A 115,343-nucleotide genomic window follows, 5' to 3' on the forward strand; every position below is an offset into this window, starting at 1 on the left:
AGGCGGTTTGCGCCATGGCTGGCGTCTCTTCATCCTTGGCACTCTCTGCGAAAAGGGAGCTGCCCATGAACCGATAGGCGCGTCCGTCGATTCGGATCAAGCCGCATAGGCTGTTGCGCTTGCCCGTCCAATGGACGGGATCCGCGTCGGTTAGGCGGTCGGCCGGCGACCATACGCTAAAGTATGGATCGACGGTAATCAGCGGGACGGACGCGGGGCGAAAGGCGGTCGTCATGATCAATCACTCCTTTGAAATAGGCAAAACAATCGAACGAGGCTGGTTGCCCCGTCCGATTGTCGCCTATGGCTAATTTATTTGACCGGCAGCCCGTTCGCCTCGCGAACGAGCGCGAAATAGTGATCGGCGCGGACGGCTTCGAATTCCGGCCCGAGCGATTCCTGCAGGGCAGCGATATCCGACGGGGTCATGCTCCAAGCCAGCAGGCCGAGCGAGACGAAGAGCGGCGACTTGCCGTCCCAGTCCGCCTTGGCTTTATCGAGCACGGCTTTGCCGTCTTGGGCAGTGCTGATGCCTTGGATGGTGGAGACCGGAAGATTGCCGTTCAGAATCTCGATGCCATGTCGGTCTTCCCAGCTGAGGAAGACGCCAGACGCGCGGTAGTCCTCGGCATAAGCTTTCGCTTTGGTCTCGCTAAGCGGTACGTTCTGGCCGTCGATGCGGTTCAGCACGTACGGAACGGTCATGCCGGTCTTCTTCAAATAATGGTACGTCTGCTTCAGGTATGGCGCGAACGTGCTGTCCGGCCAAGCGTTGGCGTAGAAATACCCGGCGCCGGAAGGACCGGAGATCAGCAGATCATTGTCCGTGGCCGTCTCGAGATAATGATTCAGTATCGCCGGCGCGCCGTCGTAGAGGAGCGGGCTGGACGTCCAGTTCAGCGGCACCTTGCCGCGGTTCGGATCATCCCACAGAATCCGCATCCGGTGCTGGTTGTATTGGAAGTTGTCGCCTTCGCTGAACGTGTAGGTCACATAGATTTTGTTCGCAAGCTTCGGCTTCCGGGTCGGCTTCGGCGGCTTCGCGTTCTTCGTGGCGGCGGAGAAGACGGTCAAGTTGCTGAACCAGTCGGCGGCCAGCACATAGACGCTATGGCGCGACGTAATTTCGACCGAGTTGAACTCGCCTTCGACGTCATTGCTGAACCAGCCCAAATACGGCGTTCCCGGATCGACGGCGGACAGGATGCGTTCGAACAGATCGCGCTGCTCCGGAATATTCGAGTCGAGCCAGAATACCATCGCTTTGTTGGCGACCGCGTAGTCGCGCAGATAGCCATAAGGCTCCTTATGCTCGGAGGATGGCGGCTGCACGCTGCCGGCGGAAACCTTATACTGGTTCCACATCTCGACCGATGCGGTCAATTGCGCCGTGCCGGCCGGCGGGGTGAAGCGGTAGACGAAATAGCGGCCGTTGTCGGCGAAGCGGTGGCCGCCGCTGCCGGACGACACTTGCGATTGTTGACGATCGTAGAGGAAAGGCTCCTCCTCCGGCGTGCCCGGAATAAATTGCGCGATCGTCTGGCCGTCGGCTTTGACCGTGACTTCGTGCACGGCGCTGCCCCAGCCATCCTGCGTGAACGCATCGTCGAATCGGAGATAGACGTCGGATTGGCCGAGGAACGAAGCGAGATCGAGATCGTACACCTTCCGGTTGCGGGCGTCGCGTTCTTGCGTCGTGTCCTCCGCGATCGTGCGGAAGGACTCCGGCAGCCCGGACGGGATGCGAATAGAGGTATCGGGGCTTAGGCCGATCAGCATCCGATGCGTCGTCTGGCTCCACAGGTTCTCGAACTGCCACGTATAAGCGTCCAGCCGGTTCTTGAACTTGCCCCGCAAATCCTCGAGCACTTTCAATTGAAAAGGCGCGCCGGTCAGCTTGGCCGCGAGCGCGGGGCTGGCCACGACGGCATCCTTCAAGCCGGCAAGCGTCGTCGCGACGTTGATGGAGTCGGGAACGGCGGGGTCGTAGACGATGATGCCTTTCAGCTCCGACTTGAACGTGCTCACAATATTCCAATAGTCCTCGTGAACCTGATAGGCAACGTTGAGATCGTTAAGCCAGGTGAATTTGCCTTCTTCGATGTTCTCGATCAAATAGAGACGCGGCTCCTTGCGGTTCACGATCCCTTGCAGCGTCGCCATCAAGATTTTCTCGTCGCCGGGCGCGTCGTAGATGTCCGCTACCTCCAGCTTCTTCGTTTTGGCGAATGTCGGGAGCGCCTGGCCCTTCGGCCATGAGATGCTGCTGCCGTGCTTCTTCGCCTCTTGTTGAACGCCGGATTCCGCCGTTGCCCCCATCGTGAAGGACATGGTACATACGATTGCCAAACTGACGGCCGTTAGCTTTCGAATCACGATTGAACACCTCGATTTATCGTGGTATGGTGAAACAAGATCTTCCTTATTCCTATCGAAAAGCAGGGAATGCTCCTCTGCCTCACCTCCTTGGGCGTTCGTTAGCATCGGGATAGATGTAACTCCCCTCAACTCATATTAAATATATTTTACATAAACAATTCAAGTACTTCGACAAAACTTATCATCAACAACGAGATTTCACCTGTTTTTTGCCTCGTGTGGACAGGGCCGGCTGCGGCGATTGTCGCGTTTTACGGAGAGGTGATGAGACTTTGCGCCTGTTGTAGGCGTGATTTGAACTTCGGTTGCATAATATAAGGTCAGAATATATTATATATATAAATATTTCGCTGAAGATTGGTGATGGGAATGAATACGAACGATCGGGTTCCGCTCTATCAGAAAATACAGGATTATATTCGCGAGTTGATCGACACCGAGGGATTAAAGGAAGGCGAGCGCATCCCGACGGAGAAGGAATTGATGGAACGGTTCAACGTCAGCAAAATTACCGTCGTCAACGCGCTCACCGGCCTTGCGAACGAGAAGATCATTACCCGGGTGCCGGGGCGCGGCAGCTTCGTCAGCGACAAGAAGGGTGCGGAGCAAGGCGCGTCGTCTCAAGCGGCGACCGCTTCCGCGTTGTCCGCTGCGTCTGTCGGCGGAGCGAAGTCCTTGGCGGAGGGCGGCGGCCGCACGAGGATTATCGGACTGGTCATGCCGTCCATCTATGATTTCTTCGCGATCCGCCTATTGGATGGCGTCAGCAACGCGCTGGAAGAAGAAGGCTACCGCATCGTGATCCTGCTCTCCGGCGGCGTTCTGGAGAAGGAGAAAGAGGCGATCAAGACGCTCAAGGCGATCGGGGCGGAAGGACTGCTGATCTTCCCGGTCGACGAGGAGCAGTACAACGAAGAGATTCTGGCGATGAAATTCGCCGGCTTCCCGTTCGTGCTGATCGATCGTTATTTGCCCGGCGTAGAGACGCATTATATCGCGGCCGACGGCCGGCTGGGCACGAGCCTTGCGGTCGAGCATCTGTGGGAGCTCGGTCACCGGGAGATCGCCATCTGCTCGGATTCGCCGATCCAGACCGTCACGGTACAGGAGCGAATAGAAGGCTATATGAGCACGCTCAAGGCGAAAGGCGCGTTGATCAATCCGGCGCATATTATTACGGACTTCACGGTCGAGAATGTCAATCTGCAGGATATGAAGTCGCATCCGCTCTACCGGTACATCGCGAATCAGATGGCCACCGCTTACATTACGCTTAACGGAAGGCTGGCCGTGCAAATCTATCAAATGGCGAAGCAAGCCGGACTCGACGTTCCGGGCGACGTGTCCATCGTCAGCTTCGACGACCCGACTTCGATCGTCGAGGAATTCAGCTCGTTCACGCATATCAAGCAGTTCGAATACGAGATGGGCTACCGGGCGGCGGAGAAGCTGATCGAGATTATACGGGAAGACGGCAAGCCAAGCGGCAAATATACGAAGACGCTCCTGGAACCCGAGCTTGCGGTGCGGCAAACCTCCGGTCCTCCAAGACGTTCCTAGCGAAACGACCCGCTTATCGCGTTCAAAGTCCGTCGTTTCGAGGTTGTGCCTCCGACACCCTTACGGGAAGTCGGAGGTTTTTTTTTGTTCGAAAAATAATATTGAATATATATAATATTTATATTATATTCTACTTGAGCCAGCTGGGAGAAAAAGGAGTCGGTGAACGATGCCATACGAACGGATCAAACCGGAGCATTTAAGAACGCTGCTGGAGCGGCTGGAGGCGAACATCTACGAGCCGGTCGCGCAGCTTCGCGCGACCGCGTGGGTGACGGCGGAACCGGTGGCGTACGAAGCGCGCGCATCAGGGCGCAGGTTGGAGCTCGCGCCGGGAGATCGTTGGGGGCAGCTATGGGACTGCGCATGGTTTCATTTTACCGGCGCGATTCCGGCGAGCGCGGCTGGCAAGAAGGTCGTGCTGCTCCTCGACGTGAACGGCGAGCTCTGTCTCGTCGACGAAGAAGGAACACCCTCGCAAGGGCTGACGAATATTAACTCCGAGTTCGACTACGCCCTTGGCAAGCCAGGCAAGCGGGTCGTTCCCGTCAGCGACTCGGCGGCAGGCAACGAGACGATCGACCTGTGGGGCGATGCGGGCTGCAACGACCTATTCGGCCGCTACCGGAGCGGCACGTTGAAGGAGGCCGTCGTCGCGATATGCAGGGAAGAGGTGCGGCAGCTGTATTACGATGCCGAGGTGCTGCTCGAGACGGCGGAACGGCTGCCGGAAGGTTCGGCCCGGAGAGCGCGCATTTTCAGGGCGCTCTATGACGTGTCGCTTCTGCTCGCCGACCTTGCCGATGAGCGGGTGGCCAAGGCGCGGCGCATCCTCGGCGAACAGCTGGCGAAGCGCGGCGGCGATCCGGTGCTGACGATCAGCGCGATCGGGCACGCGCATATCGATCTGGCGTGGTTATGGCCGATCCGGGAGACGATCCGCAAAGGGGCCCGCACGTTCTCGACGGCGCTTCGGATGATGGAGCGTTATCCGGATTACGTGTTCGGCGCAAGCCAGCCGCAATTGTACGACTGGATGAAGCAGCATTATCCGAAGCTGTACGACCAGGTGAAGGCGAGAATCCGGGAAGGGCGCTGGGAGCCCCAAGGAGCGATGTGGGTCGAATCGGACACGAACGTGCCCGGCGGAGAGTCGCTCGTCCGGCAAATTTTGTACGGCAAACGGTACTTCCAGCAGGAATTCGGCCTGGAGATGAAATCGTTGTGGATGCCGGACGTGTTCGGTTATACGGCGAGTCTCCCGCAAATTCTGAAGAAGGCCGGGGTCGACTACATGATGACGCAGAAGCTGTCATGGAGCACCTATAACCGTCACCCGCATCACACCTTCATGTGGGAAGGCATCGACGGCTCGCAGATCCTGACGCATATGCCGCCCGAGGATACCTATAACAGCCCCGCCGCGCCGCGTTCGATCGCGAAGGCGGAGAACGACTATCTGGACAGCGCCGTATCGGATCGCGCATTGATGCTGTTCGGTATTGGCGACGGGGGCGGCGGCCCCGGAGAGGAGCACTTGGAGCGGCTGGCGCGGGAGAAGAACTTGCTTGGGCTTAGTCCGGTCGAGCAGGAGACCTCGGCGCGATTCTTCGAGCGTCTGGCCGAGCACCGGGCGCGTTACCAGGTGTGGCGCGGCGAGCTCTATCTGGAGAAGCACCAAGGCACACTGACGAGTCAGGCGCGCAGCAAACGGTTCAACCGGAAGTTGGAGAAGTCGCTGCGCGAACTGGAATATGCCGCCGTGCTGGCGCAGATGACAGCTAATGTGCCGTATCCGGCCGAAGAGCTGGAACAGATCTGGAAGGAAGTGCTGCTGTACCAGTTCCATGATATTTTGCCAGGCTCCTCTATCAAGCGGGTGTACGACGAATCGCTTGCGCGGTACGCATCAATGCTTGAGCGGGTGGAGCAGCTCGTCGACATCTCGTATGAAGCGGCTGCACGAGGAGCGGAGGGTAAGATCGTGTTCAATTCACTGCCCTGGGAGCGGGAAGAGTGGCTGAATCAGGACGGTCAGTGGCATTACGTGCATGTGCCTGCGATGGGCTGCGCCAAGCTGCCCGAGGCGCCCGAATCGATCCCCGCCGTCCGCATATCCGAGCGCGAACGGACCCTTGAGAACGAGCTGCTGGTCGTGGCGCTCGGCGATAACGGCGAGATTGCTTCGCTGTTCGACAAGGAGCACGGTCGGGAGCTCGTCCAGCCCGGCCAATCCGCGAATCGGCTGCGCGTCTACGCGGACGACGGCGATGCGTGGGATTTCCGTCAAGATTACCGGCAAATGGGCGGCGAGCGTCTCGCGCTGCGACGGGTCGAAGCGTATTCGGACGGACCGACGGCAGGCTTCGTCCTGCATTATGCTTACGGATCGTCCGAACTGGTCCAGCGCATCGTGCTGACGGCCGGCAGCCGCCGGGTCGATTTCGTGACGAGGGTCGATTGGAAGGAATCGGGCCGAATGCTGCGCACGTCTTTCCCGCTTCATATTCGCGCCGACAGCGTCAGCTGCGACATTCAGTTCGGCTACCTGCGCCGGCCAACGCATCGGAACACGATGTGGGACTACGCCAAGGACGAAATCTGCGCGCATCATTACGCCGATCTCTCCGAGCCGAATTACGGCGTCGCGCTGCTCAACGATTGCAAATACGGACACCGTGCCGCGGATGGCGAGCTGGATTTGAATTTGCTGCGCAGTCCTTCTTATCCCGACCCGGAAGCCGACCGCGCCGAGCATCGCTTCACGTATTCGCTATATCCGCACTCAGGCGACCACGTCGAGGCGCAGGTGTTCAGAGCAGGGTACGAGCTGAACGTGCCGCTGCGGATCTCCGGCATGAAGCTCGAGGCGGCGGGCGAGGATGCCGCGGCCGATGCAAGTCCATCCGCTCGCGCCCCGATATCGGCAGAATTGGCGGCTGCCGCGGCACGAGACGAGGCGATGGGCCGATCCTTCCTGCTGCCCAGCCATCCGCACGTTATGATCGAAGCGGTCAAGCGCGCCGAAGACGGCTATGCGCTCATCGTCCGGCTCTACGAGACGGCCGGAACAAGGCTGGTCACGAAGCTTGCCGCAGGCTTCGCATTCACCGGCGCTTGGCTGGCCGATCTGATGGAACAGAAGCTGGAGCCGCTACAGGCGGAAGAGGGCGCGGTTACCTTGTCGATGGAGCCGTTCGAGATTGTCACCGTGAGACTGGAGCGGCCACAACTTCGGCATTAATGGCGTCCATGGCTTGCGCGGGGTCCGCCGCCTCTGAGGCGGACACCGCCGAGCCGATCCGATTTTGTCCGAATGAGAGGAGGAACCGCACATGGGAGCATCGTTGCTTTGGAAACGAATCTGGCGGCACAAGCTGCTCTACCTATTCATGCTGCCGGGACTTGTCTGGTTTTTTCTGTTCTCGTACGTGCCGCTGTATGGCATTCAGGTCGCATTCCGCGATTTCACGTTCTCGGGCGGTTTTACGGGAAGTCCGTGGGCGGGCATGAAATATTTCAACCAATTCTTCGACTACTATCAATCCGAGGCGCTCATCCGCAATACAATCCTCATCAGCGCCTTGAAGCTTGTGATCGGCTTCGCGATGCCGATCCTGCTCGCCATCCTGCTGAACGAGATTCGCAACGTCAAATTCAAGAAAACGGTGCAGACGTTGTCGTATTTGCCTTACTTCGTCTCTTGGGTCGTCGTCGTAACGCTCATGCAGCGCCTGCTTACGCCGTACGGCGGTCCGGTGAACGAGCTGCTGACCTCGATCGGACTCGTGGATGAGCCGATCCAGTTCTTGAACAACACGAGCTGGTTCTACCAAATCATCGTCGGCTCGGACATCTGGAAGAACATCGGCTGGAATTCGATCATCTACATGGCCGCAATGGCCGGGATCGACCAACAGCTGTACGAAGCGGCCAAAATCGACGGGGCCGGGCGATTCCGCCAAATCTGGCATGTGACGCTGCCCGGCATTCGCAACATCGCGGTCATCCTGTTCATTCTGGCGACCGGCAGTCTGATGAGCGCGGGCTACGAGCAGCTGCTGCTGCTGAACGGTCCGGCGACGGCCGCGATCGGGAGCGTGCTCGACGTGCACGTCATCGGCGCGGGCATCAGCCAAGGCCGGCTCAGTTACGCCGCGGCGGTGGGGCTGTTCCAGAGCGTCATCGCGCTGGTGCTCATCCTGACGGTGAACCGCATCGCCCGCAAAGTCAGCGACGTCTCTCTCTTCTAATCCGCGCGAAAGGAGTGATCAGGCATGAGCAAGCGGCGCTTCTCGCCGTTCGAGGCGCTGAATTACGTGCTGTTAACGCTGTTCGGCTTATCGATGATCTACCCGTTCATCTATATTCTCGTCTACTCGCTGAACGACGGCAAAGACTCCATGATGGGGGCGCTCTACTTCCTGCCCCGCAAAGTGACGCTGGAAAATTACGCGCAAGTGTTCGAGAACCGCGAAATCTGGCAGGCGTACAAAATCACCCTCGCGCGCACGCTGCTCGGCATCGTCCTGCACGTGACGCTGTGCACGCTGATGGCCTATGCGCTGTCCAAGAAGACGCTGCCGGGGCGGACGTTCTTCACCTTCTATATTTTCCTGCCGACAATCTTCAGCGCGGGGTTCATTCCGTATTTCATTACCTTGCAGAAGCTACACTTGATCAACAGCTTCTGGGTCTACGTCATCCCGCTGCTGTTCAACTTCATGCACATCGTCATTATCCGCACGTTTCTGCAGGGCATCCCCGAGGAGCTCGAGGAATCGGCGCGCATCGACGGCTACGGCGATTTTCAGATTTTCCTGCGCATCGTGCTGCCGCTGTCCGGTCCGGTGCTGGCGACGATCTCGCTCTTCATCGGCGTGACGCATTGGAACGACTGGTTCACCGGCGCTTACTATGTGTCCAATAAAGAGCTGCTTCCCGTTCAAACGCTGCTTCAGCAAATGCTGACTGAAATGGAAGCGCTATCATCATCAATGCAGCGGGCCTCGCAGCAAGGGGGGCAGACCGTCAACGCGAATATGGCCGGTGCAACGCCGGAATCGCTGCGAATGGCGCTGCTCGTCATTACCGTATTTCCCATCTTGTGCGTGTATCCGTTTCTTCAGCGGTACTTCGTCAAAGGCGTCATGCTTGGCTCGGTGAAAGGCTGATGATAATCGCTCGTCCGGCGGATGGGCTTTATCATATACCATTATCGCGTTCATGGAGGGGTTCGAATGAGGAAGAAGCAGACTACAATCGCGCGGACGCTGCTTGCCGCGGCGTTGATGAGCACCGCGCTCGTCGGATGCAGCGACAACGGCGGAGGTAACGGCGGAGGCAACGGCAGTGGCAATGCGCCGGCCGACAATACGGGGAACGCGGGCAGCGAGAAAGCCGTGACGCTCAAAATCCTTCACAACTGGAACGGATCGGGCCCCGGCGATGTGGACACGACCCCGATCGCCGAGGCGATCCGGGAGAAGACGGGCATAACCGTCCAACTCGATTACACCAAGGGCAGCGAGACCGAGAAGGTGAACACGATCTTCGCGACGCAGGATTTGCCGGATATCTATACCGGTCCGGCTTGGGGCGGCGAGCTGGACGGCATCGTGAAGGCGGCTAGGGAAGATCAATTGGTCGATCTGTCGGGCAAGCTGGCGGACTATCCGAATTTGTCCAAGTCGATCGCCAAGGAGAACGTCCCGCCCGCGCTGTACGATAAGGCCATCGGCGCATTCGGCGATCAGAAATTTATGCTGTACCAGAACCACCCGGCGACCGACAAGGACGCGATGGATTGGCTGTACGGCTTCTATGTGCGCAAGGACATCGCGGAGAAGATCGGCGTCGACCCGCAGTCGGTGAAGACGAAGGACGATCTGTACAACTTCTTGAAGAAGATCAAAGATGCGCAGCTTACGGAGAACGGCATGCCGGTCATGCCGCTCGGCGGCTTCAGCAACGGCTGGGCAGTCGGGATCGGCAACACGATGTTCTACGGCAGCGACTATCAGGACAAGGGCGACGGCACCTTGGAGCACACCTTCTTCACGAAACCGTACGAGGATTACACGCTCTACTACCGCAAGCTGATCGACGAAGGGCTGCTCGACCCCGAGACGTTCACGCAGACGGACCCGATCGCGAAGGAGAAAATCAACCAAGGCCGCATTGCGGTGCTGGCCGCGCACTTCCCGGCGATCTACGACGCGACGAAGGAATACGCGAAGTCGCATCCGGGCAGCGATTTCGTGGCGGTCGGACCGCTCGAGCGGGCGGGGGCCGAGCCGAACCGGCCCGTCGATCTCGGCATTCAAGGTAATAACGTAACGGTCATCACGAAGGCGTGCAAGGACGTCGACGCCGCGCTCAAGCTGCTCGAATTTCTGGCCTCCGACGAAGGCTTCCTGCTGACGCGCTACGGCGTGGAGGGCGTTCATTGGGAGAAGGTGGACGGCAAGCCGGTCGCGAAGAAGGAATTCTTCGACAAGTTCGCGGCCGATACGACCGGCAAGGAGAAGAAGAATGTCGGGATCGGCATCGGTCTCGAATCGTTGACCGGTCAGGACCGCACGAATACGCTCGGCGGCGATATTTGGGCCGACCAGGAGCGGATCGCGGCGATGGACCATGCGCGCAAGATTCTTCGTCCGAACGGGATCTCGGTCATCTCCGCTTACAATGCCGGCGACGTCATGGCCAAATCGCCGCAGTGGGAGACGCTCAAGCCGTCGATGGACCGCATCGGCGACGTCTGGAAGGAAGCGGTATTCGCCAAATCGGACGATGCGGCGCTCAAGGTCATTAACGCGCTGCGCGACCAGATGAACAAGACCGGATATCCGGAGGCCATCCAATATGTGAACGAGAACTTGAAAGGCAAGGAAGTCGTGAAGCTGCAGATGGCGAACTGACGGACGTGCATAAGAACCATGCTTGCCGGGAAAGCTTTACTTGCAAGCTTGCGTATAACCAAGAGGAGGGCGGCTATCTTTCGATAGCCGTCTTATTTTTGTTGCAGCTCATAAGGAGATACCGGCAGCCGTTCAATTCCCCGGTTGATAATTACGAACATTTGTTCTATAGTGGAAGGCGTGGATCTTATTATTCGACAATACCTCTGTTTGGCGCCTCTACATTGCGACAAACATTTGAACAAGCCGGGCGGTATAATAGAAGCCAGCTCACTTGAATCCAACACTCCTGATTGAATCAAGTAATGGGAGGAATACGACGATGGACAAGCAATTCATCACGAAGCTGCGATCGCTGGATCGACAAGACAAAGGAAGGTCAAGTCTGCTGATTGAAGGCGTCAAGAGCACGCTCAAGCACAAAAAAGAAATGAGTCGAATAGGCAGGTATTTATATAGGTCGAAGAAATCGGTTATCCCCAAAGGCTGGGACTGAGATCGGTACCTGATCGAGATCGGACAGACGTGTCCGGTCTCTTGGTGTTGAACAGGAAGACCTTTTTTAAATTTTCATCGCCTTCATGCACGTCTGCCGACCGGCAATCCTGGCTATGATCGGCCTGGCCTATTGCTATTCATCGAAAATGTTTGGATCGCTCTCTTTATGGGGATTTTTGCGTGGGATATTGCGATGTTTCGCGATGGATATGAAATGGCAGCGGGTCCGACACGCCGATATAATGAAGCCAAATGATCAGGATGGCCATCCTGGTTCATGATGCTTGGAAGGCAAGAACGGCGAGAGGGGCCTTGAGATGAGAATAAAAGTTCGGGTATGCAGCGCGAACAACGAACCGATAGCTTGTAAAATCCTGCTATATCCGGTCCAGCCATTCGGCGGCGAGGCTGCCGAGACAGGCGAGAAGACGACCATTTATTGCGACGGGGTAACGGAGTTTGAACGGGCGGCCGGGGATTACGCAATCGAAGCGTACAAGGGGAAATTGTACACGCCTGTGAAGGCGCGCGTCGTATTGGCACATGAGGACGTGGAGCTTGAGATCATATTAAGGGCCATTGTCGACACGAAGCAATTGGGTCTGTACGCCTTCGATGCCCACTCGCATGTGTCGAGAAGCTTGAGCTCGCAGGCCGGTAATCTGGCGGACGCCGCTGCGGTCATGAAAGGCGAAGGCTTCCACTTTTTCTTCGCGGGATCGCCCTATGATCAGCACACCCATCGTGAGGATCTCGACGAACGCTGCGAGGAAGGGACGTCCTATCGGGAGCGGTTCTCGCGGACGATCGCGAGCGTTAGCGACGACGACTTCGTGCTGGATATCGGGAATGAGATCGTCAAATGCCGCTATGGGCATATGTTCATGATGAACTATGAACAGAAGCCCCCGTTCAGCCGGTACTACGACCGGGCTTGGGATCCGTGGCTGTTCACCAAGATCGGCGAGGAGCCGGCGTACGAAATCGCATATCCTTACGAAGCGCTCGGGAGGGAGAGAGGACCGAACTCCGTCGCGGTGGCCGCCCATCCGACGAGCTGGTGGTGGCATAAAGAGCAATTCATCACGAATATCGCGGCAACGTTGGGCTTCGAGATCTTGGCGGGCTCGATCGACGCGATGGTCGTCATGGGTTACGACCGCGACCATGTCCATTATCAGGCGCTCTGGTACGAAGTACTGAATAACGGCTATTTCATGCCGGGCGTGGCCGAGATGGATCATACGTTCGATACGCATCAGACGAAGCATCTGGCGTTCAAAACCTATGCCCACGCGGATGAATTCACGATCGATGCCTTGTGTGCGGCTGTCAAAGCAGGACGAGTCCTCGCCTCCACCGGCCCGATCGTCCTGCTGCGCGTCAACGACCAGCTGTCGGGAGCGGTGCTGAGCTATGCGGCGGGAGAGACATTTCGCATCCGAGTCGAAGCGTTCCGCTGCTGCGATGCGCCCTTGCAGCGCTTGCAGCTCATCGTCAACGGCAAGGTATGGAAGGAATACAGCCTGAACGACGACCGTGTTGTTCTCGATGACACCCTAACCGTCAGCTGCGATAGTTATATTATCGCCAAATGCTATGACGCCGCGGGTAATGTGGCGATCGCGAACCCGGTTTACGTCCGCAACCAACCTTTCGCGAATCACGGCTTCCAATCGGCGTTGACCGTGCAGGTGACGAAAGACGGGCAGCCGGCGGACGGACGATTCTGGATCGGCAAGAATACTGCGAAGTCGTCTTTTAGCGGGACACTCGACTGTCGCATCCACCCGGCCGAGGACGTGAATATCGAGGTGGACGGCGAGATCAAGCAAGTGAAGCTGTTCGAACTGGATGACTTGCAGGCGATCTTCCGGCACTTGTATTTCGGAGCTTTCAATCGCGATCGCCGATACGAGGCGGGCGAAGTGCCGGCCGGCACTTTCGAGCTTGCGCGCATTCGAGCCCGATTAAGTCAGGTCGAGCTGCAGGTATGCTTCTAGCACGATCGTTAGGCGCTTCCGACTCTTTACCGCGCGTCAATAATAGCTTTATATCTAGTTAATCTTCCTCCGTTATAGTGATGCGAGACATAGCTTCGAAGAGGTCTGATCGACACCATCCAAGCAGAGGGTTGTGAACCATGGCGAAACTATTGATTGTGGAAGATAACGATTTCGAGCGCAATGCCATGCAGCATTATATCGATTGGGACATTCTGGGCATCCGGGAGGTCGAGACGGCCTTCAACGGATTGGACGGGGTGGAGAAGGCGACTGCGTTCGTACCCGATATTGTCATCAGCGACGTGATGATGCCGGGCATGAACGGCATCGAGATGGCCAAGCACATCATGCGAATCAGCCCGCAGGTGAAATTCGTGTTCTCCAGCGGGCACGAAGATGTACGTCTCATCCAGGAAGCAATGGAAGTGAGAGCGTATCATTACCTGATCAAGCCGCTCAAGCAAGAGGAATTAATCCGCGTCATCAAGAAGACGACCTCCATCCTGGTCGACGAGAAGCTGTCGAGCATCGCGCACGATAAAATCGTCGAGCAATTTCGCACGAATTTGCGTTACCTGCAATCCCGGTTTTTGGAGAATTTCCTCGTCACGGGCAAAACGGGCGACGATTCGAAATCGCTGCCGGTGCAGGCGCGCGATCTCCAGCTGAACATGATCGGGATGTATAAGCTGGCTTGGATCGAGTTCGATTTCGGCGCCGACGCCGACGTATTCCATCACGCCGACATGCTCCAGCTTGCGCTGCATCAACTTGAAAGCGTCTGCAATCCGAAGCATGTCAACGTGATCAAGAGCTCCGGCAACGCAATCATCGTCCTGCTTCATTCGTTGGTTGGCGGGGAACAGGAGGAGGCGCGGATCGTCGCCGCCATCGAGCGCGAAATCCGATCCTTGTCAGAGACGGGCGGCTTCGACTTCATGATCGGCGTCAGCGGCCGCTGCGCGAATATGGAGGAGCTGCCAATCGCCTATCGGCAATCGCGTTATGCCGCCGACCGCAAGATCAAGCTGGGGTACGGCCAGCTGGTCCATTATGCGGATTGCGAACAGCCGCATGAGACCGCGTTGGATATGGAGCCGCAGGACCCGAAGGCCGTCATGGCCCGAATGATCGAAGCGGCGATGAAGGGCGAATACGCCGAGGAGGAGCTGAACCGGCTTGTCGGCGTTCTGCCCGCGGATACCGGCCCGGAGATGGCGCGGCTTCGGAGCTCGTTCATTTTGCTGTTCGCAAGCCTGGCCAAGCAATTGGCGGGCGCGGGGGAGAGCTTGGAGAAGATGGCGGAAGAAGAGCAGGCGATCTACGAGCAGCTTCTTCAAGCCAAGACGATCCCGGATCTGAAGCGATATACGAACAAAATCTTCGCGTCGATCTCTTCGTACATGGAGCGCAAGAAACGCAATAAAGACGATTACATCATCCATGAAATCCTCACCATTCTCAACCAGGAATACCGTCAGCCGATTACGTTAACCTCGCTTTCGGACCGTGTGTATTTGAGCCCCAATTACCTCCGGATTTTATTCAAGGACAAGATGAACATCAGCATTCAAGAGTATTTGACGAATCTGCGGCTGAGCAAGGCGAAGGACTTGTTGAAGCAGACCCGTCACAAAATTCACGAAATCGGCGAAATGGTCGGCTACGAGAACAGCACCTACTTCAACATCGTCTTCAAAAACTATACCAAGATGACGCCCGGGGAATATCGAAACAAATTCAAGTGAACCAGAATGGGCGAATGCCGACGGAGCGTGCACGGTCATGAACGGACAACCCATGCTTTCGACGAACGACGGCTTTAAATTTTTTCATCTTCTGCTTGCCCTGACCATCTCCATGGTGCTCCTATGCTCCGCAACCATCAGCTCCGTTCTGTACACCCGGTGGAACCAGACGCTGAACGGGCAGAACGAGGAGTTCATGCGCTATGCCGCCTCCCAAGCGCTCAACGGCATTGAGAACATCATGCGCAACTGCGAGCTGACCGCCCGCAACATATATTCGGACAGCACGGTGGCTAATCTGTTCCTCGGCGCCGACGGCGGCAACGTCAATTACGCGCTGTTCCATCAGTTCATGCTCGTGAACAGCAGCTTCGAGAACTATGTCGAGACGAACAGCGATATCAAGAGCATCGTCATCTACAAGCTGGATCCGAATCTGATCACGGACGGCAAAAACATTCGCGAAATCGGGAGCTTCAAGCGGCAGGACCTGATGCAAAAGGCGATCGAAGCCCGCGGCAAAGAGCTATGGGTCACATACGAGGAGGCGGGCGAAGGGACGAAAATCCTTTTGCTCAAATACATCAACGTGAACCGCCCCGGCGGCGTGTTGGCGATCGAGATGAATCAAGCGCGGCTGAGCTCGCTGTACAAAGGAGACGAGAACGCCAACTACCTGTTGTTCCTGTTAAGCGACGGCCGCATCATGTTCCGTTCGCAGCCGGACGTTCGGATCGGGAAGGAAACGCTGGACGCGATGGAGCGGAACGTCGCCGACGATCACCTCTTCGCGAAGCTGGAGCAGGGCAGAACGGCCTATTATTCCTATTCCGCTCGCGTGAACGAGGCGATGTCGGTCGTCATGCTCTACGACGCCTACGAGCTGGGCAAGGAGAAACGATCGATTGCGCAGTATGTCTGGATTTGTACCGGCTTCTTCGTGCTGATCGGCGTGGCGCTCGCCATCTGGTTCTCCACGCGTTTCGCGCAGATCATCGAACGGCTGGCGAACAAGATGAAGGCGATCGAACAAGGCCATCATCATCTGACGCCGGACGCGCCCCGCATCCGCGAAATCGCGGCGCTGGACCAGACGTTATGCCGCATGGCGAGGACGATCGACGGCCTGACGGAGGATGTCGCCAGAACGGAGCGTCAGAAGGTGGAGAGCGAGATCAAATATTTGCAGATGCAGATGAATCCGCATTTTCTCTATAATCTCCTATCCGCCGTCCGATGGATGGCATATCGCAGCAGCGAAACGAAAATCGTGCAAATCATCGACCTGTTGAGCGATTTCTATAAAATCGCGCTAAGCAAAGGCAGAGACGTCATCGCGCTTCCATCCGAAATCCAGCTCGTCGAGCATTACGTCGCCCTCCACAACTGTTGTCTTCACGACCAGATCCGGCTGACGGTTCGAGCCGAACCGGCTTGCGAGCATGTGCCGATCAGCAAAATGACGCTGCAGCCGTTCGTGGAGAACAGCATCATCCATGGCCGAGTCCATGGCAGGCAGCTGCATATCGAGGTGGATCTTCGCAAGCAAGGAGATCGCATGGTGATCACCGTGCGGGATGACGGCATGGGGGTAAAGGACGAATTCATCGCGTACATCGAGCGCTTGAATAACGGGGAGGCATCCGCCGAGCGAGTGGGCTATGGCGTCACCAATACGTTCACACGTCTCAAGCTGATCGATCGCCATGCCGAGATTCGGGTGGAGCGGGGCAACCCCGGCACAATCGTACAGCTGTCGTTCTCCGTCGAACAGAGACAGCCGGCCGAAGCGATGCCTCGCTCCGATCGCGAGTTTTTGGGCTGACAGAATAGAATGTTTAAAGTCGCCATAAGCAGGACTTTTTCCCGGTTGCGCGCTGGTCGGGGGAAGTGCTGCTTTTTTTGCTGTCTAACGATGGCTGGAGGTTTGTTTTCTATGGATTATGTTCGAATCTATCGGTTTTTACATGGCCAAAAGAAACGTTTCGCACCATGGATCGATAGATCCTTCAATTGAAGCGCTTACGCGCACCCCGCATAATGAAAGCATAAGCAGGAGGAAAACTTGAGGACGGGGAGAGGAATTCGTTGAGGGTATCCAGTAGGTTCCGATGGAACCGGGACGTGAAAGTCGGCTATAGCGGCCACAGCATTCGAAAGCAAATCAAAAGGCAACGCGTGCATCTCCTGCTGTTAATTCCGTTCGTTGTCTTTATTCTCGTGTTCAAATATGTCCCGATGTACGGCTCGCTGCTCGCGTTTCGGGAATTCTCCTATCGCACCCCCTTTGGCGGCGAGTGGGTCGGCTTCAAGTATTTCAGCGCTTTTTTCAACAGTCCCGACTTCGCCTACGTGATGCGCAACACGATCGTCATCAGCACCTTGAATCTCGTGTTCTCCACCGTGGCGGCCATTGCGTTCGCGATCCTGATCTGCGAGGTTCGCAGCGCGATCTTCAAGAAATTCGTTCAAACGGTCTCGTATCTCCCGCACTTTATTTCCTGGGTGGTCGTAGCGGGGATGGCGATGACGATCTTCTCCATCGACGAGCTGGCGCCGGTCAATTCCTTATTGCTCCAGCTGAAGTTGATTGATAAACCAATAAATTTCCTGGGGGAGGTGGATCACTTTTGGCCATTGGTCACGGGCCTCAACGTGTGGAAGAACGTCGGATGGAATTCGATCATCTATATCGCGGCCATCACCTCGATCGACAAGCAAATGTACGAGTCGGCCATGATCGACGGCGCAAGCCGATGGAAGCAGATCATGCATATTACGCTGCCATCGATTCTGCCCACCATCATTCTGCTGTTTACGTTCGGCGTCGGGTACATCTTGAATGCCGGACTGGACCAGCAGCTGTTTCTTCAAAATCCGATGAACATGCCGCATGCCGAGGTGCTGGACACTTATGTGCTGAAATACGGCTTGCAGCAAGCGGCGTACTCTTACGGGGCCGCTGTAGGGTTGTTCAAGAGCGTGGTTGGACTCGTCCTGCTCTTGCTCTGTAATTACGCCTGCCGCAAGTTCTTGAAGATGGGAATTTTCTAGTGCAGCATACTTGAGCGATGTACGAAAGGTCTTGTTATGGGGGATGTCAGATGAGACTCACCAGGGGTGAACGAATATTTCAAGGCTTTAATTATCTCTTTCTATTGGCCGTCGGTTTTTGCGCCGCCTTCCCGTTCTGGAACATCTTCGTGGTGTCTTTCAACGACGCCCGGGATGCGATGCGGGGGAGCATTTACTTCTGGCCCCGCAAGTTCTCGATCGAAGCCTACGCGGCCATCTTCAACGAGAGCAGCTTGGTGCACGCCACTTACGTCAGCATCGCGAGAACGGTGCTGGGGACGCTGCTGGGGCTGGCATGCACGGCGGTGCTCGCCTATCTGCTGGCCAACCGAGAGCTCGTCTTCAGAAGGATGTTCCTGTTCTTCTTTATCTTCACGATGTATTTCTCGGGGGGCTTGATTCCGGAGTTCATGCTGTTCAAGTCGCTGCATCTGTACAACAACTTTTTGGTCTACATCGTGCCGATGGCGCTCAATATTTGGAACGTGATGGTCATGCGGCAGTTCTTTGAGGAGCTGCCCGCGTCACTGGCCGAATCGGCGAGGATCGACGGGGCGTCCGAGCTGAGGACGCTGCGAAGCATCATTCTTCCCATGGCGACGCCGGTGATGGCGACCATTGCGCTGATGATCGGCGTCCAGCAATGGACCACATGGTTCGACACCTACATGTTCACGTCAGGTTCCAATGATCTGGCGACCCTGCAAGGCGTCCTCGTCAAGATTCTGATGGAGACTCAAATACAGTCGACGGATCCCGCGCAGGCGGCTAGACTGGAGCAGGCCGGGTCGATTCTGACGCCGGAGGTCATCAAGATGGCGACGATTACGATTACGACGGTGCCGATCGTCATGATCTATCCGTTCCTGCAGCGTTATTTCGTCGGCGGGCTTACGGTGGGCGCGGTTAAGGGATGATCGGCATCGGGAACGCGAATAGGGCACGACAGACACTACAATCCCAAAATACGAGAAGGTAGGGACAACGGCATGAAAGTGATTCGAAAAATGATGGCGCCGATCGCGGCGGCGGCGCTGTGCTTCACGGTGCTCGGCGCATGCAGCAATAACGCGGCTACCAACAACAATGTCGAACCGGCGAAGACCAACAACCAGGCAAGCGCGCAGCAGGATGTGCAGAAGGACGAACCGATCGTCTTATCGATCGTCAATTCCGCCGGCGGCACGCCGAATTTCCCGACAGGCGATGCGTTCTGGGAGGAAAATCCGGTCGCGAAGGCGCTCGAAGAGAAGCTGAACATCAAATTGCAGTGGGACGTGTATTCCGGCGTCGGCAAAGACAAATTGAACGTCACGCTGGCCAGCGGCGATTATCCGGATCTCATCATGCTATCCGACCCCGCCCGCGTCATCGCCGACAAAATCGCCATTCCGCTCAACGACCTGATCGAGGAGTACGGCCCGGATCTGAAGAAGAAGTACGGCTCGGCGCTCAACCTGCTCAAGCAGGAGGATGGCAATATTTATCATCTCACGAACTCTTATTTGCCCGAGGGCGCCACGCCTCCCGGGTATGGCTACAGTCTGCAGGTGCGGAAGGACATCTATGACGCGCTCGGCTCTCCCAAGCTGGAAACCTCGGACGACGTCTACAACTACTTGAAGCAGGTCAAGGAGAAGTATCCGAAGACGTCCGACGGCCAGACGATGTATCCGCTCAGCGGCTACAACCGCAACTGGGGATCACCTTACTTCGGCATGATCGCCATGGCGGGTTCGCCGGCGGATTCCAAAATATATATCGGACCGGATAACACCGTCAAATATTGGGCGAAAGCTCCTTGGGCGCAGGAGGTACTGCAGTTCTACAACAAGCTGTACCGCGAAGGATTAGTTGATCCCGAGGCGTTCACACAGGACTATGCGACCTGGCAGAAGTCCAAATTGTATCCGGCGAGAGTCGCGGCGCACATCGGCGGCTGGAACCAGACGTACGACGTACTCAAAACCTACACCGACGCCAAGCTGCCCAATGCGGAGAACATGTATTTCGAGAACGTCGTCTTCAAATTCCCGTCCGGCGATAAGCCGGCCCTCTTCTCCGTCAGCAAGAAAGGCACCGGCGCGATTATCATCACCGACAAATGCAAAAATCCGGAGGCGGCTATGAAGCTGCTCAATTACCTGACAACGGAGGAAGGAAACTTCCTGGCGATGAACGGACCGGAAGGCATCCAATGGGAGATGAAAGACGGCAAGCCTGCCCTGAAGCAATCGTACCTCGACCGTTGGATCGCCGGCGAGAAGCAGGTGAATATCGAGAAGGAAACGGGCATGGGCCATTACGCCCGAATTGTCGGCTCCGATCTGGGCCGAACGAGCTGGGGAACGTATTGGATTCTGAAGGATGATCCGATCGCGACGAACGACACGAGGGCGCAGCAGCGCGATCAGGCATTAAGCCCGTATTGGTACGACGCCACGACGATCGGCGATCTGATGGTCGGCGCGGATACGGATACGCTCAACAAACAGCAGGCGGTCGACAAGCGGCTGTACGAGAACGCGTTCTCCGTCATCCTGGCCAAGACGGAAGCGGAATGCGCGGCTGAATTCGCGAAGTTCGTGAAAGACCTCGATGCGGCAGGGGCGGAACAGGTCGAGGCGTATATGACCAAGATGCATCAGAAGTACGAGCAGCAGTTATCGGGGACGCAAGGCTGACAACCAGACTGGCATATCAGGGAACAACGGCAATGGGTGGAGACGGCGAGATTCCATTCATTGCCTTTATTATGACTACCGAAGGAGACGAACATGAGACTGACATTGATACGGCACGGCCATATGGCGGGAGACCCGTTCGTATGCCCGCAGCGGCCGGTCGCGGGCTGCTTGTCGGAGACGTGCGGCATCCCGCAAGCCGAAGCGACCGCGGCGGCCTTGGTGAACGAACGCTTCGACGTTGCGTTCTCCTCTCCATACGGCAGAGCGCTCCAGACGGCCGAGATCGTGCTGGCGGGCAGAGAGACGGACATTCGGATATTGCCTTATCTCTATGAGTGGATGCCGAACCGCGCGCTCGAGCAGGTGCCCAGCACCGTGCTCGAAGAGATGCAGCGGCAGGTCGGCGATTCCTATGCCGAGGACACCTGGAAGACGGAGCTGGGCGAGGGGTACTACGACATGTGCGCCAGAATTATACCGCCCTTCCTCAAGGAATTAAGCTCGCTGGGCATCCACGCCCGGATGGGCGGCTTCGTGCCCGAAGCGCATGCCCGGTCGCTGTCGATTGCCGTATTCGGACACGGCGGTTCGCTCGGCATCCTGCTGAACTTTTTGCTCGGCGTCCGGCCTTTCCCGGTCGGCAGCTTCTCGTTCGAGCATACGGGAACGGCAGTCCTGCAGTTCACGGAACGCAAAGGCATCTATTATCCCCAGCTGGTCATTCGCGCGCGGCATGACTTACAGGGTTAATAGGCGCGAATCGATGATACGGAAGAACGGAGGAGAAGAATGCAATGAGCGTGATCGAAGAAGCTTATCATCAATCCATCTACGTGCTGGAACGGTGCATGCATGCGATGGGCGCCAAGGCATCGGCCTTATTGGAAGGATATCCCCAGGTATTCGCCAGAGATAGCATGATTACGTTACTTGGCGCGTCGCTCGTCGACAATCCCGCGTTCAAGGACGCCTTCATGGCGTCGCTGGAAACGCTGGCCGTCTATCAGACGAGGCTGGGCATGATTCCGTTATCCGTCGACATCGAGAAGCCCCGCATGGAAGCGAATCAAGGCGCCGTGGACAGCAATCTGTGGTATGTCATCGGACATGGCGTCTATTATGAGCGCTACCAGGATTTGGCGTTCCTTCGCAAGCATCTGGATTCAATCAAGCAAGCGATGCTGTGGCTCGACTACCAGGACAGCAACAACTGCGGGCTGCTGGAGGTGCAGGAAGCCGCGGACTGGGGCGATTTGTTTGCCAATCGAGGCAATATTTTGTACGACAACGTCCTCTATTATAAAGCGCTCCTCGAATATGCCGCCATGCTGGAGCTATCCGGGGAGAGCGGCGAAGAGCGGCTTCGCCAGGCGGAGGACGTCCGTCGGAAGCTGAACGTGCTGCTGTGGCCGGGGGATGTCGAGGAGAAGACGAGGCTGATTCGCGACAACGGCTACTGCCAAGAGTGGCTGCGCGTCATCCGGATGAGCAGCGAGACGTATTGGTTCGGGAAGTTTTATTTGCCCTATGCTTCGTTCCGCGATTTCGGCTACCATTGCGACGCGCTCGGCAACAGTCTGGCGATACTGTTCGGCGTGGCGGACGAAGTCCAGACGGAGGCGGTACTCGATCATTTTATTCAGACGGGGATGAATCGCCCTTATCCGATCATGGCCAACTATCCGCCGACGATGCCCGGCGACAAGGACTGGCGCGAGTATTACCGCAACGCGCATCTCAATTTGCCTTATCAGTATCATAACGGCGGCATCTGGCCGTTCATCGGCGGATTCTATGTTGCCGCGCTCATGAAGGCCGGGAGGCGCGAGTTCGCATTGGAGGAGCTCGGGAATCTCGCGAAGGCGAACCGAACGGGCAAGCGGCTGGAATGGGAGTTTAACGAATGGCTGAACGGCAGGAGCGGGATGCCTTCCGGCATGGCTTATCAGGCGTGGTCCGCGGGGATGTACATCTACGCCTATCAATACGTAATGAACGGGACGACTGACGCGGTACCCATCGGGAATGCACGAGCATAAGCAGCGTCAAGAAGCGGAGGACAAGAGATGGAACGAACGTTAGCGACGGCGTGGAGCGGGACGCTCGTCCGGCTGAGATGCGAATACATGGAAGCGCCGCTAGGGGTAGACAAACCAAATCCCAAGTTGAGTTGGGAGATTGCGTGCGCCGAGGGCGAGGGCGATGTCCTGCAATCGGCCTACCGGATCCTCGTCGCCTCCGATCCATCCAGCCTGGATCGACAAGTCGGAGACATGTGGGATAGCAAGAAGGTGGAGGGCGACGCGCAGAATGCCGTCGTCTACGGCGGCGCGGAGCTCGCTTCGAAGCTCCGGTATTGGTGGAAGGCGAAGATATGGGACCGGCAGGGCCGCGAATCCGCTTGGAGCGAGGCCGCTTTTTTCGAGACCGGCCTGTTCAACGCCGACGACTGGCAGTGCAGATGGTTCAACTGCGAATATCCGAACGGCCCTACTGCGGTCTATTACGAGCGCAAGGAATTCGTCCCGAGGAACGGCGCGCGGATTACGGCGGCCAGAGCGTATATCGGGGCGACGGGCAGCAAAGCGAATGCTTACGAGCTGCGCATCAACGGGAAGAAGATCGGCCAGGACCTGATCAGCCCGGGGCAGACGCATTTCAGGCGGGCGTTGTACCGGACGTTCGACGTGACGGAAGATCTTCGTTCCGGCTCGAACGCGATCGGCATCCTGCATACCCGCAAGGTCATCTTCCGACTGGACATCCGGTATGAGGACGGCACCTCCGAAGCGATCGTGAGCGACTCCTCGTGGCGAAGACGCAAGAAGGGGGCTTATGTGGCCCTTCGTTACGCGGGAGGCAGCATATCCGAGGGCAAGGGCGAAACCTATGACGCGCGCTTGGCCCCGGACGGCTGGGATATGCCGGGGTACGACGATTCGGCGTGGGGCAGACCGATTCCCGAGAACGGACCGCTGCTGTTGACCTCGCAGCTGCAGCCGATCATCGCCTCGCGCACGCTGGCGCCTGTATCGATCGTAAGCGGCGGAGCGGGTACATTCGTCGTCGATTTCGGTCAGAATCTGTTCGGCGCCGTATCCCTGTCCGTCGTCGGAGATGCGGGAACGAAGGTCACGCTCCGGTATGCGGAATCCGTTCATCCCGACGGCACGATTAACCCGGGCAGTCTGGAGGCCGGTTGGCTGGCCGAACCTCAGCCGCAATATGACGAATACTTCCTGAGCGGCAAAGGGGAAGAGCGCTATCAACCGGCCTTTTCGTGTCACGGGTTCCGCTATGTCGAGGTCGCCGGCTATCCGGGCAGCCTGACCGCCGACCGGATCTCGGCGCTGGTCATTCATAGCGACATCGAGAACGGCTCCGAATTCGCATGCTCCAATGAACTGCTGAACCGGCTGCAGCACGGCGCCGCATGGTCGTTCCGATCCAATCTCGTATCGGTCCCGTTCGATTGTCCGACGCGAGAGCGGCAGGGCTGGCTCGGGGATGCCCACTGTCACGCCGAGGCGGACGCGTTGAATTTCGACATGGCGGCCTTCTTCGCGAAGTGGTTCGACGATATTGCCGATTGCCAGCTTGAGAACGGCATCGTGCCGCTAATTTGTCCCAGCGAAGGGCACGAATATACGCTCGACATGCCATGGACCGCGGCCGTGATCTTGATTCCGTGGGACTACTACATGGCTTACGGCGACAAGGCGTTCCTCGCACAGCATTACGGGTTAATGAGCAGCTGTCTCAGCTCCTTCCGGCACCTGCTCGACGATGCACATCTCCTGCAAAATAATAGGATTTTCGGCGACTGGTTCGGCAGCGCCGGTGAGCTCTCCAAGACTTTCCTGGCGACGGCATATTATTACCGGTGTCTGGTCCTTCTGTCGCGCATCGCAAGTGAATTGGGCGAGACCGCCGACGAGGCGACCTATTCGGCGCTTGCGAGCCGCGTGAAAGCAGGCATCAACGCCGCGTTCTTGAAGGAAGGCCGCTACTACGATGCCAATTCGCAGACCGCGAACGCGCTTGCGCTTTATTTCGAACTCGTTCCTCCCGCGTGTAAGCCGGCCGTGCTCGGCAGCCTGGTGAAGGATGTCCTGTCACGCGGCACGATGACCGTCGGCTGCTTGGGCGCGACGGCGATTCTCGCCGCGCTGGCGGAGAACGGAAGGAATGATATCGCCTATCAGCTGGCCGCCAGTACGAACCAAGGCTGCTGGGGCTATTGGATCCGGGAATATGCGTCGACCACCGCGCTCGAGAACTTCTCCGACAATCGCGCTTCCAATAACCACGCCTTCCTGGTCGGCGGGCTAAGCGCCTGGTTCTACAAGCATCTTGCCGGCATCTCTCCTCTTGCGCCAGGGTATCGGCACATTCGCATCAAGCCATACATTCCCGAAGATATGGATCATGCGAGCGCACAGGTCCATACCGTCCGCGGCATGGTGCAATCGCGCTGGCAGAAGGGCCGCACCCAGCTCGTCGTCACGGTCGCAATTCCGCCGAATGCGACGGCGGAGGTCTATATCCCGTCAGGCGATCGGGCATGTATCCAGTATGAGCGGCTGGGAAGCGATTCCGAGCAGCGCGCGCTAATGCGGATCGAAGGGAGCTTCGCCGTCTATGCCATAGGTTCCGGCCAGCATGAATGGAAAGCCATCTACACGGAGGACGTCTTGCGCAGCCTCCATAAGCCGGATAGGCAATAGGCCGTTGGACGGGAAGGGAGGTGATGGCCTTCGCCCATAAGGTTTGAGGATTCGAGTCGACAGGAGATCGTCATGCAGTCCAATGATGCGGAGGAGGAAATTCGAGATGGTAAACTTGAAGCCCCGGAAGGTATGGTCCTTGCTGGGGATGACGCTTGGCTTGGCCGTCCTGCTTGCGTTCACGGCGGCCAATCCCGCGTTGGCCTTGAAGGAACGCGCGCCTGTACCGCCGGAGGATAAAGTATCCTATGCGAGAGCGTTGAACGCCGAGTGGCTGGAAATCGTGCTGGTCGACAATCCCTATGCCGACGAGCATGTCGCGAATACGGACCTTTACGAGATCGACAGCAGCGACGATGCGGCTTTCGATGGAACGGTTCATCCTATGGCGGTTCACTACCGGTATTTCCCGGAGGAAGCGCCTTATATTCCGAATTACGCGGGCGATATGGGCAAAATTAAAGTATTTTATCGCGCGTATCTCAAGATGCCGCCTGCCGCTACGTTTAAAGAAGGGAAACAATACAAGGTCACGATCGATCCCAAGGTTGCGAATGTCGGCTCGTTCGACTTCACGTTGGATTCAACCAAGCTGAACCCCATTATTCAAGCCAACCAGGTCGGCTATCCGTCCGAAGGAACGAAGATCGCGTATCTGTCGCATTGGACTGGGCAAGGAACCATGGAGTTCGGGCAGTTCCCCGAATTCTACGTCGTGGATCACGACACGGGCCGAAAAGTCTATACCGGAACAATATCCGCCCCGGTCTCGAACAATAACCCGAATGAGTTAATGAAGAACAGATGGACACAGAGCTATATTTATAAATTGGACTTCTCAGCTCTGAAGGCGGCGGGGACCTATCGCATTGAAATCCCGGGCATCGGGGTTTCCTATCCGTTCCGCATCGACACCTCGATCTACAAGGACGAGATCGGCTATACGATCACGCGCGCCTTGTTCATGCAGCGCGACGGCGAACACGGGCTTACGCCGCAATATACGCATTGGCACCGTCCGAGTGCTCATGTGGATGATGCGATCGACCAAGCCAAATATCGGGATAACGGCAATAAAGCCGAAGGTGCGTACGTCGACCTCAAGGGCGGTCACATGGACGCGGGAGACCGGGGGAAGTATCCGTACAATTCGGCCTATGTCGGCCTCGATATGCTGATTGGCGCCAAATATTATCCGCAGCAGATCGAAGCGCTTGGCGAATCGCTGGAAATTCCCGAATCGGACAACGATAAGCCCGATTATCTCGACGAGCTCGTTTACGAGCTGGATTGGCTGCGCAAGGTGGTCGTGAATCCGTCCACGGACGGGACCGTCGCGGGTTACCTTCGACCGCAATCGGCCGATCCGGATAAAGGCACGTATGAAACCGGCCAAGGTCCGGAGGGCGCAAAAAACCGGATGTACTACAACCGAACGCAAGGTCCCTACATCGCCGAGACTTTATTTGCCGCTGGCGTGCTGGCTCAGGCTTACAATACGCCGATCATGCAGCAATACTATTCGGAATCGGAAGAAGGAGAAGAGCCCAAGACCGATTCTTACTTGAATGCGGCGATCAAGGCGTTTGATGGATTCAAGAAGCATTACAAAGAGAAGGATCAGGATTACTTTATGGTCGGCTCCTATTACGACCAAACCAAGGTTGGAACGCACCATACGTGGTCCAACGAAATGCTGCTCGCCGCCAGCGCTCTGCTGGAAGCGATGGGCAACCAACAGAAGCTTGTCGACGAGGATTCATCGACGGAGGATATTACGAGAGACGAGTTGATCAAATGGATTGAAAGAGAAATGCCGATTGAGAGGAACAAATACGATACCTTCAAGCTCTGGAGTTGGGTGCTTGACCGGGCATGGCTGGGGGTATTTGTCTCCATGTCCGATAACCCGAATCTGCCCGAGTACCAGGAGTGGGCTCGCGCCGGGATTATCGATTATGCGGTGGATGAGATGCACTACGAGACGCCGTTCGGCGCATCCACGCAGGACGAAGGGTTTCCGAATAAGATCGGATGGCGGTTCACGTCTTCGACGCTGATGCCGATCATGGTCGGGTACGCCGTGACGGGCAATGAGCAATATCTGCAGCGCATTCAGCAGACATGGGACTACACGCTGGGGAGCAATGCGGTCAGCCGCTCGTTCATTACGGGACTCGGCGACCCGCAGCGAACGCCGAGGTGGTTCGTCCACGAGCTCAATCACTATCAGTGGGCGCAGTACGCGCAAGATCCCAATAAGGGATGGAGCGCCCCGCCGCCGGGCATTCCGAACTCGGATCTTCAGAGCGCGCCTTATCCATCCTGGTTCAAGGACAAGGAGAACGCGGTCGCCAAAACGAAGGCGTTCCCGAAATACGAGAATCATGCCGTCATGTACCGGTATACCGACTCCTGGAATACGCTGAACGAGTTCTCGGTCAACATTTTATCCGCCAACGCGGCTTCCATCCTGCCTTTAATTCCTCTAGACAAAGACACGGTGGAGCTAACCGTGAACTCGAAGGGAGGCTACGTGGTGCCAGCAGGCGGAACGTACAAGAAGGGCTCGACGTTAACCTTGACCGCGAAGGCCGAAACAGGGTATCAATTCATCGGTTGGAGCGATCCTTCCTTGGGCACGTCGAATTCGGTCAAGATCACGATGAATGAGTCGAGAACCATTACCGCCCAGTATAAACAAGTACCGGTTCGCACGATTACGGTTATCGCGGAGAACGGTAAAGTGATTCAAGCCAATGCGGACGGGAAATACAGCGAAGGCGAGAAGGTGACGCTGACGGCGGTAGCGGATTACGGCTTTAAATTTGTCGGCTGGGAAGGTGGAGCAACGGGTACCGCGCTTTCGGTAGACGTTATCATAGGACAAACGAATCTGAACGTGGTCGCCCGTTTCGTGCCGCTGCCGACCTATACGCTCCAGACCTCCGCGCAGAATGGGCAGGTTAAGGTTAACCCTGTGAAAGCGAGCTATTACGAAGGTGAGAAGGTCGTTCTCACCGCAGTGGACGATTTTGGCTATAAATTCGACAGCTGGAGCGGAATCGAATGGACGGATACAGCGAATCCTGCCCTCCTCCCGATGGTCAAAAACCAAGATGTTAAGGCTAAATTCTCGCCTGTTGATGTCTTTACGCTGACCGTCAACGTGGCGGAAGGCGGCACCGTTGCCAAGGTCTTTGACATTCCGACCAACGTATCGGGCGATTTGGTTGAAGCAGGAACAGAGGCCACGCTAACGGCTACGGCAAAACCTGGCTATGTGTTTATGGGATGGAGCGGCGCCAAGACAAGCGGCGCGAGCTCGATTAAGGTCACGGTCGACGCGAATAAGACGATCACAGCCAACTTCACGCCAGCCGACCGACTACTGAGCGTAGACATTGAGCCGGGCGTTACACCGGGGCACACGGAAATCAATAATGGAATATACACGCTGACTAGCAGCGAGGGCAGCTTTGGGAACGCGCCGGATAGCTTCCGCTACCTCCTGCGTCCGGGGCTGAAGACGAACACCGTCTTCACCGCCACGCTCAACTCGTTAACCGGCAGCAATCCGGAGACGGCCGCCGCCGGTATCCAGATTCGCAGAAGCTTGGCGAATGATTCCCAATACGCCGCGATTATGGTGAAGAACGGGCAAGTCGTCATGCAAAACAGGAAGGGCGGCGAATTCATCAGTACACCGGTGATATTGGGCGATGTCGTCGGCAGTTCGGATTCGGTACAACTGAAGATCGAACGAAGCGGATACATGGATCTCGTCCTGTCATGGTCATCGGATGGGGCAATTTGGAAGAGCTCCGAGAAGGTTACGATCTATGATTGGGCGGATCCGAATATGGAGCTGACCATTGGACTGTTCGCAACAGCGGGAGCTGAATCACAGACGGTTACGGCCGCATTCAGCGATGTCAGCTGGCCGGATATGCACCACCTTCAAGTTGAGACGGAAGGAAATGGCACCGTGGATGTCAAATCTGGTCTCTATGTCGCAGGGGCGAAAATCAAATTAACCGCGGACGTGCCCGAAGGCACCGCCTTTGTTGGGTGGTCGGACGATCTTACGGGCAGAGCCAATCCGAATTATATCACGATGAAAGGCGATAAGAAGGTCACCGCCACCTTTGGCGATATGCCTGAGAAGGTTAGCTTGGAGATTAAGCCGGCCATTGGCGGTAAGATCACTCCGGTCACGGAAGGCAAAAAAGATTACGAGCCCTACTCGATGGTAAATCTAAAAGCCGAACCTGCGCCAGGCTACCGTTTCTTGTATTGGACGGGAGATTTGATCGGGACATCTGCCTCCACGGCATTGCGTATGGATGGGGATAAGACGATCTCGGCCAAATTCGTTTCGTACTTAAGCAAGGATATCGTGACGACGAATGCGGGCAGCACCTTCGAGGATGCGGATGGCATCACGATGACGGCATCCGGATCGAGCATCTGGGGCGGCAGCGACAGCTTCCGGTATACCTATCAGGATCAGTTGAGCGGAGATGCGACGATCATTGCGAAGTTAGAAGATTTCAACGGGACGGCCGGGGATGCCAAGGCCGGCATTATGATCCGTCAAAGCACCGATCCAGGCAGCTTTTATCAAGGCGTATTCTTGACGCAGGACCGCAAGATCCGAAGCCAGTATCGTCTCAATGCCTCGACCGGCAGCAAATATTTGTCGGATGCGGCGGTCGAATTACCGATCTGGCTGAAGGTGGAGAAAAAGGGAACGACATTAAAGACGTTCACCTCGAAGGACGGGAATACCTGGGTCGAGGGGGATACCCAAACGATCCCTTCGTTCACCGGTCCGTTCACGGCAGGGTTAGCCGTGACGTCCGGCAGCGATGGCAAATTCGCCACGGCCAAGTTCGGGGCGGTTCAGTTGCCGACGCAGCTTTCGTACACGCTGGCAGCGCATGCCGAGAACGGAGCCGGGACCGTCTCCATCGAACCTGCGCTCCCGGCTTACCCGGCAGGCACTTCCGTCACGGTAACCGCAACAGAGGCTGATGGCTACGTCTTCACCGGTTGGACCGGCGACCTGGTCAGTATGAACCAGCAGGACGTCATTGTCATGAACGGTAACAAGAACATTACGGCCAACTTCCGCAGCGAGTCCGAACTCTATACGTTAACCACGCATGCGGCACCGGAACAAGGAGTAATTGTACGCAGTCCAAACCAGGAAACCTATCGTGCGGGTACGAAGGTAGAATTGAGGGCAAAGCCGTCAGCCGGCTATGCCTTCGTCGGCTGGAGCGGCGGCGGCTTGAATGGCACTTCCTCCGAAACGGTCACGGTCATGATGGATGACAATAAGGCGATTACGGCGAATTTCGTGCAGGTGCTGAGCGATCAGCAGTATACCAGCATGGATATCGGGACGAGTAACCCCGGTCTCACGACGCAATCCGGGGCGGACTTTACGGTGAAAGGCTCGGGAGCGAACGTATGGGGACAGCTCGATAAGTTCCGTTATGTGTACCAGAACGGGACCGCCGAGAATGCTGTTCTCGTGGCTAAAATCGACGGACTTACCTTCTCGGGCTCAGCGCCGAACCGGGATATGAAGCTTGGCGTCATGATCCGCCAGAATACCGAGAATAATAGCGCCCACCATGGGATATTCGTCGACGGGCACCGCGAGCTTCGAAGCATCTACCGCGAGAAGACCGGGGTGACGTCGATTGGGGTGAACGCAGGCACGATTACATGGCCGATCTGGCTGAAGGTGGAGAAAGTTGGCAGCGTCGTGAAGACGTACTCCTCGAAAGACGGCATCGAGTGGACCGAGAGAAGCTCGAATACAATTACCTTTGCCGACGCTTACACAATAGGGTTGGTCGTATCCGCAGGCGTGGACGGACAATATGTTGAAACGACGTTCAAAAACGTCATGTGGCCGTTCTTCCCCAAGGAGCAGCCAATCGAATAACGTGGATGAGCGATGGATGCGCAGCTCTTTCAAGAGCGAGGTAGAAGAGCGTTAATAGAGGACCCGCACGACAGTCGCGGGTCCTCTCCAATTATGTATTGGAGGGATGATCCTTGATAGGCGATTATATGGGCATTCAGATCGGCACGATGGTCGCCGGACAGGATGCGGTACGCGTCATTCCGCAGATTGCCGGACATGGCTTCGAGACGTTCAATCTTTCATTTTGGCAGACGACAGGAAAGATCGACCTCGCCGAGATGGCGATACATCTCCGTGAGGGGATGGGAGACCGGGATTTGTCCATCTCCGCCTTGAGCATTTACGGCAATCCACTGATGGGAACCGGCGATAGCGCGGACACGGTTGCAAGCTGGGAGCGGCTCATCGATCATGCCCATGATTTCGGCACGGATCTGGTCACCGGCTTTGCCGGCCGGCTGAACGGCCGGCCCATTGAGGAATCGATGCCGCGATTCGCCGACGTCTTCGGCGAGCTCGCTCGCCGGGCTGAATACCGCGGCGTGCGGCTCGCGTTCGAGAATTGCGATATGGGCGGGAATTGGGAGACGGGCGATTGGAACATCGCCCATAATCCGGCCGCCTGGGAGCGCATGTTCAATGCGGTCCCATCGGATCATATCGGGCTCGAGTGGGAGCCCTGTCACCAGCTGGTCAACCTGATCGAGCCGATCCCGCAGCTGCGCAAATGGGCGAATAAGGTGTTCCATGTTCATGGCAAAGACGCCACTATCGCGTGGGACGTCGTGCGCGAGGAAGGCATTCACGGCCCGCGGTCCTTCGCCTGGCATCGCATGCCGGGATTCGGCGATACGAATTGGACTGATATCATGACGATCCTTCGGCAAGCCGGTTATCGAGGCAGCATCGATATCGAAGGCGGACATGATCCGGTATATAATGGGGAACTCGAGATGACGGGACAGGCGCTGGCCTTGTCGTATTTGAAGCGCTGCCGGGGCGATGTATTCGTACCCAATCCGACGTAACTTAGCGGCGCAAATCGGGAGGATCACGACCACATCTTACGCAATCGTCGAGTATGCAAGAGCGGGGCCCTGCACAAAAGGGCTCCGCTTTTTTGCGCGCCTCGAACTGAATGTGCTCCCTCGATTGTCCGCATCTCCTCGCCGTTCTGGATCGGCTGTCTGGCGATGGACGTCTATCGGCATTTCATTAAAAGGCGGGCAAACATAATAACGAACTATTTTCCAAAGATAGTGATACGTCCTCGTTCTGAAAATGCGCTATATTATTGATTGATAGCGCTTTCTTTTAAAGGCGAGGTGGAAGGAATGAAAACCATATTGATCGTCGATGACGAGACGCGGCAGGTGAAGGCGCTCTCGGCGATTCTCCGGCGGCTGCGTCCGGCCTATCGGATACTCGAAGCAGCGGATGCCAAGGCGGCATGGTCGCTGCTCGAATCCGAAGCGGTCGATGCGGTTCTAACGGATATCCGCATGCCGGAGGAGGACGGCTTGACGCTCGTCGAGCGGATCGCGGGCGGCAAGCCGCATATCAAGACGGTGCTGATCAGCGGCTACGGGCAATTCGACTATGCCCGGAAGGCGATCGAGCATCGCGTCGTGGACTATTTGGTCAAGCCGATCGGACTGTCGGATATCGAGCGCGTGCTCGCCAAGCTGGAGGTTCTCTTCTCGGAGGAGCGCGAGCGGGAGCAGCTGAACAAGGAACGCATCTGGCAGGACGTCTTGTTCGGCGATGCCTCCGGAAGTACGGCGGAGCGGGCCGAACGCTGCGCGTCGCCAGGCGGACCGGGCGTAGTCATCGTGTTCGAGCTGGGACGCGGCGATCCGATCGGGCTGATAACTGAGCTCAAACGCAAATGGAGGACCGAATCCGCATCGGCGGGACAATCGGAGATCGTCACGGACCCGACGGGCAGAAGGGCCGCCGCCATCATGCGGCTGACGCCGGCGCTCGCGGCGAAGCCGTCGGAATCGGTTGCGAAACTTAGCCGGTTGTTGGACCACGTCCGGTCCGACGGCGGCGAACATATCGCCGTTGGGGTAAGCCGAACGCGGGCCGACGTGCATGCTTCCGTCGCGGAGGCGTACGCCGAAGCGCTGCTGGCGCTGCGCCACCGGTTCTACGCGCCGGAGCAGACAGTGTTCTGGGGCACGGACAGCCAGCCGTTCGCGGAGCGCATATCGCCTAGCGCCAAGGAGATCGCGGAACCGCTGCTGACGGCGATCAAGGCCGTCGAGGGCGGCCGGGCGCTGGACCTGGTGAACGCGTTCTTCTGCCAACGCGAGTCGCCGCCTTATCCGAAGCCCGGCTTGATGAAGGACGAGACGTGGATGCTGATTTGGCAGCTGCTGAACGGGATGGAGAGCCTGCTGTCCGACGATGCGCCGGAGTGGTCGATTGCCCGGCTGCGCGAGCGGTTTCAAGGCTATGACGATTACCGGGAGCTGCGTCTTCGGTTCAAGGAGCTGGTCCGGCATCTGCTCGCGCTGACGGAGAAGACCCAGCAGGACAAGAACGGACTCATTATCATGCGCTGCCAGCACTACTTGCAGCAGCATTACATGGAGGACCTATCGCTTGAATCCGTGGCCGCGAAGTTCCACTTCAACGCCTCGTACTTCAGCTATCTCTTCAAGCTGCGAACCGGAATGAACTTCTCCGAATACGTGCTGGATCTTCGCATTCGCCAAGCGAAGCGGATGCTGGCGCAAACGGATGCGAAGGTGGCGGAGATCTCGGAGCGCAGCGGCTTCCGGACGCCGGCCTACTTCAACAAAATGTTCAAACGCGAGATCGGCCTGTCGCCCAAAACGTACCGTCAAATGCACGGGGAAGAGGCGGCGGAATGAAGGCGCTGGTGCGCATCGTGAAGGAAGGCCGGCTGCATACGAAGCTGCTGTTCACCTACGTCATGCTGCTCGCCGGCACGATGCTCATCTTCGGCATCAGCGATTACCGGCTCAATCGGAGCACCGTGCTTGAGATGGCGCAGAAGGACGTCTTCACCATCGTCCGCAAAAACAACGAGCTGATCGATGCGAAGTTTTCCCGTATCCGCGAGATGATCTACGGTTTTATGGAGGATGCGGATTTCTACGAGATTTTCTCGAACGTACCGAAGGGGAACAAGACGGAGGTGCTGGCGGCCGACCTGCGGATCAAAGCCATTTTGGACAAATACTTTGCGCAGTCGCAGGATCTGTATTCCGTTCAAGTCGCAACCTCGTATTTCGTATTCGGCACGGCTTCTTCGGCCAACAGCGAGCATGCGAAGAACTTCATCCCGATCGACGGCTTCCAAGGAACCCGCCTCGACGAGACGGCCAGAGCGGGCGAAGGCAAAATCAAATGGGTGCCGACGTATAACTTCGCCGACATGTACGACATCGGTTATTTGAAGACGATGGATTACGACTACAAGTATTTGTTCTCCGCCGTGTCCATGATCCAAGGCGCATACGAGAAAGGGAAATTCCGCGCTTACACGGATTTGAAGGATAAGCCGATTTTGCTGCTCAATTTCAAGGATGCGTTATTTACGAACGTGTTCGCCGGCAGCATCCCCGTCGGCGGCGCGTCCTATTTCGTCGTCGACGAGCGCGGCCAGATCGTCGCCCATAACGACCGCTCCCGGCTGACGGCCAAGGCGGACCTCCCGATGCTGGACGAACTGATCCGGGCGAAGAGCGGCGTCCGCATGCTGCGGATCGACGGCGCCGAGCAGGTCGTGGCGTTCGCGCGCTCGGATATTACGGGCTGGCTCAGCGTCGCCGTCATCCCGCCGAAAGCGCTGCTCGATCCCGTCACCCGGCAGTACGCGCGCAACATGCTCATTTCCGTCGGCGTGATCACGGTCGTCTTCATGGCGCTGTCGTACGTGCTGTCGAGGCTCATCACCAATCCGTTCCGCACGATGATCCGGGCGATCGTGAATACGGGCGAAGGGCGATTCGAGACACGCTTCAAGCAGAGCGGCAGCTACGAGTTCAAAATCCTCATGAAGAAGTTCAACGACATGAACGAGAACATCCGGAAGCTGATCCAGGAGAATTACGAGACGCAAATCCGCGAGAAAGAAGCCCAGATCAAGGCGCTGAACCTGCAGCTCGATCCCCATTTCATGTACAACACGCTCAACATGGTCAGCTTGATGTCGCTGGAGAAAGAGGAGTATGAGATTAGCGACATCGTCGTCAGCCTATCCAAGATGCTGAAGTATATGGTGAAGCAGGAGGCGACGCTCGTCCGATTTCAGGACGACCTGACGTATTTGGAGAGCTATGTCACGATTATGAGCAAACGGTTCGAGGGCGCGTTCGAGGTCGTTTATGACATCGAGGAGCGGATGCGCGGGGATGAGGTGCCGAAGTTTTTCCTGCAGCCTCTCGTGGAGAATGCGTTCATCCACGGCTTCAAGCAGCCGAACGATCAGGGACGACTTCGCATTACGTGCCGCGACGGCGAAGAAGCGCGGATCTATACGATCGAAGACAACGGCGCCGGCATGGATGCTGCGCGGCTGTCCGTCCTGCTCGAGGGAGAACGTCACGTCGGTTTGTCGAACGTCGACCGGCGCATCCGCCTTCTGTACGGGGAGCCTTACGGTCTTCGCATCGCGTCTACGATCGGCGAGGGCACGACCGTGACGGTCACGCTCCCGCCGGTCCAACGTTAGGGGGGACGGGCATTGCGGTTCAGAGCAATAGGAGTGTTTGGGGCGATCGCCGCGTTGATGGGGATCGCGGCTTTCGCAGGGTATGCCTATATAGGGCGGGAAGGTTCCGCGAAGCCGATCGATACGCGACCTCAAGTCGCGCTCAAGTTCACTTATTGGGGCTCCATCGAGGAGAAGCGGGCGATCGAGAACGCGCTGGCCAAGTTTACGGAGGAGTACCCGTGGATCGGCGTGGAGCCGATTCATTACCCGAATTCCGACTACAATACGAAAATGATGGCGATGTCCGCCTCCAACGAGGAGCCGGACATTGCCTATATGACGACCGAGCTCGGGGAAGTCTTCAGCAGTGAAGACAAGTTTCTGAATTTATTCGATTTTCTGGCCGACGACGATCGCTTGCGCCAAGCGGATTTTCTCGATTACATCTGGTACAAATCCGCCGACGATGTCGCGTGGGGCGTCAGCACGGCGGCGGAATGCTTCGGACTCTACTACAGAACGGATCTGCTGCGGGAAGCGGGCGTGCAAGCGCCGCCTTCGCGGGCGGAGCAAGCCTGGACGTGGGATCAATTCGTGGACGCCGCGAAGCGATTGACGATCGACGAGCAGGGCCGCAACGCGTATGACCCGGCCTTCGATCATACGCGCATCGCCCGGTACGGCATTATGTTCGAGACGTGGTCCGACCCGCTGAACAACTTCGTCTTCGGCAACGGCGGCGACTGGGTCGGCGAGGACGGCGCTCGATTCCGCCTCCATTCGCCGGAGTCGGCGGAGGCGATCCAGAAGCTTGCGGATTTGATCAACGTCCATCATGTCGCGCCGTCGCCGTACGAGTCGAAGTCGCTGCCGGCGATGAATGTCTCGCTGCAAGCCGGTCTCGCGGCGATGATTATCGACGGCCAGTGGATCAATCTCGACTTGGGCAAAGCGGGCGTCGCGTTCGATATCGGCGTGCTGCCCAAGCTGAAGAAGAGCGTCACGGTCGGCCTAAGCGGCGCCACGGTAATATTCCGATCCTCCGATCATCCGAAGGAGGCGTGGCTGCTGTACAAATGGTTGTCCGATCCGAACAAGGCGCTGAACTTATACTCGGACGGGCTGTGGATGCCGGTGCTGCGCAAATGGTATACCGAGCCCGAGCTCGTCGCCAAATGGGTGGACGCGAATCCCGCGGCGCACCCGCCGGGCTTCCGGGAGGCGATGATGACCCAGCTATTAGAGAACGGAATGCCGAGCGTCGGCTACTATCTGCGGAATCAGATGGAGATTTTCCCCGCGGTCACGGCTGGTTTGCTTCCCGTGTGGCAGGGCGAGCGGAAGGCCGCGGACGCGCTGCGGGACATCGCGGATCAAGTAAGCGGTTTATATTCGCAAAAATAGGCGAGAAATCAAAAGAATGTGCAATTTCGGCCCTCCGGCCGTTCGGTATAGTGAGGATATGGTTCATGTAAGCGTTTCAACAAGAGCGCTGCGTCAACCGACACCATACCGAATGCGGAGGGTCTTTGTGATGAAAAAATGGTCAATCGCGGCAGCTTCGCTCCTGATGCTGACGTTACCCCTGACGGCTTGCAGCAGCGGAGACGAGCCAAACGCGAACACGGCTTCCGGGACGCCGAACAACGCCGGTCAAGGCGAGGACGAGCAGGTCACGCTGAAATTCATGGGCTGGGAAGTCAGCCCGCTCGAGACGCAGAGCGTGAAGCACGGACTGGAGCAATTCATGAAGCAGAACCCGAATATTAAGGTCGAGTACACGACGATCCCCGGCGGCACGCAGTACGTCGCGAAGATGCAGGCGATGGTGCTCGGCGACGAAGCGCCGGACGTGTTCTTCCTGCAGAGCGATTACTACCACGACTTCGTGAAGCGCGACAGCCTGCTGGATATCACGGACCGCGTGACGAACGAAGGCATCGCCGCGGATCTCATCGATTCCGCCGTGAAGCTCAGCACCGTGGACGGCAAGTATTACGGGATCGAATCCTGCATCGTCGCGCCGGTGCTCTACTACAACAAGGACCTATTCGACAAAGCCGGCCTCGCGTATCCGCCAAGCGATCCGGCGAAAGCCTGGACATGGGAAGAATTCGCGGAGGTCGCGAAGAAGCTGACGGTTAAGAACGGCGACAAGGCCGAGCAGTACGGCGTCTTCGGCTTGGAGAACTACTACAATCTGATCGCGGCCGTGATGAGCAACGGCGGCGACTGGTTCACGGACGATCTGAAGCAATCGGCGATGAATACGGCGGAAGTGAAGGAAGTGCTGCAGGCGGTATCGGATTTGCGGAAGAAAGACGGCGTAAGTCCGGAAGGCAAGCTGCTGACGAACAGCGGGATGAGCGCCGCCCAAATGCTGCAGACCGGGAAGATCGCGATGCTCGCGGACGGATCGTGGGCGCTGCAGGAGCTGTCCGGCATGAAATTCAACGTGGGCGTCGGCGTGCTGCCGAAATTCGACGAAGCCGTGACCCACGGCCAGGCGCATCTGCACGTGGCATCGGCCAAGACGAAGCATCCCGAGGCCGCTTGGAAGCTGATCAAGTTCCTTTCCTCCGAGGAGTATCAGCTGCAGAACGTCAAGGCTGGATTATGGCTGCCGAACCATAAGTCGCTGTATACGGAGGAAGGGATTCAGAAATGGCTGACCGAGGGCGTTCATCCGGCAGGTTTCAAGGAGCTGATTCCGTACTTCACCTCCTCCCTTACTTATCCGTACGCCTTGCTCAGCAGCCAGAAGATCCAAGAGGATACGACGGCGGAGCTGGATAAGTTCTTCCTGAGCGATCAGCCGCTCGACCAGACGGTCCAGAATATCGAGAAGGTCGTCAACCAATCGTTAGCCGCTAACCAATAAAATGAATGGCAGTCCATCAGGAAGAGGGCCGCGCTCGCAGCGGTCCCTCCCGATGCCTGCTCCGGGGTGAGACAATGAAATCCTTACGACCTCTGCTCTACAAAGACGGGTTCTGGGCGCTGCTCATGCTGCTGCCGAACGTAGCCGGCTTCCTCATGTTCCTGCTGCTGCCGGTGCTGGCGACGTTCGCGATCAGCTTCTCCAGCTGGAATCTGTCCGATTCCTTCGCGTTCAACGGCATCGATAATTACAAGGAGCTCTTCCATGATCCCGTGTTCCGCCAGGTGCTCGGCAACACGCTATACTTCACCGCGGCCAGCGTGCCGATCGGGATCGTCATCTCGCTGCTGCTGGCGGTCTTTCTTAACCAAAAGCTGCGCTTCATTCGCTTCTACCGCGCGGCCTTCTTCATCCCGGTCATCTCGTCCATGGTCGCGGTGTCGGTCATTTGGCAATGGATCTACAATCCGGAATACGGCTTGCTCAACTATGCGCTTTCCTGGTTCGGCATCGACGGACCTGCCTGGCTGACCGATCCGAGCTGGGCGATGCCGACCGTGATCATAACGAGCATTTGGAAGAGTCTAGGGTTCAACATGCTTATTTTCCTCGCCGGCCTCCAGTCGATCTCGGACAGCTACTACGAGGCGGCGGATATCGAAGGAGCCAAGTGGTATTCGAAGTTCTGGCGCATCACGCTGCCGCTGCTGTCGCCGACGACCTTCTTCGTGACGGTCATGTCCATCATCAACTCGTTCCAAGTGTTCGACACTGTCTATCTGATGACGCAGGGCGGACCGGCAAGGTCCACCTCGGTGCTGGTCTACTATATTTTCCAGAACGCCTTCCAGTATTTCCGGATGGGATATGCGAGCGCGATGGCGTACGTGCTGTTCTTCATCGTGCTGTTGATCACGTTCATTCAATTTTGGCGCCAGAAAAAAGTTAGCGTCTACTAAGGAGGGGGCTGCCGTGAAGCCGCGCATATGGATGAAGCCGACGGCGCATCTCTTCTTGCTGCTCGGGTCGGTTATCATGCTATTCCCGTTTATTTGGTCCGTCTGCACGTCGCTCAAGAGCGTGAACGAGGTGTTCACGTATCCGCCCCGGTTCTTCGGGGAGGAGCTCAAGTTCTCGAACTACACGAACATGTCCGATCGCTTCCCGATCGTTCAGTTTTTCTTCAATACGCTCAAAATCACGGTCATCGTGGTCGTGAGCCAGCTCATCACCAGCTCTATGGCCGGCTATGTGTTCGCCAGGCTGCGGTTTCGGTTCCGGGAGGGGCTGTTCGGCCTCTACCTGGCTACGCTCATGGTGCCCGCTCAGGTCACGATGATCCCGACGTTCCTGCTGATGAAATATTACGGCCTGCTCGATTCGCACTGGTCGTTGATCCTGCCGTCGCTCGTATCGGCCTTCGGGACTTTCCTGCTGCGCCAATTTTTCTCCACGATCCCGGAAGCGCTCGAGGAAGCGGCCAAAATCGACGGCTGCACGCCGTTCGGCATCTACTGGCGCATTTTCATCCCATTATCGAAGCCGGCCTTGGCCACGCTCGGCATCTTCATCATGCTCGGCACGTGGAACGATTTCGTCAATCCGCTGGTGTACATCAATTCGATGAGCAAAATGACGCTCACCCTCGGCCTGGCCAACATGCAGGGGCTGTATTCGACGGACTGGCCGGCCTTGATGGCGGCGACCGTCCTGACCGTGCTGCCGATTCTGATCGTGTTCTTAAGCGCGCAGGATATATTCGTTCGCGGCGTTACGCTGTCCGGGTTGAAGGAAGGGTAGGGTAGCGGAGGCCGCCGATCCGTGACTCGATCGTCATGAAAGGGGGTGGGCTAAAGGATATCGGCGCTCTGCGGCTGCCTCTTCCGCAAGGGGAGCACCGACGGCACGCGCTGCATGGAAAGTTCGGCAACACATTACTCGCGGAGGTGCAATTGTGAAGAAAATCGTGGTTTACGCGTCATTAGCCGCCATGCTGGGCGGTCTGATCTCGGCATCGCCGGCGCATGCGGCATCCAATCTGACCGTGGATTTATCGAGCGTGATCGGGCCGGTTACGCACGGCTCGGCCGGCTCGCTCTATGGCGTGATCGAGAATCAGCCGGACAACAATCTGTTCCTCCCCTTGCGGGCCAAGGCTTATATCAACCCGGCCGTCGCCGGCTATCAGCAGCCATGGGGAGCCGTCATCCCGGTCGCGCAGCGGCTGGCGCCGTCCGGCAGCCAGGTAACGGTCCGTCTAGCCGACTGGTTCACCGGGTGGTACGACTATACGAACCTGCAGGATTGGTTCAACAAGATGACGACGACCGTGAACGACGTGAAGGCGGCGGGACTTGCGAACGTGTACGGCTACGAGCTATGGAACGAACCGGACGGCACCTGGAAAGGCAAATTCGTCGGCAATATCGATTATAGCGACAGCTATGTCGAGTATACCGTCAGCGTGCCGACGGCCAAAGCGTACGCGATCGCGATCCGGTATGCGAACGGCACGGGGGCGGCCTCTACGCATCAAGTAAGCGTGAACGGCGGGGCAGCCGTTACGGTCTCGTATCCGAATACGGGAGGATGGTTCGGCTCCGGCGCAGCGTCCACGCAGACGGTGACGCTCAACCTGCAGGCAGGCAGCAACAAGATCCGGTTCGCCAAAGGCAGCGTCGGTTATGCGGAGCATGATTACATCGATGTGACGGGCGCAAGCCCGGTCCGCTACGAAGCCGAGAATGCGACGGTCAACCGCAGCATCGTGCGCAACGGCGGCTACGCTTCCTCCAATGTGTCCGGCAACCTGACGTTCCGGGAGTTCTTCAGCCAGTCGCACAAAAAATTGAAGCAGCTCGATCCTTCAGCCAAATCGATCGGTCCTTCGCTCGCGGGTTATTCCCATGCCGCCATGCTGGATTTCATGACCTATCAGAAGGCGCAGAATACGCTTCCGGATATTACTTCATGGCATCAGCTGCTGAACGAGAATTTTACCGCCAATTACAATGATTATCGTGCGATCGAAGCATCGCTCGGCATTGCCGCGCGCCCGATCTCGATCAACGAATACAGCGGCGCCGGGTGGCTGGAGGACGAAGGGAAGCCAGGGGTCGTCGCGCCGCTGATTGCCAAGTTCGAGCGGCTGAAGATCGATACCGCGATGCAAAGCTATTGGGATGTACCGAATCCCGGCCGGTTGGGCACGCTGCTGGCGAGCAGCACGCAGCGCAACGGCGGCTGGTGGTTCTATAAGTGGTACGGCGACATGTCCGGGAACATGGTAAGCGTGACGCCGCCGAACGTGAACGACATCCTCGCGCTTGACGGGTTCGCCAACGTGGACGCGACCAAGAAGTATGCCAGCGTCTTGTTCGGCGGCGTGACGGACGGCTCCGTCAATGCCGTCATCAAGAACTTCCCGTCGTTCTTCGGCGGCAACGGCAGCAAGGTACACGTGCGCGTGGATTGGACGCCTTTCGTCAACCGGAGCACCGCCGTCAACTCGACCAAGACGCTGCTCGAAGGCGATTATACGATCAGCAATAATCAGATTACCGTCCCGATGAGCGGGCTGTACAACAATGATGGCTACCGCATCTCTATCACGCCGTACGGTCAGGCGACCAACGTATACGAAGCCGAGGATGCGGCGGTCAACCGGGCGAACATCGCCTCCGGCGGGACGGCATCGGGCGGCAAGTACGTCGCGCAGATCGACCATAGCGACAGCTATGTTGATTTCTACGTGAACGTGCCGACTGCGAAGACGTACACGATGACGATTCGGTACGCGAACGGCACGGGCGCGAACGCGACGCACAATTACGCGTACAACGGCGGCGGTTGGTCGACGGTTACGTATCCCGCGACGGGCGGCTGGGGACAATTCGGAACCGTGAACGTGAACGTGAATCTAACGGCCGGCGACAACATTATCCGATTGGCGAAAGGGAGCATCGGGTATGCGGAGCTGGACAGCATCACGTTGAATTAAGACGCATAACTACGCAGCAGCTATCAGCGCCGCCGGCCGTATGGCCGGCGGCGCTTTTGTCATCGGAGAAGGAGTCAAAATAACGCGATAAGTGGTCAATATCGCGTCACCGTTCTTGCCCCGCATTCACATATCCTGAGAGAGAAGGGTGCGAACGAGAGGCCCGGAAGGGAGGTCAATCGTAAACCTTAATCGGATGGTGTTCGCATACCAATCCGCGCATAACTAACGGATGGAGGTCCATGTATGATGCACAAACGAAGAATGACCGTCACGCTAGCTTTGGCGCTGCTGCTGCTCGTCGCCGCGGGAATGCCGATGTTCGCCGGGACGGGCGCGGCCGCGCCGGTCAGCCTGCTCAACGGCGTGCAATTCAAGACCACGGACGGCCAAGCGCTGCATGCGCACGGCGGCGGCGTCATCAAGGTCGGGAGCTACTATTACTGGGCGGGGGAGAATCGGGACGGTACCAATTATGTCTCCCTCTATCGCTCGACGGATTTGAAGAATTGGTCGTTCCGGGCGCATATTCTATCGAAGTCTTCGGCCTCTGAGCTGGCGACGGCCAACATCGAACGGCCGAAAATCATTTATAATGCCGCCACGAACAAATACGTGCTGTGGGCGCATAAGGAGAACGGCGTCGACTACGGAGAAGCGCGGGTCGCCGTCGCCTCTTCGACCAACATCGAAGGGCCTTATACGTATCACGGGAGCTTCCGACCGCTTGGGTACGACTCCCGCGACATGACCGTATACAACGATAACGGCACCGGCTACCTGATCTCGGCGACGAAGGTGAACGCGGATCTGAACATCTACAAGCTGACGCCGGATTTCCTCGGCGTCGAATCTTTGGTGACGACCTTGTGGCCTGGGCAATACCGGGAGGCGCCGGCGATCTTCAAGCGAGGCTCCACGTACTTCCTCCTGACCTCCGGCGCGACGGGCTGGAATCCGAATCAAGCCAAATATGCGACGGCCTCGAGCATTACCGGAACGTGGAGCGCCTTAGCGAACTTCAGCGACGCGACGACTTACGGTTCGCAGTCGACTTACGTGCTGCCAGTCGAAGGCTCGAGCACGACCTCGTATTTGTATATGGGCGATCGCTGGGCGGGGGCATGGAGCGGGCCGGTGAACGACTCGAAGTACGTGTGGCTGCCGTTGACGTTCCCGACCTCGACGACGCTCGCCATGACCTGGTATCCGAAACTCAATATCGACGCGGCGACCGGAGAGGTGAGCGGCGTGCCGTTCGCGATTGACACGAACGCGTATTACGAAATCGTCAGCCGGAAGAGCAACAAGCTGTTGAACGTACGAGGCAGCTCGCTTGCGAACGGGGCCGACGCCGAACAACTGACCGATGCGAATCTGTCCAGCCAGCAATGGCGATTCGTCGACGCGGGCGGCGGTTATTACAAAATCCAAAATCGCGCCAGCGGCCTCATCCTCGGCTTAACGAACGGCAATACAGCGGACGGCACGATCATCGAACAATGGACGGACGGCGGATATACGAACCAGCAGTGGCAGCCCGTCCATGCGGGCGGCGGGTTCTTCAAGCTGAAGAACCGGGCATCCGGCAAACTGATCGATGTCTCTTCCGGTTCGCTGGACGACGGGGCGAATGTGATCCAATGGACGGACAACGGCGGCGCCAATCAGCAGTGGCAGATCGTCGAGGCGAATTAGCAGGCAAGCCAGTAGGGGCGCTCCGTTATCGGAGCGCCTCTTTTTGCATCATCGACAAAGACGATGCCCGCCGGTTCACCTTTTACTTACAATCCTCCGGCTTGATCGTATATACTGGTAAAGCCATATCACATATTAGGAGCTGTCTGACGGACCATGATCAAAAAAGAAATCGCGCACATTCGCAAGCAATTCAAGCTGGATCACGATTTGCTCAATAATTACGACATTCTCAACGTGTATATTATGAAAGACAGCAGCGAGATCTATCATTGGGAGCGTCAGCCGTTCGCCCTGGTGGACCGAGAGAAGCAGGAGCTGCATATGGGCAACTTCAAGAAGCTGTTGTCCGGCGAGCTGGGCCAGAAGCTGTTCGAATTAAAGTTTCATGATACGGTGGAAGAGGGCGAACCGACAATGGTGCTGCTCCACCAAGCGCTCATCACCGGCGATCCGGAGGAGTGGCAGGACCTGATGCTTCATCTCGTGGCGAAGATGATCAAGGATCGAAAATACGAGAAGGACACGGTCGTCACGTTCATCCGCGGACAATATTTCCGGCCGACCAAGAGCCGCAACGACGAAGCAGAGGAGACCGGGAAGGACGAGATGTTCGCGCACCCGTTCATCCTGTGCAGCGTCAATTCCACGGAGCAGCAGCGGAAGACGCTCATGTTCGATTATGTCGAGCGCGAGTTCAAATACAACGTCTTCGTCGATCCGATCATCAAATTAAGCACGCCGGAGCAAGGGTTCTTCTACCCGAGCGTGACGGATGGCTATTCCGACATTAACCGGGTGCTGTATTGCTCGGGCAAAGCCAATGAGCCGAATTTGCATTTCGTCGAGCAGGTGCTCAATGCCGAGCCGACCGTGACGGCGCTGGAAGAGCGGACGATTTTCGAGGATATCGTGAAGGAAGTCGCAGGCGAGACGCTCGACGCGAGCACGATCGCGTCCGTGTACGAGGAGATCAACCGGGTCGTCGAATCGCACGAGACGGAGGAACCGCCGACGCTCGACTTCAAGGACGTGGAGCGGCTGCTGACGGCGAGCGGCGTGGAGGACGTGACGAGCGAGAAGGTGGAGCAGGCGTTCCAGACGGTCGTCGACGACCGCAATTACGAGATCAAAGCGAGCAGCGTCGTGCCGAAGTTCACGTCCAAATCGATCCGCATCGATACGAAGATCGCTACGATCACGGTCAGCCCGCAGGATTTGAAGCATGTCAAGCAGGTGAATTTCCAAGGCCGGAAATGCTTGTTGATCGAAGTGGACGAGGATGTCGCGATCGAAGGCTTCACGCTGGCGACGGAGAACTTATAGCATTCGTCGGGCCCTCTCTATCTGGAGAGGGTCTTTTCGCGTTTGTCATTATTCTCCTGCGATACGCGCGCTTGAAAAATAATGGAACATTCATGCGGAAACAAACGTCATTAAAGTAACGCGTGACTATAGCTGAACAAACACCAGAACGAGACTGCCGGCATAAATCGGTAGGGTAACTGGTGGCACTAGCACCGAATGGAACTTGGTACTTAAAAGGAGGATCAGGACGCATGCGAGAAGAACAGGAAATATTCGCGGGTAAAGGATTTAACAGGTCGTACGCAATCGCTATCGGTCTGCCGATTTTGAATATGAGGGGCAGCATATCGCGTGAAAGTGGCCAACTACCGTTTCCGTGGGTGTCAACGGGCATCAAGATTGATAAAGAACAGATGTTGGAAACCGTTATGAAGCAGAAGACGCTCGAGGATTTGTTCAAGATGCAATTCAGTAAGGAGGAAATGACCGACCGCAATTTGGTTGTTGGCTGTTATGAATACAAGGCTCCGAATGACAAGGACCAAATAACGCTATATGCGCTGGTTTCATTGAAGGCATTTCTCGCGAGATACGGCGATGAACGGGCATCGGAGATTCTGACGCGAGTGGGCTGCGCATTCGAGGAGATTATGGCGGAATGCGATGAAGCCATTGAAGAACACTATGCCGTGTTGCGTCAGGCACTTCATAAGAAGCATCTGAGAGAAAAATATGACATCGTTTACGAGTGGGTTGAAGTGGAGGGGCAAAAGCCGTACATAAACAGATACACCAAATCGGGGTATAAGAAGATTGAAGCTGAATCATTCGAAAAGTTGACCAAACTCTACGAAGAGCAACGGAAGAAGGATGCAAAGAAGACGTTCTCGACTCTGGAGCCGTTAGAAGCATTCATGCAAGCATAAGAAAACCGCCCCTTCACCGGGCGGTTATTCAATATTTCATCGAACGAAGATTCGAGGAATAACCAGCCATAGAGAAGATTCTCGACAGTCGCATCTGGCAGTGTATTTAGCCGGCTTCTACTTCATTGCTGTGCTTCTGTATTAATACTTTGGTGGTTTTGGCACGTTGAACCGAGACGTAGCAACCTCATTCCTGGAAGGAGAGTTGTCTGTTTTCCGCTACATCAATTCCTTGTCCCGCCAGCCTGTTGACGATATTGAACCAATCGTGATTAATGGATGGCACTCTTGCGAAAAAGGCAACTTGGGTTACGCTTTAACACGAACTGACGATGGAGTTATAGGGGAACGTTCAATAACAAAAAGCGAGCACGCCGAGGCGTTGCTCGCTTTTTCATTTGGTGAAAATGCAGCTTACTGAGAAGATGATTATGGAGGTAGGTAGATAGGGGGCTAAAGAATCTTGACGATCGGTAGGGAGCGGGATACCATGAGGAGGGTTATCCCTATTACTGGAAGCTATCCTTTCCTCAGATCGATCGCGTACAGCCAAGAAGTTTCATCGTGCCTATTGCATGCAACGCCTCGGGAAGCGATGATGCGAGTAAAACGTTATTTGAAGCATATCCGTGCCTCTTCTACGGCGGAAGGCATCCAGGAGGTATCCGGTTGAGAAACTACTTGCTGCGCTTGTTATCATACAGCCTTATATTAGGTATACTTCCTTCTGTTCTGATCGGCATCCTCTCGTATTCCATTGCCTCGGGGGACATCGAGAAGAAGGTCAAGGACGTCAATATGCAGTGGTTGGCACAGACGCAGCTGCGCGTGGAGCAGATGCTCAAATCGATCGAGAAATCCGCGACGCAGCTGGCCAACTCCTCGCTGGTGAAGGCATCGATGAACATCAATTACGGCTCGGAGGATTTCGAATCCGTTCGCGAGCTTTCCAAGGAAATGTACAATTTGCAGTCCAGCGACGTCGTGATCACGCAAGCATATCTTGTGAACTTGAACAAAAACTGGGTGCTCAACTTGAACGCGCTGAAGCCTTTGAGCCAGTTCGAGAATCAGGAGGAGTTCAGACGCTACGCGAAAGAGCCCAAGAGCATCCTGTGGTATACCGGTCTCGCGTCCTCGAACGGGGATTTCGCCGAGCCGGTGCAGTCTGTCACGATGGTGCACAAAATCCCGATCCTGCCGCAGACGAATCAGCCCCAAGGCTTGCTCGTCATCCGCATCGTATCGTCCGAAATTAAGAATGCGCTTACATTTACGAATGCACAAAACTCAAGCTATGTGATGGACCGTTCCGGAGCGGATATTCTGGGCACCGAAACGAATCGGGACTCCTACAGGGAAGTCAATCGCGCCGTCGCCGAACGGCTGGCCGACCGGTCCGCGCAGCCTTCCGGCTTGTTCAATATGAAGGTGGACGGAGAGGAGGTCGCCGTTCTCTACCGCGCATCCGCCTTCAACCGTTGGACGTACGTATCGGTCGTCTCGATCGGGGAGCTTAAGAAAGAGACGCAGAAAATCGCGGAGTTGACCGTTATGGTGTGCGCGGTCATCCTGCTCGTCGTACTGCTCGCCGCCTTATATGGCAGCCGGCGGATGTACCGGCCCATCGGTCATTTGTTCGAAGTGGCGCGAGGATTGGGCGGGCACGGCCATGAACAGTCGATTCCGTCGAAGCGGGATGAACTGGCCTTTATTAAGCACAGCATGGAATCGCTTGCCGTATCGCGGGAACGCGTGGAGCAGCAGCTGCTCGGCCAAGCGAGCCACTTGAAGGATTTCTTCGTCTTCAAGCTGTTCGCCGGGCAGATCACGGAGAACGATTATATGTACCGCTCGGCGATGCACGATTTCCCCGCCGGCTGGAAGCGGCTGGGCGTCCTCGCGCTGCAGATCGACAATCTGCAGGCAACCCGGTACGAAGAGGAGGACCGGGAGCTGCTTCTCTACGCCGTCGGCAATATCGTGCAGGAGGTCATTCCGGCATCGGTCCGCTTCGCGCCGATTACACTCAACCAATCGCAGGTTACGCTGGTTGTCACGGATCTCGAGGAGCCCGAAGCGGTCCAGCGGCGCTTCTACGAGCTGGCCGAGGCGATCAAGCGGAACGCGGAGCAGGTGCTGCAGCTCAATGTAAGCGTTGGCATTAGCAACCCGTTCCTGCATTTGACGGATACCGTCCAAGCGTTCGGGGAATGTTTGACGGCGCTGCAGGCCAGGATCAAGCTGGGGCCGGAAATTATCGTCCACTACGGAGACGTCGCGAACAGTCCCGGCGCCGAGCATGTGGAATATTCGCATCTGAAGGTGCTGGAGGAGCGCCTCGTCTACGCGATCCGGGAATTGCAGCCGGAGCAAGCCGCCGACGTATTCGGGCAATATTTGAACGCGCTGCTGTATAAGGACGGCTGCTTGCAGGAGCATCAGATGCTGCTGCTCCAGCTGGTATCCCGGCTGCTGCAGCTTGTCCAGGAGCAGGGCATCCGGGTGAACAGCGTGCTGGCGGACGCGGGCGCGATGAAGCGGCTGCTGCAGCTGCAGACCCGCGAAGAAATCATGCATTGGTTTACGTGCAAACTGTTCAAGCCCATGATTCGGATCTTATCGGAGAAGGCCGACAGCCAGTTCGTGAAGATCGCGGACCGATTGGTGAAATTGATCCAGGAGCAGTATGACCGGGAGATTACGCTGGAGTCGTGCTCGCAGCTCTTGAACTATCACCCGGTCTATCTGAGCCGCATCTTCAAGCGAGAGATCGGCGTTCCGTTCAGCGAGTACCTCATGGATTACCGGATGAAGATGGCCAAGGTCATGCTGGAGACGACCGAGCTGAAAGTATCGGAGATCAGCGAGAAGCTTCATTATAACAATGTCAGCTCGTTCATTCGCGGCTATAAGAAAATCTATAACATTACGCCCGGTCAATACCGGGAATCGATGTCGAAGGAGAGCACGGTATGATCAAAGGCTCCGCCGTCTTGCTTGCCCTCATGCTCTTGGCCTGCTCCATAACCTCGTGCGCGCCGTTCAGCGCGGATGAAGCCGAACCGGGCGCCGAGACGTTGTACTTGCCGATCGGGGCAAGCCTGGTCGGCGAGCTCCCGCCCAGCAATAACGAGGTGGAACAAGCGATCGAAGCGTATACGAACACGGATATGCAGATTCAATGGATCCCGCTGTCCGCCTACGACGACAAGGTGCGATTGATGATCGCGTCCGGCGAGCTGCCCAAGCTGATCAAGCTGAGCAATTCGCCGACGTACTTGGCTTCCTTGAAGGCCGGCCAATTCTGGGAGATTGGCCCGATGCTCCAAGATTATCCGAATTTGGCGGCGCCGGATCCGCGTTATTACGACCACATTGCCGTCGGGGGCAAAATCTACGGCATCCCGTTGTTTCGCGATCTCGGCCGCGCGGTCATCCAGTACCGGAAGGACTGGTTCGACCGGTTAGGTTTGTCGGTACCGGTCACGCTCGAGGACTGGTATCGGGTGATCCGCGCGCTTGCGCTCGAAGATCCGGATGGCAACGGCAAGCACGATACGTACGGGATGGTGCTCGAGAAGCGCTATAATCAGGACGCCAGCTCGCTGTTGACCCGGATCTCCGTCTCCCAAGGCGGTCCCAACAAGTGGAAGGTCGAGGCGGGGCGATTCACGCCGGAATTCATGACCGAACCGTTCTTCGAGACGATGAAGCTGTTCAGGCGACTGTACGAGGAGCAGCTGATCAATCTGGATTTTACGCTGGTGGATACGATCGAGACGTCGAAAATCTACGATTCCGGCCGCGCGGGCATCGTCGTCAACGGAGGGAACGCCCAGACGTGGCAGGATAAGCTGGTCAAGTCCGTCCCCAATGGGACGGTGGACGTTGCGCCTCTGACGGGACCAAGCGGCGTCCGGCTGCCAGGCGAGCCGGGGAACGCGGGCTTCCTGGCGATTCCGAAGGACGCCGTGCAGGCGGAGAGCGAGGTGAGGCGTATTCTGAAGTTCCTGGATATGCTGCTCGCCCCTCCGATGCAGACCGTGATCTCGCACGGCATCGAGAACCGCCATTGGGCGGCGAAGGGGGAGTATTCCGAAGTGTTGAACCGCACCTTGAGCCTGAAGGAGGTCAAGCCTTACCGGGATATTCTGCCGAACTTCGGCGAGGATCTGGCTGACATCCAGCCGGTTCGTCAGCCGGACCTATTCCTTAAGAATCAGCGCATTGGGGCCATGTACCGATCGTATCTCGTCATGAACCCGGCGCTTACATTGGATTCCTACACGAACGAAGAGCGAGGCAAAGAGCTGGACATTCTCATTACCGATGCGCAGACCCGGTACATTATGGGCCATCTGGACGAGGCGGGGTGGCAAGCGGAAGTGGAGAAGTGGCGGCAAGCCGGCGGCGACCGGATGATTGCGGAATACGAAGAAGCGTATAGGAAGGACATCCATTCGTAAGCGCGAAGCGCGGCGGTGATCACACAGATCACTGTCGCGCTTTTTTTATTGCATAGGAAATGATGCTCCAAAAAAGAAAAAACGTAAAGCGTGTCCGCCAAGCGGACGTAAGCGAGGGTCGGCACGCAAGCCAGATAACACCTCGAACAGACGAGTCACCACCCCAAGGCAAAACGTCACGAACGAAGCTCGAACGAAAGCTTTGTCCAACGGACAATCGCGGGCTCACCCCGAAAGGACACATCGAAGACGGCCGCGTAGAAGGCACGCTTATTTCGGGAGTCCAGAGGGACGAATCCCTCTGGTTCCCCTCAGCGGAGGGGGAAGGGGGAGGGAGCAAGAAGGGGGAGGGAGCAAGAAGGTGAGGGAGCAAGGAGGGCGGTGGAGGCGAAAACAACGGGTTAACAAGGGCGGAGCCCTTCAGGTTCACCAGGTACACCAGGTTATCCGATGCACATCGGAAAGTTGCCCCATGTTTACGCCACGCGGATACATGCGGATACCAGTCATCAGGTTGCGCCAGCCCTATAGTCGGTCATCTGCTGACGATCTAATAATGGGAGACAGAACGATAAAGGAGGTAGCGAGAAATGAAGCAAGACGTCGTTGCTTCGGCGGGCCCTCCCGCATTAGGGGGCGCGGATGGCAAGTCCGGCAAGCTGCTGAAGGATCTCATTCGGGACAAGTGGTTATATATGATGCTGCTTCCCGGAGTGCTGTTTTTTCTCATATTCAAGTACGTGCCGATGTACGGGCTATTAATGGCGTTTCAGGATTACAAGCCCTTCACCGGCTTCATGAACAGTCCATGGGTCGGATTCAAGCACTTCGAGCGTTTCTTCTCCGAGCCGCAATTCGGCATGCTGTTCCGGAACACCGTCATCCTGGCGATCTACAACCTGGTCTTCTTCTTCCCGCTGCCGATCATCCTGGCGCTCATGATGAATGAAGTCCGGCACGCCAAGTTCAAGAACTTCGTGCAGACGCTGGTGTACATTCCGCATTTCGTCTCTTGGGTGGTCGTCGTCGGCATCTTCTATATGCTCTTCACGACCGAGAACGGCATCATCAACGAGCTGCTCGATCGGTTGACCGGCGACAAAATCGCGTTCCTGCTCGAGCCGGAATGGTTCCGGACGATGATCATCTCCCAGTCGATCTGGAAAGAAGTGGGCTGGGGAACGGTCATCTTCCTGGCCGCGCTGGCGGGCGTGGACCTGCAGCAGTACGAGGCGGCGCGGATCGACGGAGCCGGCCGCTGGCGCCAGCTGTGGCATATTACGCTGCCGGCGATTCGCAGCACGATCATCATTTTGTTCATCCTTCGCTTAGGCAACTTCCTGGATTCGGGCTTCGAGCAGATCTTCCTCATGCTGACGCCGACGAACCGCGAGGTGGGCGAAGTGTTCGATACCTATGTGTACACGAAAGGCATGACGCAAGCGCAGTACAGCTACAGCACGGCCGTCGGATTGTTCAAATCGGTCGTCGGCCTCGTGCTCGTCCTGGGCGCCAATTGGCTGGCGAAGCGGTTCGGGGAAGAGGGCGTGTACTGATGCCGCCGATCAAACAGAAAGGAGCAATGTCGTGATGACGCAAGATAAAACGCTCGGCAATCGCATCTTCGATGCCACCAACGCCTTCACGCTGCTCGTGATTGCGCTCGTCTGCGTGCTGCCGTTCGTCTACGTGACGGCAATCTCGTTCACCAGTCCCGCGGAGGTGGCCAAGGGCGGCTTGATGCTGTGGCCGAAGGAGTGGTCGCTGGCCGCCTACCGCTACATTTTCTCCACCGATACGTTGTTCCGGAGCATGCTCGTCTCCATCTATATCACGGTCGTGGGGACGCTGATCAACCTGTTATTCACGTCGCTGATGGCTTATCCGCTGGCCAAGACCCACTTGCGGGGCAGACAGACGATTCTGCTCGGCGTGCTCATTACGATGCTGTTCAGCGGCGGAATGATCCCGACGTACTTCGTCGTGAAGGAGCTCCACTTGACCAACACGTTATGGTCGCTCATGCTCCCCGGGGCGATCAGCGCCTTCAACCTGATCGTGCTCAAAAATTTCTTCCAGCAAATCCCCGACGGACTGGAGGATTCGGCGCGGATCGACGGCTGCAACGACGTCGGCGTGCTGTTCCGGATCGTGCTGCCGTTGTCGCTGCCGGCCATGGCCACCTTCGGGCTGTTCTACGCCGTCGGCCACTGGAATCAGTTTTTCAACGCCATTCTGTACATCAACGACAACCGTCTGTATCCGATCCAAGTGCTGCTGCGGCAGATCGTCATCTTGTCCCAGAGCAGCATCGGCGACACGTCGATCGAACAGACGGAGATCCAGCCGCTGACGATCCGGATGGCCGTCATCGTGTTCGCGACCGTCCCGATTTTGCTTGTTTACCCGTTTCTGCAGAAGCATTTCGCCAAAGGGGTCATGCTCGGTTCGGTTAAAGGCTGAACGTCTCGAAGGTTAAGGGAACGGCCGCGTTTCGCTATGAAGTCCGAGGCCGCCCGCGCGCGGAGACGGATTTTCCATAGATCATATTCAGAATGATCAAATGACGGAGGGGTTAACGTATGGGAAAAAAAATAGCGCTCGCCTTGGGAAGCGCGCTGCTCGCAAGCACCGTGTTGTCCGCCTGCAGTTCCGACACGAGCAACAATGGTCAGTCCACGAACGGCAACGCGCCGGCGACAGGCAACAATCAAGCGCCTGCACAGGAGGAGAAGCCGCTCGAAATCACGTTCGCTTCCCACCTCCCCGGCGAAGCGCCGGCGGAAGACAATCCGTTCGAGCAAGCGCTGGAGAAATACACGAACACGAAGCTAACGATGCAGTGGATTCCGAATTCGGGCTACGACGACAAGATCAACGTCATGATCGCCTCCGACGAGCTGCCGACAATCGTGAAGGTCAGCTATGTGCCGAATATCATCAGCACGATGCAGAACGATATTTTCTGGGAGATCGGCCCCTATCTGAAGGATTACAAGAACCTGTCTGCGCAGCCGGAGACGTATTACAACAACATCAAGGTAGATGGCAAGCTATACGGCATCCCGGTGTTCCGGCCCGTCGGCCGCGCGGTGCTGCATTACCGCAAAGACTGGTTCGACGCGAAGAGCCTGACCGTGCCGAAGACGCTCGACGAGTGGTACAACGTCATGAAAGCGGTAGCCGAAGGCGACCCGGATCAGAACGGCAAGCGAGACACCTACGGCATGATGCTGGACAAAAATTACAACCAAGGCACCGCCTCCATGTTAACCCGGCTTAGCGTCTCGCAAGGCGGACCGAACAAATGGAAGGTGGACGATCAAGGCCAGTTTACGCCGGAATTCATGACGGACGAATTCTTCCATACGATGAAGCTGTTCCGACGGCTGTACGAGGAGAAGCTCATCAATCAGGATTTTGCGGTGAGCGATGCGACCACGATCGACAAGGCGTACGAATCCGGCCGCGTAGCGGTTCGTATCTCCGGCGGCAACGCGCAGTCGATGCAGACGAATCTGGAGAAGGTCGTGCCGACGGCCGTGATGGATGCGGTAGGCCTGGAAGGACCACAGGGCATCCGGGTGCCGGGCGAGAACGGCAACGCGGGCATTTTGACCGTGCCGAAGTCGTCGGTCAAGAGCGAAGAGGAGCTGAAGCGGGTGCTCGCGTTCCTGGACCAACTGCTCGACAAGGAAATGGTCAATCTCATCAATAAAGGGATCGAAGGCAAGCACTATAAAGTGGAGGGCGACGTGACGGTTCCGCTCGACAAGGACGCCGACGCCAAGGAAGTGAAGCCATACCGCGACGTGCTGCTCCAACGCGGCGAAGCGTACAACATGGACCGTCCGATGCAGCAGACGCCGTTGTTCAAGAAGAATAACGAGATCGTCACGGAGAACGAGAAGCACGCGGTGCCGAATCCGGCGCTTACGCTGCTGTCGGCGACCTACACCGACCGCGGCGCCGATCTGGAGCTGATGATCACCGACGCCGAGACGAAATTCATCATGGGCAAGATCGACGAAGCCGGCTGGCAGGCAGAGGTCGAGAATTGGAAGAACGCTGGCGGGGCGCAGATGATGGAGGAGTACAAGGAAGCGTATTTGAAGGTGCAGCCATAGTTTGATATTCGCAGACTTTCGTCAACAGGGCGAGAACTGGCTTATTCGTAGTCGCGTCCCGCGAGCTCGGGACGCGGCGCCGGTCCTCCATCCCGCAGTGAAGGATTCCTATTCGCCGCAAAGTGCGATTACCGCTTTCCCCTGCGGAGTTCGAAGGTGCGCGGCGTCTCCAAAAATGGTAACGCTTACAAGATAGGGCCCGGATGTGGACATTGAAAGGAGGGATGCTTAGCGAAAGCAGCCCAGCTAAAGCGATCAGCTAAGCGAGACAAAACAAAAACAGAGGAGGATTTACGTTGCTGAAAAAAATGGTTCCTTTGACCTTGGCCGTCTCCATGGTATCCAGCCTGCTGACCGGCATCGCGGCGGCCGACGCGCCGCAGCCCGCGGCGTCAACGCTTCTGCCGGCTTTCCCCGGCGCCGAAGGCGGAGGCATGTATACGACCGGCGGACGCGGCGGCGAGGTCTACGAAGTGACGACGCTTGCGGATTCCGGACCAGGCTCGCTGCGCGAAGGCGTCGCCAAGAGCAATACGACGATCGTCTTCCGCGTCGGCGGCACGATTCACCTGCAATCGCCGCTGAAGATAACAGGTTCCAATTTGACCATTGCCGGGCAGACGGCGCCGGGAGACGGGATCACGGTATCCGATTACGCCACTTATTTCGAAGCCGACAACCTCATTGTTCGCTATATGCGATTCAGACTCGGGGACCGCTATCCGAGCGAGGACGACGCGTTCGGCGGCCGCTATCATAAGAACATCATCATCGATCACAGCTCGTTCAGCTGGTCCGTGGACGAAGTGCTCAGCATGTATGTCAACGAGAATACGACCGTCCAATGGTCGATCATCTCCGAGAGCATGCTAATGACCTCCCATCAGAAGGGCCGTCATGGCTACGGCGGCATCTGGGGCGGGAATAATGCGTCGTTTCATCATAATCTCATCGCGCACAACGTGAGCCGCAATCCGCGTTTTGCCGGATCGCCTGGTTTTCCGATTGATATGTACAACAATATCATCTATGATTGGGGCTTCTTCTCCGCCTATGGAGGCGAGGAGGGCAACTACAATTTACGCGACAACTACTTCAAATACGGACCGAGCACATGGCGTTCCGTGCGCGACCAAGTTTTCGTCGGCGTGAGCGCGAATACGCGAATATACATCGGGGGCAACGTGATGGACGGTTCGCCGGAGGTGACCGCGGATAATTGGAAGGGCGTCGGCGACGTGGCGAACCCCGCGTCCAAGCTGAGCGAGGCCGTCCAGATGCCGAACCCCTCCAACCCCGAAACCGCGGAGGCGGCTTACGAGCATGTGCTCGCCTCTGCCGGCGCGACGCTGCCGAAGCGGGACGCGATCGATGCCCGGGTTGTGCAGGAGACGAAGGACCGCGCCGGCCGACATATCAACTCCCAGAAGGAAGTCGGGGGCTATCTCGAATTTCCGGCGACGGTATCGCGGCAGGCGGACGATGACCACGACGGCATGCCGAACGAATGGGAGCTGGCGAATGGCTTGAATCCGGCCGACGCTTCGGACCGCAACGGCATTCATGCGTCCGGTTATACGAACCTGGAAGTCTACTTGAACGGCATGACGGGCAACGGCTCGCTGAATCCGAAGGCGGCCATCACGTCCCCGGCGGATCATACGACGGTTACGGAAGGATCCACAGTCAATATAAGCGCGACGGCAACCGATCCCGACGGCAAAGTGGCCAAGGTGGAATTTTACGCAAACGATCAGAAGCTGGGCGAAGATACGACTGCTCCTTATACGTTCGAATGGAAAAACGCGCAGGATGGCAGTTATTATGTGACGGTTCGCGCGATCGACGACACGGGCACGGCGACGCAGTCCAGCAACGTCGGGATTCACGTGAACAAGATGGGCAGCACCGAACCTTGGAAGTCGGCCGACGTCGGGACGCCGGGGATCAAAGGCCACACCCAGCTGGGCGAGAGCGCCTCGGATGTGACTGTCAAGTCGGCGGGCGATATCGGCGGCACGGCGGATCATTTCCATTATGCGTATCAGAAGCTGACAGGCAACGGCGAGATCGTCGCCCAAGTCCAGCGCATTACGGCGACGGACGACGAGGCGGAAGCCGGCGTCATGATTCGGGACGGCTTGGATCAGAGCGCCAAATTCGTCTCGCTGATGGCCTCCTACGTGAAATATGGCAAAAAGAGCATCGTGCTGAAGCGGCAATCCGAAGGCGGCCAAGCGCAGCGAGTCGAGCCCGAAGCGTTCATCAACACCCCGTATTGGGTAAAGCTCGTTCGGTTAGGAAACCAATTCACGGCGCTGGCCTCTAGCGACGGCACGGGTTGGACGGTCGTGGATTCCTCCGAGATCCCGATGGGGGAGACGGTCTATTTCGGCTTGGTGGCGGATGCTTCCAAGTCCGACGACGACGTGAACAAATACAATGCGTCCGTATTCTCGAACGCGGCCGTGAAGGCGCTCGATGCGGATTATCCATTGGCTCCAACCGGTGTTCAGGCGATGGCAGGCATCAAATCCGTGAACCTGACCTGGAACGAAGTACAGTCCGCGGCAGGCTATAACGTCTACCGCAGCGAAATTCCGGGAGGACCGTTCGCCCAGATCGCGACTGGTGTGACGGCGACGACGTACGCGGATGCCGGTCTTGCGCCGGGTATGACGTATTACTATTACGTGACCGCGCACAACGCGAAAGGCACGAGCTTCAACTCGGACGTCGTCAGCGCGGTGGCGGAAGGCGATCCCGAGACGCTCTATATGATGGACGATGATTTCGAGGACACGGCGATCGACGCGACGCCGGAAGGGTATACGTTCGCGCCCGTGCCCCCGGATGCCGAACATAAGGTTGTCGCCGCTGCGATTCCGGCAGGCACGACGGGGAATGCCTCTGCGCAAGCGCTGCTGTTGTACGACAACGCGGTCGGCAGCACCGAGCTGTTCCGCAAATTCGCGCCGCAGACCGGCAAGTTCGTGTTCGAGGCGGATGTGACCTCGCCGGGCTGGCCAGGTACATCTACCGTGCTGAATTTGCAGGATGAGAACGGCACCAAGACGGCGCTCTCCATCCAGCTTCGCAAGCCGACCGCGCCTGCGGCGGAACCGAATTACACGCTGGTCTATAAGCGCAACGGCGCGGATGTGAAGTTGGTCGACCCGCCTGCCAATAACCACTGGATCAACCTGAAGATCGTGGCAAACGTCGCGGCCCAGACGGCCGACATCTTCATCGATAACAAGCTGGCGGCGGACGATGCGCCGCTCGAAGCGGATTTCCGGACGCTGGGCATCGGCCGCATCTCGGCCAAGACGCCGGGCACGGGCAAAGGCACGATTTATTATGACAACGTAAAGCTGTATGTCGAGCCGGTCGAAAGTCCGAACGGACTGTCCGCGCTTCCGGGCAACGGTAAAGTCCAGTTGGCTTGGACGGCGGCCGACGGCGCGTCCACGTATTCGATCAAGCGGGGGACGTCGGACGGAGGCCCCTACGAAGAGATCGCAGTAGGCGTGACAGGCGTGACGTATATCGATGAGACGGTGCAGAACGATACGACCTACTATTATGTCGTAACGGCGGTCGGCACCACGGGCGAGAGCGCGCCTTCCAATCAAGCCGTCGTGACGCCGTCCACCGCTGCCGTTAAGCCGGCGGCGCCTACAGGACTTGCGGGTTCTCCTCGCAGCGCGCAGACCGATCTGCAATGGCAGGCGGTCGATCATGCGATACACTACACGGTCAAGCGAAGCGCCAATCCCGAAGGACCCTTCGCGACTGTCGCATCCAACATCGCCTCAACGACGTATCGGGATGGCGGATTGGACAACGGCACGACGTACTACTATGTCGTATCCGCGTCGAGCATCGGCGGCGAGAGCGACAATTCCGCTTCGGTCGCGCTCACGCCGGCTGCGGCGCTGAATACGCCGGTCGTCGGCGCGAGCGCGGATGCAAGCGGCATTCAATTGACGTGGGAGAGTGTGACGGGCGCCGCATCGTATGAAATTAGCCGCGCGGAAGCGCTCGGCGGTCCATATGCAGTGATTGCGGAGAATGTGATCGGTACCGCGTATGCAGATAATGGACTTGCGGACGGCAAGCCTTATTACTATAAGGTTACCGCGGTGAACGACGTCTCGCGCAGCTTGCATGCCAAGCCCGTCGGCGCGCGCTTCGTCGCGAATGGCGACTTGCCCGCGGTTCCGTCCGAACTGGCCGCTGCGCCGGGAGATGCCAGCGTTTCCTTGCGATGGGGAGCGGCTGCCGGCGCGTCTACCTATACCGTGAAACGCGGCGAATCGCCTTCCGGCCCGTTCGCGGTCATCGCGAGCGGTCTGACGGAAGCGGCGTTCACGGATTCGGACTTGGTGAACGGCACGGCTTACTATTATATGGTCTCAGCCTCCAACGCGGCGGGCGAAGGCGGATCGTCGGTTATCGTTCGCGAAGTGCCGGCTCCGGTCTTAACAGTGGCGGCCGATGGCAGCGGACAGTATGCCAAAGTACAGGATGCGATCAATGCCGTGCCGAACAACAGCGCGTTGCCGACGATCATCCGAATCAAGAACGGCACCTACCGCGAGAAGTTGGACCTCTCCTCCGCCAAGACGAATGTGCGCATGATCGGCGAGAGCAGGGAAGGTACGATTCTCATCTACGGCGATGCCGCAAGCACGCTGGATTCGAACGGGAACCCGCTCGGCACCTCCAACAGCTACAGCTTCCGCGTCCAAGGCAGCGGGTTTACGGCCGAGCATCTCACGGTACAGAACGATGCGGGCATGGATGCCGGGCAAGCGGTCGCGCTCTACGCCAACGCCGATCGGCTGACATTCCGCGACGTGAGCCTGAAGGGTCATCAAGATACGCTGTATGCGAACAACGGCCGTCATTATTATGTCGACAGCTATATTGAAGGCACGGTCGATTTCATCTTCGGCAACGCCACGGCCGTATTCGAGAACAACACGATTCACAGCTTGCGAGGCGGATACGTGACGGCGGCATCCACCGGCGCGAGCAATACGGGATACGTGTTCGTGAACAGCCGGATTACGGCGGACGAAGGGGTGACCGGCGTGGCGCTCGGACGGCCATGGCGCGGCGACGCGAACGTCATTTATATCAACAGCTACTTAGGCGCCCATATTACCCCGGAAGGCTGGAACAACTGGGGCAACGCGAACAACGAGAAGACGGCGCGCTACGGCGAGTTCGCCAGCTATGGTCCAGGCGCCGATCCGAAAAGCAGGCTGAAATGGACGAAGCAGCTGACGACGGATGAAGCGGCATCCTATACGGTCGAGGGGATTCTGGCGGGAAGCGACCAGTGGAATCCGCGTCAGGAATATGGGTATGCCATAGCGGAGACGAGCAATAACGCGCCCTCGATCCAAGTTCAAGGGCCTACGACGGCGACGGCGGGCGGAGCGGCGTTTGATCTGGAATACGGGTTGGCTGCGGTTGAAGAAGATGTCCTTGCGCAAGATATACGCGTCACCTTCGACGCCGATCAACTCGAATTCATCGGTGTCGCTTCGGCGGACGAATCGAGATTCGTCGTCGTCGATCATTCGGCATCCCAATCAGGCAACCTTCGCATTCTCGGCGTACACGTCGGCGAAGGACAGACCGATCCGAACGGCAATCTGCTCAAGCTGACGTTCAAAGCAAGAGCGGCCGCGGCGCAGGGCAATCAGACGATCGCGTTCGCGTTAACGAAAGCCAATGGCGAAGGCGTGGAATCGTCTCTTCCGAGCAAAACGTTCACGATCCAGGTGTTGTCCATCGCGGATAAAGCGGCGCTGAACGCGCTGATCGTAAGCGCGCAGCAGGCGCACGACGCCGCCGTCGAAGGCAGCCGGGTCGGTCAATATCCGGCCGGTGCTAAGGCCAAGCTGCAAGCGGCGATCGACCAGGCGAAGACCGTGGCCGCGAACGATGCCGCGACGACCGCGCAGGTGGAGCAGGCCATTCAGACGCTCGATGCGGCGCTTAAGGTCTTCCAAGCTTCCGTCATCGCGAACGTGCCGGGCGACAACAACAACGACGGCAGCCTGACCATCGGCGACTTGGCGCTGATGGCGAAGTCGTACGGCAAGACGAGCGCGGACGCGCAGTGGGAGTCGGTCAAGCAGCACGATTTGAACGCCGACGGCATGATCGATATCGTGGATTTGACGACCATGGCGAGGCAGATTTTGAATTGGTAATGGAGGAGGGCATGCAGCGATTGCTGCGTGCTATAGACTGAGAGGAACCCCCTGTCTTGTTGGAGACATGGGGTTCTTTGTATTGACGGATTCATTTATAGTACGGAGCATTAAGACTCTCCATAGAGAACAAAAGCACTAGGCTTTACATATTACATTGGCGTATAGTGGAAATAGGAACTAGCTAGCCACAATAAGGGAATGGGTGGTTGAATATACAACGACAATTAGATCGTTTAATCGCGGAGAACGCAATCGATGACGCGATTGCTATTATCCAATCCATCGGCGAAATGAAAGATAGTTCTCAGTTGAATACGTTAATTAAGCACTTGCGATTAACCGACAATAGTAGCTTGAGGAATGAAATTGCGTTAGCTTTATCGGATATCGGACATAACACAGCAGTAGAACCCATAATCGAAGTCTTAGTCCACCCGAAAACGAAGGGGAACAGGGGGACTTTGTTATATGCGTTAGAAAACCTCGATTATATTTCACACATCGTAACCATAGCCGGTTTTATTGGCGACGATAGCTTTGAAGCGGGTATCCAGTTGTTGTTGCTGCTAGAGAATGTTATTGATCAACTGTCTGAGGAAGAAAAAGAAAGGTGTCGGAAAATGATTGAACCGAAATGGAAGATGAAAAAAAACGAAGCTCTTCAAGATGCACTTGAATTGTTATCTTAAGACTCATCGCTACTTACGAATTAGGCGGTTTAGCCATTCCGATCGTAACCCACCTCTTGCTTCTACCGCAGCAAATCATGTTTTGAATAACAAAAAAGACTGTCGAGATTACGTTCTCGACAGCCCCAGGCTTACAGACTCGACTGTAAGCCTTCAAGCTCACTTTATCCCCGACACTCCCGCGCCAACCGCCTAATCTCCATCCCAAGCCGCTCGTTAACCGCATAATGCCGCTCCATATAACTGAGAATCGCCAGCGCCGATTCCGGCAAACGATCGCAGCCTTGGAGCATCCCGTTCAGCTCCGCGGCGAACGTCGGGAATCGTCGTTCCAGACGCCGTTCCGATCCGAACGGATCCGGGAAGAACGATTCTTCGCGCTCCAGCAGATGCAGGACGGAAATCAGGTTGTCGATCGCGTAGCTTTGGATGAACCGCAAGGCCGACAGACGCTCGCCCCGGGCGTAACGGCCAAGACCGACATACAGATTCGTCAGCGCCTCGTTGAGCGGATGATGCAGGTCCGTCTTGGGTTCCTTGGCTGCCAGCCCCCAAGAAGCGGGAACGTTCGTCTGCCAATCTGGTCGCCGCCACACCATGCGGCCGCCGGTGTAGGAGATCACGGCTAGTTCTTCCTCCTCGAAGATCGCGAACTCGCCGTAGATGCCGTCTTCGAACAGGATCTTGTAACCGACCTCGGTGTTCAAGAAGGCATAGGCTAACGGACTTGCTTGTTCCAGCCAGTCCAAGCTCTCTAGGAATCGCGGTTTCTCGCCGGCCCGCACGAATACGAAGAAATCCAGATCGGAATATTCATCCAGCCGATCCGTTTCGAGTCCGACCGAGCCTAGGCCGAGCAGCCCTAACGCGCCGTCCGTCTTGCTGATGGACTCGCCGATGGCATCTAGACGTTGTAGCAGTTTTTTCGTTTGCTGTATCATGATCATTCTCCTTGGATGTTAAGTTTCTCCTCAGCATTTCTCTTTTTTTCTTCAGAAAGTCCTATCTTCCGCTATAGCCTCAGCCCTTATCCGCTCCGGATGTCAACCCCTCGACGAGGAACCGCTGGAAAATCAGGAACACGGCCGTGATCGGCAGGGCCACGAGCACGCAGCCGGCCGCGAAGATCGTGAACTGCGTCGCGAAGTTGCCGCTGACCATGTTGAACAGCCCGACGGCGAGCGTCTGCTTCTCTGTCGACCGCAGCACGACCTGCGCGAAAATATAGTCGTTGAACGCGCCGGCGAACGAGGTAACGGACAGCAGTACGATCATCGGGCGCGACAGCGGGAGGAAGATGCGGAAGAAGACGCCCCAATGGCTAGCTCCGTCGAGCCTGGCCGCTTCCTCCAGACTTTTGGGGATCGTGTCGTAGTAGCCTTTGACCACGAGATAACCCAAGGCCGCGCCGGCGGTGTAGACGAGAATCAAGGCCGAGTGTTTATTCAGCAGGTCCATGTTCAGCAGCAGGATGTAGACGGCGAACAAGCTCATGAACGAAGGGAACATGCCCAGGACGAACAGGACGCTCATCAAATTTTTCTTCCCGTAGAACCGGAACCGCGAGAACGCATACCCGGTCAGCAGCACGAAGATCGTGCCGAAGATCGTGGAGACGACGGCGATCTTGAGGGTGTTCCAATACCATTCCGCGAACGGGAATCGCGTGAACAGCTCGCTGTAATGCGCCACCGTCCAGCTAACGGGAATGAGCGTCTCGCTGAATAGCGATGTCCCCGGGCGGAAGGAGGACAGCACCACCCATAGGGCAGGGAACACGGCGAATATGCCGATTAAGGCCAGCAGCACGTAACTCGTGGCGATCCACAGCGACTGCCGCAGCCGATAGCCGGTTTTCATCGGTACGTCTCCTCCTCTTTGAACGCCTTCGTCCGGCGGAAATTCCAGATCGACAAGCCCGCGATGATAACGAAGATCATGATGCTAATGACGGAAGCGAAATTGTATTTGCCGTTCGTAATCGACAGCTTATACAGCCAGGTGATGAGCAAATCCGTCTCGCCGGCGAATTGGTACTCGCTGTTGGTCGGATTGCCGCCCGTCAGCAGGAAAATAACGCCGAAATTGTTGACGTTGCCGGCGAACGTGCCGATCAGGATCGGCGCCAGCGAATACATGACGCCCGGGAACGTAATCATCCGGAAGCGCTGGATCGGGGAGGCGCCGTCGACCTCGGCCGCTTCGTACTGCTCCCGCGGAATCGTCGTCAGGATGCCCATGATGAGCAGCATCGAGATCGGGAAGCCGAGCCAGAAGTTGACGATCAGCACCGTCACTTTCGCCCAGAACGGGTCGGCCAGCCACTCTGGGCCTTCAATGCCGAACCAGCGCAAATACTGATTGATCGGCCCGAACTGCGTATTGAAGAAATTGCGCATGATGAGCAGCGAGACGAAGGATGGAATGGCGAACGGCAGCATATACAGTGTGCGCCAGAACGATTTGAACCGAATGAACTTCTGCTGCACGAGCAGCGCGATGGCGAATCCGCCGAAGAAGGTGGATACCGTCGAGAGCACCGCCCACGTCATCGTCCAGGTGAATACGCCGTAGAAGGTTTTGGCCCACGCGCTTAACTGGAACAAATTCAGGAAATTCGTCAGGCCGACCCAGTTGACCAGATTCGCCGGCGGAAGGTGGTTAGGCGACGAATAGTCGGTGAACGCGATCAGGATGGAGAAGACGATCGGCAGCACCGTGAAGAAGAGGACGAAGAGCAGCGGCGGCGAGACGATCATATAGGGGAACCATTTGTCATTGATGAATCTGATCGTGTCCACGAACGGCTTCGGCTGAATGCCTTGCTCCCGCAGTTTGCCGATGCGATACGCATCGCGGATGGCCGCGGCGTATAACAGGATGAGCAGCATCGCGACGAAGAGGACGATCAGTCCCTGTACCATCAGAAAAATGGAGTGGTCGCCGGCGACCGGCTGATACACTTTGCCGACGAGCTTCAGCTGCTGCTTCTGTTCGCCAAGCGTGATGAGCCCCCAGATTGCATGTCCCAGCCGGGTGACGGCAAAGTATAGTCCGATCGCATACAGCGCCAACAGGAGGAGGCCTTTCCCGAATTGCCGGTTGTATATTTGGCCCAGCCCCGCCGCGACGACCGATAGCAGGGCCGCGTTTCGCGCATGAGGAATGCCGCCCGCGACGGGGGACAGGGTAGGGATGGAGCTTGTATTGACTTCGCTCATGCTGGTTTCTCCTTTCTTGAAATCCTAAGCGGCATGCTGCATGCCCAATCTTTGGATTGGGCGCAAACCAATTAGCCGTGGCTAAATGCTGCATTCACAATCTTTGGATTGTGAACGCAAACCAATTAGCCGTGGCTAAATGCTGCATGCACAATCTTTGGATTGTGAACGCAAACCAATTAGCCGTGGCTAAATGCTGCATGCCCAATCTTTGGATTGTGAACGCAAACCAATTAGCCGTGGCTAAATGCTGCATGCCCAATCTTTGGATTGTGAACGCAAACCAATTAGCCGTGGCTAAATGCTGCATTCACAATCTTTGGATTGTGAACGCAAACCAATTAGCCGTGGCTAAATGCTGCATTCACAATCTTTGGATTGTGAACGCAAACCAATTAGCCGTGGCTAAATGCTGCGTTCACAATCTTTGGATTGTGAACGCAAACCAATTAGCCTAATTCCCCTGTTGTTCGATCGCGATTTTCAGATCCGCCGCGGCTTTGTCCATCGTCTGCTGCACGTCGGCGCCGTTCCAGATCGGCTCGAGCGCGGCCGTTACCGGCGTCCACACCGCGCGCATCTCGATGATGCCCGGCATCGTCTGCGCGGTCTTGAATTGCTCAAGGAACGTGGAAGCGACTTCGTTCTTCCGAATCGCCGGATCGTCCTCCATGCCATTGCGGGCGGGGATAATGCCGGTCATCTCGAATTCCTTGGACAGCGCTTCTTCCGACGTGAGCATCTGGATGAACAGCTTGGCGGCGTTCGGGTATTGGCTGAAGGAGCTAACAAAGTATGACTTCACGCCTGCGTACGGCTGAGGGCTCTTGCCATTGGGCATCGGCGGGAGTGTGACGGCGCCGACCTCGAAGCCAAGCTTCTCGCTCGTGAAGTTGCCCAGCTGCCAGATCCCGTCCATGTTGATCGCGAGTTTCCCGGTCTGGAACAGGTTCGTCTTGACGTCGGCCGTGGCGTCGGTCGCTTTGATCGGCAGAATATCCTGCAAGCTCTGATAGAACTTCATCCCTTCGACGAATTCGGACTTGTTGATGCCGATATCGGTCGGGTCGGTGCCGTTCTGGCCGAAAATGTAACCGCCATAGCCATTGGCGAACGCATTGACGAAGTACAAGTCGTTGGCCAGGAACATGAAGCCGAACTTGTTGTTCTTCGGTTCATTGAATTTTTGGGAGAAAGCTTTGATGCTATCCCAGTTGGCCAGATCCTCCGGCTTCACGAGCGATTTGTTGTAATAGAGCAGGTAGGTCTCCATATTCCGTGGATAGCCGTACAGGACGCCATCGATCGTCACGGCCTCGACGGCCGCGGGCAGGAAGTTGGTCTTCGTCTCCTCGGCGTAGAAATCGTTCGGCAGGAAGAGGCCGGCCGCAACGGCTTCGACGAGCTGATCGTGCGGAATGGCGAGAATGTCGGCGCCGATGCCTGCTGGTCCATCGGTCGTCAGCCGGTTGCGCTGGTCGCCGCCGCCTACTTCCTGGAATTCAACCGGCACGCCGTACTTGGTTGTGAATTGCTTGCCCATTTCCTCCAGGAACGCCTGCTGCTCCTTCGCTTCCCAGATGATCAGCTTGGCGCCGGGCTCGGGTACGAGTTCATCCGAACCGGCCGCGTTCGCTTGTCCGTCCACGGGCTGCTCCGCTGAGGCGGGCGCAGCTTTGTTCCCCCCTCCATTACCGCCATTTTCCGCGCTGCCGCCAGAGCATGCGCTTAGCGCAAGCGTCATGGCCATGGCGCTGATAAGAACCCCTGTTTTTTTCATCATGCGTTGTAACCCCTTTCGGTTTTATATGCGTAAAATGCAATCGCTTACAAAAGCGGGCGGATTGCATTTCGCCACAAACTCCGGGCCGCTCCCAGGCGGAAACGACAAAAGGGCACACCTCTGGAAGTCGTCCGAGGATGTACCCTTTACAGGTAGCATTGCCTTCATCTTGGGATAGAAGGAAATATCAAAGATGTTATATTTAAACAAATCCGAGATGCAAAAAAGGCACATCCTCCGCACGTAGCTTCGAGGATGTACCTGTTCAGGTAGCAGTGCCTTTAATTTATTACTTGCATCATACGGGATCGCCAAGGAAATTTCAACCTTAATTTTCCACTCATCCTGCATTCGAAAGCCCTGATTATGAAGATACGGTTTTGCCTAGTCTCCAGGCCAAGTAACTCAAGTAGGAGAGAATGCCGAATAATAAGGCGATGCTCGTCTGGTGTGCCAATACGTTGAACATGTACAATTCTGGACGGCCCATCGTCATCATCAGACTCGCGCCGGTAAGGACCTGGAACGCGATCAACGCTGCGGAGAGCGCCCCGACAATTCGGAATTCGCGGATGTTACGATAGTATCGGTACATGAACCAGCATAGCGCGAGAATCAGGACGACGAGCATGTAACCGGCCAGCCGGTGGACCCATGCAATGCCGACGCCGCCGGATAACGCCGGTACAAGCTCGCCGTTGCAAAGCGGGAAACCGGCGCATGCCCCCGCGGAATCGGTATGGCTGACGTAAGCGCCCGAATAGACGACGATATACGAATAGATCGTTGTCGCCCATACAAAAATCCGAAATCCACGGGTCGTCCTGGGTAGTCGATCATAGGCGGCAAGTCCTCCTGACTGCTCTTCTTGTCTGGCGCCAAGACTAGTCATGAGCGAGCTGGCCAGCGAAATAAAGGCAAAGCCGAGATGAAGCGCCATCACGGGCGGCGATTGTGAATAAACGACGGCGAGTGCCCCCATAATGCCTTGAATCGTGACGAATACAACCGTGAGAACGGAAAACAAGATCAAATCCTTGCGCTTCGTTTTGGTCCACAGAAAGAGAACGAGCGTCGCGATCGCGAGCAGACCGGCGGTCGTGCTGACCAGCCGATGCGAGTATTCGATCACGGAAGCGAGCGTATGAGCTGGTACGAATTTCCCATGACAGAGGGGCCATTCATCTCCACAGCCGAGTCCGGATTCGGTCCGGGTGACGACACCGCCTCCGAAGGTAGCGAAGAACATGAATAGCGTGGTCAGGTAGCTGATTTTTTTCATGCGTGAATCCTTTCAAGTAGAGTCATAGGCCACGATTCCTCTCAGTCGATGAAAGGTTGACTAAATTATTCATCCGAACTATCGAAGCCATCTATTTATTATCATTTCTCGAGCAAACCTGAGTTGTTCAAAGCCTCGGTAATTGCGATCCTGAATCAAGTATACGCGAAAACGTCGAATTTGCTTCACGAATCGGACAGCCTGGGATCCTAAGAGATCACGTTGCCGTGTTTCTGGCTCAGTCCTTCTCCACCCTGTTATTGCTTGGCAATCGGAAAGATACGAGGAGTCAATACGCAACCAGTCATGAACTGGGCAAACAAATCGTGGATCTGTTTCTGCGCGGAGCGGCTATTCCGCTGTAAAGCGGGGGGTTAATTGCGAGAACAACTGATATGGCATCCATCCGCAGCGTGAAACAGGAAATCAACATTCAAGACGAAAAAGGAGCAAGCCGCGGCGGCTTGCTCCTTTTTCCTCGTATGGCGATATTAGACGCCTTGCGCGATCATGGCATCCGCTACCTTGACGAAACCGGCAATGTTGGCCCCGATGACCAGATTGCCCGGCACGCCGTATTTCTCGGAAGCGTTCATGCATTCGTTGTAAATATTGCTCATGATCTGCCGCAGTTTGGCGTCGACCTCGTCCATCGTCCAAGACAGACGTGCGCTGTTCTGAGCCATTTCCAAGGCGGAGACGGACACGCCGCCCGCATTGGCGGCTTTGGCAGGCCCGAACAGCACCTTGTTGTCGAGGAAGACGTCGATCGCTTCCAGCGTGGAAGGCATGTTGGCGCCTTCGCCGACGGCTTTGACGCCATTGCGGACGAGCAGCTCGGCGGACGCCTTGTCGATCTCGTTCTGCGTCGCGCACGGCAGGGCGATATCGCACGGGATCGTCCAAATCCCGGTACAGCCCTCGACGTAAACCGCATCGGGATGCTCGATGACGTAATCCCGAACTCGCCGATTCTCCACTTCCTTCAATCGTTTGATCGTGGCAAGGTTAATGCCTTGTCCGTGATAGATATAACCGGAGGAATCGCTGCATGCGACGACCTTGGCGCCGAGCTGCATCGCTTTCTCCATCGCGTAGATCGAGACGTTGCCGGAGCCTGATACGACGACGGTGCTGCCGTCGAATCCGTAGCCGGCATTCTTCAGCATGTGCTCCACGAAGTAGACGGCTCCGTAACCGGTTGCTTCTTTGCGGCCGAGACTCCCGCCGTATCCGATGCCTTTGCCGGTGAGCACGCCGGCTTCATAAGCGCCGACGAGTTTTTTGTACTGGCCGAACATATAGCCGATTTCCCGCGCCCCAACGCCAATGTCGCCGGCCGGCACGTCGATATCTGCTCCGATATGCTTGCTCAGCTCGGTCATGAAGCTTTGGCAGAAGCGCATGATCTCCAGATCCGATTTGCCTTTCGGATCGAAGTCGGAGCCGCCTTTGCCGCCGCCGATCGCCTGGCCCGTCAGCGCGTTTTTGAAAATTTGCTCGAAGCCTAAGAATTTGACGATGCTGGCGTTCACGGTTGGGTGGAAGCGCAAGCCGCCTTTGTAAGGACCGATCGCGTTGCTGAATTGAACGCGAAAGCCGCGATTCACCTGCACTTTGCCGTTGTCGTCGAGCCAAGGCACGCGGAACGAGATGAGCCGGTCGGGCTCGACAAGCCGGTCGAGGATGGCATGCTCGATGTAAGCCGGATTATCGGCGATGACGGGAATAAGCGAGAGAAACACTTCTTTGACGGCTTGATGGAACTCGGTTTCATGGGGATTGCGGTTCTTCACGGTTTCGAAGACGCGGTCGACGTAATGCTGCGCCTCCGGCGAATTCGTTTGCACGACTTCCTCTACTAAACTCATGGTTACACTCCTTCGTGATGTTGGTGCGGATATCCATTCCTCTTTTTCCGATCGTAGTTTAATATTAGTATTTAAGAATTGATCGCTTCAATATTCAGATTACATCGAGTTAATGCGTTATAGGCATGAAGTGGAGGGGCATACCGGTGGAAGTGAGACAAATGCGATATTTTATGGAGGTTGCGAAGCGGGAACACGTCACAGAGGCGGCGAATGCGCTGCATGTCGCGCAGTCCTCGGTCAGCCGGCAGCTCTTTCAGCTGGAGAGTGAATTAGGGGTCGATCTCTTCGTCCGCTCGGGGCGCCGAGTCAGGCTCACGCCGATCGGGAAGATTCTGCTTGCACGCGTCGAACAGGTGATGCATATGATCGGCGAGGCCGAGCGGGAAGTGAAGGAATATTTGGAGCCGGAGAAAGGGGTCGTCCGTATCGCGTTCCCGATCAGCTTGGCGGCGCACGTGCTGCCGACGGCCATCTATGCGTTTCGCAAGCGGTATCCGGAGGCCAAATTTCAGATGAGGCAAGCGCTATACCGCGATTTGATCGACGGCGTAGCCAGCGGGGAATTCAATCTCGCGCTGATCGCGCCGCTGCCAACCGGCGAGAAGGCGATCCGATCCAAGCTGCTGTTCACCGAGCAGATCGTCGCGCTCCTGCCGATCCATCATCGGCTTGCCGATCGGACGAGCATTCGCCTGGAGGAGCTGCGGGAGGACGCGTTCGTCACGCTGCCGGAAGGGACGATCTTCCGGGACATCGTATGGAAAGCTTGCGGCGAGATCGGGTTCGCGCCTCATATCGCGTTCGAAGGCGACGACATCGATGCGCTGAAAGGGCTCGTCTCGGCCGGACTCGGCGTCGCGCTTATGCCGGAGGTAACGTTAGTGGATAACATTCCGCATGCGACGGTGAAAATTCCGCTGGCGGAGCCCGAAGTCACCAGAACCATAGGCGTCATCAGCCCCACGCAGCGAAAGTTGCTTCCCTCGGAGCAGCTGTTCTATCAATTTCTGACGGAATTTTTCGCGGAACGCGCGCATGAATGAACGTGCGCATACGTTCCTTGCAAGGGAGCGAGCGGGATTTTATTGGACCCTTACGACAAGCTTATCGCTTAGTGGTCAGCAATATTTACAAGGTTTTGTTCGCTGGCCCGCGGACAAAGCCTTGTTCGGTTTATGCGTACAAACTCTTCTGCAAGAGGGATAAGCCTCGCTCCAGCTCCTCCATGGAATTCGCGGACGCCAGCGCCACGCGCAGGAACTTGTCCTGCACGCCGGCCCCGCTGAGGAACCGTTCGGAATGATAGACGCGGATCCCATGCTCTCTCATGGCCTCCTCGACCCGCGCGGCGGGTTCGCGGCTTGCGATCGGCAGCCAGCGGTAGAAGCTTAGCGGGTGGCCGATGCCGGAGGCATGCGGGAAGTACGCGGCATATAGCTCGTTCGCGCGCCTGGCAAGCTGTTTTTTGTGCTCCGCGATTGCGCTTGCTTGGCCCGACAGAATCAGCTCGGCGACGATCTCCGCGTCCAGCGACGAGGTTTTGACATTAACATTATAGATGGCGGTTTCGATCCGCTCCTTGTAGATGTCGCTATAGACCATATAGGCCACCCGAAGCCCGGAACAGATGGATTTGGACGTGCTGCAAATATAAATCGTTCGGTCGGGCAGCAGGCGATACATCGGCTGCCGGTAATCGTCCATCATGCCGGCGGTCAAGAACGCATGCATGTCGTCTTCGATTAAAATCAGCTGATGCTTGCGAATGACGGCGGCTAATTGCTGCTTGCGCGCGAAGGGCATCATGACCGTCGTGGGATTGGAGCAGGAGGGCATGAGGAAGATTCCGTGAATATCCAACAGACGGCACTGTTGATCAAGCTCCTCCGGCAGCATGCCGTTCGCGTCGCCCGGAATCGGGACAAGCTGGATGCGGAACATTTTCGAAATTTCGATAAAGTTCGTGAAGGTGAAGGCGTCGACGGCAATCCGGTTGCCCGGCTCGAACAGCGCCATTAAGGTAATCGTCAATGCGTTAAGCGCGCCCGACGCGATGGCGACCTGTTCCGTCCCGGCTTGAATCCCAAATGCGCTCATCCAGCTCAAACCCGCCATTTTGTGATGCGGCAGTCCAGTCGGATGATTGTAATTCAGCAAGCTCTCCAAGTCGCACTTCTCCGTGACGTTTCGGACAGCCTGCGCAACGAGGCGGTTGCTCTGTTCGAAGGAGGCGACGAACCCGAGGTCGATGCAATCCAGATCGACGCTGTCTTTGGATATCGTAACCGAGCGCGCGGCATTCGGCGCGACGAAGGTGCCGCTGCCGGTTATGGCGTAGATAAGCCCCTTCGTTTCGCAAATTTTGTAGGCGCGCGTAATCGTCGTGAAGTTCACGTCCAGAAAATCGGCCAATTCCCGCTGGGGCGGCAGCTTGGTGCCGGGGGGAAGCAGCCCGCCGGCGATATCCTGCTCGAGCCGCATGGCGAGGGATTGGTACAACGGACGCGTTAATTCGTTCTTGTCGGGTCTCCACGACATCGGGTAATTCTCGAAGGAGTTAATGGGCATATGTGACCTCGCATGGAAATAATCCATACAATTATACAACGAATTGTATGGATTCGCACCTTACGGGGCTGAGCGGGCGACGCGTTAGCGGGTTACGGTTGAAGGGGCCGATTTGGATTCGTTCAGGCCTTTGCCGCCGAGAGGACGCAATTTGGAGCCTTCGACGCGTTCGATCAACGGCATGGCGTGGGCGATCGCTGCCCTCGTCTCGGGTTGGGCGAGCGATTCCGCATGCGCCTGCGCATCGCTCCAAATTTCGGTCACCCAGATCGTATCCGCTTCCCCTTCGGCTCGGTGAACGATATACGCTTCGCAGGCGGGAATGGCTTCCACCGAAGCGCTGGCCTCCAGCAGGATGCCGGCCAGTTTCTCGCCTTCCCCAGTTTTGGCCGTGAATTTCGCTACCATCGAGAACTTTTGCATGCCAATTCCTCCTTAGGTTCATTTCGCTATAGCGTAACAAAGACCGTCTGTGCTGTCTTGTAAAAGCGCGACAAGAGCTGATTGGTTTGCGTTCACGGTCGAGAGACCGAGAATGCAGCATTCAGCCCAAGCGGATTGGTTTGCGTGCCCAATCCAAAGATTGGGCATGCAGCATTCCGCGAACAAAAGCGGATTGGTTTGCGTTCACGGTCGAGAGACCGAGCATGCAGCATTCAGCCAATGATTGTTTTGACAAAAGGGGAACGTATGTGCTAATCTGCAGCGAGGATACCGGTGACCGAAGCCGGCATTGTTAGTCTACAGTTGAGGAGATTCCAAGATGAGCGACATTGTAGCGGGTCCGGATGGACAATCGCGCTGCCGTTGGTGCGACGGCGGACCGGAGATGCTCGATTACCACGATTCCGAATGGGGATTCCCCGTTCAGGATGATGTCCGGTTGTTCGAGAAATTGTGTCTGGAGGGGTTCCAATCCGGCTTAAGCTGGCGGACCATTCTCTTGAAGCGGGAGCATTTTCGAGAGGCGTTCGATCAATTCGATTTCAACCGAATCGCGGCGTATACGGATCACGACGTCGAGCGGCTTCTGGCGAACAAAGGCATCATCCGGCATCGGGGCAAAATCGAGGCGGTGCTGAACAACGCGCGGCTGGCGCGGGACATCGTCGAACGGGAAGGCTCGCTTGCGGCCTTTATTTGGCGTTTCGAGCCTGACCGGGATCAGCTTGCGCCGCCTCGGGCCGCGACGACCTCCGATGAATCGATCGCCCTGTCCAAGGCGCTCAAGAAGCAGGGCTGGAAATTCGTCGGACCGACCACGATGTATGCCTTCATGCAGTCGATGGGACTAATTAACGATCATGCGGAAGAATGCGTAATTAGAGGCAAGGTCGAGCAGGCAAGAGCGACGTTCAGACGCCCCGGGCGTTAAGCGGGGATCTCGGCGAGCGAGACGGGTCTTTACGAACGCGAAGGTTCACTAGACCGGTCTTTTTGTTGTTCGACGACAAGGATAGGCCGAACACAACCCATAACCTGTTTATCGACACGCCCCCACGAGGCGTGTTTTTTTATCTCCGCGCTCCGGTTTCCCGCCTCGCATTTCGTTGCGCGCCGTTCCACGGTGCCCGCCGGAACAATTTCAACCTCAAATCGGAAGAATGCCTCCTCATCAAATCATTGGCGATGTTTTACAGTTAGTCGTGTAAGGCTTACCACATGTTGAGAGGGGTCAAAGGTACGATGAATGCAAGCAAAAAATGGGCCATGTCGCTCATGAGCGCGGCGCTCGTCATCTCATTGGCGGCATGCAGCGGAGGCAACGAGAACGGCGGCGCGAACGGTAACGGGGGCAACGGCAACGAGGCGAGCGGCGGCAACGCGCAAGGGGCAAACGAAGGCGAAGGCGGCTCGTCACCCGGCAAAGTGGAGCTGTCGTTCTGGACGCTCGGCAATACCGGCTACGACGATTTGGTCAAAGTATGGAACGCCGAGCATCCCGACATTCAGGTCAAGGTACAGAACACCGGCGACCAGACGGCGCACCATAACAATCTGACGACGGCGCTGTCGGCCGGATCGGGCGCGCCGGATATTTTCCAGCTGGAGATCGGCTTCATGGAGCGGTTCATCAACGCCCAGGACAAATTTCACAACCTGAACGATCTGGGCGCCAAGGAGCTGCAGGCCAACTACCTGGAGTGGAAATGGAAGCAGGGCGCCTCCTCGGACGGCAGCTTCGTCATCGGCCTGCCGACGGACATCGGGCCGACGGTGGTCTACTATCGGACGGATCTCGCCGAGCAGGCGGGATTGCCGACCGATCCGGCCGAATTCAGCGCGGCGATCGACACGTGGGATAAATTCGCGCAGGTCGCCAAACAGTTCAAGGAGAAGACGGGCAAGCCGTTCGTGGACGGCACGGACCTGATCTACAACGCGCTGCGCGACCAGTCGGACGGCGAAATTTATTTCAGCAAGGCCGACAAGTCGCTGATCGCGGAGACGAATCCGCAGATCAAGAAGGCGTATGATTTCACCGTTAAAGGCATCCAGGAAGGCTGGGTCGGCAACTGGGCGCTCTGGTCGCCGGAATGGGGCCAAGCGACGAACAACGGCGACTTCCTCATTCTGCCGGGACCGGCGTGGATGGCGGGCAACATCAAGAGCAACGGACCCGACTCCGCGGGCAAATGGCGGATCGCCCAGCTGCCGGAAGGCTCGGGCAACTGGGGCGGCTCGTTCCTCGCGCTGCCGAAGGAAGGCAAGCATCCGAAGGAAGCATTCGAATTCATCTCGTGGCTGGACAGCCAAGAGCGCCAGCTGGAGACGTTCAAGACGAAAGGGCTGATGCCGTCGATCCCGGTGCTGTATGAGGATCCGGCGTTCAAGGATTTCGCCGACGAGTTCTTCGGCGGGCAGAAGACAGCGGTCGAATACGGCAAGGCCGCCGAGCGCGTCAAGCCGATGTTCTACGGTCCGCTGCATGATCAGACGGATTCCTTCATCAAGGCAGGGCTGAAGAACGTGCTGGAGAAGAAAGCGGATCCGGAAGAAGAGTGGAAGAACGCGATCGCGCAGGCGAAGAAGCTCGCCGAGCGCAGCTAACGAATCGAAGCGGGAACCGGGCAAGCAGGGAGGCAGCGACAGCCGCTGTTTCTCTGCCTGCTTGTTTATGGAATGATTTCAATTTGGAGGGTGCCATGGAGAGATCAATCGCAACGTCGACGGCGCGTCCGCTCAAACGATCGTGGATGACGGAGAACAGGCGCAGCCAGCTGACCGCCTACTTGTTTATATCGCCGTTCTTCCTGCTGTTCGCCGTATTCGGCTTATATCCGATCGTGTTTACGATATATTTATCCTTCTTCAAATGGGACGCGCTCGGTCCGATGACGTACGTCGGCATGCAAAATTACAAATGGGTTGTGGAGGATCCGACCTTCTGGATCTCGTTCGGCAACACGCTGCTGATCAGCGCGATGGGAACGGTACCGCAGCTGATGATCGCGCTCGTGCTCGCGGTCATGCTCAATTCGGGGCTGACCCGGATGAAGAAGGGGCTTCGGGTGCTTTATTTTATGCCGAATATTACGTCGATCGTGGCCGTCACGCTCGTCTTCAGCACGTTCTACGGCAATCACGGCATGGGCAATTGGCTGCTGAATACGCTCGGATTCGACGACGTCGCTTGGAATTCCGGCTGGTGGGGCGTCAAGATCGCGATCGCCAGCATGATCATTTGGCGATGGACCGGCTACAACGCCATTATTTATTTGTCCGGCTTGCAAAGCATTCCGACGGACCTCTACGAGGCGGCGCGGATCGACGGCGCGAGCCGCAGCCAGCAGATGGCGTATATTACACTGCCGCTGCTCAAGCCGTTCATCCTGTTCACGGTGCTGCTCTCGACGATCGGCAGCCTGCAGCTGTTCACGGAACCATATGTGTTCCTCGGCCAGTCGGGGACGGGATCTACCCGGCAGGAAGGCATCACGATGGTCATCTATCTGTACAGCGAGGCGTTCCGCAACAGCTTCTTCGGCACGGCGGCGGCAACCGCGGTCATGCTGTTCCTCATTACGATTCTGTTCTCGGTCGTCAACATGTGGGTGTCGAACCGTCTGGGCGGCGACACGGAAGGGAGAGCTTAACAACCATCATGTCAACCAACACCCGTACACGCAATGCGGATAAACCGGGCTTCGCCGCTTCCCTCTTCTATCATCTCGTTCTGGTCGTCGGGGCGCTGTTCTCGGTCTTCCCATTCTATTGGATGTTCGTCATCGCCACCCATGACAAGAGCGGCGCGTTCCACGTGCCGCCGCTGCTGACTCCCAGCGATCAGTTCGTTGCCAATTTCAAGCGGGCGCTCGAGCAGTCGGATTTCTTCCATGCGCTGGGCAATTCGGCGATCGTCTCGGTGTCCGTTACCGCGTCGGTGCTGTTCTTCTGCACGCTGGCCGGCTACGCGTTCGCCAAATATCAGTTCCGGTTCAAGACGCCGCTGTTCTTCTTCGTCATCGGCACGCTGTTCGTCCCGCAGCAGCTGGGCGTCCTGCCGACGTACGTCATCATGGCGAAGCTGCAATGGATCGATACCTACAAGGCGCTCATCGTGCCGGCCATGGTGAACGCGTTCGGCATTTTCTGGATGCGGCAATACATCACCGCGGCCGTGCATACGGAGCTGATCGAGGCAGGGCGGATCGACGGCTGCGGCCACTTCCGCATCTTTTGGAACATCGCGGTGCCGGTCATCACGCCGGCTATGGCGACGCTAGGCATCTTCACCTTCCTGAATACGTGGAACGATTTCTTCTGGCCGCTCGTCGTCCTGAAGAACAGCGAGCACTTCACGATTCAGATCGCGCTGCAGCAGCTGTTCACGGTCCGTGACGGGCTGGACTACGGCATGATCATGTCCGCGACCTTCATGGCGACGCTGCCGCTGCTCATCGTGTTCCTGCTGTTCAGCCGCTGGTTCATCACGGGTCTGACGAGCGGCGCTGTGAAAAGTTAACAAAACATGCCGCAAGCGCAGGAAATAGTCCGCAAGACGGAGAATGTTGTGGGAAAATGACTCGGAAAGCAGGTCGACGCGCCGATGAAACTCAGACGCAAAATTTTACTCGCGATCATTCTGCTGATTTTCATCCCCGTGCTGGCGATGGGCGTCATTTCCTATACGCAGTTCTCCAAGGCGATCGAGACGAAATCGAGCAGCTTCTACGGCATTTCCCTGCTGGAGTCGGACCGCAAGCTGAAATTCGCCTTGAACGAGATCTCGGCGGTATCGGGAGCAGCGATCACCCAGCCCGTCATTCAGCAGGCGCTCAAGCGCAGCGGGCAGACCCCCGGCTACGAACGGCGGCAGGAAATGATCAATTTGCTGATCAATCATCCGATGATCGATTCGTTCAGTTTGTTCACGACCGAAGGCCAGGTAATCGGCTACAACGTCTCGGAATTCGGGGAGCTGCGCGACCAGCCGTGGTTCGACCGGATGAAGGCGGCGGAAGGGAAGCCGATCTGGTCGGGTCCCGGCGAGAACGGATCCAGCTATGGGGGCAAGCCGATACTGATCCACGCCCGGGTCGTGAAGGATTATTATTCGCTCGAGGATATCGGCTACTTGGTCATGGGCGTGAAGCCGGATATTCTGGAGCAGGTGTTCTGGGAAGCAGCCACGCTGAAACAAGGCGATATGCTGCTGGTGAACAAGGAAGGCGCCGTCGTGTACGACCGATCAGGGGAGGCAACGGGCGCGCGGGCCGATTTCCCGTTTCTCGCGGAGGAAGCTTACGAGCCAACCGACAATCATTATATCGACCGTTACGGCAGGGAGAAATCGCTCATTACCTACATGCCGTCCCACAATCCCCAGTGGATGTGGGTCGCGATCACGCCGCTTGCGCTGCTGCGCTCGGAGTCCGAGCCAATCCGCAATACGGCGATTATTTTGGTAGCGTTTTCGCTGCTGTCCGCGCTCATGTTCGACCGGTTCTTCGTGCTGCCGCTCGTCAGCATGATCAACAGCGCGGTGAACGGCATGAAACGCGTCGAGCAGCGGATCTTCAAGCCGATACGGCCGCCGCTTCGGACGACGGACGAATCGGGCCGCCTGATCGAAGGGTTCAACCGGATGAGCGGCCAGATCCAGGAGCTGCTCGTGCAGGTGGAGACCGAGCAGGCCCGCAAGAAGGAAGCGGAGATGCAGGCGCTCATGTCGCAGATCAATCCGCATTTTATTTACAACTCGCTGGAGTCGATCAACTCCATGGCCGTACTGCAGGGCAACAAGGACATTAGCCGGATGGTCGTCTCGCTCGGCAAGCTGCTGCGGATCTCGATCAGCGAAAGCCAGGAGCTGATCCCGCTGGCCATGGAATTCGAGCACGTCCGCCACTATCTGTACATCCAGAAGCTGCGCTTCGAGGATCAATTCGAATTCGAGATCGCGCTGCCGGAGTCGCTGAAGGCGCAGCTCACCCAGAAGCTGATCGTGCAGCCGATCGTGGAGAACGCATTGTATCACGCGATCGAGCCGATGCGCGAGAAAGGGTGGATTCGCATTCATGCCGAGGAAGGACGCGACTGCCTGTATATTTATATCGCGGATAACGGTCCCGGATTCGACCCCAACGTGCTGGAGCAGCCGAATGACGAGGCGGCGGGGATTCGAGCCAAATACAAGGACAAAGGGGTCGGCCTTCGCAATGTGCAGGAGCGGCTCCGAATCCGCTTCGGACGGGCGTTCGGCATCCTGATTTGCACGTCGCCGCACTGTGGGACCACGATCCGGATACGCATACCCAAAGGCGAGTTCCCGAAGGAGGGAGGGGCATGAAATCGTGGCAAGCTTGGAGCTGGATGCTCCTGTATTCGCTTCTGCTGGCCGGCGCGGTGCTCATCGTCGTATCCGCCAAGACGGAGCCGATCGAACAGGCGCCGCAGGAGAAAATCAAGCTCACCTTCCGGCACTTCTGGATCAAAGAGCACGATCGTCCGATTGTGCGCATCTTCGAGGATGCGGTGGCCGCCTATCAGCTGTCCCACCCGGACGTCAAAATCAACTTCGAGGGAATCGACCAGACGATTCACCGGGAGCACAAGCTCAAGAGCGAAATGGTCGCGGGGACGCCGCCCGATATCTTCGTCCTGTTCGGCGGGGCCGAGATCGTGCCGTACATTCGATCGAACCGGCTCATGGATTTGACCGACGTCGCGCGGGAGGCGGGGTGGACGGATCAATTCAAGGATACGAGCCAATTTTCTAGGGATGGGCGTCTGTACGGACTGCCGCTGGAGGGACATGCAGAGCCGCTATTCTATAACAAACGGATCTTCCGGGAGCTGGGACTTGCGGCGCCTTCCTCCGTCAACCAGCTGGACGAGGCGATCGCGCGCCTTGCGCAAGCAGGGTATATCCCATTCGCGCTTGGCAATGCAGACCGCTGGCCGGCCGGCATCTACGCGCATTATTTGATGGATGGCTTCGCCGGCTCGGACCAGATCGAAGCGCTCGCCAAAGGCAGAGAAGGAAGCGCGTTCTCGAATGAAGCCTACATTCGGGCTTTTCGCCTGCTCGAAGACTGGAACCGACGAGGGGCTTTTCCTTCCGCAGCGAACGACATGTCGGGCGAGTCGGCGATCGACTTGTTCACGAGCGGGCGGGCGGCGATGTACGTGAACGGCAGCTGGGATATTACGCTTCTTCAGGACGGACGCGTGCCGGATTCGTTCCAGGACGAAGTGGGGGTACTGCCTTTCCCTTCGATGAAAGAAGGCGGCGAAGGCGATATGGCCGGCGGCTATACGCTTGGCATCGCTCTATCGTCGAACTTGGCCGGCAAGCAGAAGGAAGCGGCCATTGAACTCCTCCGGACGCTATACACGCCAGCCATCCAGAGCCGGCTCGTCTACGAAGGATACCGGATCCCGGCGATGCGCATCCCGGTGGACAACGAGCGTGCGGGGCCGATCTTCGCGCAGGTAATGGAGCTCGTGGAGCGGGACGGCCTTGATTTTTTGGCGTACGATAACGTGCTGGCGCCGGAGGTCAATAGCGCCTTTCTCCAGATCGTGGCGCAGCTGCTGGAAGGAGCGGCTGCTCCCGAAGAGGCGCTTAGGCGGCTGGATACCGCATCCGGAGATTACTGGCGGATCATACGCGGAAGCGCGCGGATGACAACTCCGGCCGAAGAAGCGGAAGAGGAGGCGAAGGAATGAATGCGGAGCAGCGTTATAAAGTCGTGATCGCGGATGACGAGCCGCTTATTCTCCGTAGTCTCAGAGCCGCGATTCCCTGGGATGAGCTGGGGCTTGCCATCGTCGGCGAGGCGCGGAACGGGGAGGAGGCGCTGCTGCTTGCGCGCGAGCATGCGCCCCATCTGGTCATAAGCGATATTCGGATGCCGACGCTCGACGGCATCTCGATGATGAAGCAGGTGAAGGAGGGCAGACTTGAGCTCGAACCGATCTTCATCTTCATCAGCGGTTACGGGGAGTTCGAATATGCAAGGGACGCGCTGCGCCAAGGCGCGTTCGACTATTTGCTCAAGCCGATCGATCACGAGGAGCTGACGGGTATGATCGCCCGGGCCGTGGAGAAGCTGAGCCGCCAGCAGAGTTCGCGCCTGGAGAACGAGCGGCTGCTTCATTCGGTCCAAGCACTGTCGATGCTGGCCCGGGAGCGCATGCTGGCCGAGCTGATCGAAGGGACGCCCAGACCGCTTACCCAGCTGCATTGGCTGGAGAGCAGCGAGCTGGATCAGCCCTATTATATGGTCGTCGTCCAGCTGGATCCCAAGGTGAACGCCTACCGCAGCTGGTCCCCGGGCGAGCGGCAGCTGTGGGCGTTCGCGGTTCGGAACATTATCGAGGAATGGTCGAGCCGTTATGGCGGGCTTGTCGTCTTTCCCTTCCATGACGGGGAATGGGTGTTGTTGTTCCCCGATGCATCCGCGGAAGCAAAGCGGGAGATCGGCGCGGAGCTGACGCAGGTACTGGGCGTCTACGCCAAGCTCAGCTGCCACGTCGGCATCAGCGGCACGGTCTCGGGGCTGGATCGGCTCAGCCGCGCTTACGAAGCGGCGGCCTTGGCGCTGAACCGGAAGTTCTTCGCGGAATCCCGGCGCGTCTTTCTGGAGGAGGAGCTGCCCGGGTCCGGGACGGAGCCGGTTCACTATCCCGAAGAGCTGGAGAGCAAGCTGGCCCAGTGCGCGCAGCTGCTGGACTTGAACGGCTTCTCCGAAGGGCTGGAGGAGCTGCGGGATTATTTCGCGGCCAGCGCGCTAACCAAGGCGCAAGTGGGCGGCGTAATGGCCGGCATGGCCGCCGGGTTGTACCGGCGTGTCGAGCATGTCCCTACGCCAGAAGGCTGTTCGCTGCCCGAGCTCCTCATCCGGCTTCAGGAAGCACAGACGCCGGACGAGTGGATCGGTCAGCTGAAGGAGGCGTTCGCGGAGCTGATGAAGGCGGGGCTCGGCAAGCCGTCCAAGGAAGACGGACAGAGCATGATCGAGCGTGCGATCCGCTATATGGAAGCTCGCTATGCGAACGATTTGGGCATTGAAGAGGTGTCACAAATTGCAGAGCTTAGCACCAGTCAATTTTGCGCGATGTTCAAGAACGTAACCGGTTACACCTTCTTGGAATATTTGACCCATTATCGAATGGAGAAGGCCAAATACATTCTCCGCCATACCGAGGTCAAGGTCTACCAGATCGCGCCGCTCGTCGGGTATCAGGATCCGAAATATTTCACCCAAGTGTTCAAGCGAACGACGGGGCTGACCCCTTCCGAGTATAGAGAGCATGCCAGGACGAACGGGCTGGCAGCCGCGAACGACTGATATGGAATCCCGCTGATCATCTCCCGGATGAAATTACCGCAATCGGCGCAAATTAGTACCGATTCTGAGATTCGTTTCAAGCCGAGGAGGGGAAAGAATGGCATCGTTGACAGAAACCGCGAACGAGACGCTCATCGAGCGAATGAAGCGGTTCTACGAGCAATACCGGACGACGTCGAACGTGGAGGCGAGCTTCGTCAATGCGAAAGAAGCGCTGGCTTTGACGCTTCTGGACGACGTCTCGCGTTACGCCGAGGAAGGGAATTTGGACGCGATTCGCACGGCGACCGCGCAATGGGACGAAATTCGGATGATGATGCAAGGCAGCAACGACGCGCTGAAGGAACGATTGGAGCGCGAGTACAAACAAGCGCAGGGATAGAGTCGAACGGCAGAACTCGTCTTCATCTCCGCTGCTAACAAGGGCGTTGCCTCAATGAGGCGGCGCCTTTTTGTCATGCAGTGGCGCGAAATGGATTGCCGAGTGGAACAAAATGGTTTATGCTGAACATAACATATATCTTAAAGATACATTGTTATGCGGGGAGGCTAGCATGAAAAGGATTAACACCACTCACTTCGCCATCCTAGGCTTGCTGCGGATCAAGCCGATGAGCGCCTATGAGCTTGTCAAGTTCTCGAAAGAGAGCATCGGGTTGTTCTGGAACGAATCCTACGGGCATATTCACAAGAGCCTGCAGCAATTGGAACGGGAAGGGGCGGTCTCGCTCCTCGAGGAGACGACGACCGGTCGCCAGAAGAAGGTATACGGCATCACGACGGAAGGCTGCGGGCAGCTGGATGCTTGGCTGACGCAAGCGCCGGAAGAACCGGTCATGCGAAACGAGCTGCTGATGAAATTATTCGTCTCCGATGACCGGCATCTCCCGAACATGATCGCTTATTTAGAGGAAGAACGGACGGCGGGCAAGCAGATGCTCGACTTACTGGGCGGAATCAAAACGATGGTGACAAGCGTGGATAACCCACAAGCGCGATTGTGGCTGCTGACGCTCGACTACGGAGAACGGTATGTTCGCATGACGATCGAATGGTGCGAGCATGCCTTGGACGTATTAAACGGACCGGACAGGGGGCGGGTTGATCATGACGAATCCTAATCTTCGATGGATTCCGCTGCTCGCCATCACGCTGATCGTGACTGCGCTCGCGCCGACGCTCCTGTGGATGAGGGAAAGCCCGTTATTAGCGCTCGCACTTTTCGAACGCGAATCCTATAATTTAGAGATTAGTTATCAGATTACGGTACTCTTGCTCGTCCTCATTGTGATTGCGATCGTAGCTGTTATGACCGGCAAGGCCGGACTGTCGTACTTGAATCTACGGAACCGGGATGGCCGCATATGCCCCGAGCCGTGGATCGGCCTCAAACCGAGCGCTTCCGATACCTGGAACAACGTAGGGAGGAACATGGCGATCGTCATTACGTCGGTGACCGCCGTCGTGATTTACTTCCAAGTCATCCGCGGAGAAAGCATCCACGTGGATCTATTCCCGGGACTCGCGCTGATCGTCGTATTCGCGCTCATGAACGCATTCTCGGAAGAAATCATTTTCCGTTTCTCCTTCGTGGCCGTGGTCCATCGGTTCGGCTATTCGCCCTACGTGGGGCAAGGATTGGCAGCGGCAACCTTCGGGATCGTGCATTATTTCGGAACGCCGGGCGGGATACCGGGGGTGTTGATGGCCGCTTATATCGGGTGGCTGCTCGCTAAATCCATGTTCGAGACCAAAGGGTTCTTCTGGGCGCTAACGATCCATTTTCTGCAGGACGTCGTGATTTTCTTCGCGTTGTTGATGAAGTAAGAGCTTAGGGAGATGCTCGTATCTAATAAATTCATTGAAAGATGGAATCAATAATGGTAAATAAACCCATAAGCGATAGTCAACCAGAACCTTATTCTTATGAAGAATTGCTTCAAGACCTAGAGATCGGACATGAATTGCACTTCATATATCAAGGAATAGAATATTCCATTACGAGTACTCCGAACGGCTGGTGCTTATCTGAGTTCTATGCGGACTACGAGTTGTTCTCGTGCACGGAGGAACTGCTGGCGAAAGGCAGGATTAACGGAAAACGCTTGTACGAAATTTGGCCGGATGTCGAAGTTACGATTATTTTTTGAGCCGCTTCCGAAACCTTTTTCGCATATATTCCGTAAATTGTAAAAAATGGAGAGGTGATGCCGTGAGCGAAAAAGGCTGCTTGAAATGCGGGAGCCGCAATGCGAGCACAAAGGGAGTCGCGATGACGGGAACGGGGCTGTCGAAAATGTTCGATGTGCAGAAAAACGAATTTATCGTGGTGTACTGCAACAACTGCGGCTACTCGGAATTTTACAACCGGCATTCATCGAGCGCCTCGAATGTGCTCGACTTCTTCTTCGGTTAATTTAAGAATTTAACAGCTTTTTAATTGATGTAGCAACCGTTTCACCTTATAATTATTAAGAATTCAAGAATCTGTCAACCAACTGGGGGAGAATGCTAATGTTAGTAGGTAAAGGCGCAGTCCGCGAAATGGCGAATGAAATCGATAAAGTGGTACGTGATATCGACCAAATTACACAGTCCAAGATTGACCGTGTGTCCGATAAAATCGACTCCGAACTGAACTCCTGTGGTCGCGAGCTTACGAACGCCGCATCGACCTTGAATCAAATCAAGCCGCTGATCGACCGCCTCGTGGCGCAAGTCGGCCAGAACGCGCCGGATCACGTGCAAGTGCTCGTGACGTCGATCGCCCAAGAAGTCATGTCCAAAGTCGTCGCGGCAGGCGGCAACATCGACGAAGTCCAGAAGAACATTAAGGACGTCGACAAATTGACGAACGAAATCGACAGCTTGACTGACGAAATCGACAAGCTCACGAATAAAATCGACGAGATTACCGATAAATATCAGAAGTAACCGACCCGCAAACACGACCAACAATGAGGAGGCAATTCGCATGAGCGATTACACGCCGCCAGTAGGCAACTACATGTCCGGTTGGGGCAACAACCAAGCGAAAGAAACAGCCTGGAAAATCGACCATATCGCGGACAAAGCGAAATTCGGCATCGAAATTCTCGGCACCGGCCTAATCGGCATCGACGCGTTGGAGAAGGAACTCATCGAGATGGCGGGCGCGCAGTACGCGCCGTCGCAGGAACAAATCCGTGCGATCGCGCACAGGCTGGACGCGCATCAGAAGCAGCTTCAGCAAGGGTTGGACCGGATCAAAGAAATGATGAACGACATCGACAAAGCAACGGACTCCATTCAACGTCCACGTACGGGCTGGTAATCATCCTTTTCGTATCCGCGCACGCATATTAACGGTTGTCGTCTTCGGGCGGCAGCCGTTTTTTAGTCCTAAGAGGTCAAAAAGCCTCTCTTCCCGGTTGTGACCGGTAAAGAGAGGCTTTGCTGCCTGTATCGCTTAATATTTGAATCGATCGACGATCTGCTTCAATTCCTCGGCCATGCCGGCCAAACGCGAGGCGGACATATTGATCTCCTCCATCGAGGCCAACTGCTGCTGTGTGGCCGCGGATACGTGCTGCGTGCCGGCCGCAGTGTCTTCGGCGATCTTGTTCACGTCCGTGATCGAATGCGCAACCTCGCCGGTACCGTGCGAGAGCTCCTCGACCGCAGCCGTCACCTCGGTGATTTGGCTGGTCACGATCTGGATCGCGTCTTGAATTTGACGGAAGGCGCTTCCGGCGCCGTTGACGACGTCGATGCCGCTGCTGACCTCATGCATCGTGTCGGACATCGCATCGACGACGGTCTGCGTCTCGCGCTGAATTTGATTGATCAGCTCCGAGATTTGCTTGGCGGAGCCGGACGACTCCTCAGCCAGCTGCCGTACTTCGTCGGCCACGACGGCGAAGCCGCGGCCATGCTCGCCGGCTCTCGCCGCTTCGATCGCCGCGTTAAGCGCGAGCAAGTTCGTTTGACCGGAAATATCGGAGATCGACTTCGAGATGAGCTCGATCTGCTTCGAGCGTTCGCCCAGATCCGTCACGGCCTGCGATAGGCTGGAGACGCGCGTATGAATGGCATTCATTTGCTCGATGGCATTCGTAATGGCGTAGGCGCCTTGATCGGATTGAACGGCCGCCGTGTGGGCGGTGCCTTTCACCATCGAGGCCGCGCTCGAAATATGCTTCGTTCTCGACGACATCTCTTGAATCGTATCCGAGCTGTTCTTCACGGACTGTACCTGCTGCTCAGCGCCGTAAGCCAGCTCTTGGATCGTGTGCGAGATATGCTCGGTCGCTTGACTGCTTTGGTCTGCGCTCATGCTCAGCTCTTCGGAGGACTCGGCAACTTTACGGGACGTCTCGCTGACCGTGCCGATCAGTTCGCGAAGCCCGCTTACCATATTATTGAACGAGTTGGTCAAGCTCCCCAGCTCGTCTCGCGAAGAATACGTGCCCACGACGGTCAATTCGCCGCTCGCCGCTTGATTCATTAAGCTTTCCAGCTCGCGAACGGGTTTCGTTACGCTTAGCATGATCAGTCGTCCCATGATTAAGGCGACCGCCGCATTGGCAATAATAACGGCAATAATGACAGCCATCATTCTGTCGCTGTGCTCTGCGTTCGACTGGCTGACGGCCGCGGCCGACTCCGAATTCAATGTTACCAGCTCCGTAATGACGTTTTCCATGCTCGTCAGCCCGGATACGACTTGCTCGTTAAACAACTGGTACGCTTCCTCGTTCTTATTCGCGAGCGCAAGTTGAATGACCGCGTCGCGTGCGCTCAAATATTGCTGCGTTTTCGAATCCAGCTCTTCGAGCTTCTTCATCTCCACAGCGTCATCTGTCGTATACTGTTGGCGAAAACCGCCGTTTTCTTTCGTGATATCGTCAATCTCGGTCTTCAAGGTTTCATTCTTCGAGGTATCCGTCGCGAGCATCAATTCAAGCAATTTGGCTTTGACGGCCTGTTCATTCGTATTGATCGTTTGCAGGTTGCTAATTGAGAGCAGCTTGTCTTTATACATGCTATCCAGTTTCTCCTGCGAATCGAGTAGCTGATAAATGCCGACCCCGCTGATGGAGAACAATCCGACCAATGAAATAATAACTAATAAGGCAAGCTTTTGACCGATTTTCAAGCTGCGAAGCAACTCGCATCATCCTTCCGCAATGTAAGTTATGATCATGATGTTGTTTATCCGGTTACGGAGACAAAGGCAAGTGTAGTACAGCAAGGCAGGCCGACGCAAAGGTAATTATGTCCGTCCATACCGCGCCGCGAAAAGCTTGGATGTATCGATGATTATCGCTTGGTCGGACGGCGCGTTAATTGCCGCTACGTGAGAAATGCATCCAGTTCAGCTTGCATGGCAGTCGATACCGGTCCCATCGGACAGCGGAGCGTGCCGGAGGCGAGGAGACCTTGCCGGGCGAGCAGCCATTTGAGCGGAGCGGGATTCGATTCGCGGAACAACAGCCGAATCAAGGGGAGCAATCGATCGAACGTTTCAACGGCGTGGCTCGTATTTCCTTCGGATACCTGTGCGCAGACCTTCAGGAAAGAAGCCGTCTCCACGTTCGCCGAAGCCAGCATGCCGCCCGCAGCGCCCAGATGCAGCATATCCAGGAGCAGCGCGTCTTCGCCGCACAGGATCGGCTTCGGACAATCCGGCAGCAGCCCGGCCGCGAGCGCCAGCCCGCCGGAAGCATCCTTGAGACCGATGACGCCGTCGAGGTCGAGAATCCGCTGCATCGTCTCGACTGATAGCGCGACGCCGGTGCGGGAAGGGACTTCATAGGCGACGACCGGGATGCCGACCGACGCGATGCGCCGGAAGTGTTCAATAATGCCCTCTTCGGAAGGGCGGCTGTAATATGGCGTGACCGCCAGCACGGCATCCGCGCCCCAATGGCCGGCCGCTTCACTGCGACGAACAGATTCAGCAGTGCAGTTCGTCCCGCACCCTACGATAATCGGTAGTCGTCGTGGCCGTAAGCATGCGCGCGCGGCCTTGTACAACGTACCAACCTCCTCCCAAGCGACCGTCGGCGACTCCCCGGTCGTTCCGTTGAGCACGATGCCTTGGATATCATACTGAAGCAAGGACGAGAAATACCGGCCGAAGGATTCGAGATCCAATCGTTCCTCGGTATCGAACGGGGTAATCAACGGCACGAACAGTCCTTGCAAATTGGTTTCATTTAACATAGATGCTTCCTCCTCGATCGATTGGCTACCCTCACTGTAGCATGGAATGAAACGGTCAATTGGGGAAGGTTTCAAATGGCTGCCATCGGAAAAACCGATTACCCAGATGGAGCCCAAAACGAAAAGCGCCCCGGAAAGGGCGCTTACGCTAGGCGTGGAGAAAAGTTTACGAGACAGTGCCGTACCACTTGTACGTCATGGCTGACTTGGCCGGGATCGTCACGGTAAAGTTCTGGCTGCCCCACTGGATTTTCACCTTGCGGGCGGACGCGCTGGAATTGTAGGCAACGACCACCTTGGAGCCGTCCGGGTTGCGGAACGCGACGTCCTTGATCTCGGAGCCGGTGTTGGACGCGATCCGGTACGCGCCAGGCACGACGAATTTGCTGAAGTGGCCGAGCAGGTAATACTGCTTCTTGTACGTCACTTGATTCTCCGGCGCGTCGTTGCGGTTGTCGGAGTTCTGGATCGTGATCATGCCCTTGTTGCCGCTGTTCTCGCCGATCAGGGAAGGGCCGTCTTTCTGGTCGAGCGCCGCATTCCAGAGGATGATCGTCTTCGACCAGTTGCGGGTGATATTGATGAATTCGTTCATCATGTTGTCGATGCCTTGCGACGTGCCGTTCTGCGGATCGTTCCAGTTGCCGAAGCCGCCTTCGGTGAACCAGACGTCTTTATCCGGGTGAGCGTTATGCAGAGACGTCATTTGCGAGCCGTCGCCGCTGTCGTAGTGGTGGAACGCGCTGCCGTTTACATATTGGCCTTTTCCCGCGTTTTTCAGGCTTGTGATGACCGTGTTCGGGAAATTCCAGTCCAGATAGTTATGGTCGAACGCAATGATTTTCGTATTAATGCCGGCATTGCGCAGGGTTGGTCCGAGATAATCGCCGATGAAGCCGATCTCGTCCTGCGTGTTCATGCCCATGGACGGATAGTGGGTTGGCTCATAGAGGGGCTCGTTCTGCACCGTGACCGCATAGATCGGAATGCCTTGGCCTTGATAAGCTTGAATGTATTTCTTGAAATAGTTCGCATACGTGCCGTAATGCTCGGCCTTCAGCTTGCCGCCGTTCAGTGTGTTCGAATATTTCATCCAGGCCGGCGCGCTCCACGGGGAGGCGAATACTTTGATGCTCGGATTCTTCGCGATCGCGGCTTTCACCATCGGGATGATGTAGGCCTGGTCGCGGCCGATCGTGAAGTTGTTCAGCGCGGTATCGTTCGGCGTATCGGCGTAGGTATACGCGCTCCAAGTGAAATCCGAGCTGCCGAGCGGCTGGCGCAGCACGCTCATGCCAATGCCCGAAGGGCCGAACAGCTTCTCCATGACTTCCGCGCGCTTGTTCGCATCGAGCTTGTAATGAAGCAGCCAAGCTGACGAGTCGGTGAGCGAGACGCCGAAGCCGTCCATTTGCTGATAGGTCGTGCCTTCGTTGACCGTAATCGTGTAATCGGCGGTGTCCCCGGCTGTGGTGAAGTTTTTGTTTGCGATCCGGGTGAGGCGCGCGCTCGGGCTTAACCCGACGGCCGGTTCGGTATTCGGATCGGAGGTCGAGATCCACACCTCGACTTGCTCGCCCGCGGCTTGGGCGGTCGGACTTGCGACGGAGCCGGACACCGTGACGACGGCGGCGGCCAGGACGAGCGAGACGGCCTTGACGTTCCAAATTTTCATTATTCATGCTCCTCTCGGGAATGGATATTCGTGCGCGATTTCGCATCAATCGTAACGTTAGGCGGCCTTGCGATCGGGGTTCACCTCCTAAGGAGTGATGATTGCAGGTGAAGGACATGATTGTAACCGATTACAATTTCGAGGTGACAAGGCGCTTGCAGCGTTCGACAGCATGTGCGATGCGGCTGCAAGCATAATCTTGTAATCGATTACAACTAGATTTTACTTTGGCGGGGAGGGGGAAAACAATACGTCATTTTTCAGCTTTTGTAGGCTGTTATTCAAGTAGACCGCCGCGGCCGTAGGAAGATGCGCTCTGTTCGATTCATGGGTTGTAATGATTTTGTATTAAACTTCCCGAACGTTCGATTGATTTTATCAATTAGACGACTCTATACAGCCGGTGATAGTATCCAATATAACATCACGTGTCCATTCAGCCTGGCGGATCACATTTTAAACGTAAAGGTGGAGTTTGAACATGAGTCAATTGCTGTGCCTTGTATGCAAGGATGAAATTACGGTCGAGCAAAACGCGACGACCGGCGAGATCGTAGAATGCGAATCTTGCGGGCAAGAGCATGAAGTTCATGCGGCGGGCAATATTTTCACGGTGGAGCTCGCGCCGGAAATCGAAGAAACCTGGGGAGAGTAAGGTGATCCGCGTATGAGCGCAAGAGAGCCGAGCGTCCTGCTTTGCGTCACCAAGCTAAGGGAAGAGGAGAAGCGGATCGCCGAGCTGCTGGCGGCCGAGGGCGTGCAGGTCAAGGTCAATCTGGATTCGATGGCGCTGCCCGTCGAGACCGCCTCATCGGAGAAGACGCCCGATCTGGCGCTAATCCGCTGCCTCTCCCAGCGCAATGCGCTGACGCGGGCGACGCTGCTTAGTCTGACGGGAATCCGGACGCTCAACAGCGTCCATGCCATATCGGTCTGCACGAGCAAAATCCATCAGGCGATCGTGTTCGGGAAGCAGGGCATCCCGCAGCCTCGCTATCAGATCGCATTTACGCCGGCGAGCTTGTACGACGCGCTTGATGCGTTCGGCGGGGTATACGTGCTGAAGCCGTCCAGCTCGTCCTGGGGGCGGGGAATCGCGCGCATTACGGGTAAAGACTGCCTCGATACATGGATTGCGGCGCGCGAGTCGGTCGATCCGAGTCATCAATCGCTGCCCGTGCTCCTGCAGGAATACGTGGACAAGGGCGACTACGACATTCGCGTCGTCGTGGTCGGCGACGAGCCGATTGCCGCGTTCCGCCGCGTCTCCGAGGATAATTGGAAGACGAATACGCATCTGGGCGCGGAGATTGAGCCGATCCCGGTCAATCCGGAGATTCGCGCGATTTGCGGTCGTCTGACGGACGTGTTGGGCGAGGGCATCTACGGCGTCGACCTGTTCTACGATTATAAAAATCGACGGTATTTGGTTTGCGAAGTGAATCAGAACCCCGAATTCGCCAAGTCGTGGAAAATCCACGGCGTGGATGTAGCGCACCGAATCGCGGCGTACGTGAAACGTCAGGTCGTCTCGCGATCCGGTCATCAGCTCGCCTCTATAACCAAGTAAACGGGGAGGATATTAAGATTATATGAAGCAAGCAATCTAGCCGCTGGGAGGAACTATGAAGAACAAGACGATTGAGAAAGAGCACCTCTTCTCGTTGTCGTTCGTACTCTCTCGGGTGCTCACGTCCGGCGTGATCATGAGCATCGAGAAGAACGAGAGCGAGTTGAAAGGATTGGAGAAGAGCATCGCCAAACTGTCGGGCAAACGATATGTCTCATTGTTCAACAGCTATACCGGGGCCGTCCATGCGGCCCTCTGGGGCCAAGATCTCGTTCATGGATCGCAAGCGAGATTGGCGGAGCCGAGCGAGCAGGAGCGGAAGTTCGCGAATTGGCTGGGCATCGCCATTACGCAGGACTCCTCGGCGCCCCTAGGCTTCAATCGCCTTGCCGTCAGCTGGGACAACTTGAACGACCTGGAACGTCTGCTTGAACCAAGCGGCGAACAAGCGGCCGTGCAAGTGTTCGACTTCACGCCGCTCGGGTTCGGTCCGGCCGCGGCGATCGCGACGTCGAGCGAGCTCGCGTGGAAGAAGGCGGAGCGGTTGAAAATCTTCGGCGCTTTCGACCTGCAGACGATGTGGACCCAAGAGGAGAGCGAGCCGGAGCTTCAACCGGCCGCGCAGTTCAATTACCGGCTCAGTCCGCTCGTCGCGGCGTGCGTCAAATTATCGCTGCTGAGGAGGAACCGCGGCCATGAAGACTGATTTTATCCGCAAACCGCTCGATCTGCCGTCCGAGGATTGGATTCGCGAGACGCTCGCGTACAAGGGCGGTCCCCCGATTATTCCCGAAGACGTCCGCAAGACGACGTTCCCGACGATTACGAAGGAAGATTTGACACAGATGCTGATCTCCATCCAGCAGGACGAGGAGAGCGTCGTGGCGGAATTCGCCGAAGCCTATCGGCAGTACGTCGGCGCGAATTACGCGATCCCGACGGCGAGCGGCACGTCGAGCCTGCATCTGGCGCTCGTCGGCGTCGGCGTGCAGCCCGGCGACGAGGTCATCGTGCCGGCGTTCACGTTCATCGCGACCGCGCAGGCGGTCGTCGCCGCCAAGGCAATCCCGATCTTCGTCGATATCGACCCGGTCACGTACTGCCTTGATCCGGAGCAAGCCGAAAGGGCGATCACGAAGAAGACGAAGGCGATCATGCCCGTGCACGTGCACGGACTTCCCGCCGATCTCGGGCGGCTGCGCGAGCTGGCGGACCGCTATTCGCTGCGGCTGGTCGAAGATGCTTCGCACGCGCATTCGGCGTCCATCGACGGCAAGCTTGCCGGCTCGATCGGCGACGGAGCCGGTCAGAGCCTGATGGCGGACAAGAACTTCCCGGTCGGCGGGGAGGGCGGCATCGCGTTCTTCCGCGAGCAGGCGGATTACGAGCGGGCGCTCGCGTTCTTGGATGACAGCGGCATCGACTACCGGATGTCTTGGATCGCCGCCGCCTTCGGCATCAGCCAGCTGGAGCGCCTGCCTTATTACGATGCCATCCGCGCGCGCAATGCCGACTACCTCACCAAGCAGCTGGCGGAGACGAAGCTGTTCCGCGGGCCGCACGTGCCGAAAGGATACAAGCACAGCTACAACATGTACCGGGTAAGCCTCGATCCGGCGGCCCTCGGGTTGGACGACTTGCCGGATTATCAGGTGAAGAACGCCATCCAGGAGCTGATTCTGAGCGAAGGCGTGCCGGCGCGGGAGTGGCAGAACGTGCCGATTCCGGGACATCTGCCGTTCAAGAACCGGCGCGGCTTCGGCGGCGGGTATCCGTTCTCGTTGTCCGAGCGCGACGATTTCGGCTATGCGCTGGAGAACTTCCCGGTGACGCTGAAAATGCTGCGCTCGACGCTGACGATCTGCCGCGAGCTGCGCTCGCCGGTCGAATACGAGCGTATTCAGGCTTACGCCCTCGCGTTCCGCAAAATCGACGCCAATCCGACCATCATTCGCGAGCTGGCCGAGCGGAGCGAGACCAAAGTGCTCTATGAGCGGGATGCGAGATTAGGATGAGCGCGGCGGAGACAAGCAAGCCGATCCGCGTCGCAATTCTGGGCGGCAGCGGCTTCACCGGATCGGAATTGTACCGGCTGCTCGGACGTCATCCCCATATCGAGGTCGCCTTTATCTCGTCGGAATCCAAGGCGGGCGTGCCCGTCGACCGTTACTTCGTTCACGCGCTGCGCAAGAAGAGCGCGAGCTCGCTCAAATTCCGGAAGCTCGCGGAGCTGGACGGCCACTACGACGCCGTCTTCTCCTGCCTGCCGACCGGCAGCCTGCCGCCGTATATCGCGCACGTCGCGGCGCATACGGACCGGATCTTCAACGTCAGCGGCGATTACCGGGTGAACGATCCCGACCTGTTGCAGCGGCATTATCCCGAGACGCTGAAGCACGAGATCCCCGGCGGCAGCCACTATTTCATCCCCGAATTCAGCGACGTCAACCGGGACGCGAAGATCGTCAACCTGCCCGGCTGCATGGCCGTGGCGAGCATCTACACGCTCTATCCGCTCGTCGCCCGCGACCTGATCGAGCCGCGCGTCGTCACGAACGCGAATACGGGCTCGAGCGGGGCGGGCAAGGCCAGCGCGGAGACCCATGCCGAGCGCGCCCACAACTATCGCCCGCACAGGGTGCACGGACACCGGCACAAGCCGGAGATCGAGCACGCGCTGAAGGTGCACGAGAATCGGACCGTCGATCTGCAATTCTCGACCTTCAGCCTCGATCTGCCTCGCGGCATCCTGGTGGCGTCCTACTCGCGCTTGAAGGAGGGCGTGACCGAGCTGGATGTGAAGAAGGCGTTCCACGGCGCGTATGCCGCCAAACCCTTCGTGCATTATTTTCATGGCAAAAGCGGGCCGCAAGGTCCGATGATCAAGACGGTGCTCGGGACGAACAACGCGGAGGTCGCCGCGTACGTGGAAGGCGACAGCTGCGTCTCGATTGCGAGCATCGACAACCTGATCAAAGGCGCGGCGGGTCAAGCGCTGCAGGCGGCGAATCTCTACTTCGGCTTTCCGGAGGAGACGGGGCTTGCGCCGGCGGCGGAAGGAGCGTGGCCGTGATGAAGGACGATCTGTATGTCGTTAAGCTGGGCAGCGGGACGATACTCGGGCAACCTGATATTTTCGCGGAGATCGGCGCTCTCGTCGGACGTGGGTCGCGGGTATTGGTCGTCGCCGGCGGCGCGGAGGGCATCCGGCGCCAATACGAGCGTTTGGGCAGGCAGATGCCCTTCCTCGTCTTGCCGAGCGGTGACGAAGTGCGATACTGCTCGCCGGAGGAGATGCCGATTATCCGCTCGGCTTATCGGGAGATCATTCTCGAGGAGGCCGCATCGGCGCTGCGCTCGCGCGGTCTGACCGTCTTCGCGCAGATCGGCGGCGATAACGGCGTCGTTACGGGGACGAAAGCAAAGCCGATCAAAGCCATTCGGGACGGCAAGCCGGTTATCGTCCGGGATTCGCTGTTCGGCGGTTATACCGGCAGCAACGCTCCGTTCATCCGTTCGGCATTGGACGCGTACGACGTGGCGATTCTATCGCCGCCGATCTATGATCCGGAATTGGGCGAATACATCAACATCGATGCCGACGTGCTGGCAGCGCATTTGGCGTCCGATCTGGGTGCCCAGCATTTGCGCTTCGTCACGGGGACGCCCGGCATTCTGACCGATATCGACGATCCCGGCTCGACGGTGCGCCATGTCTATCCCGGCGACGACCTGCCTTGGGTGAAGGGGCGGATGAAGCAGAAGGTGCGCGCCGCCGGCGTAGCGCTCGAGAAAGGGATCGCCGATGTGGCGATCTCGGGACCTCATACGCTGGAGGGCAGGGGGAAGACGTGGTTCTGGAACTTCCCTCATCCGGGCGACGACCGCCGGACCGAGCTGCTGAGCCAAGTGACGCGCATCGCGTCGGCCTCTTATGACGAGGGGGAGCTCGCATCCTTCCTGCTGGACGAAATCCGGTATCCGTCCGTGAAGGGACAGATCGACGACGCGGGCAACATCGTCTTCCGCAAAGGGAACGGTCCGCGCACGCTGCTGCTGCTCGGTCATATCGACACGGTGCCCTACCAATGGCAGGTCAAGAACGACGGTGAAGGCCTGAACGGACGCGGCGTCGTGGATGCCAAAGGAAGCTTCGTCAATTTCGTCCACATGCTGGAAGAGGTCGACGTGCCCGAGCACGGCACCTTGCTCGTCGTCGGCGCGGTCGAAGAGGAAGTATCCACCTCCAAAGGCGCGTTCTACGTACGCGACCATTATCCGGCCGAAGCGGTCATCATCGGCGAGCCGAGCGGGGAAGACAATTTGACGCTCGGGTATTACGGGTTATTCAAGCTGGAGATCACGGTCAGCCGCAAACAGACGCATACGGCGGCCAAGGATAGCGTCAGCGTCATCGACGAGCTGTACGAGGTCGTCCGAACGATCCGGGAGCGGGTGCGTGCGGTGGATCCCGACTCCCTGTCCGCGCTGATCGATATCGGCCATCGTCACGACCAAGGCGTACTCACGGCCGAGGGAACGCTCAACTTCCGCATCTCCCCCGCGGCGGGCAAGCAGTACGCGGAGCGGGTGTCGCTCGACGATCTGGGCGAGGACGTGCGGGTGAGCGTGATGCGGGCGACGCCGGGCTTCGCGAATCCGCGCAGCGATACGCTCGTGAAGAGTTTCGTCCGGAGCTTCGCGAGAGCGGGCAAGCAGGTGCATTACCTCAAGAAGCGGGGCACGAGCGACATGAACACGCTGGCGACGACGTGGGAAGGCGTACCGATGGTCGCGTACGGGCCGGGGGATTCGAATCTGGATCATACCGATCACGAATATTTGCATTTCGCCGAGGCGCTCGCCGCCAGAAGCATTCTGAAGGATGCGGTGGACGAGTGGTTCCGGCTGCAGGGAGGCGAATAGATGACGGCGCGAACGGTTGAAGCCATTCGAAGGGAGGACGTCGTTCCGGAACTCGAGGGGAAAGCGCTCGAGGCGCGAAGCTTAATCATTGACATGGCCGCTGCGCCGACGGGATGCCATATCGGCGGCAGCCTGTCGGTCATCGATCTGCTGTTGGCCGCGTACGCCGTATACGGAAGCGATCCCGCCAGCGCGATTATTCTAAGCAAAGGTCATTCGGCCGCGGCGCTCTATGCGGCGCTGTACGTGCAGGGCATTATGCCCGATAATCCGGCGGAATCGTACGGGGCGAGCGGCTCGCTGTTCACCGGGCACCCGAACCACAAGCTGCCTGGCATTCCGTTCGCCACGGGGAGTTTGGGTCACGGCGTGCCGTACGCGGCAGGTTGGGCGCTCGCGCAGCGCCTCAAGGGCACGGGCGGCACGGGCGTCGTCATCGGCGGAGACGGCGAGCTGCAGGAAGGGCTGTGCTGGGAGACGGCCCAGATTGCGCAGGCGAAGGGCATCTCGAATTTCGTCTACATCGTCGACTGCAACGGCGGGCAGAACGACGGACTCGTGCAGGACATCTCGCCGCTGCCGCAGCTGCGCGAGCGATTCGAGGCGTTCGGCTTCCGCGTGCGGGAGACCGACGGTCATGATTACGGGGCGATTCTATCCGCCATCGACGTCGCGCTCGCGCCGGGCGAGGAGGCGGGCAAGCCGCTCGCGGTGCTCGCCCGGACCGTCAAGGGCAAGGGCGTACGCGCCATTGAGGGCAACCCCGAGGCGCATTACGCGAAGATTCCGGCGAAGACGGCGGACAAATGGAAAAGGAGCCTCACATGACGCATTCCAGTAGAGAAGCTTACAAGTTGGAATTAACGGAGCTGGCCCGGGAGGACGGCCGCATCCTCTGCCTGGAGGCGGATCTCGGCGGCAAGAACCATGCGTTCCAAGCCGAGCATCCCGACCGCTTCTTCAATGTCGGCATCGCCGAAGCGGCCGGCATCGACATCGCGGCGGGACTGGCGGAAGCGGGCTTCGTGCCGTTCTTCTCGACGTTCGCTTCCTTCGCCGCGCTGCGTGCTTCGGAGAGCATCAAGCTCGCCATGGGCTACATGGGCAAGAACATCAAGATCGCGGCGGCGTACGGCGGCGTCTCCGGCGGGTGGTTCGGCACGACTCATCATTGCCTGGAGGATATCGCGGTGCTGCAGTCGTTCCAGCATATCCGGATCGTCTGCCCGCACGGCGAGGCGGAGACCCGCCAGGCCATACGGGAGGCGGCGGCGTCGCCGGAGCCGTATTATATCCGGCTTGCCCGCAATGACGCGTTCGAGAGCTTGCCGCGGGAAGCCGGGAGCAGCTTGCGCGATGTCCTATACCAGGGGAAGGACCGCCCGAATGCCCGCTTGTGCCTCGTCTCCGTCGGCGAACAAGCGACTGAGATCTGCGCCCGCATCGCGGCCGAGGACGAATCGCTCGTCCATGCGCACCTGGCCTACGTGGACAGCGGGTCGCTGAAGCGCGTTGCACCCGAACTGCGTTCGGTCTCGAGCCGGTTCCTCGTCGTGGAAGAGCATCGCGGCACGGGCGGGACCGCCTCGTATCTCGCGCTGCTGCTGCCGGACGCCGAAGTCTATTCGCACGATTGCGGTCATGATTGGCCGATATACGGCGGCAGCCATGCGGACGTGCTTCGCGATCTCGGGTTCGGCGAGGACGAATTGAGACGGCAGATCGCCGAGCTGGGAGGAAGCCGTCATGACCGGAGCGCTTAGGTCGAAGCAATTCCGCCGGTATGCGATCGCCGACGTGATCAGCGGCTTCGGCGTCGGGATGAGCACGATCGGCGCGAACTGGTACCTGATGGACCAGACCGGCTCGCTCGGCGCGGTCGGCTTCATGCTCACGCTCAACGTACTGGCCGGCTTCGCGGTGTCCCCGCTCGCGGGCATCCTGACCGACCGGTTCCACCGCAAACGCATCATCCAATTCGCGAACTGGGGGCGGGCGCTGCTCATCGCGGCGCTGGCCGTCGCTTTCCTGGCGACCGGCTATCATACCTGGTACTTATACGCATTTACGATTATTAACGGCATCGGCTGGACGGTGTATATGTCGGCTTCGCGCAGTCTCATTCAAGAGCTGCTCCCCGAGAAGGAGCTGATCAACGGCAATTCGATCATCGAAATTTCGCTGCAGGTCGGCATGTTCACGGCAGGCGCGGCGTCGGGCATCTTTTACAAATACGTCGGATTTGAATGGATCCTGCTGCTGAATTCCGCGGCCTTCCTCGTCAGTTCCTTGTTCCTGGCGAAGGTGCGGTACACACCGCTTGCCATCGAAAGCAAGGGCGAGTCCTTCGCGGCGAATTTCCGAGACGGGCTGCGTTATTTGAAGGAGCGCCCAGCCGTCTTCGCGCTCGGCGTCGTCTCCATCATCCCCGTCGTCGCCGTCATGATCTTCAACGTCGTGCTGCCTGGTTACGTCAGCGGGCCGGTAGGCGGCGACTCCGTCGTGTTCGGGCTCTCCGACATGTTCTATGGCATCGGCGGGCTGCTGTCCGGCTTCCTGGCGGCGCCGCTTGCCAGAAGGCTGTCGCTGTCGACAGCCGTGCCGCTGTTCTTCCTGCTCGGCGCGGGCGTGCTCTTCGCTTGGGCGTTCAGCGCGTCGGTCGGGCTGTTGTTCGCGGGCAGCGCCGTGCTCGGTCTGAGCAATTCTTCGCTGCGCATTATGATCAACACGCGGCTTATGGAGCTCGTATCGAAGGCGTACATGGGGCGCGCGATGTCGGTCTGGATCGCGATCTCGCTTCTACTGCAGTGTATATCCGCGACCGGGCTCGGCTTCGCGCTCGACCGGTTCTCCCCTGGAACGGGCTTCGCGGGCATCGGGGCGCTCATGCTGGCGGGACTCGCGCTCTATGCGCTGCTGCATCTTCCGTCCAGAGCGAAGAGCGGCGTAGGCGCCACGCTTGATCAATAACGAATGAGGAGGTCCAGACATAGATGAACAATTCGAAAATCGTCGCGTTCGTGGAACCGAGCTTCTACGGGGTCAGCTTCGCGAAAGCGGCTCATGCGCAAGGACACAAAGTGGTAGCCATCGTATCCTCCGTAGACAATCCGGCGCTGTACGGCTACGAAGGGATTTACCACGATTTGCTCGTCGCGGATATCCGCGACGAGCAGTCGATCTATGACGCAATTGCCGGTTCCGTCTATTACGGCAAGCTCGATGCGCTGATCCCGGCGACGGATTACGCGTCCCATCTGACCGCGCGCGTGGCGGAACGGCTCGGTCTGCGCGGCGTGCCTTACGAAGCGGCGCTGCGGGCGCGCAACAAGGATTTGGCCCGCCAGGCTTATGAAGCGCACGGCGTACCGGGCGCCAAGTACGAGAAGGTCGCGACGTTCGAGGAAGCCGCGCGGGCGGCCATAGCGATCGGTTACCCGGTCGTGCTTAAGCCGACGAACTGCGCGAGCTCGCAGGGCGTCTACTTCATTCACGGCGAGCCGGAGCTGCGCGAAGCGTTCGAGGAACTGCGCCAGTTCAAAGTCACGTACATGGATTTCAAGGTGCGGGACGAATATTTAATCGAAGAATATATCGACGGACAGGAGTTCAGCGTCGAACTCTTCTTGCAAGAAGGCCAGCCCGCCTTCGCAGCCGTCACGGAGAAGCTGACTTCGCCGCTGCCGTATTTCGTCGAAGTGCTGCATACGCTCCCGACGTCGGTGCATCGCGACCGGGAAGCCGACTTGATCGCGACCGCCGTGCAGGCGGCAGGCGCGATCGGCATCACGGGCGGACCGTCCCACGTCGAGCTGAAGCTGTCGCGGACGGGACCTCGCATCATCGAGGTGAACGGCCGTCCGGGCGGCGATCAAATTTCCTCCGACCTGCTCGTGCAGGCGTTCGGCATTGACGTCTTCGCCGCGACCGTGCGCTTCTATCTCGGCGAGCAGGCGCAGCTCTCGCCGATCCGCCATCGCGCATCGGCCATCGCCTATCTTACGGCGGAGCGCGAAGGGATCGTCGAGCACGTCGCGGGCGTGGCGGAGCTGGCGGAAAGTCCGTTTCTGGTAAAGGCGAACATCTCCGTACAGCCGGGCGACCAGGTTGTGACGGCACGCAGCTCCGACGACCGGCTTGGGTATGTCATTACCGTCGCGGACACGCCGGAAGAGGCGAAGCAGGCGGCACGCGCCCTGATCGCCTCGATCGCGATCGACTACCGGCAGGAAGTGCTGCCGGTCGCGGAAGCTACTTGAGAGAGGAAGAGAAGCGGATGGGAATCGCCGTACTATATGGAAGCTCCAGGCGGGGCGGGAACTCGGATCTGCTGGCCGACCGGCTGGTCGAAGGGAAGGAAGCGGCCCGCTATTATTTGTCGGGGTCCCGCATCGAGCCGATTATCGATTACCGGCATACGGAACCGGGCGCTTACCCGGAGGACGATTACCGTTCGATCCTCGATGGCGTCCTCGGCGCGGACACGCTCGTTATCGCGACGCCGATCTACTGGTACGGGATATCCGCGCCGCTGAAGCTGTTCATCGATCGCTGGAGCCAATCGCTGCGCGAGGATCGGCAGGGCTTCCTCGAAGCGATCCGGGGCAAGCGCGCTTATTTGATCGCGGTCGGCGATGACGAGCCCGGCCGCAAAGGATTGCCGATCGTCGAGCAATTTCGGCATATATTCGACTTCGTCGGCGTCGAATTGGCGGGTTACGCGCTCGCCGAGGGCAACAAGCCGGGCGATGTGCTTGCGGATGCGCAGTCGCTTGCCGTTATCGACGGCTGGCGTCTAACGCTGTAAGCAAGCGCGAATGAAGACCAGGATCGTACGGAGAAGGTTTCCGGCGCCTGGTCTTCTTTGCTTCGGGCAATGGCGCGCAAGTCTTCGGCCCGATTGCCGAGCTTGGACGCGGCATGGTACGCTAGACTGCGAATGTAACCCTAACGATCGTTAAAGGAGAGATGGACATGACTCAACTCGCCGAGCGGCTGCTCGCCATGGCAGAAGAGGAACGCGAGCTGCAATTCGACCGGTTCGACAACGAGACCGCCCTGGAGCTGGGATTGGCAATCATTGGGGAGGCAAAGCGGCAGGAGAAGGGCATCACGGTCGAGATCTACCGCGGAGGCCAGCGTCTGTTCGCCCATGCGATGGCCGGCACGTCTGCCGAGAACGAGAATTGGATCCGGCGCAAAAACAATGTCGTGAACCATTTCGGCCAAAGTTCCTGGCGCGTCGCTCTGACCGTCCGCGAAGAGGGCAAATCGCTGGAGACGGACTACGGGCTGCCGCTGGCGGATTACGTGGGCGCAGGAGGAGGCTTTCCGCTGATCGTGCGAGGCGAAGGCCAAGTGGGTACGATCACGGTGTCCGGGCTCCCCGATCAGGAGGATCACGATCTATTGATCGCGGCGCTCCGCGGCTTCCTGAGCCGCGATTCGGATCCGAGCCGAGGTGTCGCCGGAGCATGACGGCTGCTTTCGGAAGGCAGGAGATGCTCGAACGCGTCAGACGCGCATGCGCCGGACTGCCGGAGACGGAGGAAATGATCGACGGGTTCGGCCATACGGTGATGAAGGTGCGCGGCAAGACGTTCATCATGATGAGCCCCGAAGAGGAGACGCCTCCCGGCTTGTCCATCAAGTCCGACAAGGAGCAGCAATTTTTGCTGCTGCAGCAGGGCGGATACGTACGCACGCCTTACATTGGCCAGCACGGATGGGTATCGCTGGATCAAGCCTCCAAGCCGAATTGGGACGAGATCGCGGGCTTGATTCGGACGGGCTACCTGCTGGCCGCGCCCAAGCGGCTGGCCAAGGAAGTGCTGGAGAGACGGGATACATAATCGTTTTATGAGGTACGATGGTCCACATAGCCAACGCGCAATGAAGCGTGTTGGCTTTTTTTGGGCTTATCAGCTATTGCCCCCGATTGACTTCGTCCTGCGCGTCGTGATTGCTATAGCTATTGGCTATAACAGGATATAGATTTATCCAGTTACCCTGATCTTCTTCCGCCATGCTATCTTTCTAGTAACAAATGGCAGAGGAGAGTTGTGCGATGGCAAGAAGCAGCATATTGGGATATCCGCGCATCGGCGAGAAGCGGGAATGGAAGCAGACGCTCGAGGCGTACTGGTCGGGCAAGGCGGATGAGGAGACTTTTCGAGATCGCATGAAAGAAATTCGACTGGCGCGTCTGCGCAAGCTGCAGGCGTCGGGAATCGATCTGATTCCGGTCGGCGATTTCAGCGAATACGATCATGTGCTGGATACGGCGGCGATGTTCGGCCTCGTTCCGAAGCGGTTCGATTACCAAGGCGGCGAAGTGCCGCTATCGATCTATTTCGGGATCGCGCGCGGCACGAAAGACGCGGCGGCCAGCGAAATGACGAAATGGTTCAACACGAATTACCATTACATCGTGCCTGAGCTGGACGGCGCGTCGCCAACGCTAACGGAGAATCGCCCGCTGCGCGCTTACTTGGAAGCGAAGGAATCGCTCGGCATTGAAGGCAAGCCCGTATTGCTCGGTCCGCTCACGTTCCTCCGATTGTCGAAGGGCTATAACCCGGCCGAGACGGACGTCTGGCTCGACAAGCTGCTGCCTTTGTACGAACAGGTGCTGCGGGAATTGGAACAGGCGGGCGCGGCTTGGGTCCAAGTCGACGAGCCGGCGCTGGTGAAGACAGCCGATCCGCAGGACCGCGACCGGCTGCGCCGAATCTACGGCAGATTCGCGGAGGCAGCGCCTCGTTTGAACGTCATGCTGCAGACGTATTTCGAATCGGCGGACGACTATGAAGCCATCATTGGGTTGCCCGTGCGAGGGATTGGATTGGATTTCGCGCATGGTCGAGACGCTAATCTTGCGGCTCTACGGCTGCATGGTTTCCCCTCCGACAAGGTGCTCGGGGCGGGAGTCGTCGACGGTCGGGGGATTTGGCGGGCATCCCTCGCCGAGGGCTGCAAGCTGCTGAAGGAGCTTGCGCGCTTCGTGCCTTCCGACCGCCTCTTCGTCCAGTCCTCCTGCAGTCTGCTCCATGTTCCGGTCACGGTGAAAGGCGAAGATGGACTGCCGGAGGCGTTAAAACAGGCGTTGTCGTTCGCGGACGAGAAACTGGAGGAGATCGCGCTGCTCGCTCGAGCAGCCGACCTCGGGACGGACGCGATTGAAGCGGAGATGCGTGCGAGCGAAGCGGCGCTTCGGGCGCTGAATGAGCACGAGACGCGCAACCGCAAGGACGTCCAGGCGGCGGTAACCGCGATCGCCAGCCAGGAGGGACGCCGCGGACGGACGTTCGCCGAACGCCAGCCGCTTCAGCAGGCGAAATGGCAGCTGCCGCTGCTTCCGACGACGACGATCGGCAGCTTCCCGCAGACGGCCGACGTGCGCAAGGCGAGGCAGCTGTGGCGCAAGGGCGAATGGAGCAAGGAGCGGTACGATGGCTATGTTCGCGAGCAGATCGACAAGTGGGTGGGCTTGCAGGAGGAGATCGGCCTCGACGTGCTCGTGCACGGCGAGTTCGAGCGAACGGACATGGTCGAGTTTTTCGGCGAGAAACTGGCCGGGTTTGCTTTTACGAGGGGCGGCTGGGTGCAGTCGTATGGCTCGCGCTGCGTGAAGCCTCCGATCATCTATGGCGACGTCGCGTTCGAAGGCGCGATGACGGTGGAGGAGACCACCTACGCGCAGTCGAGGACATCCAGGCCGGTGAAGGGGATGCTGACAGGACCGGTCACGATTATGAATTGGTCGTTCGTCCGCGAGGACATCGCACGGGAGCAGATCGCCTATCAGCTGGCCTACGCGCTCAGACAGGAGGTCGAGGCGTTGGAGGCGGCCGGGATCGGCTTGATTCAAGTGGATGAGCCTGCCGTACGGGAAGGGCTTCCGCTGAAGCGAGAGGCACAGGCAGATTATTTGACATGGGCGGTGAAAGCCTTCCGGCTGACGACGTGCTCCGTCCGCGATACGACGCAAATTCATACCCACATGTGCTATTGCGAGTTTCATGATATGCTCGGTTCCATCGAAGCCATGGATGCAGACGTGATCTCGATCGAGACCTCCCGCTCGCACGGCGAATTGATTCATCACTTCGAATCGCAATCGTACCCGCTCGGGATCGGCCTGGGCGTCTACGATATTCATAGCCCGCGCGTGCCGGGAACCGGCGAGATGACCGCGATGATCGGCCGCGCCCTGCAGGCGCTGGACCCTGCGTTATTCTGGATTAACCCGGATTGCGGGCTGAAGACGCGCGGGGAAGAAGAGACGATCGCCGCGCTGCGCAACATGGTCGAAGCGGCACGCGCCATGCGGCTGTCGGTTGCCGCTTCCGTATAGGCGAAAGTTTTCGCGACTATTGCGAATCGGCTGAATATGGTAGGGTGGAAGGAAAGTCGCAAAAGATGGGAGCTGACGGCGGAATGCAGGGTATCCGATTTTTCGTCAAGCAATTCTGGCGGGAACCATGGTGGTTCAAATTGCTTATTATCGCATCGTTCGGAGTATCCATCGTATTCAGCAGCTCGGCGTTCGAGAGCGGTTATTACGATGCGATCGCCAAGTGCGCGGCCGCCGTGTTCTTCGGCGCATACGCGTTGAAGTTCCGCCGCACCTTCTATGTGTCCGCGGCGATGACCGCCGCCGCCGTGTTATGCTTATATGTAAGCTGGGATTTATATCGGACTGTCGGCAGCTGATGCCGGCGGCACGCGAACGAGCATGAACGTCCCTCCGGACGGTCATGCTCGTTTTTTTGCGCGCTCGCACAACCGCCCCCGCTGCGCTGCAGGGTCTGGCCATTCGATTACCCGTTTGGAAGGCGAGCGTTAATCTGCTTGCGATAGACGCTGGGCGACGAGCCGACCGTTTTCTTGAACATTTTGGAGAATAAGAACGGATCCAGATAGCCGACGGAGCGGGACACGTCGCTGATCGACAGCTCCGGCTGGCGAAGCAGCTCGGCCGCCTGCTTCATGCGAACATGCAGCAGATAGCCCTGCAGCGACATCCCGAGGTGCGCTTGGAACAGACTGGAAAGATACGTCCGGTTCAGGCCGATTCGGCGTGCGATGTCTTCGACCGCGATGCGCTGGCTGTAATGATGGCTAATCCATTCGACCGCCTGACGAATATACGACTCCTTGGAGGCGGCGGGTCTGGCATCCGGGGCGTCCTCCGCGGCGTTCACCAGCTCGGCCAGAAACCGGTACAGGATGCTTTGATAGCGGAGGTCGGCGCCGCGTTGATCGGCAACCGAGAGGCATTCGTCGTGGAATCGTTCCATATAAGAGGCGTCCGACGCTCGAAACACGGGCTTGGCATCGCTCAATCCGGTACGGGCGATAAGTCCGTGCGCTTCTAGGCCGTTGAACCCCATCCACGTGTACGTCCAAGGATCATAGGGATCGGCTTCATAATGAATCAGCTTGCCTGGCATAATGAGAAATCCGCTGCCGGCTTCAAGGGTATGCGTTTGTCCGTTGCTGTGGACTTGACCGCGCCCGCGGTGGACGTAATGCACGATGAAGGCATCGCGCAGCCCGGGTCCCCAGGCATGGCGGGGCGGACAATGCTCGAGCCCGTAGAAGAGCAGCCGAAGCTTCACGGGATCCTGCCCGGCCGAGCCAAGGACATTCTCCATCATCGTTTCCATTGCTTCACGCTCCTTTCCTGCACGACCATCCGAGTTCAACAGGGTGAAATGGCGAAAAAGTGCCGATGCCGTATTATAACAGGAAAACAGACCTTATTTGTAGATGATAGCGCTGTACAACTGGCATTATGACAGGAAATACAGGTCTAGCTCCATGTTCATCCCGGCGGCCTCCCGATATAGTGGACCTATAACGCGAAAATAGCAGGAGGTTATCCCTTATGTCCAAAATTACATTCCTAGGGGCGGGCAGCACCGTGTTCGCCAAAAACGTTCTCGGCGACGTCATGCTGACGCCCGCGCTGCAAGGCTTCGAGCTCGCGCTCTTCGATATCGATCCGGAGCGGCTGCGGGAATCGGAGGTGCTGCTGAACAATATCCGCCAGACGTCGGGCAGCCGCTGTACCGTGAAGGCCTACACGGACCGCAAGGAAGCGCTGAGGGGCGCATCGTACGTCATTAACGCGATTCAAGTCGGCGGCTATGACCCGTGCACGATCACGGATTTCGAAGTGCCGAAGAAATACGGCCTTCGTCAGACGATCGCCGATACGGTGGGCATCGGAGGCATTTTCCGCAACCTGCGCACCATCCCGGTCATGCTCGATTTTGCCCGGGATATTCGGGAGGTATGTCCGGATGCCTGGTTCCTGAACTATACCAATCCGATGGCGGTGCTGACGAACGTGCTGGCCGGCGCGGGCGGGGTGAAAGCGGTCGGACTCTGCCACAGCGTGCAGGTGTGCGTGCCCGATCTGTTCCGGTCGCTCGGCATGGATGCGGAAGGGGTCCAGGCGCGCATCGCCGGTATCAATCATATGGCGTGGCTGCTGGAAGCAAAGAAGGACGGCGTCGATCTGTACCCGGAGATCAAACGCCGGGCGGCGGAGAAGCAGAAGGAAAAGCATCACGACATGGTGCGCTTCGAGCTCATGTTACGGTTCGGCTACTACGTGACCGAGTCATCCGAGCATAATGCCGAATACCACCCGTATTTCATCAAACGCCAATATCCGGAGCTGGTCGAGCGGTTCAACATTCCGCTGGACGAATATCCGCGACGCTGCGTCGAGCAAATCAAGGGCTGGAAGAGCATGCGCGAATCGCTGCTGGCCAATGAAAACCTCCAGCACAGCCGGTCGCATGAGTACGCGTCGTACATCATGGAAGCGATGGAGACGAACGTGCCGTTCAAGATCGGCGGCAACGTGCTGAATACCGGCCTGATCACCAATTTGCCGAAAGAAGCCTGCGTCGAGGTGCCGTGCCTGGTCGATGCTTCCGGCGTCACGCCGACCTATGTCGGCGATCTGCCGCCGCAGCTGGCCGCGCTGAACCGCACCAACATCAATACGCAGCTGCTGACGATCGAGGCGGCGCTGACGGGCAAGAAGGAGCATATCTACCATGCCGCGCTGCTCGATCCGCACACCTCGGCGGAGCTGTCGATCGACGATATTGTCGCACTGTGCGACGATTTGATCGAAGCGCACGGGGACTGGCTGCCGACTTACCGCTAAACGAAGACACGGCTCTCTTACGATGATCCGAAAATACCAAAACGGCGTGCACCCGTACAGGGGCACGCCTTTGCTTCGTATCAACGACTCACGCCACGCCGCCTGTCCGCGAGCCGCGGCCGATCGTAAATTCCGCGTCTTCGCCCTCGTACCATAGCTGGAACAGGTAGAGCAAGACGGCCGTGAAGAGCAGAATGCCGTAAAGCTGCCAGCCGGTAATCCGCAAATCGATTAAATTCATCTTCCGCAGGACTCCGGGCATCACGAACGAGAAGAAGGCGTCGATCGCTATATTGACAATCGCGTACATCCACCATTTATGAAATGTATAAGCCAGAATCCAGATCGTCCCGATCAGGAAAACGCCGTAGACGAGCGGAAAATCGATCACGCTGGACCATGCGAACATCGGCCGTTCGATGATCCACCAGTGATAATGCCTGGCCAGCTGGCTCGTGACGGTATTCAACAGCGACACGGCGAGCGCCGCGGGCAAATAGCGCCGAAGGATGCGGCCATCCATGAAGAACACCGTCAGCCAAGGCACGACCAGTCCCGACCACATGAAAACAAGCCCCAGCATGACAAACCTCCGTCCAATCGTTGTTACTGGTTAGATTTGCCCCATTTGGTCATCCCTATGCACCGCCGGATACGCTATACTAAAGGGGACAATGTTCATGCGAAAGGAAAGCGAAGGAACGATGCAAAGGGGTCGAACAATGTACAAATGGATGGCTGCTTGTCTAGTCGTCGCGTCGCTTGCCGGCTGCGCGGAGGTGGATTATCCGGCGGCGCCGGATTCGAATATGCTTCCCGTAGCCAAGACGAGGCAAGAAAAGGCGCCGCATCCTTCGGGGACGAAAGCCGAGCCTATTCAAGCAGCGGCATCGCGCGAGGAGAACGGACAGGCGGTCATCGAAGAAATCGGCGGGCAATCGTTCGAGACCGAATTCGAGGCTTGGGGCAAGGTCCGGTTCGTGGCGGCCAAGCGAATCGAACCGAGCGGGTTCGCCACGCTTCAATTGTCCGTCCAAGGTCGCAACGGAAATTTGCTTCAAGCGTTTCCGGCGACGGATCTGACGCAAGGGCGAAGTTTGCGTACGGTAACCGCCGTTTCGTTCCGGGACGTGGACGGCAACGGACAGCGGGACGTGATCGTGCTCGCGGAATACGAAGCCAGGCCCGAGGCGGGGGAGAAGGGATCTGCCTATGTCACGATTCCATCGATCTATCTGCAGCGGGGCAAACGTTTCGTGTCGGATACGCAGCTGGAAGACCGGTTGTTCGCCGCGGGTCATATAACGACGATCATGGACGTGATGGGATACCTGCGCAGCCGGCAATCTAACCAACCGTCGGGAGACGCGCGCGTACCGGGCGGGGCCGCAATGCCGGATGAGGCGAAGCTCCGCAGCCTATGCTGGACGGCCAAGAGCGGGAACTATGACGAAAGCGGCATTATCGATCTCTATACAGAAGCCTACACGGGCTCCAACCAGGACGCGGACTGGACATTCTCCGAGATGGACGAGGATATGATGTACGGCGAACTCGGCGGGTGCTTCCGGGAAGCGACCGAAGCGACGACCGCCGAAGACGAAGCGCTCCGAAAGCATGCGGAAGGGGTCGCGGACGCGGTGGAGCGCATCTTGCTGGCCAAATCGGCCATCGATTATTACTATAATGGCGGCGGCTCGATGTGGATGCACCTGGCGAATCGGACGCACGGCATATATGGCTATCGGATTTACCGCTATATCAAGATGAAGCAGCAGGCCAGCGGACAAGAAACCGCCAAATACGACGCATTGGCGCAGGAGCTGGAAGCGGACATGAGGTACTGGGAAGGCCAGTCGGTCGATCCCGTATTTACGTACAGCGGCATTGGGTATGAGAACAAGCAGCCGGACTATGACGATGAGGTGCTTGCCTTGAAGGAAGGGGTGCAGTCACTCCGAGCCTTGACGGCCCGCAAGGACAAGGCGAGCATCTACTTGTTGAACTTTCTGGCCAAAGATTTAGTAGAGTATTAATGGCAGGCTGGCGCATCCGCCGATTCCGCCAAAAAAAGCTGTCCGCGAATGAAACGCGGACAGCTTTTTTGGGATGGATTCCGAACTCGGGGGGGCGAACGCAAGACTTATTTCGCGACGTTGAAATTGGCCATGAGCCCGTTCAGTCGTTCGCTCAGCTTGTGCAGCTCATCGCCTTGCTCGGCGATTTCCGTCATCGCGCGGTTGATATTGCCGGCCAGCTCGGACAGATTCTGCGTGCTGACGTTCGAGCTGCCTGCCGAAGCGGCCATGTCGTCCACGGAGGCGGATACTTCCTCGCCCGCCGCCGCCAGCTGTTGGCCAACGGACGAAATATCGCCAAGCTTGCTGTTAATCCCTTCGACATCGGCGAGCACCTGCAGCATATTGCGTTCCATGGCCGCCATCTGATTGAGGCTGGCGCGGATTTCTTGCTCGGATTGCTCCATGCCGGTGATCGCGTGAGCCGAGTTTTGTTCAATGCCAGTGATCAAGTTGCCAATTTGCTCGGCGGATTGATTCGTCTGGTTGGCCAGGTTGCGCACTTCACCCGCGACGATCGCGAAGCCGCGGCCGTGTTCACCCGCCCGCGCCGCTTCGATGCTAGCATTCAGCGCCAGCAAATTCGTCTGCTGGGCGATCGTGCCGATCGTTTGGACGAAGTGGCTGATTTGTCGGCTTCCTTCCAAAAACTGGGCAATAATCGCGGACAACGAGGAGAATGTTTCGTTGACGCGATCCATTTGCGCTTTCATGGCGCTCATTTCGCCGCGAGCTTGCGCCGCGGTGCCGGCGGCGTTGGTGGAGACGGCCGCGGCTTCGGCCGCCCCTTCGGCGATCCGAACGACGCCTAGCGCCATTTCTTCTACGGCGCGCGAGCATTCCGCCGCGGACTGCGATTGACGCTCGGCCGCCGAAGCGGAACGCTGGATATTCTCGTTCATTTCGCGATAATCCCTGCGCGTCTCTTCGAGCTGGCCATGAAGGCAGCCGATGTTGCCGCGGACGCCGTCGGAGACGCTCTTCGCCTCGCCGACCAACTCGTTCAGTCCCTGGCGCATGCCGTTCATTGGTACGCCGAACCGATTCAGCGGCCCGAGATTGCTCAGGTTGATGTCACGCGTAAGGTCGCCTTTGGCGATCGTGGAAATGAAAGTCTCGATCTCGCGGAACGGCTTCGCGTAAGCGGCGAAGTTCGTGAACCCAAAGACGGCTGTGCCGACCGGCACCCAGATTAACATCCATAGATGCTCGGAGAGCGCCATGTCTCCGCCCGTGCACAGCCATGTCAGTCCAAGCGCGACCCCCGTAATGACAAGGCCTTGAATGATGTTGCGAATGAGATACAGGACCAATTTTTTGGTGATTTCTTGCTTGGTATTCATAGAACCACCTTCCCCTCTGCCTATATAGCTTTCAGTCTTCCATTTATATCGGCAGAAGAGAGACGATTATGAAATGGTTATTTCAGCCTTCTATGTGGTAAACCTTGCAGCGTATGCGCTTAATTACGATAGGAGCACATATTCCAAACCCATAAGCCGCGCACAACGCTCCGACAAAACCATACCCGCCGAATACATCGAAATGGGCCGATGCGAGCCCGAAGCCGAAGGAGCTGGCGGCCAGCACGGCGTTCAGACCAAGCGATTGGAAGGAATCGATCGTCGCCCGCATAGAGGATTCGATCCGGCGATGCAAATAGCCGGTTGCGATCGGCTCGGCGATCCCGGCCGCCAGACTCGTCAGCAGCATGGCGGCAAGGCTGCAAGGATGATGGACGAACGCGGCGAACAAGAATCCGGCCGACGCGAGCAGCGTCGCGGCAAGAAGCGGCGGTCTCGCGCCATACCGGAGGAGCAGCCGATGTGCCAGCAGATTGCCTGGCAGCCCGAGCAGCATGATGACGGCGGAGAACAACCCGAAATAGGCGACGGGAACAGCCAAACGAGCCAAGTAGATCTGCCAGAATTCATAGAGAAAGCTGATCGAAGAGCCGATCACCATGCCGGTGAAGACGACCGACCGGACGTCGGCATGGGTCTTGAAAAAACTTGCGGACGCCCGTAAATAATCCAGCGGATTGCGTTGACTGCCTTCGTCATCGTCGTCTTCGGCTCTGACTCGAACTTCCGCGAGCGTGGCCGTTAGTCCGATCACGGTCAGGGCGCTGGCGACGGACAGCCAATAATGCAGCTCGAGCTCGAATTTCCCGGCTAGCAAACCGCCGGAGAGCGCGGCCAAGATCGCGGCGACTAGATCCAGCGCGTTCAATCGGCCCAAGATTTTCTCGAAGTCTTCGGCGCGTCCGGCCGCGAGCATGCCATCATACAGGAGCGCGTTCTCCGCGCCGCTGCCGGCCGAACGGCTGATGCCGGCCAGCACGATGGCCAAGGCGAAATGCCAGAACGCATGGGCGTAGACGAGAATGAGCAGTTCCGCCGCATATAGGGAAGCCGATAACAGCAGCATTTGCTTTCGGCCCCATCGATCGGCCAGAATGCCGGTCGGAACCTCCAACAGGACGACCGTCGCCGCGAAAATGATTTCCGTATGGGTCACCATCTGGATCGTCATGCCGCGCGACTCCCAGAATAGCCGTTCAATGACGTAAGCGGGAATCAGACTTGCGAAGAATCGAATTAGATACAGCTTGCGCACATTGTAATGGTTGTTCACCGTTCGTGCTCCTCTCGTAGTGGATGCGGTTGCATCGCCTAGAGGCGGGTCGCGCGAACGCCTAATGAACGGGTCGGCAGATTAACAGGGCGGTCTTGGTTTGGACATGGCGATTCGCTCCTCCTGAATCCAAGAATGTCATGCGATCTTGCTTCTAGTATATCCCAACTTCCCCCATTTCGCGCGATTAGTCGGGTCGATAACCGTGCGCCGCGGCATAGTCATAGAGGCGGCGGATGCCTTCATCAATGATCGGGATGCTCAAATTACCGTAGCCCAGCACAATGCCATCTTGAGCGTCGGCGTTCAAGATCGCGTACTCCCGGCAGGTTTCCGCCTTGAACCCGAATGCCTCCGTATTCGCCCACGATAACGCGGACAATGTGTCTTCACGGAATGCGACCCGCAGATGCATCCCTGCTTCGTCGCCGTCGATCGCGACCGAGTGGCCGAAATAGCGGTGTAGCGCGTCGATCAACGCTTGGCGGCGTTTCTTGTATAGTTTCTTCATGGCCAGTATATGCCGTTCATAATGACCGTCGGCCATAAACCCGGCTAATGCTTGCTGCGCGGCAGGCGGCGTATACAGATTGAGCGCTTCTTTGGCGGCGGCGAAGGTATCAATGAGCGTCGGCGGCAAGAGAACGAACCCGATCCTTAAACCGGGCGACAGCGTCTTGCTGAACGTACCGATATAGAGAACCCGATCCGGGGCCTGCGTGTACAGCGGCGGGACGGGCATGCCCTTGAGACGGAATTCGCTGTCGTAATCGTCCTCCAGCAGATAGGCATCCGCTTCCTCGGCCATTCGGATCGCTTTCTTCCTCCGTTGGATCGAGAGCAAACTGCCGACCGGAAATTGATGGGAGGGCGTGACCAGCGCGAGATGGCCTTGGCGAAAGCCGTCCAGCGCATCGAAATTCATGCCGGCTTGATCGACCGGAACGGGGACGATCCGGTAGTGCATGTGCTTGAAAATATCGCGCGCGAACGGGATGGTTGGATCTTCGACGTAGATAGCGCGATAACGCGACTGCAGGGCCGCGGCCGATAGCAGCATGCCTTCCGACGCGCCGGAGACGATCATGATCCGCCCGGCCTCGCATCGGATGCCTTTCGCCCGGAACAGGTAGCCTTGGATTTCGCGCCGCAGCTGGTCGTTTCCGAAGACAGAACCGTATCCTGGCGACCGATCCGCAGGATGCTCCACGGCTTCCTTCATATATTTGGCCCACACCTTGGCCGGGAACGACGAGCCATCCGGAACGCCTGTCGCGAAATCGATGATCCCGCTGCTGGTAACGGGCAGAGGCGGATTCGGCAGCTTATCCGTCTCGGGCGGGCGCAACCCACGTTCATCCGACATGCGAATACCGCCCGCGACGTAGGTACCCGAGCCGATCCGGCCTTCGAGATAGCCCTCGGCGGTCAGCTGCTCGTAGACTTCGATGACGATGTTGCGGGCAATTCCCCATTCCTTGGCGAGCTGTCGAGTGGGCAATAGCCTCGCCCCGGAGGGCAACGCACCGGATTCGATCATGGCGCGCAGCTGCCCGCAAATTTGCTTCATGGCCGATTCGGACTTAGCCGGATCGATATGGATGCCGTACATAGCTGGCCTCCTTCCATAATTGGTTCTTAGAATTTTAGATTATTTGGCTCTTATTCGGAGCCATTCATCCTATTATACTGAAGTGGACTCAGACGGAATAGGGAGGAATTGGCATGAAACGAACATTGGGCAAAAGCGGGCTGGCCATTAGTCCGCTCGGCTTGGGCTGTTGGGCGATCGGCGGACCATTCACATTGGGCGGGATCGAGGACGGATGGGGCGCGGTCGACGACAACGAGTCCATCGCGGCCATTCATGCCGCGCTCGAGGCAGGCGTCAACTTTTTCGATACGGCGGATGCATATGGGGCGGGGCATAGCGAGATTATACTGGGCCAAGCGCTTAAGG

The 115,343-nt window shown here is 57.6% G+C and carries 85 protein-coding genes and 1 pseudogene (2 of these 86 cut by a window edge); 68 read left to right on the top strand and 18 right to left on the bottom strand.

All coding sequences use genetic code 11. The features are described 5' to 3' along the window. Both ACFSKT_RS00985 and ACFSKT_RS00990 read right to left on the bottom strand, forming a co-directional pair. A protein-coding gene (locus ACFSKT_RS00985; RefSeq protein ID WP_377719935.1) for a glutaminase family protein crosses the window boundary here: on the bottom strand, positions 1-235 show its start. Its footprint begins 1,805 nt before the window's first position; only the first 235 of its 2,040 coding nucleotides appear in the window; it begins with the start codon at positions 233-235; its stop codon lies beyond the left edge, outside the window. A gap of 77 nt (positions 236-312) precedes the next feature. Next, positions 313-2,376, bottom strand: coding sequence for a GxGYxYP domain-containing protein (locus ACFSKT_RS00990; RefSeq protein WP_377719936.1), 2,064 nt, complete (start codon positions 2,374-2,376; stop codon positions 313-315). A gap of 372 nt (positions 2,377-2,748) precedes the next feature. On the opposite strand from ACFSKT_RS00990, the gene ACFSKT_RS00995 reads away from it, so the two are divergent. The 35 genes from ACFSKT_RS00995 to ACFSKT_RS01165 all read left to right on the top strand — a co-directional run bounded on the left by ACFSKT_RS00995 (position 2,749) and on the right by ACFSKT_RS01165 (position 62,571). Then, positions 2,749-3,939, top strand: coding sequence for a GntR family transcriptional regulator (locus ACFSKT_RS00995; RefSeq protein WP_377719937.1), 1,191 nt, complete (start codon positions 2,749-2,751; stop codon positions 3,937-3,939). Positions 3,940-4,108: 169 nt separating this feature from the next. Beyond that, complete coding sequence (locus ACFSKT_RS01000; protein ID WP_377719938.1) at positions 4,109-7,183, top strand: alpha-mannosidase; 3,075 nt, start codon at positions 4,109-4,111, stop codon at positions 7,181-7,183. 91 nt (positions 7,184-7,274) lie between these two features. Beyond that, on the top strand, positions 7,275-8,192 hold the full coding sequence (locus ACFSKT_RS01005) for an ABC transporter permease (protein WP_377719939.1): 918 nt from the start codon (positions 7,275-7,277) through the stop codon (positions 8,190-8,192). 24 nt (positions 8,193-8,216) lie between these two features. After that, the gene (locus ACFSKT_RS01010; protein ID WP_377719940.1) at positions 8,217-9,113 is read left to right on the top strand and encodes a carbohydrate ABC transporter permease; all 897 of its coding nucleotides are present in this window, start codon (positions 8,217-8,219) and stop codon (positions 9,111-9,113) included. A gap of 66 nt (positions 9,114-9,179) precedes the next feature. Beyond that, positions 9,180-10,862, top strand: coding sequence for an extracellular solute-binding protein (locus ACFSKT_RS01015; RefSeq protein ID WP_377719941.1), 1,683 nt, complete (start codon positions 9,180-9,182; stop codon positions 10,860-10,862). A 322-nt stretch (positions 10,863-11,184) separates the two neighbouring features. After that, positions 11,185-11,358 carry a hypothetical protein gene (locus ACFSKT_RS01020; protein ID WP_377719942.1) on the top strand — a complete coding sequence of 58 codons (174 nt, stop codon included), beginning with the start codon at positions 11,185-11,187 and terminating at the stop codon, positions 11,356-11,358. A 319-nt stretch (positions 11,359-11,677) separates the two neighbouring features. Further along, a complete protein-coding gene (locus tag ACFSKT_RS01025; protein WP_377719943.1) occupies positions 11,678-13,363 on the top strand; it encodes a CehA/McbA family metallohydrolase in 1,686 nt (561 codons plus the stop codon). Between the two features lie 140 nt (positions 13,364-13,503). Then, a complete protein-coding gene (locus tag ACFSKT_RS01030; protein WP_377719944.1) occupies positions 13,504-15,114 on the top strand; it encodes a response regulator in 1,611 nt (536 codons plus the stop codon). 37 nt (positions 15,115-15,151) lie between these two features. Beyond that, on the top strand, positions 15,152-16,939 hold the full coding sequence (locus ACFSKT_RS01035) for a sensor histidine kinase (RefSeq protein WP_377719945.1): 1,788 nt from the start codon (positions 15,152-15,154) through the stop codon (positions 16,937-16,939). Positions 16,940-17,202: 263 nt separating this feature from the next. Continuing rightward, positions 17,203-18,168, top strand: a complete 966-nt coding sequence (locus tag ACFSKT_RS01040; RefSeq protein ID WP_377719946.1) for an ABC transporter permease — start codon at positions 17,203-17,205, stop codon at positions 18,166-18,168. 50 nt (positions 18,169-18,218) lie between these two features. Beyond that, positions 18,219-19,106, top strand: coding sequence for a carbohydrate ABC transporter permease (locus tag ACFSKT_RS01045; protein WP_377719947.1), 888 nt, complete (start codon positions 18,219-18,221; stop codon positions 19,104-19,106). A gap of 72 nt (positions 19,107-19,178) precedes the next feature. Next, positions 19,179-20,873 carry an extracellular solute-binding protein gene (locus tag ACFSKT_RS01050; RefSeq protein WP_377719948.1) on the top strand — a complete coding sequence of 565 codons (1,695 nt, stop codon included), beginning with the start codon at positions 19,179-19,181 and terminating at the stop codon, positions 20,871-20,873. 93 nt (positions 20,874-20,966) lie between these two features. Next, positions 20,967-21,626 carry a histidine phosphatase family protein gene (locus ACFSKT_RS01055; protein ID WP_377719949.1) on the top strand — a complete coding sequence of 220 codons (660 nt, stop codon included), beginning with the start codon at positions 20,967-20,969 and terminating at the stop codon, positions 21,624-21,626. A 44-nt stretch (positions 21,627-21,670) separates the two neighbouring features. Then, positions 21,671-22,915, top strand: coding sequence for an amylo-alpha-1,6-glucosidase (locus ACFSKT_RS01060; RefSeq protein WP_377719950.1), 1,245 nt, complete (start codon positions 21,671-21,673; stop codon positions 22,913-22,915). A gap of 27 nt (positions 22,916-22,942) precedes the next feature. After that, positions 22,943-25,603 (top strand): family 78 glycoside hydrolase catalytic domain, encoded by a 2,661-nt coding sequence (locus ACFSKT_RS01065; protein WP_377719951.1) that lies wholly within the window; start codon positions 22,943-22,945, stop codon positions 25,601-25,603. Between the two features lie 106 nt (positions 25,604-25,709). Further along, on the top strand, positions 25,710-31,565 hold the full coding sequence (locus ACFSKT_RS01070) for an InlB B-repeat-containing protein (RefSeq protein ID WP_377719952.1): 5,856 nt from the start codon (positions 25,710-25,712) through the stop codon (positions 31,563-31,565). Positions 31,566-31,678: 113 nt separating this feature from the next. Then, on the top strand, positions 31,679-32,575 hold the full coding sequence (locus ACFSKT_RS01075) for a sugar phosphate isomerase/epimerase family protein (RefSeq protein WP_377719953.1): 897 nt from the start codon (positions 31,679-31,681) through the stop codon (positions 32,573-32,575). Between the two features lie 306 nt (positions 32,576-32,881). Next, positions 32,882-34,429, top strand: a complete 1,548-nt coding sequence (locus ACFSKT_RS01080) for a response regulator transcription factor (RefSeq protein ID WP_377719954.1) — start codon at positions 32,882-32,884, stop codon at positions 34,427-34,429. Beyond that, the gene (locus ACFSKT_RS01085) at positions 34,426-36,255 is read left to right on the top strand and encodes a sensor histidine kinase (protein ID WP_377719955.1); all 1,830 of its coding nucleotides are present in this window, start codon (positions 34,426-34,428) and stop codon (positions 36,253-36,255) included. The genes ACFSKT_RS01080 and ACFSKT_RS01085 overlap by 4 nt, the downstream gene beginning before the upstream one ends. A 12-nt stretch (positions 36,256-36,267) precedes the next feature. Then, positions 36,268-37,641: an ABC transporter substrate-binding protein gene (locus ACFSKT_RS01090; protein ID WP_377719956.1), complete on the top strand. Its 1,374-nt coding sequence runs from the start codon at positions 36,268-36,270 to the stop codon at positions 37,639-37,641. Between the two features lie 130 nt (positions 37,642-37,771). Beyond that, positions 37,772-39,118 (top strand): ABC transporter substrate-binding protein, encoded by a 1,347-nt coding sequence (locus tag ACFSKT_RS01095; protein WP_377719957.1) that lies wholly within the window; start codon positions 37,772-37,774, stop codon positions 39,116-39,118. Positions 39,119-39,192: 74 nt separating this feature from the next. Beyond that, complete coding sequence (locus tag ACFSKT_RS01100) at positions 39,193-40,077, top strand: carbohydrate ABC transporter permease (protein ID WP_377719958.1); 885 nt, start codon at positions 39,193-39,195, stop codon at positions 40,075-40,077. A gap of 13 nt (positions 40,078-40,090) precedes the next feature. Beyond that, positions 40,091-40,918, top strand: coding sequence for a carbohydrate ABC transporter permease (locus tag ACFSKT_RS01105; protein ID WP_377719959.1), 828 nt, complete (start codon positions 40,091-40,093; stop codon positions 40,916-40,918). A 154-nt stretch (positions 40,919-41,072) separates the two neighbouring features. Continuing rightward, positions 41,073-43,118: a CBM35 domain-containing protein gene (locus ACFSKT_RS01110; protein ID WP_377719960.1), complete on the top strand. Its 2,046-nt coding sequence runs from the start codon at positions 41,073-41,075 to the stop codon at positions 43,116-43,118. Between the two features lie 246 nt (positions 43,119-43,364). Then, positions 43,365-44,816, top strand: a complete 1,452-nt coding sequence (locus ACFSKT_RS01115) for an RICIN domain-containing protein (protein WP_377719961.1) — start codon at positions 43,365-43,367, stop codon at positions 44,814-44,816. A 156-nt stretch (positions 44,817-44,972) separates the two neighbouring features. After that, positions 44,973-46,142, top strand: a complete 1,170-nt coding sequence (locus ACFSKT_RS01120) for a DUF4317 domain-containing protein (protein WP_377719962.1) — start codon at positions 44,973-44,975, stop codon at positions 46,140-46,142. A gap of 233 nt (positions 46,143-46,375) precedes the next feature. Next, entirely contained in the window at positions 46,376-47,050 is a 675-nt protein-coding gene (locus ACFSKT_RS01125) for a hypothetical protein (RefSeq protein ID WP_377719963.1), read from the top strand. Positions 47,051-47,216: 166 nt separating this feature from the next. Beyond that, positions 47,217-47,471 (top strand): hypothetical protein, encoded by a 255-nt coding sequence (locus ACFSKT_RS01130; RefSeq protein WP_377719964.1) that lies wholly within the window; start codon positions 47,217-47,219, stop codon positions 47,469-47,471. Between the two features lie 248 nt (positions 47,472-47,719). Further along, positions 47,720-50,029: an AraC family transcriptional regulator gene (locus tag ACFSKT_RS01135; protein WP_377719965.1), complete on the top strand. Its 2,310-nt coding sequence runs from the start codon at positions 47,720-47,722 to the stop codon at positions 50,027-50,029. Beyond that, positions 50,026-51,519, top strand: a complete 1,494-nt coding sequence (locus ACFSKT_RS01140) for an extracellular solute-binding protein (RefSeq protein ID WP_377719966.1) — start codon at positions 50,026-50,028, stop codon at positions 51,517-51,519. Before ACFSKT_RS01135 ends, ACFSKT_RS01140 begins: the two co-directional genes overlap by 4 nt. A 590-nt stretch (positions 51,520-52,109) precedes the next feature. Next, positions 52,110-53,075 (top strand): ABC transporter permease, encoded by a 966-nt coding sequence (locus tag ACFSKT_RS01145; protein WP_377719967.1) that lies wholly within the window; start codon positions 52,110-52,112, stop codon positions 53,073-53,075. Between the two features lie 34 nt (positions 53,076-53,109). Then, on the top strand, positions 53,110-53,982 hold the full coding sequence (locus ACFSKT_RS01150; protein ID WP_377719968.1) for a carbohydrate ABC transporter permease: 873 nt from the start codon (positions 53,110-53,112) through the stop codon (positions 53,980-53,982). A gap of 119 nt (positions 53,983-54,101) precedes the next feature. Beyond that, the gene (locus ACFSKT_RS01155) at positions 54,102-55,646 is read left to right on the top strand and encodes an extracellular solute-binding protein (protein WP_377719969.1); all 1,545 of its coding nucleotides are present in this window, start codon (positions 54,102-54,104) and stop codon (positions 55,644-55,646) included. Between the two features lie 296 nt (positions 55,647-55,942). Then, positions 55,943-61,879, top strand: coding sequence for a pectinesterase family protein (locus tag ACFSKT_RS01160; protein ID WP_377776294.1), 5,937 nt, complete (start codon positions 55,943-55,945; stop codon positions 61,877-61,879). Between the two features lie 209 nt (positions 61,880-62,088). Further along, positions 62,089-62,571: a HEAT repeat domain-containing protein gene (locus ACFSKT_RS01165; RefSeq protein WP_377719970.1), complete on the top strand. Its 483-nt coding sequence runs from the start codon at positions 62,089-62,091 to the stop codon at positions 62,569-62,571. A 164-nt stretch (positions 62,572-62,735) separates the two neighbouring features. On the opposite strand, the gene ACFSKT_RS01170 is transcribed toward ACFSKT_RS01165, so the two are convergent. The 5 genes from ACFSKT_RS01170 to ACFSKT_RS01190 all read right to left on the bottom strand — a co-directional run bounded on the left by ACFSKT_RS01170 (position 62,736) and on the right by ACFSKT_RS01190 (position 68,857). Next, complete coding sequence (locus tag ACFSKT_RS01170) at positions 62,736-63,512, bottom strand: hypothetical protein (protein WP_377719971.1); 777 nt, start codon at positions 63,510-63,512, stop codon at positions 62,736-62,738. 79 nt (positions 63,513-63,591) lie between these two features. Then, complete coding sequence (locus ACFSKT_RS01175; RefSeq protein WP_377719972.1) at positions 63,592-64,431, bottom strand: sugar ABC transporter permease; 840 nt, start codon at positions 64,429-64,431, stop codon at positions 63,592-63,594. Continuing rightward, the gene (locus tag ACFSKT_RS01180) at positions 64,428-65,792 is read right to left on the bottom strand and encodes a carbohydrate ABC transporter permease (protein WP_377719973.1); all 1,365 of its coding nucleotides are present in this window, start codon (positions 65,790-65,792) and stop codon (positions 64,428-64,430) included. The genes ACFSKT_RS01175 and ACFSKT_RS01180 overlap by 4 nt, the downstream gene beginning before the upstream one ends. A gap of 454 nt (positions 65,793-66,246) precedes the next feature. Beyond that, positions 66,247-67,575: a sugar ABC transporter substrate-binding protein gene (locus tag ACFSKT_RS01185; protein ID WP_377719974.1), complete on the bottom strand. Its 1,329-nt coding sequence runs from the start codon at positions 67,573-67,575 to the stop codon at positions 66,247-66,249. 364 nt (positions 67,576-67,939) lie between these two features. Then, on the bottom strand, positions 67,940-68,857 hold the full coding sequence (locus tag ACFSKT_RS01190) for a COX15/CtaA family protein (RefSeq protein WP_377719975.1): 918 nt from the start codon (positions 68,855-68,857) through the stop codon (positions 67,940-67,942). Between the two features lie 78 nt (positions 68,858-68,935). On the opposite strand from ACFSKT_RS01190, the pseudogene ACFSKT_RS01195 reads away from it, so the two are divergent. After that, positions 68,936-69,070 (top strand): annotated as a pseudogene (locus tag ACFSKT_RS01195) (TetR/AcrR family transcriptional regulator); the annotation flags it as partial. Positions 69,071-69,348: 278 nt separating this feature from the next. On the opposite strand, the gene gdhA reads toward ACFSKT_RS01195, so the two are convergent. Continuing rightward, a complete protein-coding gene (gene gdhA / locus ACFSKT_RS01200) occupies positions 69,349-70,728 on the bottom strand; it encodes an NADP-specific glutamate dehydrogenase (protein WP_377719976.1) in 1,380 nt (459 codons plus the stop codon). A 146-nt stretch (positions 70,729-70,874) separates the two neighbouring features. Here gdhA and ACFSKT_RS01205 point away from each other — a divergent pair, with 146 nt between their 5' ends. Next, a complete protein-coding gene (locus ACFSKT_RS01205; RefSeq protein WP_377719977.1) occupies positions 70,875-71,774 on the top strand; it encodes a LysR family transcriptional regulator in 900 nt (299 codons plus the stop codon). A 130-nt stretch (positions 71,775-71,904) separates the two neighbouring features. Here ACFSKT_RS01205 and ACFSKT_RS01210 read toward each other — a convergent pair whose 3' ends face one another. Beyond that, positions 71,905-73,299 carry an aminotransferase-like domain-containing protein gene (locus ACFSKT_RS01210; protein ID WP_377719978.1) on the bottom strand — a complete coding sequence of 465 codons (1,395 nt, stop codon included), beginning with the start codon at positions 73,297-73,299 and terminating at the stop codon, positions 71,905-71,907. Between the two features lie 84 nt (positions 73,300-73,383). Further along, positions 73,384-73,722, bottom strand: coding sequence for a putative quinol monooxygenase (locus ACFSKT_RS01215; protein ID WP_377719979.1), 339 nt, complete (start codon positions 73,720-73,722; stop codon positions 73,384-73,386). 340 nt (positions 73,723-74,062) lie between these two features. Between ACFSKT_RS01215 and ACFSKT_RS01220 the strand changes: the two genes are divergently transcribed. The 13 genes from ACFSKT_RS01220 to ACFSKT_RS01280 all read left to right on the top strand — a co-directional run bounded on the left by ACFSKT_RS01220 (position 74,063) and on the right by ACFSKT_RS01280 (position 86,412). Next, on the top strand, positions 74,063-74,674 hold the full coding sequence (locus ACFSKT_RS01220) for a DNA-3-methyladenine glycosylase I (RefSeq protein WP_377719980.1): 612 nt from the start codon (positions 74,063-74,065) through the stop codon (positions 74,672-74,674). 311 nt (positions 74,675-74,985) lie between these two features. Next, on the top strand, positions 74,986-76,350 hold the full coding sequence (locus ACFSKT_RS01225) for an ABC transporter substrate-binding protein (protein ID WP_377719981.1): 1,365 nt from the start codon (positions 74,986-74,988) through the stop codon (positions 76,348-76,350). 95 nt (positions 76,351-76,445) lie between these two features. Then, positions 76,446-77,396 carry a carbohydrate ABC transporter permease gene (locus tag ACFSKT_RS01230; RefSeq protein WP_377719982.1) on the top strand — a complete coding sequence of 317 codons (951 nt, stop codon included), beginning with the start codon at positions 76,446-76,448 and terminating at the stop codon, positions 77,394-77,396. A gap of 8 nt (positions 77,397-77,404) precedes the next feature. Further along, on the top strand, positions 77,405-78,265 hold the full coding sequence (locus ACFSKT_RS01235) for a carbohydrate ABC transporter permease (protein WP_377719983.1): 861 nt from the start codon (positions 77,405-77,407) through the stop codon (positions 78,263-78,265). Positions 78,266-78,349: 84 nt separating this feature from the next. After that, on the top strand, positions 78,350-80,092 hold the full coding sequence (locus tag ACFSKT_RS01240) for a histidine kinase (protein ID WP_377719984.1): 1,743 nt from the start codon (positions 78,350-78,352) through the stop codon (positions 80,090-80,092). Continuing rightward, on the top strand, positions 80,089-81,474 hold the full coding sequence (locus ACFSKT_RS01245; RefSeq protein WP_377719985.1) for an ABC transporter substrate-binding protein: 1,386 nt from the start codon (positions 80,089-80,091) through the stop codon (positions 81,472-81,474). The genes ACFSKT_RS01240 and ACFSKT_RS01245 overlap by 4 nt, the downstream gene beginning before the upstream one ends. Further along, complete coding sequence (locus ACFSKT_RS01250) at positions 81,471-83,099, top strand: response regulator (RefSeq protein WP_377719986.1); 1,629 nt, start codon at positions 81,471-81,473, stop codon at positions 83,097-83,099. Before ACFSKT_RS01245 ends, ACFSKT_RS01250 begins: the two co-directional genes overlap by 4 nt. 97 nt (positions 83,100-83,196) lie before the next feature. Further along, positions 83,197-83,481 (top strand): hypothetical protein, encoded by a 285-nt coding sequence (locus ACFSKT_RS01255; RefSeq protein WP_377719987.1) that lies wholly within the window; start codon positions 83,197-83,199, stop codon positions 83,479-83,481. Between the two features lie 172 nt (positions 83,482-83,653). Then, entirely contained in the window at positions 83,654-84,220 is a 567-nt protein-coding gene (locus tag ACFSKT_RS01260; protein ID WP_377719988.1) for a PadR family transcriptional regulator, read from the top strand. After that, positions 84,207-84,926, top strand: coding sequence for a CPBP family glutamic-type intramembrane protease (locus tag ACFSKT_RS01265; protein ID WP_377719989.1), 720 nt, complete (start codon positions 84,207-84,209; stop codon positions 84,924-84,926). The genes ACFSKT_RS01260 and ACFSKT_RS01265 overlap by 14 nt, the downstream gene beginning before the upstream one ends. A 385-nt stretch (positions 84,927-85,311) precedes the next feature. Then, entirely contained in the window at positions 85,312-85,515 is a 204-nt protein-coding gene (locus tag ACFSKT_RS01270) for a zinc ribbon domain-containing protein (RefSeq protein WP_377719990.1), read from the top strand. 98 nt (positions 85,516-85,613) lie between these two features. After that, a complete protein-coding gene (locus tag ACFSKT_RS01275) occupies positions 85,614-86,033 on the top strand; it encodes a hypothetical protein (RefSeq protein WP_377719991.1) in 420 nt (139 codons plus the stop codon). Positions 86,034-86,073: 40 nt separating this feature from the next. After that, positions 86,074-86,412, top strand: a complete 339-nt coding sequence (locus ACFSKT_RS01280) for a hypothetical protein (protein ID WP_148927138.1) — start codon at positions 86,074-86,076, stop codon at positions 86,410-86,412. A 135-nt stretch (positions 86,413-86,547) separates the two neighbouring features. On the opposite strand, the gene ACFSKT_RS01285 is transcribed toward ACFSKT_RS01280, so the two are convergent. From ACFSKT_RS01285 to ACFSKT_RS01295, 3 genes are all read right to left on the bottom strand, one after another. Continuing rightward, a complete protein-coding gene (locus ACFSKT_RS01285; RefSeq protein WP_377719992.1) occupies positions 86,548-88,248 on the bottom strand; it encodes a methyl-accepting chemotaxis protein in 1,701 nt (566 codons plus the stop codon). A gap of 185 nt (positions 88,249-88,433) precedes the next feature. Then, on the bottom strand, positions 88,434-89,306 hold the full coding sequence (gene dapA, locus ACFSKT_RS01290) for a 4-hydroxy-tetrahydrodipicolinate synthase (protein WP_377719993.1): 873 nt from the start codon (positions 89,304-89,306) through the stop codon (positions 88,434-88,436). Between the two features lie 166 nt (positions 89,307-89,472). Continuing rightward, on the bottom strand, positions 89,473-90,981 hold the full coding sequence (locus tag ACFSKT_RS01295) for a glycoside hydrolase family 30 protein (RefSeq protein ID WP_377719994.1): 1,509 nt from the start codon (positions 90,979-90,981) through the stop codon (positions 89,473-89,475). Between the two features lie 481 nt (positions 90,982-91,462). Here ACFSKT_RS01295 and ACFSKT_RS01300 point away from each other — a divergent pair, with 481 nt between their 5' ends. The 15 genes from ACFSKT_RS01300 (at position 91,463) to ACFSKT_RS01370 (ending at position 106,192) form a co-directional block, all read left to right on the top strand. Then, positions 91,463-91,636 (top strand): lysine biosynthesis protein LysW, encoded by a 174-nt coding sequence (locus tag ACFSKT_RS01300; protein ID WP_377719995.1) that lies wholly within the window; start codon positions 91,463-91,465, stop codon positions 91,634-91,636. A 12-nt stretch (positions 91,637-91,648) separates the two neighbouring features. Continuing rightward, on the top strand, positions 91,649-92,551 hold the full coding sequence (locus ACFSKT_RS01305) for a RimK family alpha-L-glutamate ligase (RefSeq protein ID WP_377719996.1): 903 nt from the start codon (positions 91,649-91,651) through the stop codon (positions 92,549-92,551). A gap of 55 nt (positions 92,552-92,606) precedes the next feature. Then, entirely contained in the window at positions 92,607-93,257 is a 651-nt protein-coding gene (locus tag ACFSKT_RS01310) for a degT/DnrJ/EryC1/StrS aminotransferase (RefSeq protein WP_377719997.1), read from the top strand. After that, complete coding sequence (locus ACFSKT_RS01315; protein ID WP_377719998.1) at positions 93,247-94,566, top strand: DegT/DnrJ/EryC1/StrS aminotransferase family protein; 1,320 nt, start codon at positions 93,247-93,249, stop codon at positions 94,564-94,566. The genes ACFSKT_RS01310 and ACFSKT_RS01315 overlap by 11 nt, the downstream gene beginning before the upstream one ends. Continuing rightward, the gene (gene argC, locus ACFSKT_RS01320; RefSeq protein WP_377719999.1) at positions 94,563-95,624 is read left to right on the top strand and encodes an N-acetyl-gamma-glutamyl-phosphate reductase; all 1,062 of its coding nucleotides are present in this window, start codon (positions 94,563-94,565) and stop codon (positions 95,622-95,624) included. Before ACFSKT_RS01315 ends, argC begins: the two co-directional genes overlap by 4 nt. Further along, positions 95,624-97,477, top strand: coding sequence for a M20/M25/M40 family metallo-hydrolase (locus ACFSKT_RS01325; RefSeq protein WP_377720000.1), 1,854 nt, complete (start codon positions 95,624-95,626; stop codon positions 97,475-97,477). The genes argC and ACFSKT_RS01325 overlap by 1 nt, the downstream gene beginning before the upstream one ends. Further along, entirely contained in the window at positions 97,478-98,305 is an 828-nt protein-coding gene (locus tag ACFSKT_RS01330) for a 1-deoxy-D-xylulose-5-phosphate synthase N-terminal domain-containing protein (RefSeq protein ID WP_377720001.1), read from the top strand. It abuts the gene before it with no gap. Then, positions 98,302-99,240 carry a transketolase family protein gene (locus ACFSKT_RS01335; RefSeq protein ID WP_377720002.1) on the top strand — a complete coding sequence of 313 codons (939 nt, stop codon included), beginning with the start codon at positions 98,302-98,304 and terminating at the stop codon, positions 99,238-99,240. The genes ACFSKT_RS01330 and ACFSKT_RS01335 overlap by 4 nt, the downstream gene beginning before the upstream one ends. Next, on the top strand, positions 99,224-100,447 hold the full coding sequence (locus ACFSKT_RS01340; RefSeq protein WP_377720003.1) for an MFS transporter: 1,224 nt from the start codon (positions 99,224-99,226) through the stop codon (positions 100,445-100,447). The genes ACFSKT_RS01335 and ACFSKT_RS01340 overlap by 17 nt, the downstream gene beginning before the upstream one ends. Positions 100,448-100,470: 23 nt before the next feature. Continuing rightward, positions 100,471-101,736, top strand: a complete 1,266-nt coding sequence (locus tag ACFSKT_RS01345; RefSeq protein ID WP_377720004.1) for an ATP-grasp domain-containing protein — start codon at positions 100,471-100,473, stop codon at positions 101,734-101,736. Positions 101,737-101,753: 17 nt separating this feature from the next. Then, positions 101,754-102,284, top strand: coding sequence for a flavodoxin family protein (locus ACFSKT_RS01350; RefSeq protein ID WP_377720005.1), 531 nt, complete (start codon positions 101,754-101,756; stop codon positions 102,282-102,284). 167 nt (positions 102,285-102,451) lie between these two features. Further along, positions 102,452-102,955, top strand: coding sequence for a heme-degrading domain-containing protein (locus ACFSKT_RS01355; protein ID WP_377720006.1), 504 nt, complete (start codon positions 102,452-102,454; stop codon positions 102,953-102,955). Next, positions 102,952-103,329 (top strand): MmcQ/YjbR family DNA-binding protein, encoded by a 378-nt coding sequence (locus tag ACFSKT_RS01360; protein ID WP_377720007.1) that lies wholly within the window; start codon positions 102,952-102,954, stop codon positions 103,327-103,329. Before ACFSKT_RS01355 ends, ACFSKT_RS01360 begins: the two co-directional genes overlap by 4 nt. Before the next feature lie 215 nt (positions 103,330-103,544). Continuing rightward, positions 103,545-105,833, top strand: coding sequence for a 5-methyltetrahydropteroyltriglutamate--homocysteine S-methyltransferase (metE, locus tag ACFSKT_RS01365; protein ID WP_377720008.1), 2,289 nt, complete (start codon positions 103,545-103,547; stop codon positions 105,831-105,833). 83 nt (positions 105,834-105,916) lie between these two features. Continuing rightward, on the top strand, positions 105,917-106,192 hold the full coding sequence (locus tag ACFSKT_RS01370) for a hypothetical protein (protein WP_377720009.1): 276 nt from the start codon (positions 105,917-105,919) through the stop codon (positions 106,190-106,192). 107 nt (positions 106,193-106,299) lie between these two features. On the opposite strand, the gene ACFSKT_RS01375 is transcribed toward ACFSKT_RS01370, so the two are convergent. Continuing rightward, positions 106,300-107,148 carry an AraC family transcriptional regulator gene (locus tag ACFSKT_RS01375; protein ID WP_377720010.1) on the bottom strand — a complete coding sequence of 283 codons (849 nt, stop codon included), beginning with the start codon at positions 107,146-107,148 and terminating at the stop codon, positions 106,300-106,302. Between the two features lie 221 nt (positions 107,149-107,369). On the opposite strand from ACFSKT_RS01375, the gene melA reads away from it, so the two are divergent. Beyond that, positions 107,370-108,668, top strand: coding sequence for an alpha-glucosidase/alpha-galactosidase (melA, locus tag ACFSKT_RS01380; protein ID WP_377720011.1), 1,299 nt, complete (start codon positions 107,370-107,372; stop codon positions 108,666-108,668). An 88-nt stretch (positions 108,669-108,756) separates the two neighbouring features. Here the strand turns inward: melA and ACFSKT_RS01385 are convergent, their stop codons facing one another. After that, on the bottom strand, positions 108,757-109,251 hold the full coding sequence (locus ACFSKT_RS01385) for a hypothetical protein (RefSeq protein ID WP_377720012.1): 495 nt from the start codon (positions 109,249-109,251) through the stop codon (positions 108,757-108,759). Positions 109,252-109,390: 139 nt separating this feature from the next. Here ACFSKT_RS01385 and ACFSKT_RS01390 point away from each other — a divergent pair, with 139 nt between their 5' ends. Then, positions 109,391-110,704: a hypothetical protein gene (locus tag ACFSKT_RS01390; RefSeq protein WP_377720013.1), complete on the top strand. Its 1,314-nt coding sequence runs from the start codon at positions 109,391-109,393 to the stop codon at positions 110,702-110,704. 107 nt (positions 110,705-110,811) lie between these two features. Here the strand turns inward: ACFSKT_RS01390 and ACFSKT_RS01395 are convergent, their stop codons facing one another. From ACFSKT_RS01395 to pdxR, 3 genes are all read right to left on the bottom strand, one after another. After that, positions 110,812-112,089 carry a methyl-accepting chemotaxis protein gene (locus ACFSKT_RS01395; protein ID WP_377720014.1) on the bottom strand — a complete coding sequence of 426 codons (1,278 nt, stop codon included), beginning with the start codon at positions 112,087-112,089 and terminating at the stop codon, positions 110,812-110,814. Between the two features lie 82 nt (positions 112,090-112,171). Continuing rightward, the gene (locus ACFSKT_RS01400; protein WP_377720015.1) at positions 112,172-113,383 is read right to left on the bottom strand and encodes an MFS transporter; all 1,212 of its coding nucleotides are present in this window, start codon (positions 113,381-113,383) and stop codon (positions 112,172-112,174) included. A 187-nt stretch (positions 113,384-113,570) separates the two neighbouring features. Further along, positions 113,571-114,995: a MocR-like pyridoxine biosynthesis transcription factor PdxR gene (pdxR, locus tag ACFSKT_RS01405; protein WP_377720016.1), complete on the bottom strand. Its 1,425-nt coding sequence runs from the start codon at positions 114,993-114,995 to the stop codon at positions 113,571-113,573. 113 nt (positions 114,996-115,108) lie between these two features. Between pdxR and ACFSKT_RS01410 the strand changes: the two genes are divergently transcribed. Beyond that, a protein-coding gene (locus ACFSKT_RS01410) for an aldo/keto reductase (RefSeq protein ID WP_377720017.1) crosses the window boundary here: on the top strand, positions 115,109-115,343 show its beginning. It continues 749 nt past the right edge of the window; 235 of the gene's 984 nt are visible here — the first part of the coding sequence; it begins with the start codon at positions 115,109-115,111; the stop codon falls past the right edge of the window.

It is taken from the genome of Paenibacillus xanthanilyticus (genome assembly GCF_042682185.1).
Taxonomy (GTDB): Bacteria; Bacillota; Bacilli; order Paenibacillales; family Paenibacillaceae; genus Paenibacillus_Z; species Paenibacillus_Z xanthanilyticus.

What these genes read in the sequence shown, in the direction of transcription:
- ACFSKT_RS01070 (WP_377719952.1), top strand. Translation starts at nt 25,710, where the DNA reads ATGGTAAACTTGAAGCCCCGGAAGGTATGGTCCTTGCTGGGGATGACG.
- ACFSKT_RS01265 (WP_377719989.1), top strand. Translation starts at nt 84,207, where the DNA reads ATGACGAATCCTAATCTTCGATGGATTCCGCTGCTCGCCATCACGCTG.
- ACFSKT_RS01300 (WP_377719995.1), top strand. Translation starts at nt 91,463, where the DNA reads ATGAGTCAATTGCTGTGCCTTGTATGCAAGGATGAAATTACGGTCGAG.
- ACFSKT_RS01175 (WP_377719972.1), bottom strand. Translation starts at nt 64,431, where the DNA reads ATGAAAACCGGCTATCGGCTGCGGCAGTCGCTGTGGATCGCCACGAGT.
- ACFSKT_RS01275 (WP_377719991.1), top strand. Translation starts at nt 85,614, where the DNA reads ATGTTAGTAGGTAAAGGCGCAGTCCGCGAAATGGCGAATGAAATCGAT.
- ACFSKT_RS01015 (WP_377719941.1), top strand. Translation starts at nt 9,180, where the DNA reads ATGAGGAAGAAGCAGACTACAATCGCGCGGACGCTGCTTGCCGCGGCG.
- ACFSKT_RS01025 (WP_377719943.1), top strand. Translation starts at nt 11,678, where the DNA reads ATGAGAATAAAAGTTCGGGTATGCAGCGCGAACAACGAACCGATAGCT.
- ACFSKT_RS01310 (WP_377719997.1), top strand. Translation starts at nt 92,607, where the DNA reads ATGAAGAACAAGACGATTGAGAAAGAGCACCTCTTCTCGTTGTCGTTC.
- metE (WP_377720008.1), top strand. Translation starts at nt 103,545, where the DNA reads ATGGCAAGAAGCAGCATATTGGGATATCCGCGCATCGGCGAGAAGCGG.
- ACFSKT_RS01220 (WP_377719980.1), top strand. Translation starts at nt 74,063, where the DNA reads ATGAGCGACATTGTAGCGGGTCCGGATGGACAATCGCGCTGCCGTTGG.
- ACFSKT_RS01280 (WP_148927138.1), top strand. Translation starts at nt 86,074, where the DNA reads ATGAGCGATTACACGCCGCCAGTAGGCAACTACATGTCCGGTTGGGGC.
- ACFSKT_RS01005 (WP_377719939.1), top strand. Translation starts at nt 7,275, where the DNA reads ATGGGAGCATCGTTGCTTTGGAAACGAATCTGGCGGCACAAGCTGCTC.
- ACFSKT_RS01370 (WP_377720009.1), top strand. Translation starts at nt 105,917, where the DNA reads ATGCAGGGTATCCGATTTTTCGTCAAGCAATTCTGGCGGGAACCATGG.
- ACFSKT_RS01125 (WP_377719963.1), top strand. Translation starts at nt 46,376, where the DNA reads ATGCGAGAAGAACAGGAAATATTCGCGGGTAAAGGATTTAACAGGTCG.
- ACFSKT_RS01185 (WP_377719974.1), bottom strand. Translation starts at nt 67,575, where the DNA reads ATGATGAAAAAAACAGGGGTTCTTATCAGCGCCATGGCCATGACGCTT.
- ACFSKT_RS01140 (WP_377719966.1), top strand. Translation starts at nt 50,026, where the DNA reads ATGATCAAAGGCTCCGCCGTCTTGCTTGCCCTCATGCTCTTGGCCTGC.
- ACFSKT_RS01345 (WP_377720004.1), top strand. Translation starts at nt 100,471, where the DNA reads ATGAACAATTCGAAAATCGTCGCGTTCGTGGAACCGAGCTTCTACGGG.
- ACFSKT_RS01215 (WP_377719979.1), bottom strand. Translation starts at nt 73,722, where the DNA reads ATGCAAAAGTTCTCGATGGTAGCGAAATTCACGGCCAAAACTGGGGAA.
- ACFSKT_RS01120 (WP_377719962.1), top strand. Translation starts at nt 44,973, where the DNA reads ATGATCAAAAAAGAAATCGCGCACATTCGCAAGCAATTCAAGCTGGAT.
- ACFSKT_RS01210 (WP_377719978.1), bottom strand. Translation starts at nt 73,299, where the DNA reads ATGCCCATTAACTCCTTCGAGAATTACCCGATGTCGTGGAGACCCGAC.
- ACFSKT_RS01035 (WP_377719945.1), top strand. Translation starts at nt 15,152, where the DNA reads ATGAACGGACAACCCATGCTTTCGACGAACGACGGCTTTAAATTTTTT.
- ACFSKT_RS01080 (WP_377719954.1), top strand. Translation starts at nt 32,882, where the DNA reads ATGAAAACCATATTGATCGTCGATGACGAGACGCGGCAGGTGAAGGCG.
- ACFSKT_RS01020 (WP_377719942.1), top strand. Translation starts at nt 11,185, where the DNA reads ATGGACAAGCAATTCATCACGAAGCTGCGATCGCTGGATCGACAAGAC.
- ACFSKT_RS01000 (WP_377719938.1), top strand. Translation starts at nt 4,109, where the DNA reads ATGCCATACGAACGGATCAAACCGGAGCATTTAAGAACGCTGCTGGAG.
- ACFSKT_RS01225 (WP_377719981.1), top strand. Translation starts at nt 74,986, where the DNA reads ATGAATGCAAGCAAAAAATGGGCCATGTCGCTCATGAGCGCGGCGCTC.
- ACFSKT_RS01335 (WP_377720002.1), top strand. Translation starts at nt 98,302, where the DNA reads ATGACGCATTCCAGTAGAGAAGCTTACAAGTTGGAATTAACGGAGCTG.
- ACFSKT_RS01235 (WP_377719983.1), top strand. Translation starts at nt 77,405, where the DNA reads ATGTCAACCAACACCCGTACACGCAATGCGGATAAACCGGGCTTCGCC.
- ACFSKT_RS01145 (WP_377719967.1), top strand. Translation starts at nt 52,110, where the DNA reads ATGAAGCAAGACGTCGTTGCTTCGGCGGGCCCTCCCGCATTAGGGGGC.
- melA (WP_377720011.1), top strand. Translation starts at nt 107,370, where the DNA reads ATGTCCAAAATTACATTCCTAGGGGCGGGCAGCACCGTGTTCGCCAAA.
- ACFSKT_RS01030 (WP_377719944.1), top strand. Translation starts at nt 13,504, where the DNA reads ATGGCGAAACTATTGATTGTGGAAGATAACGATTTCGAGCGCAATGCC.
- ACFSKT_RS01260 (WP_377719988.1), top strand. Translation starts at nt 83,654, where the DNA reads ATGAAAAGGATTAACACCACTCACTTCGCCATCCTAGGCTTGCTGCGG.
- dapA (WP_377719993.1), bottom strand. Translation starts at nt 89,306, where the DNA reads ATGTTAAATGAAACCAATTTGCAAGGACTGTTCGTGCCGTTGATTACC.
- ACFSKT_RS01010 (WP_377719940.1), top strand. Translation starts at nt 8,217, where the DNA reads ATGAGCAAGCGGCGCTTCTCGCCGTTCGAGGCGCTGAATTACGTGCTG.
- ACFSKT_RS01340 (WP_377720003.1), top strand. Translation starts at nt 99,224, where the DNA reads ATGACCGGAGCGCTTAGGTCGAAGCAATTCCGCCGGTATGCGATCGCC.
- ACFSKT_RS01250 (WP_377719986.1), top strand. Translation starts at nt 81,471, where the DNA reads ATGAATGCGGAGCAGCGTTATAAAGTCGTGATCGCGGATGACGAGCCG.
- ACFSKT_RS01245 (WP_377719985.1), top strand. Translation starts at nt 80,089, where the DNA reads ATGAAATCGTGGCAAGCTTGGAGCTGGATGCTCCTGTATTCGCTTCTG.
- ACFSKT_RS01315 (WP_377719998.1), top strand. Translation starts at nt 93,247, where the DNA reads ATGAAGACTGATTTTATCCGCAAACCGCTCGATCTGCCGTCCGAGGAT.
- ACFSKT_RS01350 (WP_377720005.1), top strand. Translation starts at nt 101,754, where the DNA reads ATGGGAATCGCCGTACTATATGGAAGCTCCAGGCGGGGCGGGAACTCG.
- ACFSKT_RS01100 (WP_377719958.1), top strand. Translation starts at nt 39,193, where the DNA reads ATGAAATCCTTACGACCTCTGCTCTACAAAGACGGGTTCTGGGCGCTG.
- ACFSKT_RS01240 (WP_377719984.1), top strand. Translation starts at nt 78,350, where the DNA reads ATGAAACTCAGACGCAAAATTTTACTCGCGATCATTCTGCTGATTTTC.
- ACFSKT_RS01305 (WP_377719996.1), top strand. Translation starts at nt 91,649, where the DNA reads ATGAGCGCAAGAGAGCCGAGCGTCCTGCTTTGCGTCACCAAGCTAAGG.
- pdxR (WP_377720016.1), bottom strand. Translation starts at nt 114,995, where the DNA reads ATGTACGGCATCCATATCGATCCGGCTAAGTCCGAATCGGCCATGAAG.
- ACFSKT_RS01330 (WP_377720001.1), top strand. Translation starts at nt 97,478, where the DNA reads ATGACGGCGCGAACGGTTGAAGCCATTCGAAGGGAGGACGTCGTTCCG.
- argC (WP_377719999.1), top strand. Translation starts at nt 94,563, where the DNA reads ATGAGCGCGGCGGAGACAAGCAAGCCGATCCGCGTCGCAATTCTGGGC.
- gdhA (WP_377719976.1), bottom strand. Translation starts at nt 70,728, where the DNA reads ATGAGTTTAGTAGAGGAAGTCGTGCAAACGAATTCGCCGGAGGCGCAG.
- ACFSKT_RS01395 (WP_377720014.1), bottom strand. Translation starts at nt 112,089, where the DNA reads ATGAATACCAAGCAAGAAATCACCAAAAAATTGGTCCTGTATCTCATT.
- ACFSKT_RS01155 (WP_377719969.1), top strand. Translation starts at nt 54,102, where the DNA reads ATGGGAAAAAAAATAGCGCTCGCCTTGGGAAGCGCGCTGCTCGCAAGC.
- ACFSKT_RS01065 (WP_377719951.1), top strand. Translation starts at nt 22,943, where the DNA reads ATGGAACGAACGTTAGCGACGGCGTGGAGCGGGACGCTCGTCCGGCTG.
- ACFSKT_RS01150 (WP_377719968.1), top strand. Translation starts at nt 53,110, where the DNA reads ATGACGCAAGATAAAACGCTCGGCAATCGCATCTTCGATGCCACCAAC.
- ACFSKT_RS01170 (WP_377719971.1), bottom strand. Translation starts at nt 63,512, where the DNA reads ATGATACAGCAAACGAAAAAACTGCTACAACGTCTAGATGCCATCGGC.
- ACFSKT_RS01190 (WP_377719975.1), bottom strand. Translation starts at nt 68,857, where the DNA reads ATGAAAAAAATCAGCTACCTGACCACGCTATTCATGTTCTTCGCTACC.
- ACFSKT_RS01095 (WP_377719957.1), top strand. Translation starts at nt 37,772, where the DNA reads ATGAAAAAATGGTCAATCGCGGCAGCTTCGCTCCTGATGCTGACGTTA.
- ACFSKT_RS01385 (WP_377720012.1), bottom strand. Translation starts at nt 109,251, where the DNA reads ATGCTGGGGCTTGTTTTCATGTGGTCGGGACTGGTCGTGCCTTGGCTG.
- ACFSKT_RS01355 (WP_377720006.1), top strand. Translation starts at nt 102,452, where the DNA reads ATGACTCAACTCGCCGAGCGGCTGCTCGCCATGGCAGAAGAGGAACGC.
- ACFSKT_RS01180 (WP_377719973.1), bottom strand. Translation starts at nt 65,792, where the DNA reads ATGAGCGAAGTCAATACAAGCTCCATCCCTACCCTGTCCCCCGTCGCG.
- ACFSKT_RS01390 (WP_377720013.1), top strand. Translation starts at nt 109,391, where the DNA reads ATGTACAAATGGATGGCTGCTTGTCTAGTCGTCGCGTCGCTTGCCGGC.
- ACFSKT_RS01055 (WP_377719949.1), top strand. Translation starts at nt 20,967, where the DNA reads ATGAGACTGACATTGATACGGCACGGCCATATGGCGGGAGACCCGTTC.
- ACFSKT_RS01060 (WP_377719950.1), top strand. Translation starts at nt 21,671, where the DNA reads ATGAGCGTGATCGAAGAAGCTTATCATCAATCCATCTACGTGCTGGAA.
- ACFSKT_RS01085 (WP_377719955.1), top strand. Translation starts at nt 34,426, where the DNA reads ATGAAGGCGCTGGTGCGCATCGTGAAGGAAGGCCGGCTGCATACGAAG.
- ACFSKT_RS01115 (WP_377719961.1), top strand. Translation starts at nt 43,365, where the DNA reads ATGATGCACAAACGAAGAATGACCGTCACGCTAGCTTTGGCGCTGCTG.
- ACFSKT_RS01230 (WP_377719982.1), top strand. Translation starts at nt 76,446, where the DNA reads ATGGAGAGATCAATCGCAACGTCGACGGCGCGTCCGCTCAAACGATCG.
- ACFSKT_RS01325 (WP_377720000.1), top strand. Translation starts at nt 95,624, where the DNA reads ATGAAGGACGATCTGTATGTCGTTAAGCTGGGCAGCGGGACGATACTC.
- ACFSKT_RS01360 (WP_377720007.1), top strand. Translation starts at nt 102,952, where the DNA reads ATGACGGCTGCTTTCGGAAGGCAGGAGATGCTCGAACGCGTCAGACGC.
- ACFSKT_RS00995 (WP_377719937.1), top strand. Translation starts at nt 2,749, where the DNA reads ATGAATACGAACGATCGGGTTCCGCTCTATCAGAAAATACAGGATTAT.
- ACFSKT_RS01045 (WP_377719947.1), top strand. Translation starts at nt 18,219, where the DNA reads ATGAGACTCACCAGGGGTGAACGAATATTTCAAGGCTTTAATTATCTC.
- ACFSKT_RS01375 (WP_377720010.1), bottom strand. Translation starts at nt 107,148, where the DNA reads ATGGAAACGATGATGGAGAATGTCCTTGGCTCGGCCGGGCAGGATCCC.
- ACFSKT_RS01050 (WP_377719948.1), top strand. Translation starts at nt 19,179, where the DNA reads ATGAAAGTGATTCGAAAAATGATGGCGCCGATCGCGGCGGCGGCGCTG.
- ACFSKT_RS01295 (WP_377719994.1), bottom strand. Translation starts at nt 90,981, where the DNA reads ATGAAAATTTGGAACGTCAAGGCCGTCTCGCTCGTCCTGGCCGCCGCC.
- ACFSKT_RS01255 (WP_377719987.1), top strand. Translation starts at nt 83,197, where the DNA reads ATGGCATCGTTGACAGAAACCGCGAACGAGACGCTCATCGAGCGAATG.